General features: G+C 72.8%; 102 protein-coding genes, 1 tRNA gene and 1 pseudogene (2 of these 104 only partly in view). 44 read left to right on the top strand and 60 right to left on the bottom strand.

The features are described 5' to 3' along the window. On the top strand, window positions 1–436 hold the 3' portion of the coding sequence (locus ASC82_RS21730) for a hypothetical protein (RefSeq protein WP_056650578.1). 275 nt of this gene lie to the left of the window's left edge; only the last 436 of its 711 coding nucleotides appear in the window; its start codon lies beyond the left edge, outside the window; its stop codon occupies window positions 434–436. On the opposite strand, the gene ASC82_RS21725 is transcribed toward ASC82_RS21730, so the two are convergent. Next, window positions 418–1,320 (bottom strand): alpha/beta hydrolase, encoded by a 903-nt coding sequence (locus ASC82_RS21725; RefSeq protein ID WP_056650569.1) that lies wholly within the window; start codon window positions 1,318–1,320, stop codon window positions 418–420. The genes ASC82_RS21730 and ASC82_RS21725 overlap by 19 nt on opposite strands. Before the next feature lie 224 nt (window positions 1,321–1,544). On the opposite strand from ASC82_RS21725, the gene adhE reads away from it, so the two are divergent. After that, window positions 1,545–4,139 (top strand): bifunctional acetaldehyde-CoA/alcohol dehydrogenase, encoded by a 2,595-nt coding sequence (gene adhE, locus ASC82_RS21720; RefSeq protein ID WP_199862583.1) that lies wholly within the window; start codon window positions 1,545–1,547, stop codon window positions 4,137–4,139. An 89-nt stretch (window positions 4,140–4,228) separates the two neighbouring features. Here adhE and ASC82_RS21715 read toward each other — a convergent pair whose 3' ends face one another. After that, window positions 4,229–5,170 (bottom strand): GNAT family N-acetyltransferase, encoded by a 942-nt coding sequence (locus ASC82_RS21715; RefSeq protein WP_056650562.1) that lies wholly within the window; start codon window positions 5,168–5,170, stop codon window positions 4,229–4,231. Window positions 5,171–5,264: 94 nt separating this feature from the next. Then, a complete protein-coding gene (locus ASC82_RS21710; protein ID WP_056650559.1) occupies window positions 5,265–6,314 on the bottom strand; it encodes a hypothetical protein in 1,050 nt (349 codons plus the stop codon). 181 nt (window positions 6,315–6,495) lie between these two features. On the opposite strand from ASC82_RS21710, the gene ASC82_RS21705 reads away from it, so the two are divergent. The 4 genes from ASC82_RS21705 (at window position 6,496) to ASC82_RS21690 (ending at window position 13,021) form a co-directional block, all read left to right on the top strand. Beyond that, entirely contained in the window at window positions 6,496–9,930 is a 3,435-nt protein-coding gene (locus tag ASC82_RS21705) for a DNA polymerase III subunit alpha (RefSeq protein ID WP_056650557.1), read from the top strand. Continuing rightward, the gene (locus tag ASC82_RS21700; RefSeq protein ID WP_056650554.1) at window positions 9,927–10,916 is read left to right on the top strand and encodes a DNA polymerase; all 990 of its coding nucleotides are present in this window, start codon (window positions 9,927–9,929) and stop codon (window positions 10,914–10,916) included. Before ASC82_RS21705 ends, ASC82_RS21700 begins: the two co-directional genes overlap by 4 nt. A 329-nt stretch (window positions 10,917–11,245) precedes the next feature. After that, the gene (locus tag ASC82_RS21695) at window positions 11,246–12,124 is read left to right on the top strand and encodes an alpha/beta fold hydrolase (protein WP_056650551.1); all 879 of its coding nucleotides are present in this window, start codon (window positions 11,246–11,248) and stop codon (window positions 12,122–12,124) included. A 144-nt stretch (window positions 12,125–12,268) separates the two neighbouring features. Next, window positions 12,269–13,021 (top strand): D-Ala-D-Ala carboxypeptidase family metallohydrolase, encoded by a 753-nt coding sequence (locus tag ASC82_RS21690; protein ID WP_056650548.1) that lies wholly within the window; start codon window positions 12,269–12,271, stop codon window positions 13,019–13,021. A 6-nt stretch (window positions 13,022–13,027) separates the two neighbouring features. Here the strand turns inward: ASC82_RS21690 and ASC82_RS21685 are convergent, their stop codons facing one another. Together ASC82_RS21685 and ASC82_RS21680 are read right to left on the bottom strand one after the other, a co-directional pair. Beyond that, window positions 13,028–14,056 carry a lytic polysaccharide monooxygenase gene (locus ASC82_RS21685; RefSeq protein WP_056650546.1) on the bottom strand — a complete coding sequence of 343 codons (1,029 nt, stop codon included), beginning with the start codon at window positions 14,054–14,056 and terminating at the stop codon, window positions 13,028–13,030. 159 nt (window positions 14,057–14,215) lie between these two features. After that, entirely contained in the window at window positions 14,216–14,884 is a 669-nt protein-coding gene (locus ASC82_RS21680; protein WP_079039399.1) for a response regulator, read from the bottom strand. A 133-nt stretch (window positions 14,885–15,017) separates the two neighbouring features. On the opposite strand from ASC82_RS21680, the gene ASC82_RS21675 reads away from it, so the two are divergent. The 4 genes from ASC82_RS21675 to ASC82_RS21660 all read left to right on the top strand — a co-directional run bounded on the left by ASC82_RS21675 (window position 15,018) and on the right by ASC82_RS21660 (window position 18,578). Next, on the top strand, window positions 15,018–16,001 hold the full coding sequence (locus ASC82_RS21675; RefSeq protein ID WP_056650544.1) for a tripartite tricarboxylate transporter substrate binding protein: 984 nt from the start codon (window positions 15,018–15,020) through the stop codon (window positions 15,999–16,001). Next, window positions 15,998–16,504, top strand: coding sequence for a tripartite tricarboxylate transporter TctB family protein (locus ASC82_RS21670; protein ID WP_056650540.1), 507 nt, complete (start codon window positions 15,998–16,000; stop codon window positions 16,502–16,504). The genes ASC82_RS21675 and ASC82_RS21670 overlap by 4 nt, the downstream gene beginning before the upstream one ends. A gap of 3 nt (window positions 16,505–16,507) precedes the next feature. Further along, window positions 16,508–18,004, top strand: coding sequence for a tripartite tricarboxylate transporter permease (locus ASC82_RS21665; protein WP_056650536.1), 1,497 nt, complete (start codon window positions 16,508–16,510; stop codon window positions 18,002–18,004). 154 nt (window positions 18,005–18,158) lie between these two features. Continuing rightward, a complete protein-coding gene (locus tag ASC82_RS21660) occupies window positions 18,159–18,578 on the top strand; it encodes a DUF6299 family protein (RefSeq protein WP_056650533.1) in 420 nt (139 codons plus the stop codon). 3 nt (window positions 18,579–18,581) lie between these two features. On the opposite strand, the gene ASC82_RS21655 is transcribed toward ASC82_RS21660, so the two are convergent. Next, the gene (locus ASC82_RS21655; RefSeq protein ID WP_024761761.1) at window positions 18,582–19,064 is read right to left on the bottom strand and encodes a DUF402 domain-containing protein; all 483 of its coding nucleotides are present in this window, start codon (window positions 19,062–19,064) and stop codon (window positions 18,582–18,584) included. Further along, window positions 19,045–19,968 carry a GNAT family N-acetyltransferase gene (locus tag ASC82_RS21650; RefSeq protein WP_056650530.1) on the bottom strand — a complete coding sequence of 308 codons (924 nt, stop codon included), beginning with the start codon at window positions 19,966–19,968 and terminating at the stop codon, window positions 19,045–19,047. The genes ASC82_RS21655 and ASC82_RS21650 overlap by 20 nt, the downstream gene beginning before the upstream one ends. A 74-nt stretch (window positions 19,969–20,042) precedes the next feature. Between ASC82_RS21650 and ASC82_RS21645 the strand changes: the two genes are divergently transcribed. Beyond that, the gene (locus tag ASC82_RS21645; RefSeq protein ID WP_056650529.1) at window positions 20,043–20,417 is read left to right on the top strand and encodes a GntR family transcriptional regulator; all 375 of its coding nucleotides are present in this window, start codon (window positions 20,043–20,045) and stop codon (window positions 20,415–20,417) included. Between the two features lie 18 nt (window positions 20,418–20,435). Here ASC82_RS21645 and ASC82_RS21640 read toward each other — a convergent pair whose 3' ends face one another. From ASC82_RS21640 to ASC82_RS21625, 4 genes and pseudogenes are all read right to left on the bottom strand, one after another. Next, the gene (locus ASC82_RS21640; protein WP_024758091.1) at window positions 20,436–21,554 is read right to left on the bottom strand and encodes a DUF5925 domain-containing protein; all 1,119 of its coding nucleotides are present in this window, start codon (window positions 21,552–21,554) and stop codon (window positions 20,436–20,438) included. A 74-nt stretch (window positions 21,555–21,628) separates the two neighbouring features. Further along, window positions 21,629–22,393, bottom strand: coding sequence for a polysaccharide deacetylase family protein (locus ASC82_RS21635; RefSeq protein ID WP_056650856.1), 765 nt, complete (start codon window positions 22,391–22,393; stop codon window positions 21,629–21,631). Window positions 22,394–22,656: 263 nt separating this feature from the next. Next, a pseudogene (locus tag ASC82_RS21630) lies at window positions 22,657–23,634 on the bottom strand (glycosyltransferase family 2 protein); the annotation flags it as partial. After that, the gene (locus tag ASC82_RS21625) at window positions 23,631–24,461 is read right to left on the bottom strand and encodes a glycosyltransferase family 2 protein (protein ID WP_056650525.1); all 831 of its coding nucleotides are present in this window, start codon (window positions 24,459–24,461) and stop codon (window positions 23,631–23,633) included. The pseudogene ASC82_RS21630 and the gene ASC82_RS21625, both read right to left, overlap by 4 nt. A gap of 646 nt (window positions 24,462–25,107) precedes the next feature. Here ASC82_RS21625 and ASC82_RS21620 point away from each other — a divergent pair. Then, a complete protein-coding gene (locus ASC82_RS21620) occupies window positions 25,108–25,914 on the top strand; it encodes an SGNH/GDSL hydrolase family protein (RefSeq protein WP_056650518.1) in 807 nt (268 codons plus the stop codon). Here ASC82_RS21620 and ASC82_RS21615 read toward each other — a convergent pair. After that, on the bottom strand, window positions 25,898–26,887 hold the full coding sequence (locus ASC82_RS21615; RefSeq protein ID WP_056650853.1) for a serine/threonine-protein kinase: 990 nt from the start codon (window positions 26,885–26,887) through the stop codon (window positions 25,898–25,900). The genes ASC82_RS21620 and ASC82_RS21615 overlap by 17 nt on opposite strands. Window positions 26,888–27,200: 313 nt before the next feature. On the opposite strand from ASC82_RS21615, the gene ASC82_RS21610 reads away from it, so the two are divergent. After that, window positions 27,201–27,473, top strand: a complete 273-nt coding sequence (locus ASC82_RS21610) for a hypothetical protein (RefSeq protein ID WP_079037679.1) — start codon at window positions 27,201–27,203, stop codon at window positions 27,471–27,473. A gap of 237 nt (window positions 27,474–27,710) precedes the next feature. On the opposite strand, the gene ASC82_RS21605 is transcribed toward ASC82_RS21610, so the two are convergent. The 3 genes from ASC82_RS21605 to ASC82_RS21595 all read right to left on the bottom strand — a co-directional run bounded on the left by ASC82_RS21605 (window position 27,711) and on the right by ASC82_RS21595 (window position 30,702). Next, entirely contained in the window at window positions 27,711–28,907 is a 1,197-nt protein-coding gene (locus tag ASC82_RS21605) for a CaiB/BaiF CoA-transferase family protein (protein WP_056650516.1), read from the bottom strand. Between the two features lie 83 nt (window positions 28,908–28,990). Next, the gene (locus ASC82_RS21600; RefSeq protein ID WP_056650513.1) at window positions 28,991–29,767 is read right to left on the bottom strand and encodes an ABC transporter permease; all 777 of its coding nucleotides are present in this window, start codon (window positions 29,765–29,767) and stop codon (window positions 28,991–28,993) included. Beyond that, complete coding sequence (locus tag ASC82_RS21595) at window positions 29,764–30,702, bottom strand: ATP-binding cassette domain-containing protein (protein ID WP_056650510.1); 939 nt, start codon at window positions 30,700–30,702, stop codon at window positions 29,764–29,766. Before ASC82_RS21595 ends, ASC82_RS21600 begins: the two co-directional genes overlap by 4 nt. Before the next feature lie 63 nt (window positions 30,703–30,765). Between ASC82_RS21595 and ASC82_RS21590 the strand changes: the two genes are divergently transcribed. After that, complete coding sequence (locus tag ASC82_RS21590) at window positions 30,766–31,509, top strand: TetR/AcrR family transcriptional regulator (protein WP_056650506.1); 744 nt, start codon at window positions 30,766–30,768, stop codon at window positions 31,507–31,509. Here the strand turns inward: ASC82_RS21590 and ASC82_RS21585 are convergent. The 4 genes from ASC82_RS21585 to hmgA form a co-directional block, all read right to left on the bottom strand. Next, the gene (locus tag ASC82_RS21585; RefSeq protein ID WP_056650503.1) at window positions 31,496–32,722 is read right to left on the bottom strand and encodes a type ISP restriction/modification enzyme; all 1,227 of its coding nucleotides are present in this window, start codon (window positions 32,720–32,722) and stop codon (window positions 31,496–31,498) included. The two genes, ASC82_RS21590 and ASC82_RS21585, sit on opposite strands and share 14 nt — an antisense overlap. A gap of 54 nt (window positions 32,723–32,776) precedes the next feature. Beyond that, on the bottom strand, window positions 32,777–33,772 hold the full coding sequence (locus ASC82_RS21580) for a hypothetical protein (RefSeq protein WP_056650500.1): 996 nt from the start codon (window positions 33,770–33,772) through the stop codon (window positions 32,777–32,779). A gap of 150 nt (window positions 33,773–33,922) precedes the next feature. Then, window positions 33,923–34,672 (bottom strand): GntR family transcriptional regulator, encoded by a 750-nt coding sequence (locus tag ASC82_RS21575; RefSeq protein ID WP_056650497.1) that lies wholly within the window; start codon window positions 34,670–34,672, stop codon window positions 33,923–33,925. A gap of 40 nt (window positions 34,673–34,712) precedes the next feature. After that, entirely contained in the window at window positions 34,713–36,026 is a 1,314-nt protein-coding gene (hmgA, locus tag ASC82_RS21570; protein ID WP_056650495.1) for a homogentisate 1,2-dioxygenase, read from the bottom strand. Window positions 36,027–36,177: 151 nt separating this feature from the next. Here hmgA and ASC82_RS21565 point away from each other — a divergent pair, with 151 nt between their 5' ends. From ASC82_RS21565 to ASC82_RS21530, 8 genes are all read left to right on the top strand, one after another. Beyond that, entirely contained in the window at window positions 36,178–38,316 is a 2,139-nt protein-coding gene (locus ASC82_RS21565) for a right-handed parallel beta-helix repeat-containing protein (RefSeq protein ID WP_242427726.1), read from the top strand. Further along, on the top strand, window positions 38,313–39,197 hold the full coding sequence (locus ASC82_RS21560) for a hypothetical protein (protein WP_056650491.1): 885 nt from the start codon (window positions 38,313–38,315) through the stop codon (window positions 39,195–39,197). Before ASC82_RS21565 ends, ASC82_RS21560 begins: the two co-directional genes overlap by 4 nt. Next, a complete protein-coding gene (locus ASC82_RS21555) occupies window positions 39,194–40,462 on the top strand; it encodes a hypothetical protein (protein ID WP_056650489.1) in 1,269 nt (422 codons plus the stop codon). The genes ASC82_RS21560 and ASC82_RS21555 overlap by 4 nt, the downstream gene beginning before the upstream one ends. 63 nt (window positions 40,463–40,525) lie before the next feature. Further along, window positions 40,526–41,215: a TetR/AcrR family transcriptional regulator gene (locus ASC82_RS21550; RefSeq protein WP_056650486.1), complete on the top strand. Its 690-nt coding sequence runs from the start codon at window positions 40,526–40,528 to the stop codon at window positions 41,213–41,215. Between the two features lie 111 nt (window positions 41,216–41,326). Next, the gene (locus tag ASC82_RS21545; RefSeq protein WP_056650483.1) at window positions 41,327–43,534 is read left to right on the top strand and encodes a molybdopterin oxidoreductase family protein; all 2,208 of its coding nucleotides are present in this window, start codon (window positions 41,327–41,329) and stop codon (window positions 43,532–43,534) included. A 131-nt stretch (window positions 43,535–43,665) separates the two neighbouring features. After that, a complete protein-coding gene (locus ASC82_RS21540) occupies window positions 43,666–45,072 on the top strand; it encodes a citrate:proton symporter (protein ID WP_056650481.1) in 1,407 nt (468 codons plus the stop codon). 172 nt (window positions 45,073–45,244) lie between these two features. Continuing rightward, window positions 45,245–45,943, top strand: a complete 699-nt coding sequence (locus ASC82_RS21535) for a hypothetical protein (protein ID WP_056650478.1) — start codon at window positions 45,245–45,247, stop codon at window positions 45,941–45,943. A 73-nt stretch (window positions 45,944–46,016) separates the two neighbouring features. Next, complete coding sequence (locus ASC82_RS21530; RefSeq protein ID WP_056650475.1) at window positions 46,017–46,700, top strand: class F sortase; 684 nt, start codon at window positions 46,017–46,019, stop codon at window positions 46,698–46,700. Between the two features lie 36 nt (window positions 46,701–46,736). On the opposite strand, the gene ASC82_RS31200 is transcribed toward ASC82_RS21530, so the two are convergent. The 4 genes from ASC82_RS31200 to ASC82_RS21515 all read right to left on the bottom strand — a co-directional run bounded on the left by ASC82_RS31200 (window position 46,737) and on the right by ASC82_RS21515 (window position 55,644). Then, complete coding sequence (locus ASC82_RS31200) at window positions 46,737–47,693, bottom strand: hypothetical protein (protein ID WP_242427725.1); 957 nt, start codon at window positions 47,691–47,693, stop codon at window positions 46,737–46,739. Further along, window positions 47,615–50,074 (bottom strand): AAA family ATPase, encoded by a 2,460-nt coding sequence (locus tag ASC82_RS21525; protein WP_242427724.1) that lies wholly within the window; start codon window positions 50,072–50,074, stop codon window positions 47,615–47,617. The genes ASC82_RS31200 and ASC82_RS21525 overlap by 79 nt, the downstream gene beginning before the upstream one ends. 120 nt (window positions 50,075–50,194) lie before the next feature. Beyond that, entirely contained in the window at window positions 50,195–53,059 is a 2,865-nt protein-coding gene (locus ASC82_RS21520; protein ID WP_056650472.1) for an FG-GAP-like repeat-containing protein, read from the bottom strand. Further along, window positions 53,059–55,644, bottom strand: coding sequence for a S8 family serine peptidase (locus ASC82_RS21515; protein ID WP_056650469.1), 2,586 nt, complete (start codon window positions 55,642–55,644; stop codon window positions 53,059–53,061). Before ASC82_RS21515 ends, ASC82_RS21520 begins: the two co-directional genes overlap by 1 nt. Before the next feature lie 380 nt (window positions 55,645–56,024). On the opposite strand from ASC82_RS21515, the gene ASC82_RS21510 reads away from it, so the two are divergent. Continuing rightward, window positions 56,025–57,416: an aldehyde dehydrogenase family protein gene (locus tag ASC82_RS21510; protein WP_056650466.1), complete on the top strand. Its 1,392-nt coding sequence runs from the start codon at window positions 56,025–56,027 to the stop codon at window positions 57,414–57,416. Window positions 57,417–57,565: 149 nt separating this feature from the next. Beyond that, a complete protein-coding gene (locus tag ASC82_RS21505; protein WP_056650464.1) occupies window positions 57,566–58,648 on the top strand; it encodes a Zn-dependent alcohol dehydrogenase in 1,083 nt (360 codons plus the stop codon). A 46-nt stretch (window positions 58,649–58,694) separates the two neighbouring features. On the opposite strand, the gene ASC82_RS21500 is transcribed toward ASC82_RS21505, so the two are convergent. The 10 genes from ASC82_RS21500 to ASC82_RS21455 form a co-directional block, all read right to left on the bottom strand. Beyond that, window positions 58,695–59,615 carry a PDR/VanB family oxidoreductase gene (locus ASC82_RS21500; protein WP_242427722.1) on the bottom strand — a complete coding sequence of 307 codons (921 nt, stop codon included), beginning with the start codon at window positions 59,613–59,615 and terminating at the stop codon, window positions 58,695–58,697. Then, window positions 59,612–61,129, bottom strand: a complete 1,518-nt coding sequence (locus ASC82_RS21495; RefSeq protein WP_242427721.1) for a cytosine permease — start codon at window positions 61,127–61,129, stop codon at window positions 59,612–59,614. The genes ASC82_RS21500 and ASC82_RS21495 overlap by 4 nt, the downstream gene beginning before the upstream one ends. Beyond that, a complete protein-coding gene (locus ASC82_RS21490; RefSeq protein ID WP_056650458.1) occupies window positions 61,126–61,434 on the bottom strand; it encodes a Rieske (2Fe-2S) protein in 309 nt (102 codons plus the stop codon). The genes ASC82_RS21495 and ASC82_RS21490 overlap by 4 nt, the downstream gene beginning before the upstream one ends. Beyond that, window positions 61,431–62,336, bottom strand: coding sequence for an iron-containing redox enzyme family protein (locus tag ASC82_RS21485; protein ID WP_056650456.1), 906 nt, complete (start codon window positions 62,334–62,336; stop codon window positions 61,431–61,433). The genes ASC82_RS21490 and ASC82_RS21485 overlap by 4 nt, the downstream gene beginning before the upstream one ends. Continuing rightward, complete coding sequence (locus ASC82_RS21480) at window positions 62,333–63,136, bottom strand: dihydrodipicolinate synthase family protein (RefSeq protein ID WP_056650444.1); 804 nt, start codon at window positions 63,134–63,136, stop codon at window positions 62,333–62,335. Before ASC82_RS21480 ends, ASC82_RS21485 begins: the two co-directional genes overlap by 4 nt. Window positions 63,137–63,163: 27 nt before the next feature. Then, the gene (locus ASC82_RS21475; RefSeq protein ID WP_056650439.1) at window positions 63,164–63,697 is read right to left on the bottom strand and encodes a DUF6190 family protein; all 534 of its coding nucleotides are present in this window, start codon (window positions 63,695–63,697) and stop codon (window positions 63,164–63,166) included. Continuing rightward, entirely contained in the window at window positions 63,687–64,865 is a 1,179-nt protein-coding gene (locus tag ASC82_RS21470; RefSeq protein ID WP_056650848.1) for a pyridoxal phosphate-dependent aminotransferase, read from the bottom strand. Before ASC82_RS21470 ends, ASC82_RS21475 begins: the two co-directional genes overlap by 11 nt. Before the next feature lie 221 nt (window positions 64,866–65,086). Beyond that, entirely contained in the window at window positions 65,087–65,821 is a 735-nt protein-coding gene (locus ASC82_RS21465) for a DsbA family protein (protein WP_079039397.1), read from the bottom strand. Window positions 65,822–65,872: 51 nt separating this feature from the next. Beyond that, a complete protein-coding gene (locus tag ASC82_RS21460) occupies window positions 65,873–66,673 on the bottom strand; it encodes an MBL fold metallo-hydrolase (protein ID WP_056650436.1) in 801 nt (266 codons plus the stop codon). A 22-nt stretch (window positions 66,674–66,695) separates the two neighbouring features. Further along, a complete protein-coding gene (locus ASC82_RS21455) occupies window positions 66,696–67,634 on the bottom strand; it encodes a DMT family transporter (protein ID WP_024758612.1) in 939 nt (312 codons plus the stop codon). Between the two features lie 121 nt (window positions 67,635–67,755). Here ASC82_RS21455 and ASC82_RS21450 point away from each other — a divergent pair, with 121 nt between their 5' ends. After that, window positions 67,756–68,424 (top strand): TetR/AcrR family transcriptional regulator, encoded by a 669-nt coding sequence (locus tag ASC82_RS21450; protein WP_056650432.1) that lies wholly within the window; start codon window positions 67,756–67,758, stop codon window positions 68,422–68,424. Between the two features lie 24 nt (window positions 68,425–68,448). Here the strand turns inward: ASC82_RS21450 and ASC82_RS21445 are convergent, their stop codons facing one another. From ASC82_RS21445 to ASC82_RS21430, 4 genes are all read right to left on the bottom strand, one after another. After that, window positions 68,449–69,240: a TetR/AcrR family transcriptional regulator gene (locus ASC82_RS21445; protein ID WP_079039396.1), complete on the bottom strand. Its 792-nt coding sequence runs from the start codon at window positions 69,238–69,240 to the stop codon at window positions 68,449–68,451. Window positions 69,241–69,455: 215 nt separating this feature from the next. Continuing rightward, on the bottom strand, window positions 69,456–70,376 hold the full coding sequence (locus ASC82_RS21440) for a DMT family transporter (RefSeq protein WP_056650429.1): 921 nt from the start codon (window positions 70,374–70,376) through the stop codon (window positions 69,456–69,458). 211 nt (window positions 70,377–70,587) lie between these two features. Beyond that, on the bottom strand, window positions 70,588–71,283 hold the full coding sequence (locus ASC82_RS21435) for a winged helix-turn-helix domain-containing protein (protein ID WP_056650426.1): 696 nt from the start codon (window positions 71,281–71,283) through the stop codon (window positions 70,588–70,590). Between the two features lie 18 nt (window positions 71,284–71,301). Then, window positions 71,302–71,997 carry a TetR/AcrR family transcriptional regulator gene (locus ASC82_RS21430; RefSeq protein ID WP_056650423.1) on the bottom strand — a complete coding sequence of 232 codons (696 nt, stop codon included), beginning with the start codon at window positions 71,995–71,997 and terminating at the stop codon, window positions 71,302–71,304. A 70-nt stretch (window positions 71,998–72,067) separates the two neighbouring features. On the opposite strand from ASC82_RS21430, the gene ASC82_RS21425 reads away from it, so the two are divergent. The 3 genes from ASC82_RS21425 (at window position 72,068) to ASC82_RS21415 (ending at window position 74,374) form a co-directional block, all read left to right on the top strand. Beyond that, on the top strand, window positions 72,068–73,219 hold the full coding sequence (locus ASC82_RS21425; protein ID WP_056650421.1) for an acyl-CoA dehydrogenase family protein: 1,152 nt from the start codon (window positions 72,068–72,070) through the stop codon (window positions 73,217–73,219). Window positions 73,220–73,297: 78 nt separating this feature from the next. Continuing rightward, entirely contained in the window at window positions 73,298–73,585 is a 288-nt protein-coding gene (locus ASC82_RS21420; protein ID WP_024758619.1) for a YiaA/YiaB family inner membrane protein, read from the top strand. Window positions 73,586–73,747: 162 nt separating this feature from the next. Further along, entirely contained in the window at window positions 73,748–74,374 is a 627-nt protein-coding gene (locus ASC82_RS21415) for a TetR/AcrR family transcriptional regulator (RefSeq protein ID WP_056650417.1), read from the top strand. On the opposite strand, the gene ASC82_RS21410 is transcribed toward ASC82_RS21415, so the two are convergent. Continuing rightward, entirely contained in the window at window positions 74,365–74,826 is a 462-nt protein-coding gene (locus ASC82_RS21410; RefSeq protein ID WP_056650414.1) for a MaoC family dehydratase, read from the bottom strand. The genes ASC82_RS21415 and ASC82_RS21410 overlap by 10 nt on opposite strands. A 114-nt stretch (window positions 74,827–74,940) precedes the next feature. Here ASC82_RS21410 and soxR point away from each other — a divergent pair, with 114 nt between their 5' ends. Continuing rightward, on the top strand, window positions 74,941–75,414 hold the full coding sequence (soxR, locus tag ASC82_RS21405; RefSeq protein WP_056650411.1) for a redox-sensitive transcriptional activator SoxR: 474 nt from the start codon (window positions 74,941–74,943) through the stop codon (window positions 75,412–75,414). 14 nt (window positions 75,415–75,428) lie between these two features. Here the strand turns inward: soxR and ASC82_RS21400 are convergent, their stop codons facing one another. From ASC82_RS21400 to ASC82_RS21380, 5 genes are all read right to left on the bottom strand, one after another. Then, on the bottom strand, window positions 75,429–76,130 hold the full coding sequence (locus ASC82_RS21400; RefSeq protein WP_079039395.1) for a 3-keto-5-aminohexanoate cleavage protein: 702 nt from the start codon (window positions 76,128–76,130) through the stop codon (window positions 75,429–75,431). Between the two features lie 44 nt (window positions 76,131–76,174). After that, window positions 76,175–76,792, bottom strand: a complete 618-nt coding sequence (locus tag ASC82_RS21395; RefSeq protein WP_056650405.1) for a hypothetical protein — start codon at window positions 76,790–76,792, stop codon at window positions 76,175–76,177. A 190-nt stretch (window positions 76,793–76,982) separates the two neighbouring features. Then, window positions 76,983–78,197 (bottom strand): alpha/beta hydrolase, encoded by a 1,215-nt coding sequence (locus ASC82_RS21390; RefSeq protein WP_199862582.1) that lies wholly within the window; start codon window positions 78,195–78,197, stop codon window positions 76,983–76,985. Window positions 78,198–78,338: 141 nt separating this feature from the next. Further along, on the bottom strand, window positions 78,339–79,694 hold the full coding sequence (locus ASC82_RS21385; protein ID WP_056650401.1) for an erythromycin esterase family protein: 1,356 nt from the start codon (window positions 79,692–79,694) through the stop codon (window positions 78,339–78,341). A gap of 76 nt (window positions 79,695–79,770) precedes the next feature. Further along, on the bottom strand, window positions 79,771–81,018 hold the full coding sequence (locus ASC82_RS21380) for a DUF1343 domain-containing protein (protein WP_056650397.1): 1,248 nt from the start codon (window positions 81,016–81,018) through the stop codon (window positions 79,771–79,773). Between the two features lie 171 nt (window positions 81,019–81,189). Here ASC82_RS21380 and ASC82_RS21375 point away from each other — a divergent pair, with 171 nt between their 5' ends. Together ASC82_RS21375 and ASC82_RS21370 are read left to right on the top strand one after the other, a co-directional pair. Further along, window positions 81,190–81,966: an SDR family oxidoreductase gene (locus tag ASC82_RS21375; RefSeq protein ID WP_056650395.1), complete on the top strand. Its 777-nt coding sequence runs from the start codon at window positions 81,190–81,192 to the stop codon at window positions 81,964–81,966. Between the two features lie 84 nt (window positions 81,967–82,050). Beyond that, window positions 82,051–82,644, top strand: coding sequence for a TetR/AcrR family transcriptional regulator (locus tag ASC82_RS21370; RefSeq protein WP_056650391.1), 594 nt, complete (start codon window positions 82,051–82,053; stop codon window positions 82,642–82,644). A gap of 11 nt (window positions 82,645–82,655) precedes the next feature. Here ASC82_RS21370 and ASC82_RS21365 read toward each other — a convergent pair whose 3' ends face one another. Together ASC82_RS21365 and ASC82_RS21360 are read right to left on the bottom strand one after the other, a co-directional pair. Then, complete coding sequence (locus tag ASC82_RS21365; RefSeq protein ID WP_056650389.1) at window positions 82,656–83,906, bottom strand: acyl-CoA dehydrogenase family protein; 1,251 nt, start codon at window positions 83,904–83,906, stop codon at window positions 82,656–82,658. A 6-nt stretch (window positions 83,907–83,912) separates the two neighbouring features. After that, window positions 83,913–84,947: a phosphotransferase gene (locus ASC82_RS21360; protein WP_056650384.1), complete on the bottom strand. Its 1,035-nt coding sequence runs from the start codon at window positions 84,945–84,947 to the stop codon at window positions 83,913–83,915. A gap of 131 nt (window positions 84,948–85,078) precedes the next feature. On the opposite strand from ASC82_RS21360, the gene ASC82_RS21355 reads away from it, so the two are divergent. After that, window positions 85,079–86,395: a glucarate dehydratase family protein gene (locus ASC82_RS21355; protein ID WP_056650382.1), complete on the top strand. Its 1,317-nt coding sequence runs from the start codon at window positions 85,079–85,081 to the stop codon at window positions 86,393–86,395. A 35-nt stretch (window positions 86,396–86,430) separates the two neighbouring features. Here ASC82_RS21355 and ASC82_RS21350 read toward each other — a convergent pair whose 3' ends face one another. Both ASC82_RS21350 and ASC82_RS21345 read right to left on the bottom strand, forming a co-directional pair. Continuing rightward, on the bottom strand, window positions 86,431–87,351 hold the full coding sequence (locus ASC82_RS21350; RefSeq protein ID WP_056650380.1) for an MBL fold metallo-hydrolase: 921 nt from the start codon (window positions 87,349–87,351) through the stop codon (window positions 86,431–86,433). Between the two features lie 91 nt (window positions 87,352–87,442). Next, window positions 87,443–87,739: a hypothetical protein gene (locus ASC82_RS21345; protein ID WP_056650377.1), complete on the bottom strand. Its 297-nt coding sequence runs from the start codon at window positions 87,737–87,739 to the stop codon at window positions 87,443–87,445. 138 nt (window positions 87,740–87,877) lie between these two features. Here ASC82_RS21345 and ASC82_RS21340 point away from each other — a divergent pair, with 138 nt between their 5' ends. After that, window positions 87,878–88,807, top strand: coding sequence for an NADP-dependent oxidoreductase (locus tag ASC82_RS21340; protein ID WP_056650374.1), 930 nt, complete (start codon window positions 87,878–87,880; stop codon window positions 88,805–88,807). Window positions 88,808–88,858: 51 nt separating this feature from the next. Here the strand turns inward: ASC82_RS21340 and ASC82_RS21335 are convergent, their stop codons facing one another. From ASC82_RS21335 to ASC82_RS21315, 5 genes are all read right to left on the bottom strand, one after another. Continuing rightward, window positions 88,859–89,197: a DUF202 domain-containing protein gene (locus ASC82_RS21335; RefSeq protein ID WP_056650371.1), complete on the bottom strand. Its 339-nt coding sequence runs from the start codon at window positions 89,195–89,197 to the stop codon at window positions 88,859–88,861. Between the two features lie 7 nt (window positions 89,198–89,204). Beyond that, window positions 89,205–89,600, bottom strand: a complete 396-nt coding sequence (locus tag ASC82_RS21330; RefSeq protein WP_024761968.1) for a DUF202 domain-containing protein — start codon at window positions 89,598–89,600, stop codon at window positions 89,205–89,207. A 92-nt stretch (window positions 89,601–89,692) separates the two neighbouring features. Then, window positions 89,693–90,205 (bottom strand): NUDIX domain-containing protein, encoded by a 513-nt coding sequence (locus tag ASC82_RS21325; protein WP_056650368.1) that lies wholly within the window; start codon window positions 90,203–90,205, stop codon window positions 89,693–89,695. Between the two features lie 28 nt (window positions 90,206–90,233). Continuing rightward, window positions 90,234–90,998 carry a glucose 1-dehydrogenase gene (locus tag ASC82_RS21320; RefSeq protein ID WP_056650365.1) on the bottom strand — a complete coding sequence of 255 codons (765 nt, stop codon included), beginning with the start codon at window positions 90,996–90,998 and terminating at the stop codon, window positions 90,234–90,236. A gap of 31 nt (window positions 90,999–91,029) precedes the next feature. Next, window positions 91,030–91,659 (bottom strand): TetR family transcriptional regulator, encoded by a 630-nt coding sequence (locus ASC82_RS21315; protein ID WP_056650362.1) that lies wholly within the window; start codon window positions 91,657–91,659, stop codon window positions 91,030–91,032. A gap of 174 nt (window positions 91,660–91,833) precedes the next feature. Here ASC82_RS21315 and ASC82_RS21310 point away from each other — a divergent pair, with 174 nt between their 5' ends. The 3 genes from ASC82_RS21310 (at window position 91,834) to ASC82_RS21300 (ending at window position 97,399) form a co-directional block, all read left to right on the top strand. Then, entirely contained in the window at window positions 91,834–93,489 is a 1,656-nt protein-coding gene (locus tag ASC82_RS21310; protein WP_056650359.1) for an FAD-binding dehydrogenase, read from the top strand. A 116-nt stretch (window positions 93,490–93,605) separates the two neighbouring features. Then, window positions 93,606–94,025 carry a hypothetical protein gene (locus tag ASC82_RS21305; RefSeq protein ID WP_056650356.1) on the top strand — a complete coding sequence of 140 codons (420 nt, stop codon included), beginning with the start codon at window positions 93,606–93,608 and terminating at the stop codon, window positions 94,023–94,025. Beyond that, on the top strand, window positions 94,022–97,399 hold the full coding sequence (locus ASC82_RS21300; RefSeq protein WP_056650353.1) for a HEAT repeat domain-containing protein: 3,378 nt from the start codon (window positions 94,022–94,024) through the stop codon (window positions 97,397–97,399). Before ASC82_RS21305 ends, ASC82_RS21300 begins: the two co-directional genes overlap by 4 nt. Here the strand turns inward: ASC82_RS21300 and ASC82_RS21295 are convergent. Genes ASC82_RS21295 through ASC82_RS21285 form a run of 3 tightly spaced genes read right to left on the bottom strand, consistent with a single transcriptional unit; the run spans window position 97,387 to window position 99,836 of the window. Then, the gene (locus ASC82_RS21295; RefSeq protein ID WP_056650352.1) at window positions 97,387–97,818 is read right to left on the bottom strand and encodes an ASCH domain-containing protein; all 432 of its coding nucleotides are present in this window, start codon (window positions 97,816–97,818) and stop codon (window positions 97,387–97,389) included. The two genes, ASC82_RS21300 and ASC82_RS21295, sit on opposite strands and share 13 nt — an antisense overlap. A gap of 46 nt (window positions 97,819–97,864) precedes the next feature. Further along, entirely contained in the window at window positions 97,865–99,262 is a 1,398-nt protein-coding gene (locus ASC82_RS21290; protein WP_056650349.1) for a gluconate:H+ symporter, read from the bottom strand. A 46-nt stretch (window positions 99,263–99,308) separates the two neighbouring features. Next, entirely contained in the window at window positions 99,309–99,836 is a 528-nt protein-coding gene (locus ASC82_RS21285) for a gluconokinase (RefSeq protein WP_056650346.1), read from the bottom strand. A gap of 147 nt (window positions 99,837–99,983) precedes the next feature. Between ASC82_RS21285 and ASC82_RS21280 the strand changes: the two genes are divergently transcribed. The 4 genes from ASC82_RS21280 to ASC82_RS21265 all read left to right on the top strand — a co-directional run bounded on the left by ASC82_RS21280 (window position 99,984) and on the right by ASC82_RS21265 (window position 104,158). Continuing rightward, entirely contained in the window at window positions 99,984–100,685 is a 702-nt protein-coding gene (locus ASC82_RS21280; protein WP_056650342.1) for an FCD domain-containing protein, read from the top strand. A gap of 174 nt (window positions 100,686–100,859) precedes the next feature. Then, a complete protein-coding gene (locus tag ASC82_RS21275; protein ID WP_056650339.1) occupies window positions 100,860–102,320 on the top strand; it encodes an amino acid permease in 1,461 nt (486 codons plus the stop codon). A 123-nt stretch (window positions 102,321–102,443) separates the two neighbouring features. After that, entirely contained in the window at window positions 102,444–103,529 is a 1,086-nt protein-coding gene (locus ASC82_RS21270; protein WP_056650336.1) for an S-(hydroxymethyl)mycothiol dehydrogenase, read from the top strand. Next, window positions 103,529–104,158 carry an MBL fold metallo-hydrolase gene (locus ASC82_RS21265; RefSeq protein ID WP_056650334.1) on the top strand — a complete coding sequence of 210 codons (630 nt, stop codon included), beginning with the start codon at window positions 103,529–103,531 and terminating at the stop codon, window positions 104,156–104,158. Before ASC82_RS21270 ends, ASC82_RS21265 begins: the two co-directional genes overlap by 1 nt. On the opposite strand, the gene ASC82_RS21260 is transcribed toward ASC82_RS21265, so the two are convergent. Beyond that, window positions 104,142–105,068 carry a pseudouridine synthase gene (locus ASC82_RS21260; protein ID WP_056650330.1) on the bottom strand — a complete coding sequence of 309 codons (927 nt, stop codon included), beginning with the start codon at window positions 105,066–105,068 and terminating at the stop codon, window positions 104,142–104,144. The two genes, ASC82_RS21265 and ASC82_RS21260, sit on opposite strands and share 17 nt — an antisense overlap. A 70-nt stretch (window positions 105,069–105,138) precedes the next feature. Beyond that, window positions 105,139–105,226 (bottom strand) — tRNA-Leu (locus ASC82_RS21255). A 209-nt stretch (window positions 105,227–105,435) separates the two neighbouring features. On the opposite strand from ASC82_RS21255, the gene ASC82_RS21250 reads away from it, so the two are divergent. The 3 genes from ASC82_RS21250 to ASC82_RS21240 all read left to right on the top strand — a co-directional run bounded on the left by ASC82_RS21250 (window position 105,436) and on the right by ASC82_RS21240 (window position 108,112). Then, window positions 105,436–106,761 (top strand): M20/M25/M40 family metallo-hydrolase, encoded by a 1,326-nt coding sequence (locus ASC82_RS21250; RefSeq protein ID WP_056650327.1) that lies wholly within the window; start codon window positions 105,436–105,438, stop codon window positions 106,759–106,761. A gap of 128 nt (window positions 106,762–106,889) precedes the next feature. After that, complete coding sequence (gene chpH / locus ASC82_RS21245) at window positions 106,890–107,123, top strand: chaplin ChpH (RefSeq protein WP_015032475.1); 234 nt, start codon at window positions 106,890–106,892, stop codon at window positions 107,121–107,123. A gap of 155 nt (window positions 107,124–107,278) precedes the next feature. Further along, window positions 107,279–108,112: a chaplin gene (locus ASC82_RS21240; RefSeq protein ID WP_056650324.1), complete on the top strand. Its 834-nt coding sequence runs from the start codon at window positions 107,279–107,281 to the stop codon at window positions 108,110–108,112. Between the two features lie 55 nt (window positions 108,113–108,167). On the opposite strand, the gene ASC82_RS21235 is transcribed toward ASC82_RS21240, so the two are convergent. Beyond that, on the bottom strand, window positions 108,168–108,356 hold the full coding sequence (locus ASC82_RS21235; protein WP_017241661.1) for a DUF5703 family protein: 189 nt from the start codon (window positions 108,354–108,356) through the stop codon (window positions 108,168–108,170). 47 nt (window positions 108,357–108,403) lie between these two features. Here ASC82_RS21235 and ASC82_RS21230 point away from each other — a divergent pair, with 47 nt between their 5' ends. Beyond that, window positions 108,404–109,078: a hypothetical protein gene (locus tag ASC82_RS21230; RefSeq protein WP_056650321.1), complete on the top strand. Its 675-nt coding sequence runs from the start codon at window positions 108,404–108,406 to the stop codon at window positions 109,076–109,078. 63 nt (window positions 109,079–109,141) lie between these two features. Here ASC82_RS21230 and ASC82_RS21225 read toward each other — a convergent pair whose 3' ends face one another. Both ASC82_RS21225 and ASC82_RS21220 read right to left on the bottom strand, forming a co-directional pair. Beyond that, window positions 109,142–111,349, bottom strand: a complete 2,208-nt coding sequence (locus ASC82_RS21225; RefSeq protein WP_056650317.1) for a helix-hairpin-helix domain-containing protein — start codon at window positions 111,347–111,349, stop codon at window positions 109,142–109,144. Beyond that, window positions 111,346–111,915, bottom strand: the 3' portion of a protein-coding gene (locus ASC82_RS21220; protein WP_056650314.1) for an aldo/keto reductase. Its footprint extends 408 nt past the window's final position; 570 of the gene's 978 nt are visible here — the last part of the coding sequence; its start codon lies off the right edge, out of view; the stop codon is at window positions 111,346–111,348. Before ASC82_RS21220 ends, ASC82_RS21225 begins: the two co-directional genes overlap by 4 nt.

The following is a 111,915-nucleotide window of genomic DNA, read 5'->3' as shown; positions in this document are numbered from 1 at the left end:
GTTCCTCGGCTGGCGGTCGGACTGGTCCGCCGGGAATCTGCGGGGCGGCGTGCCCGAGTGGCAGGTCGGCCTGCTCAACGGCGGCTCGCACACGGTGATGGTGGAGGAGTACGCCTGCCTGGTCGTCCTGCGGGGCGAGCCCGGGCCCACCGCCGCGCCGTGGACGGACGTCCAGGGCGCGGCGGCGGTGCTGACCGCGGCCGGGCTCACCGCGGGCGAGGACTTCCAGCTGGTCATGGTGGGCAACTTCCCGCTCGTGGGCACGGGAACCTACGAGACGATGATGCTGGGGGCGTTCTCCCAGCGCTTCGTCGACCGGGTCGAGGCCCTGTACCTCAAAGTCCGGGTGGCCGACACCGTGGGCGACAGCCACGAGCGGATCCTGGACGCGCTCAAGGGCGCGCGGTCGAGCGCGTATCAGCGCCCGGCCCCCTGACCGTCCGCCCGCTCGCACCACGCGAGGGCCTCGGGCAGCGCGTACTGGGCGGCGAAGTGACCGGCGTCCGGTACGAGGACGAGCTCGGCCCCCGGGATCCGCCCGGCCAGCCAGCGGGTGTGACCGACGGGGGAGAAGGCGTCGTCGAGGCCGTGCCACAGCAGGACGGGCACGGTGACCGCGGCGACGTCGAAGCCCCACGGGCGGACGAAGGCCAGGCAGTCGTCCAGCCAGCCGTGGTGGGAGACGCGCAGCGCCTCGCGGTAGGTGCGCAGCAGCACCGTGCGCACCCGCGGATCCTCGACGACCGGCAGGTCGTGCGGGGAGAGCTCGGCCCGCAGATCCTCGATCAGCCGGGCCGGGTCCCGCCGGATCGCGGCGGCGCGGGCCGCGAGGTCCCGGTCGAGGCCGCCGGGGTCCCGGCCGTCCAGGTGGGCGTGGGCCCGGCCGTACTCCTCGACGTTGAACGGGGTCATGTCGCCGAGCCAGTCGAGGCCGGCCGCGTCCGGGGGAGCGAGCCCCACCAGGACGGCGGCCGCCCGGACCCGGTCGGGCAGCAGGGCGGCGCAGGCGAGCGCGTGGGGGCCGCCGCCGGACCGGCCGACGACGGCGAAGCGGTCCACGCCGAAGGCGTCGGCGACGGCGGCCGCGTCCCGGGCGGCGTCGGCGACCAGGCGGCCGGGGCTGCGGTCGGAGTCCCCGTACCCGGGGCGGTCGTAGGAGAGGAAGCGGACGCCGGGGTGCCGGTCGGCGGTGTCGGGCAGCGCCGTGCCGAGGCGGGTGCCGGGCGTCCCGTGGAACAGCAGTACGGGGGTCCCCGAGGGGTTCCCCCATTCCTCGGCCACCAGGAGGCGGCCGTCGTCGGTGCGCACTCGTTTTCCCATGGCCCGGGAGCGTAGTGGCGAAATTCTTGTGAAAGTTTTCACAAGCTCTCAAGGGGCTTTGGTCCCGAGGTATCCACGCAGGTCACGGGTGGTTCTGTGGGCTTCATGTCGATCTTCGAAGGTCTTTCGTCCTGATCGCCGAGGGCTTTCTCGGACCCTTTTCGGCCACCCTCGGGTGTCGAATGAAGACAACGGAAAAAGGGACCGATGAAGGAGTACCCGCCATGGAGGCCAAGGAGATGGTGGACGGACTGGTCCGGGGCGCGCTCGCGGCGCTCGACCGGTTCGAGACCTTCGACCAGGAGCAGGTCGACCACATCGTGAAGAAGGCCTCGCTCGCCGCGCTGAGCGCGCACGGCGAACCGGCGAAGCTCGCCGTCGAGGAGACCGGGCGCGGCCTCTTCGAGGACAAGGCCGTCAAGAACCTCTTCGCCTGCGAGCACGTCACCCACTCGATGGCCGGCCTGAAGACCGCCGGGGTCATCCGCCGCGACGAGCTGAACGGCATCACCGAGATCGCCGAACCCGTCGGCGTCGTCTGCGCGATGACCCCCGTCACCAACCCCACCTCGACGACGGTCTTCAAGGCGCTCATCGCCCTCAAGACCCGCAACCCCATCGTCTTCGCCTTCCACCCCTCCGCGCAGAAGTGCTCGGCCGAGGCCGCCAGGATCGTCCGCGACGCCGCCGTCGCCGCCGGGGCGCCCGAGGACTGCGTGCAGTGGGTCGAGGAGCCCTCCATGGAGGCCACCGGCCTCCTCATGAACCACGAAGGCGTCTCCACCATCCTCGCCACCGGCGGCAACGCGATGGTCAGGGCCGCCTACTCGTGCGGCAAGCCCGCCCTCGGCGTCGGCGCCGGAAACGTCCCCGCGTACGTCACCCGGAGCGGCAGGCTCCAGCGCGCCGTCCACGACATCGTGCTCTCCAAGGCCTTCGACAACGGCATGATCTGCGCCTCCGAGCAGGCCGTGATCCTCGACGAGGAGGTGTACGAGGAGGGCATCGCCGAGTTCGAGCGGCTCGGCGCCTACGTCGTCACCGCCGCCGAGAAGACCAAGCTGGAGGAGTACGTCTTCGGCACCACCGCCTACGCCACCAACTGCGGCGGAGCCAGGCTCAACGCGGCCGTCGTCGGCAAGTCCCCGCGGTGGATCGCCGAACAGGCCGGCTTCGAGGTCCCCGAGAACACCTCGATCCTCCTCGCCGAATGCGCCGAGGTCGGCGAGGGCGAACCGCTGACCCGCGAGAAGCTCTCCCCGATCCTGGCCGCCCTCAGGGCCGACTCCACCGAGCACGGCCTCGAACTCTCCGCCCGCATGGTCGAGTTCCACGGCCTCGGCCACAGTGCCGCGATCCACACCGAGGACGAGGAGCTCGCCGAGGAGTTCGGCAAGCGCGTCAAGGCGATCCGCGTCATCGTCAACGCCCCCTCCACCTTCGGCGGCATCGGCGACGTCTACAACGCCTTCCTGCCCTCGCTCACGCTCGGCTGCGGCTCGTACGGACACAACTCCGTGTCGAACAACGTCACCGCGGTCAACCTGATCAACGTCAAGCGGATCGGACGGCGCAACACCAACATGCAGTGGTACAAGGTTCCGCCGAAGATCTACTTCGAGCGCAATGCCATCCGCTACCTCGGCGAGATGGAGGGCCTGAAGAGGGTCACGATCGTCACCGACCGGACCATGGGCGAGATCGGCTTCGTCCAGAAGGTCACCGACATCCTCAACGGCCGCGAGGAACCGGTCGTGATCCAGGTCATCGACTCCGTCGAGCCCAACCCCGAGCTCGCCACCGTCCAGGCCGGCGCCGCCGCCATGCGGGAGTTCCGCCCGGACACCATCGTCGCCCTCGGCGGCGGCTCCCCGATGGACGCGGCGAAGATCATGTGGCTGATGTACGAGCGGCCCGAGGTCGAGTTCGCGGACACGAAGGAGAAGTTCTTCGACATCCGCAAGCGCGCCTACCGCTTCCCGAAGCTGGGGGAGAAGGCGAAGCTGGTCGCGATCCCGACCACCTCGGGCACGGGCAGCGAGGTCACCCCCTTCGCGGTGATCTCCGACCCCGAGGCCGCGCAGAAGTACCCGCTCGCCGACTACGCGCTCACCCCCGACGTCGCCATCGTCGACCCGGTCCTTCCGCTGCACCTCCCGGCCACCGTCACCGCCGACTCCGGCTTCGACGCCCTGACCCACGCCACCGAGGCGTACGTCTCCGCCTACGCCAACGACTTCACCGACGGCCAGTGCCTCCAGGCGATCAAGCTGATCTTCCGGAACCTGGAGACCTGCGTGACGCAGGGCGCCAAGGCGCCCGAGGCCCGCGAGAAGATGCACAACGCGTCCACCATCGCCGGCATGGCCTTCGCCAACGCCTTCCTCGGCCTGGTCCACGCCATGGCCCACACCCTCGGCAACACCTTCCACGTCGCCCACGGCCGCACCAACGCGCTGCTGCTCCCGCACGTGATCCGCCACAACGGCACCGTCACCCACAAGGCCGTGCCGTGGCCGAAGGCCGAGGTCTACCGGGCCCCCGAGCGCTTCCAGGAGATCGCGCGGATGCTCGGCCTGCCGGCCGCGACGCCGGAGGAGGGCGTGGAGTCCTACGCCCGCGCCGTCGAGGAGCTCCGAGAGCGGTGCGGCATCCCCGCCTCCTTCCAGGAGGAGGGCGTCGACGAGGCGGCCTTCCTGGAGGCCCTGCCGCAGCAGGCCATGAACGCCTACGCCGACCAGTGCGCGCCGGCCAACCCGCGGATGCCGATGATCGACGACATGAAGGAACTGATGACCCGGGCGTACTACGGCAAGTAGCCGCCGCACGCCGTACGTCGCACGCCGTACGGATGCGAAGGCCGCCCCGCGCGAGGAAGCGCGGGGCGGCCTTGTGTCGCGTGTACGTCTCAGAGGGAGCGGGCGAACTCCAGCCGGTCGGCGAAGTTCACGTACCCGGCCCGTTCGAAGGCCTTGGCCATCGCCACGTTCGCGGCGTCGCAGTCGCCGCGGATCTCCGTGGCCCCGGCGGCGGCCAGGACGCGCGTGCCCCGGACGACGACGGAGGTGGCGTACCCCTTGCCGCGGTGGGCGGGCGTGACGCCGACGAAACCGATCACCGCGACGCTGGGGTTCTCGGCGGGGAGGCTGATCACGGCGACGGTGCCGTCCGCGTCGTAGCCGAGCTCCCACCACTCGGGCTCGTACTTCAGCTCGGCCGTCTCCTCGAAGAGGAGCTCGGCCGCGCGGCGGGCGCCGTGCTGCCGTACGTCGGCCGCGAGCCGGGCGTCGGCGGTGTCCGCGAGCAGCTCGGCGAGGGCCGCGACGAAGGGCTCGCGGCCGAGCTCGGCGAGCGAACGGAAGGTCAGCCGGGGGTCGTCGGCGGGCTGCCCGCCCGGTGCGCCGGGGGTGCCGAGGCTGAACCGGCGGCCGTCGCGGACCACGCCGTAACCGGACGCCCGCAGCAGCTCGCCCCGGCGCTCCGGGTTCCGCTGGAACTGCGGGGCCTGGGCGGGGGAGTCGACGACGTGCTCCAGCTCCTTCGCGCCCAGCTCCCGGGCCTTGGCGGCCGCCGCGTCGAGCAGGGCCGCCGCGGTCTCCGGGGCGTCCTCCGGTACCTCGAACAGTACGAAGGCGAGAGGGACTTCGTGCCCCGGGATGGTCCACAGCACCACGCTGCCGGTGAGCCGCCCGTCACCGTCCTCGGCGACCAGGCACCACTCGGGCCTGGTGCACGCGCTGTCGAGGAGCTGGGCGAGGTACGCGCGGGTGGCGGCGTTGCGCTCGGGGTCGTCGGGGTGTTCGACCAGGGCGGGAAGTTCGTCGGGACGGGCGGAGCGGACCAATGTCACAGAGAACCTTGTCAGTTCGGGGATCGGTGGGCGATGCCCCGTGAGGGTATGGGGTGCGTGCGCCGGTGACCAGTCATTTTCGAGCACTCGCCGCTCAGCGGGCCGGGGCCTCGCCCGTGGCGTCGACTTCCGTGGCGATCGGCTCCGCATCGGGCTTGCGCTTCAGCGAGGACATCACCAGGGTGACCACCGAGCCGACGACCGCCCAGGCCGAGAGGACCAGCATCGAGCCGGTCATGTCGTTGCCCTTGAAGTACGCGATCGAGCGCGCCGCCCAGGTGCCCGCGCCCGGCGGCAGCCACGGACCGATCGCCTCCCAGAACGGGGGCAGCATCGGCAGCGGGAAGGCACCGCCCGCGCTCGGGTTGCCCGCGACCACGATGAGGAGGATCGCCAGGCCGATGCCGACGATCCCGAAGACCGACTGCAGGGCGAGGGTGGCGGCGCCGACGGCGAAGACGACCAGGGTGCCCAGACCCCACAGGGCGGCGACGCTGCCGGGCAGGGCGCCCAGGATCGGGCCGACGATGATCGCGCCGCCGAGGCCGCCGAGGACCGCGTAGAGCGCGAGGACGCCGAGGCGGATGATCGCGCGCTCGCGGTTCGCGGGCCGGGAGCCCGCGCTGATCGCCAGGATCGCGGCGCAGATGTAGCCGCCGACGCACCAGCCGACGACGAGGTAGAAGGCGGAGAGTCCGTCGAAGTCCTCCGCGGACGCGGGGGCCACGTCGACCGTCCGCACGGTGCGCTGCTGGGTCGCCTCGACCTTGGTGAAGATCGCCTCCAGGGCGGAGGAGAGGACGGTGCCGCCGCCGGAGGCGACGAGCAGGGTGTCGGTGCGGCCGGTGGGGTCGACGACGAGGGCCCCGTCGATGTCCCGGTTCAGGATCTGCTCCCGGGCCTCGGCCTCGTCGGTGACGGTCCTCGGGTCGATCGGCGCGCCGGGGAGCTTCTCCAGCTGCCCGACGAGCCGGGCGGAGACCTGTGGGGGAGCGACGACGCCGAAGGGCACGTCCCTCGGCTTCGGGTGGTGCAGGGCCCCGACGTACGAGGTGATGAACAGGAGCTGGAGGGCGAAGACGCCGACGACGAGCAGGGCGGCTCGGGGGGTGACGGCGCTTTTCAGTTCATCGACGAGACTCATGCCCCCCAGGTTCCGGGGCGAAGGGTGTTTCCGCAGGTGGGAGGGGGCCGAATGGCTGACTCGGAGAGCGGTGGGGTGTCACCCGTGCGGGTTATCGTACGCACGTTCGAAATGAGTTAGGGTGGGAGCGAGGGGGTGGGAACGTACGTACGAATTCGATGCGGGAGCCGGGAGGTGCGCCATGCCGGGATTCACGCACCTGCACACCGCGTCGGGCTACTCCCTGCGCTACGGCGCCTCCCACCCCGAACGACTGGCCGCGCGTGCCGCCGAGCGCGGCATGGACGCGCTCGCCCTGACCGACCGCGACACCCTCGCGGGCACGATCCGCTTCGCCAAGGCGTGCGCGAAGGTGGGGGTCCGCCCGCTGTTCGGCGTGGACCTCGGGTACGAGCCGACGGTGCGGGAGCGGACGTCCGGCGGCCCGCAGGACGTCCGGCGCGCGCCCGTCCGCGGCGGGGCCTTCGTCGACGAGTCCGCGCCCCGCGCCCTCTTCCTCGCCCGCTCCCGCACCGGCTGGGCCTCCCTCTGCGCGATGATCACCGCCGCCCACGCCGGGGGAGCGGAGCGGCCCCTGCTGCCCTGGTCCGCCCTGTGCGACGACGACGTCTTCGTCCTGCTCGGCCCCGAGTCCGACGTCGGCCGCGCCCTCGCCGCCGGCCGCCCCGACCGGGCCGCCCGGCTGCTCGCCCCCTGGCGCGAGCGGTACGGCGACGCGCTGCGCCTCGCGGCCGTCGACCACGGCCGCACCGGCACCGGGCCCGGCTCCCTGCGGCTCGCCGCCCGTACCGTCGGCTTCGCCGCCGAGCAGGGCGTCCTGCCGGTCATCGACAACGCCGTCCGGTACGCCGACCCCGGCCAGGGCCCGGTCGCCGACGTCCTCGACTCCGCCCGCCGTCTCGTCCCCGTCGACCCCCGCAAGGAGCTCGACAGCGGCGAGGCCTGGCTCAAGGGCGCCGGCGAGATGCTGGCCGCCGCCGAGCGGATCGTCGAGGCCGCCGGCTTCCGCCGGGACACCGCCCACCGGCTCCTCGAACGGACCGCGGCGGTCGCCGCCGCCTGCCTGGTCGACCCCGAGGACGACCTCGGCATCGGCTCCGCCCACTTCCCCGAAGCGCACCTCGTCGGCGCCGAGCACCGCACCGCCCAGCGCGTCCTCACCTCCCGGGCCGCCGCCGGCATGATCCTCAAGGGGTACGAGAAACGGGGCGCCTACTGGGACCGGATGCACCGCGAACTGGATGTCATCGCCCACCACCGGTTCGCCACCTACTTCCTGACGGTCGCCCAGGTCGTCGACGACGTCCGGGGCATGGGGATCCGGGTCGCCGCCCGCGGCTCCGGCGCCGGCTCCCTCGTCAACCACCTCCTCGGCATCGCCCACGCCGACCCGGTCGAGCACGGCCTCCTGATGGAACGCTTCCTCTCCAAGCGCCGCATCGCCCTGCCCGACATCGACATCGACGTGGAGTCCGCCCGCCGCCTGGAGGTCTACCGGGCGATCATCGGCCGCTTCGGCACCGCGCGCGTCGCCACCGTCTCCATGCCCGAGACCTACCGGGTCCGCCACGCGGTACGGGACGTGGGCGCGGCCCTCTCCCTGGACCCCGCCGAGACCGACCGGATCGCCAAGGCCTTCCCGCACATCCGCGCCCGCGATGCCCTCGCCGCCCTCGACGAACTGCCCGAACTGCGCGAACTCGCGGGCGAGCGAGAGAAGTTCGGAAAGCTCTGGGAGCTGGTCGAGGCCCTCGACGCGCTCCCACGCGGCACCGCCATGCACCCCTGCGGGGTCCTGCTCTCGGACGCCTCGCTGCTCACCCGTACCCCCGTGGTGCCCACCAGCGGCGAGGGCTTCCCCATGTCCCAGTTCGACAAGGAGGACGTGGAGGACCTCGGGCTGCTCAAGCTCGACGTCCTCGGGGTGCGGATGCAGTCCGCGATGGCCCATGCCGTCGCCGAGGTCGAGCGGGCCACCGGCACCCGCCCGGACATCGACGCCGTCCCGGAGGGCGACCCCGAGACGTACCGGCTCATCCGCTCCACCGAGACCCTCGGCTGCTTCCAGATCGAGTCGCCGGGCCAGCGCGACCTGGTCGGCCGGCTCCAGCCCGCGACCTTCCACGACCTCGTCGTCGACATCTCGCTCTTCCGGCCGGGCCCGGTCGCCGCCGACATGGTCCGCCCCTTCATCGAGGCCCGGCACGGCCGCGCCCCCGTCCGCTACCCGCACCCCGACCTGGAGGAGACCCTGCGGGAGACGTACGGCGTGGTCGTCTTCCACGAGCAGATCATCGAGATCGTGCGGATCATGACCGGCTGCGGCCGCGACGAGGCCGACCAGGTGCGGCGCGGGCTCTCGGACGCCGAGTCGCAGGGGCGGATCAAGCTCTGGTTCGCCCGGGAGGCCTCCGCGCGCGGATACGGGGACGAGGTCGTCGCCCGTACCTGGGAGATCGTCGCGGCCTTCGGCTCGTACGGCTTCTGCAAGGCGCACGCCGTCGCCTTCGCCGTGCCGACGTACCAGTCCGCCTGGCTCAAGGCGCACCACCCGGCCGCCTTCTACGCCGGGCTGCTCACCCACGACCCCGGCATGTACCCGAAGCGGCTGCTGCTCGCGGACGCGCGGCGGCGGGGGGTGCCGGTGCTGCCGCTGGACGTGAACAGGTCGGCGGTCGCTCACCGTATCGAACTGGTGTCTGATTCTCCTGTGCGGTGGGGGCTCCGGCTGGGCCTCGTCGACGTGCACGGCATCAGCGAGGCCGAGAGCGCCCGCATCGAGGCCGGGCAGCCGTACGCCTCCCTCCTCGACTTCTGGGAGCGGGCCCGCCCCCGCACCCCCGTCGCCGAACGGCTCGCCCAGGTAGGCGCGTTGGACGCCTTCGGCGCCAACCGCCGCGACCTTCTGCTCCACCTCACCGAACTCCGGCGCATCCACCGGGGAGCCGCCTCCCACGGCGGTCAACTCCCGCTCGCCCAAGGCGGGAAGACCGCCCCCGTCGGCCTGCCCGACCTCGACGACACGGAACGCCTCAGCGCCGAGCTCGGCATCCTCGGCATGGACGCCTCCCGCCACCTCATGGACGACCACCACGCCTTCCTCCGCGAACTCGGCGTCGTCTCCGCCCAGCGGCTCCGCGACACCCCCCACGGCAGGACCGTCCTGGTCGCGGGTGCCAAGGCCGCCACCCAGACCCCGCCGATCCGCTCCGGGAAGCGGGTCATCTTCAGCACGCTCGACGACGGCACCGGCCTGGTCGACCTGGCCTTCTTCGACGACGCCCACGAGCGCTGCGCCCACACCGTCTTCCACTCCTGGCTGCTCCTGGTCCGGGGCGTGGTGCAGCGGCGCGGCCCGCGCAGCCTCAGCGTGGTCGGCTCGGCCGCCTGGAACCTCGCCGAACTGGTCGAACTGCGGGCGTCCGGCGGCCTGGAGGCGGTGGGGGCGCGGCTCGCGGAGCCCGCGCCGGCCGGTGGGGACGGCGACTCCGGCCGCCGCATCGCGATGTCCACCGGCTACGAGATGAACCCCTGGGCGGACCTCAAACCGGCCGGCGAAGGCGCGACGGCGCCGCCCAGGAAGCTCTGGCACAGCAGCCCGGGGAGCGCGGGATGATCCTCTGCGTACGCTTCCGCCTCGAACCGGCCGGGGAGGCCCTGCTTCCCCGACTGATGGAACTCCTGGGCGAGTTCACCCCGACCGTCGAGGCCGCCCCGCCCTCCGAGGCGCTCGCCGAAGTGCGCGGCGCGCTGCGCTACTTCGACTGGAGCCCCACCGAGCTCGCCTCGGTGATCCGGGTCAGGGCGCTCGCCCTGTACGGCGTCGACTGCGTCATCGGCGCCGGGCCCAACCCCATGCTGGCCCGGATGGCGGCCCGCGAGGCCCGGCCCGGCGTCACCCTCGTCGTCGAGGACCCGGCCGCCTTCCTCCGCGACCGGCCGGTCGTCGCGCTCGACGGCGTCGGCCGCGCCACCGCCCGCACCCTCTGCGGCTACGGGCTCGACTCCGTCGGCCGGGTCGCCGACGCGCCGCTCGCGGTGCTCCAGCGGCTCGTCGGCGCGCGGACCGGCCGCGAGCTGTGGGAGCGGGCGCGGGGCGTCGACCGCACCCCCGTCGCCCCGAACGCGGTCTCCCTCCCCCACAGCTCAACGCGTGGGGGGACCCCCATGCTGGCGGCCGAGCGCTCCTTCCCGCACGACGAGATCGACCGTACGGAACACCGCAAGGCCCTCCTCGCGCTCGCCGGCGAACTCGGCGCCCGGCTGCGGACGGAGGGGCAGGTGTGCCGCTCGCTCGCGCTCACCGTGCGGTACGCGGACCGGAGCACGACGACGCGGAGCCGCACCCTGTCCGAGGCGACCGCCCACTCGGCGGCGCTCGGCTCCCTCGCGTACGCGCTCCACGACTCCCTCGGCCTCCAGCGGGCCCGGGTGCGGGGGATCACGCTGCGCGCCGAGGGGCTGACGGGCGCCGAAGGGGCCGCGTACCAGCTGTCCCTGGATCCGGCGGACGAGAAGGCGCGGCGGATCGAGGCGGTGGCGGACCGGGCGCGGGCGAAGTTCGGGCCGAGGGCGGTGCTGCCGGGTTCGCTGGCGGCCTGAACTCGCCGATCACGCGCCCGCATGACGACACATCACTTTTTACCGACGCGTAACTTCCCAGCCGAGGCTACCCGTGCGTAGCTTTGGCTGAAGCGCATCCCCACTTGTGGTCCGGACCGCAGGGCTTAGGGGGTGTCTTGCCGATCATGCCGGGCTCGCGGGGCCTGGTGCCGCGCCTCGCCGCGTTGTCGTCGGTCGCCATGGCTCCGCCATGACTCCCTCCTCCGCCTTGCGATGCACGGCACCAGGTCCCGCTCCCTGATCAGGCCTGACCGGCAAGACACCCCCAGCACCCCCACCTTCCCCTTGAGCCGCAAGGAGATCGCCCGATGCTGCCCCGGAAGTCCTGGAAGCACGCCGTCAGAGCGCTGTCCGTCCTGCTGCTGACCGCCGCCGCCACGCTCGCCCCCACCACCGCCGCCTCCGCCCAGACGGAGACCGCCGCCTCCAGCCGTGGCTGGAACGACTGGTCCTGCAAGCCCTCCGCCGCACACCCCCGCCCGGTCGTCCTCGTCCACGGCACCCTCGGGAACTCCGTCGACAACTGGCTCGTCCTCGCGCCCTATCTGGTCAACCGCGGCTACTGCGTCTTCTCGCTCGACTACGGCCAGCTGCCGAACGTGCCCTTCTTCCACGGCCTCGGCCCCATCGCGAAGTCCGCCGAGCAGCTCGACGCGTACGTCGACCGGGTCCTCGCCGCGACCGGCGCCCCCGAGGCGGACCTCGTCGGGCACTCGCAGGGCGGCATGATGCCCCGCTGGTACCTCAAGTTCCTCGGCGGGGCCGAGAAGGTGAACACGCTCGTCGGGATCGCCCCCGACAACCACGGCACCACCCTCCTCGGCCTCACCAAGCTCCTGCCGTACTTCCCCGGGGCCGAGGACCTGATCAGCTCCGCGACCCCCGGCCTCGCCGACCAGATCGCCGGCTCGGCCTTCATCACGAAGCTCAACGAGGGCGGGGACACGGTCCCCGGGGTCCGCTACCACGTCATCGCGACCCAGTACGACGAGGTGGTCACCCCGTACCGCTCGCAGTTCCTGTCCGGCCCGAACGTCACCAACGTCCTCATCCAGGACAAGTGCGCGCTCGACCTCTCCGAGCACGTGGCGATCGGCACGGTGGACCGGGTCACCTTCCACGAGGTGGCCAACGCCCTCGACCCGGCCCACGCGACCCCGACCACCTGCCTCTCGGTGATCGGCTAGGGAAGGCCTCCAGGGGCGGTCCCGCCATTGGTCCGCCCTATGGCGCCGGTCAGGCATGGTTGACGCGCGTCGACGCGACGGCCAGTCTCGGGGGTGGCCCGGCTCCACGGGCCACCCCCGGTCCTGTGAGGCAATGGAGGCTCGATGCCCCGACGCACCGCACGTTCCCCGTTCGTCCGCCTACTTCTCTCGATTGTCATGCTCATGGCGTCCGTGGTGGGCGGGGTGGTGGCGACCGCCGGCACCGCTCACGCGGACGGCTGCTACACCTGGTCGCGCACCCTCTCCGAGGGAGCCTCCGGCGCCGATGTGACGCAACTGCAGATCCGGGTCGCCGGCTACCCCGGCTACGGCGCCGTCCTCGCGATCGACGGAGCCTACGGCCCCGGGACCGCCGCGGCCGTCAAGCGCTTCCAGTCCGCCTACGGACTGGCCGCCGACGGTGTCGCGGGCCCCGCGACCTTCAGCAAGATCTACAGCCTCCAGGACGACGACTGCACACCCCTCCACTTCACCTACGCCGAGCTGAACAATTGCAACACCACCTGGGCGGGCGGCGCGGTCAGCGCGGCCACCGCCAAGTCCAACGCGCTGCGCACGATGTGGAAGCTGGAGGCCCTCCGGCACGCGCTCGGCGACCAGTCGATCCGGGTCACCAGCGGCTTCCGCAGCCAGGCCTGCAACGACGCGGTCGGCGGAGCCGCGTCGAGCCGCCACCTCTACGGCGACGCGGCCGACCTCGGCTCCGGACCCCACTCGCTGTGCCGCCTCGCCCAGCAGGCCCGCAACCACGGCTTCAACGGCATCCTCGGGCCCGGCTACCCCGGGCACAGCGACCACACCCACGTCGACCACCGCCCCAGCCGCTTCTGGTCCGCTTCCGGCTGCGGCATCTGACACCCCCTAGCGCCGGCTGCGGCGCTTCCGGGTCGTCCCGAAGAGCACGGCCGCACCGAGCGCGAGCACGGCGGCGCCACCGACCGCGACGTACGGGGTGGTGGCGTCGCCGCCGGTCTCCGCCAGCTCCACACCGGACTCCGAACCCGCCGCGGGAGCGGGCGCGTTGGGCGCCGGGGTGGTGGTCTCGGCGGCCTCGGCGGCCGGCTTCGTGGCCGGAGCGGCCGTGGCGGGGGCGGCCGTCGTGGGGGCGGCCGTCGCGGGCGCCGCCGCCGTCTCCTCCGCACCGGTCGCGTGGTCGGCGTCCCCGTGCCCGCCGTGCTCCACGGAGGACTCGTCCTTCCCGTCCTCGATCTGCTCCTCGCTCGGCGCGGAGGCCGTCGGCGCCGGAGCGGTCCCGCCGGACTCCTCCCCGAACACCACGTCGGAGCAGGTGTAGAACGCCTCGGGGGAGTCCGAGCGCTGCCAGATCGAGTAGATCAGATGCCGGCCGGACTTCTTCGGCACCGTCCCCTCGAAGACGTAGTCGCCGTTCTCCATCCGCGGGTCGGTCACCGTCGCGAACGGCTTCGCCTCCAGGTCCGACCACGCCAGCGGCTTCGACGGGTCGTACCCGTCCTTCGTCACGTACAGCTCGAACGAACCCCGGTGCGGAGCCGTCCCCTTGTAACGGAAGGTGTGCGCCCCGGAGGCCAGCCGGCTCGCGGGCCAGTCGGCCCGCGCCAGGTCGAGGCCGCGGTACTTGTCGTTGGCCGCGCTGCACAGCTTGCCGTCCGGGATCAGCTCCCGGTGCTTCCCGGCGGCGTTCGCGATGTTCACCGCGTTCCAGTCGTAGAACGCCTGGGTCCCGCTCGCCGCCACCGCGGCCTTGCAGGCCGCCGACCGCGGCGCCTCGGGCCCCTCCGCGTAACAGGCCGACACCCGGCTCACCGGGTCCGTCATCGACCCGTGAGCGAACGCGGGCGCGGAGGCGAGCCCGGACAGGCCCAGCAGCGCGGTGGCGGTGACGGCCGCGGCCGTACGGCGAGAAGTCATGGGGGGACAGCTCCTTCACGAGGGTGAGCGTGGGGGGTTGGCAAGGAAGCTAGCCGCCCGGACCCGCGAAAAAGCCGGTGGAGAGGGGGAGATGGCGATCCTTAGGACCCCTTTAAGGCGGAGGTAAGAAGCGCCTGAGGAACAGCCCGGGAGCCGGCCCTACCCCAGTCGCCGGTAGCGCCGCTCCGGCCGCCCCGTCCCCCCGTACCGCAGCGTGATCTCCGCGCGGCCCGTCTGGGCGAAGTACTCCAGGTAGCGGCGGGCGCTCACCCGGGACAAGGCGCCGGCCTCCGCGCACTCCGTCGCCGAGAGGCCCTCCGGGTGGGTGCGGAGGATCGAGTCGACCAGGTCGGCCGTGTGGGCGGCGAGGCCCTTCGGGAGCTCGCGGGAGCCCCGGGGGCGGGTGCCGAAGATCTGGTCCACGTCCTCCTGGCGGGCCTCGGCCAGGTCGTCGAGGCGGCTGCGCAGCGAGGCGACGTGGCGCAGCTGCTCGTGCAGCGCCGCCTGGCTGAACGGCTTGATCAGATAGTGCAGCGCCCCGGCGCGCAGCGCCGAGCGGATCGTGCCGACGTCCCGCGCCGCCGTGATGAAGAGCGCGTCCATGCCCATGCCCGCGGCGCGCAGCTCCCGCAGCACCTGGATGCCGTCCATGTCCGGCAGGAAGACGTCGAGCAGTACGAGGTCGGGCCGGAGACGCTCGGCGGCGCGCAGCGCCTCGGCGCCGCTGTGCGCGACCCCGGACACCGTGAAGCCCTCCACCGCCGACACATAGCGGCAGTGCAGCTTGGCGACCATGAAGTCGTCGTCCACCACCAGCACATTCGTCACGCCGACACGCTAGGTCGCGACCACAACGACCACAACGTCCATTGATTGCGGAAGAGAGACAGCTTCTTCACGTACCGGCAACATGTGGGCCACCTCACACCCCCCATTCCCTCCTACCTGAGAGGCGGCACACGTGCGTCTGCGCACCCCCCTCGCTCTCCTCGGGTCGGCGCTGCTGGTCCTCCTGGGTCCGCCGCTGCTCACCACCGGCAGCGGATCCGACACCGGCACGCAGATACCCGGACTGCGCTTCATGGTTCCCAACACCCCCGGCGGCGGATACGACATCACCGCGAGGACCGCCGCCAAGAACGCCGAGGAGGCGGGCCTCACCGGCGACATCGAGGTGTTCAACCTGCCCGGCGCGGGCGGCACCGTCGGCCTCACCCGGCTCGTCGGCGAGCGCGGCAACGGCCGCCTCGCCATGTCCATGGGCCTCGGCGTCGTCGGCGCCGTCCACACCAACAAGACCCCCAGGACCCTCGCCGACACCACCCCGATCGCCCGGCTCACCGAGGAGCAGGACATCGTCGTGGTCGGGAAGAACTCCCCGTACAAGACGATCGAGGAACTGCTCGTCGCCTGGAAGAAGGACCCCGGCAAGCTGCCCGTCGGCGGCGGCTCGTCGCCCGGCGGACCCGACCACCTCGCCCCGATGCTGATGGCCCAGGCCGCCGGGATCGCCCCCAAGGACGTCAACTACGTCCCCTTCGACGGCGGCGGCGAACTCCTCGCCTCCATCCTCGGCAACAAGGTCGGTTTCGGCGTCTCCGGCGTCGGCGAGTACCTCGACCAGATCAAGGCGGGCGAGCTCCGCCTCCTCGCCGTCACCGGCCCGAAGCGCGTCCCCGGCCTCGACGCCCCCACCCTCCGCGAGGCCGGTCTCGACACCGAGTTCACCAACTGGCGCGGCATCGTCGCACCGCCCGGCCTCTCCGACGCCGAACGCGAGAAGCTCGTCGGCCTCGTCACCGAGCTGCACGGCTCGCCGCAGTGGCGCGAGTCCCTGGAGAAGCACGGCTGGAACGACGCCTTCCTGCCCGGCGAGGAGTTCGGCACGTTCCTCACCGCGCAGGACCGGCGCGTCGCCTCCGTCCTCAAGGAGCTCGGCCTGTGACCACGAACCTGAAGACCTGGCTGCGCGAGCGGTCCGAGCTCGGCGTCGGCGTGCTCCTCTTCCTCCTCGGCGTCCTCGTCCTCACCGACGCCCTCACCCTCGACGCCGACGTCACCGGCCGCGGCCCCGTCGGCCCCGCCACCGTCCCCCTCGTCGTCGGCTGCGGCCTCCTCGTCGTCGCCGTCCTCCTCAGCGTCGACGTCCTGCGCGGCGGCCGCGGCGAGGCCGAGGCCGGCGAGGACGTCGACCTGACCGAGCCCGCCGACTGGCGCACCGTCCTGCTCCTCGCCGGCGTCTTCCTCGCCTTCGCCGTCCTCATCGGCCCCCTCGGCTTCCCCGTCGCCGGCGCCCTCCTCTTCTGGGGAGCGGCCTACGCCCTCGGCAGCCGCCACCTCCACCGCGACCCGCTGATCGCGGCCGCCCTCTCCCTCTTCACCTACGGCGTCTTCGACAAGCTGCTCGGCGTCCCGCTGCCCGGCGGCCCGCTGATGGGAGTGATCTGATCCATGGATTCCCTGTACTCCCTCATCGACGGCTTCGGGACCGCCCTCACCCCGATGAACCTGCTGTGGGCCGCCGTCGGCGTGCTCCTCGGCACCGCCATCGGCGTCCTGCCCGGCATCGGCCCCGCCATGGCCGTCGCCCTGCTGCTCCCGGTGACGTACGGACTCGAACCGACCGGCGCCTTCATCATGTTCGCCGGCATCTACTACGGCGCCATGTTCGGCGGCTCCACCACCTCGATCCTGCTCAACACCCCCGGCGAGAGCGCGGCCGTCGTCGCCGCCATCGAGGGCAACCCGATGGCCAAGGCGGGCCGCGGCGCGCAGGCCCTCGCCGCCGCCGCCATCGGCCACTTCGCCGGCGGCATGATCGGCACGATCCTGCTCGTCGTCCTCGCCCCGACCGTCGCCGCGCTCGCCGTCGACATCGGCGCCCCGGACTACTTCGCCCTCATGGTCCTCGCCTTCATCGCGGTGACCTCCGTCCTCGGCTCCTCCCGCATCCGGGGCCTCGCCTCCCTCCTCATCGGCCTCACGATCGGCCTGGTCGGCCTCGACCAGATGACCGGCCAGCAGCGCCTCACCTTCGGCTCGCTCCAGCTCGCGGACGGCGTCGACGTCGTCATCGTCGCGGTCGGCCTCTTCGCGATCGGCGAGGCCCTGTGGGTCGCCGCGCACCTGCGCCGCACGATGGGCGAGGCCATCCCCGTCGGCCGGCCCTGGCTGGGCAAGGACGACGTGACGCGGAGCTGGAAGTCCTGGCTGCGCGGCCCCCTGATCGGCTTCCCGCTCGGCGCGATCCCGGCCGGCGGCGCGGAGATCCCCACCTTCCTCTCGTACGTCACGGAGAAGCGGCTCTCGAAGCACAAGGAGCAGTTCGGCAAGGGCGCCATCGAGGGCGTCGCCGGACCCGAGTCGGCGGCCTCCGCCTCCGCGGCGGGCACGCTCGTCTCGATGCTCACCCTCGGCCTGCCCACGACCGCCGTCGCCGCCGTGATGCTCGCCGCCTTCCAGCAGTACGGCATCCAGCCCGGCCCGCTGCTCTTCGAGCGGGAACCCGACCTGGTGTGGGGCCTGATCGCCTCGCTCTTCGTCGGCATGGTGCTGCTGCTCGCGCTCAACCTGCCGCTCGCGCCCGTCTGGGCCAAGCTGCTGCGCATCCCGCGCCCGTACCTCTACGCCGGCATCCTCTTCTTCGCCGCCGTCGGCGCGTACGCGGTGGGCGGTGAGGCGCTCGACCTGGTCATCCTGCTCGTCATCGGGCTCATCGGCCTCGGGATGCGGCGCTACGGACTTCCGGTGCTGCCCGCCGTCATCGGCGTCATCCTCGGCCCGGCCGCCGAACAGCAGCTCCGCCGGGCCCTCCAGATCAGCGACGGCTCCCTGACGGGCCTGGTGAACACGCCGTTCTCGGTCACCGTGTACGCCGTCGTCGTGATCCTGCTCGCCTGGCCGCTGCTGAGGAAGGTGATCGTCCGCCGCCGTCACGTGGCGGCCTGACGGACGGGCGGAGCGCGGGCGGACCGTACGATCGTATCCCTGACCGAAAAGTCCTCAACTCGCCCCCGATGGGGTGAGTTTCGGACATCGGGCGGCTTGATCCGGTATCCCTGGCGGGCAGCACCATCCCCCACGCCCCGAAGGGACCCCGCCCATGCGCGTCCGCACCGCCCTCACCGCCCTCGCCGCAGGCATCCTGCTCGCCGCCGCCGTCGCCCCTCTCGCCCAGGCGGGAGAGGCCGACGGCCTCTCCGTCCACGGCTACGGCACCGTCACCGACGACAGCACCGTCACTCTCTCCGGCACGTACCGCTGCGTCGACGACAGCGCGGGTCCCGTCTTCGTCAGTTCCACCCTCGTCCAGGGGAACCGTTCCGTCGGGATCGGCGGCACCCGGGCCGTGTGCGACGGGGAGACCCACGAGTGGGTCAACACGTCCGTCGTGAAGGACCCCGCCTACCAGCCAGGCGCCGCCCGCGTCGAGGCCACCCTCGTGCAGCTCACGGCCGGCGAGATGGGCCTGCCGACGCCCGGCTTCCTCGCGACGGAGAAGTCGGACGTCGAGCTGCACTGACCCCTACCGACCCAGCAGGTCGACCAGGCCCTCACGGCCGAGCACTTCGAGCTCGTCGAGGGCCACGACCGCACGGGCCGCCGCCTCCGGGTCGGAGGCGGCGAGGCCGCTCGCCTCGAACTCGTCCTCGTCGAGCCGCAGCACCTCACTGCCGTCCGCCGACACCCACAGGTCCAGGTCCAGGTCCTCGACCACCACCCCCGCGCCGTCGATCTCGGCCGGCCGGGTGATGTCGCAGTACCAGCCCTTGAGGGTGCCGTCGGCGGACCACACCTCCTTGACCGTGTACCAGCGGTCGCGCCAGTAGTGCTCCACGAAGACGTCACCCGGCTCGAACCGCACGAAGCCGAAGTCCCGTACCCCCTCGGCGGCCCACGGGGCGCGGACCGAGAGCCGGCCCCCCTCCTCCGTGAGGACCTCAGCCGGGTAGCGGATCTTCGTCCGCCCCGCCTTCACCAGGGTGATCTCAACCGATCGTCCGGACATGCCGTACCTCCACCGCACCGATCTCGTATCCGAACCACTTGTTGATCGCCAGCATCGGTTCGTTGCCGGCGTCGTTGCTGGTGAACGCCTCCACACAACCCGCCGCACGGGCCCGGTGCAGGGACGCGGTCTTGGCGAGCTTCGCGAGCCCGCGGCCGCGGAAGGCGGGCGCCGTGCCCGTCATCCCCGAGTTGTACCGGCCGAGCCCGTCCGTCTGCGCCGCGCTGAACGCCGCGGGCACCCCGTCCACCACCGCGATCGTCGTCAGCGCCCGGTCGTGGAGGGGATGGTTCCAGGTGGTCTCCCGCCAGTGCGCGTAGTCGTCCAGCGAGGCCCCCACGTCACCCGGCTCGTCGGCGGTCGTCACCGCGTCCAGCTCGAAGATCGGCCGCGGATCGGCGTCGAAGGCCTCCGCCGGCAGCAGCTCGACACCGGCCGGCGGCTCCTGGAGCGGCGGCAGTTCGGCCGTCGTCAGGTCGAGGCGGAGGAAGTGGGCGGAACGGCTCGGCGCGTAGCCCCGTCGCTCGGCCCACGCGCGGTCCTCCGGCGTGTCCATGACCCAGCTGTACAGCGTCCGCGCGCCCTGCTCCGCGAGGTGCTCCTCGGCCGCGCGCAGCAGCGCCGTCCCGGCACCGATCCGCTGCCGCGCGGGGTCCACGTACACGTTGACCGAGCCGATTCCCGGCTCCTGCGCGTCATGGGCGATCCGCTGCTGGACGGTCCCGATGATCTCGCCGTCCTCGGTCACCGCGACGAGCGGTCGCTCGTGGCTGTCGGGGTGGGCGTTCGCCCAGTCGAACACGAGCTGCTCGGCGGTCGCGAGCATGTAAGGAACAGAGGCCCGGCGCACCCGGGCGAAGCCCTCGGCGTCCTCGGCACGTACATCACGGACGATCACAGTCATGTGGCCGCACGCTACGTGCGGAGGATGCGCCGCCGCCTCCCATTTTCCTGCGGGGTGGGGGCAGAATCGGAGGGGTGACACTCACCATCGCCGTGGACCACGAATCCACCACCGCTCCCTACGAACAGCTGCGTGCCCAGATCTCGGAGCGGGCCCGGTCGGGCAGACTGCCGGTCGGATACAAGCTGCCGACGGTACGCGGGCTCGCGGAGCAGCTCGGCCTCGCCGCGAACACGGTCGCCAAGGCGTACAAGGCACTGGAATCGGACGGGGTGATCGAGACCCGCGGCCGCCACGGGACCTTCGTCGCGGCGGCCGGCGACGCGGCGACCCGCCGGGCCGCCACCGCCGCCGCCCAGTACGCCGAGGAGGCCCACCGCCTCGGCCTCAGCCGAGAGGCGGCGGAGGCGGCGGTCAGCGAGGCCCTGCGCGCGGCGTACGACGACTGACGGACCGTCTCCACCGCCCTACAGGTAGAGCCCCGCCCCCGCCGTACGAGGCTCCGGGAGTTCCGTCGAGGGCGTGCCGCGGCGCAGCGCGAACAGCTCCGCCAGCGTCGCGCCCTCGCGCGGCACGCCCTCCTCGCGCCCGAGCCAGGAGACCGACTCCGCCCTGGTCAGCGGCCCGACCTCGACGCGGGCCAGACAGCGGCCGGGGCGGACCACGGCCGGGTGGAGCCGCTCCAGGTCCTCGTTGGTGGTGACACCGACCAGGACGTTGCGCCCCTGCCCGAGCAGCCCGTCCGTCAGGTTGAGCAGCCGCGACAGGGCCTGCCCCGCCGTGTGCTTCGCCTCGCCCCGGATCAGCTCGTCGCAGTCCTCCAGGAGCAGCAGCCGCCAGCGGCCCTTCGCCGTGCCCTCGTCCTCCCCGATGGCGATGTCCATCAGATAGCCGACGTCGTTGAACAGCCGCTCCGGGTCCAGGACGCAGTCCACCTGGCACCAGTCGCGCCAGGACCTGGCCAGGGTCCGCAGCGCGGACGTCTTGCCCGTCCCCGGCGGCCCGTGCAGCAGCAGGAGCCGGCCCGCGATCGACTCGGGCGTCACCTTCATCAGCCGGTCCATGGAATCGGCCACCGGCGCCGAGTAGTTGGGCCGGACCTCCTCCCACGTCCCGGCGCTGATCTGCCGGGTGGTGCGATGCGGGCCGCGCCGGGGCGACACGTACCAGAACCCCATGGTCACGTTCTCCGGCTGCGGTTCCGGCTCGTCCTTCGCCCCGTCGGTCGCCTCCTTCAGGACCCGCTCGGCGAGCTCCGCCTCCGAGGCCGTGACCGTGACGTCCGCGCCGCGGTTCCAGCGGGAGATCAGCAGCGTCCAGCCCTCGCCCTCGGCGAGCACGGCGCTGCGGTCGTCGTCCTTCGCGGCCCGCAGCACCCGCGCGCCCGCCGGGAGGAGCGTCGCCTCGGGCTTGACCCGGTCCAGGGTGGTGCTGTGCGAGTGGGGCTGCTCGCCGGTCGCGAAGCGGCCGAGGAAGAGCGCGTCGACGACGTCGGCCGGCGAGTCGCTGTCGTCGAGGTTGAGCCTGATCGGCAGCGACCGCTGCGGTTCGGACGGTACCGGTGGGGTGTCAGCCATGGCGCCCATGATCCGGCAACCGGGCATTCCGTGCACCGTGTTTTGAACGGGACGTTCCCCCCGGTCCCCGGCTTGGCGGTACGTCAGATCCAGTGGCCCCGCACGGCCCCCCGGGCGCGCCGCACGAGCGCGTACCCCTTCGTCGCGACCCGGTCCGCCGCGAAGTTCCACGCGAGGGCCCGGCCCTCCACGAGCCGGGTGAACTCCTTGATGTCCGTCGACCGGCGCACGGTGACCCGCTCCAGGGCGTACGGCCCCTGGCAGCGGCAGGCCAGGGCGTTGCCGACGGCGAGCGCCTGGGCGAACCCGGCCTCCCGGACCGTCCGCCGGACCCGCCGGCTGGAGTAGCCGTACGGATACGCGAAGGAGACCGGGGCGGTCCCGAGCTCCTCGCCGACGATCTCCCGGCAGCGCAGCGTCTCGAAGCGCAGCCGCCGCGCGTCGAGCTGGTCGAGCTGCGGATGGGTGTGGCTGTGGCCGCCGATCTCCGTGCCCGCGTCGGCCAGTTCGCGCACCTGTCCCCAGTCGAGCATGGTGTCGAGGGCCCCGCCTACTTCGTGCTTGCCGCGCAGCCAGCCGGTGGAGACGAAGACGGTGCTCGCGAAGGAGTGCTCGGCGAGCACCGGGAGGGCGTGCCGGTGCACGCCCTCGTAGCCGTCGTCGAAGGTGACGAGGAGCGGCCGCTCGGGCAGCGGGCCGCCGGTGCGCCAGGCGGTGGCGAGCGCCGCGGTCGTCAGCGGGGTGAACCCACGCTCGGCGACCACCGCCATCTGCGCGGCGAACGCCTCGGGGGTGACGGAGAGCCCCAGGGTGGCGGGGGCCGGATCCCGGTCGACGGCGTGGTACATGAGGACGGGCACGCCCCGGGCGGGTACGGCTCCGGTCTCCGCGCTCACGGGGTGGCCCCCTCGGGGGTGCTGTCCTGCCCGGCGGACACCTTCACCGCGGGCGCCTGCGCCGCGCTGTCCTCCGGCGCGCTGCCCTTGGCCGCGCTGCCTTTCGCCGCGCTGCTCTTGGCCGCGCTGCTCTTGGCCGCGCTGCCCTTGACCGTGCCGTCCTTGGCCGCGCTGTCCTTCGCCGTGCTGTCCTCGGTCCGTTCGATCGGTCCCCAGGAGAAGGCCGGCCCGCCGCGCCGGGCCCGCAGGGTGCCCAGCGCGTAGCCGCCGGCGGCGACCGTCACCCCGGTCACGATCGCCCCGGCCCGCCCCGCGCCGCCGGACCGGCCGCGCAGCGCGTCGCCCACCCCGCGCAGGACGCCCGAGGGCAACACCCGTGTCGTGTAGCGCCGTTCGGACTCCAGGCCCTTCTGTGCGCCGACGCTCTGCGCGACGAGCGCTTTGGAGAGCCCCTCCGCGTACACCCGGGTGCGGAAGTAGCCGAAGCGCTCGCGGACGGCGGGCACCTTGTGGTGGATGACCGCCCGGTCGTCGATGAGCAGGATCGCCCCGGGCAGCGACTTGGCGAGCCGGATGCACAGCTCGGTCTCCTCACAGCCGAGGGGCCGCCGGTCGCCGTCCCGGCCGATGCCGGTGGCGAAGCCGCCCGCCGCGTCGAAGGCGGTGCGGCGGAAGGAGGCGTTGCCGCCGAGGACGTTGCGCACCCGGACCCGGCCCGGGGGCAGGCCCCGGTACGTACAGCCGACGACCCAGTCGAACTCCTCGGGGAACCAGGCGGGCCGGCGGCCGGAGGCCCAGGCGGGCAGGGTCCGGCCGCCGACGGCCATGACCTCGGGCCCGTCGTAGGCGGCGGCGAAGTGGTGGAGCCAGTCCCGCTCGGCGACGGCGTCGTCGTCGAGGAAGGCCACGAACTCGCCCCGGGAGGCGGCGATTCCGGTGTTGCGGCCGGAGGAGAGGCCGCGGGGGCCCGCGTTGGCGAGCACCCGCACCTCCTCACGGAGCCGTTCGTCCGCGTACTCCTCGGTGAGCCGTTCCAGGAGCCGCTCGTTGTGGTCGACCACGAGCAGGGTCTCCAGCGGCGGCAGCGACTGCTTCCGTACGGAGTCGACGGCAGCAAGGATGTCCTCCCACCGCTCCTCCGTGTAGACGCAGATCACCACCGAGAAGCCGTGCGGGGACGTGCTGTCGCTCAAGACGCCTCTCCCCGGGGGACGTTGACCGAGAACGCGGCGGGACGGCGGCGGGCGGCCTTCTTGAGGCCCTTCTCCCGCAGGATGACCTTGAGGACCCGGATCCCGTCGCGCACGGCGTTGAGGTTGCTGACGCCGTGGATGCGCAGGTATTCGTGGCTGGGCACTTCCTGGACCTTGAGGCCGGCCTTGACGACCCGGATGTTGATGAGGGTCTCGATCTCGAATCCGGTGCAGTCGAGCGTGACCTTGTCGAGGCAGTGGCGCCAGAAGGCGTTGTAGCCGTAGCAGAGGTCGGTGTAGCGGGCGCCGAACTTCCGGTTGACGAGCGTGCAGAGCGCCCAGTTGCCGAGCCGGCGAATGGTCGTCATGTCGTCCGTGCCACCGCCGTTGGCGAATCGCGAGCCCTTGGCGAAGTCGGCGCCGCCGACGAGGGCGGAGACGTAGGAGACGATCTCCTGGCCGTCGGCCGAGCCGTCCGCGTCGACCATGACGATGATGTCGCCCGTGCAGGCGGCGAAGCCGCTGATCAGGGCGTCGCCCTTGCCCTTGCCGACCTGCTTGACGACCTTGACGTCCGGCCGGAGTTCGCGGGCGACGTTCACGGTGTCGTCGGTGGAATTTCCGTCGACGAGGACGACTTCGTGGATCCATTCCGGCAGCGTCTTGAAGACGTACGGAAGATTTTCGGCTTCATTCATTGCGGGAATGACGACACTCACCGGGGGAGTGATCGCCAAATGCGAGGTGATAGCGCGGTACTGGGCCGCTATTCGACTCGGCTCGGTCATTTCTTGGCCCGTAGTGGCCGGGCGCAGGAACGAGCTCATGGGTCTGGATTCCCTCTCGTCCGGTGGGCCGCCCACCCCTTGGGCGGTCCGATGGTGTGTCCGGTTCGAAAGGGGGGTGCTCGCCCCGCCCGCACAGGAAGGATCTCCTTGCGGGATCGGCGAGTTGGCATGACTGGCCGCGCGGTACCCGCGACCCGGCGCACGTACGAACACCGAGCACGGCACCCCCCTACCGCGCCCCGCACGGGAGCCATCGCGACGCTAGGGCCCTCCCCTGAGCCGCTGTGCCGATGGACCTGTGCGGGTGAGATGTACGACGGTATTGATGAATGGGACTGTATGGCAAGTCCCTGATCTGTGGCCCGCTTTTCCGCAGTTTGGCGAAGCTTCGCCGGTCAGATGCGTAACTGTCCCGGTCGGATTTGATCAATCCGTTTGCATGCAGGGAACAGTGATGCGGGGTCACGCTTCTGTGCTTTGTTGTGCGAATGTGTCGCGTTCTCGTTCGATCACATATCGGGAGCGGAGGTTCCGCTTCCTGTCGTGGCCGGATCTCGACGGTCGGCACCGGAGGATCGCTTGAGGGGCAGTGGAGTTCATCCCCAGTTTTGACATGAACACTTCCGGTCGGCCGGATCCGATGCTACTACCTGGTAACGCAGAGATCCTGCTACAGGGAGGTTCCATGAGACTGTCCCGCTTCGCGGCCCTTTCGTCCTCGCTCCTGCTCGGCGCCGTCCTCGCCCTCACCGGGGCGAGCGCGGCTCAGGCGGCCGAAACAGCCGCCCTCGACTATGTGGCACTGGGGGACTCGTACTCCTCCGGCGTCGGCGCCGGCAGCTATGACAGCGCCAGTGGCGACTGCAAGCGCTCCACGAAGGCGTTTCCGGTGCTCTGGAAGAACGCCAACGCCCCGTCATCCTTCGCGTTCACCGCTTGCTCGGGCGCCCGAACGGGTGATGTGACCGCGAATCAGCTCGGCCCCCTGTCCGCCGCCACAGACTTGGTCTCCCTCACGATCGGGGGAAATGACGCCGGTTTCGCCGACGTCATGACGACCTGTGTGCTTCAGTCCGAGGCCACCTGCATCAGCCGTGTGAATCAAGCCAAGGCGTACGTGGACTCCACGCTGCCCGGCAAGCTCGACTCCGTCTACACGGCCATCAGGAACAAGGCACCCGCCGCCCGGGTCGTCGTCCTCGGCTACCCGCGCTTCTACAAGCTGGGCGGCAACTGCGTCGCCGGCCTGAGCGAGAGCGAGCGCTCCGCCATCAACGGGGCGTCGGACTACCTCAACGCGGCCGTCGCCAAGCGCGCGGCCGACCACGGCTTCGCCTTCGCCAGCGTCGTCCCGCCCTTCACCGGCCACGAGATCTGCTCCGGCTCCGCCTGGCTGCACAGCGTCAACTGGCTCAACATCGGGGAGTCCTACCACCCGACCGCCGCAGGCCAGTCGGGCGGCTACCTGCCGTCCTTCAACGGGGCGGCGTAGCGGACCCGTCCCCAGGACCCGTGGAGCCGGGACCGGCCGGCGCGGTGCTCGTCACCCCGCCCGGACCGGGACCGGCGCCCGGTTCCCCGTCCCGCACGAGGTGGTACGTCAACGCCCCCGTGATCAGCAGGACCCCGACGAGCCCGGCCGTCAGGACCGGGCCGCGGCGGGGTCGTGCCGATCGCCGGGGCGGCGGCGCCCCGGCGGAACGCGCCGCCGAAGCCCGGGCCCCCGGGCCCTCGCCTTCCCCGTTCCCCGGTACGGGGGACGACTGGGACCGCGCGGACCCCGCCGTCCGCGACGGGGCCTTCGGGGCGATCCGCCGCAACTCCGTCTCGGCCTGATCCGCCGTCAGGGCCGACTCGGGGTCCTCGCTCAGCAGCCGGTCGATCACCGGCGTCAGCGGCCCCGGCCGCCCGCCCACGGCGGCGTCGAGGAGCGTCCCGAGGGACCGCGCCTCTTCCGCCGCGTCCGGCTCGCCCTCGGGGGGCGGGACGCCGATTCCCGTACCGAATCCGGTGACGACGACCCGGCCGTCGTTGGCGAGCAGGACGTGCCCCGGGTTCACGCCCCGGTGGTGGACCCCCGCCTCCCGCGCCGCCCGGAGCGCGGCGACAACCTCGGCGCCGACGCGCGCGGCCTCCGGCGGGGCCAGTGGGCCGCCGGCCTCCAGCGTCTCGGCGAGGGTGAGGCCGCGGATCAGCTCCATCACGACCCACGGCCGGCCGTCCTCGGTGGCCACGCCGTACACCGTCGCCACCGAGGGGTGGGAGATCAGGGCGGCCGCCCGCGCCCCGCGCTCCAGGCGCGCGTACAGCAGGGGGACTTCGTCGGCCGGCAGTCCGGCCGGGGCGCGGAACTCCTTGAGGGCCACCTCATGGACGAGCGTCTCGTCGAGGGCGCGCCAGACCGTGCCCGTCGCCCCTTCCGCGAGGACGTCCAGCAGCCGGTAACGACCCGCGATCACCGTCATGGCTCCACGGTAACCGAGCGGTGTCCCTCCGACTCCGTTCCGTACGGGATCGCGCGGCGGGACGATCTTGGTGTCGGAGATCACACACGTCTCCGTGTCCGGAGGTCGCAGCCCGGGGTGCAGGATGGTTCGTGACGGTTCGACAGGTGTTCGAGGCCTGTCCAACTCACCCTGGAATCAGATGGATTCGGACGGTGACCGTCAACCCTCGTACGGGTGCGGTGAATCCCGTCGGTGGGATACACGGGTGTGACAGTGGAGCGATAGGGTTAGCCTGCCCGGGCCGGGTGCCCTTGTACGGGTGGGGAGTGACATGGAACAGATAGCAATGCGCAGCAGGCCGCGAGTGCCTGCCATCACCTGCGGGAGCAGCGCGACGAGTTCGCGGCTGGACCGCCATCTCGCGGTGCTCGGCGGTCCCGCCGTGCCCCAGCGCGAGGTGGCCGAGGCGACGCTGCTGATGCGGGAACTGACGTCGCGTATGCCGGAGGCGCCGGTGCACAGCCACCGCGGCCGCAGTGCGCGCGTCTCGCTCTTCGCCCCGCTTCGCCGCCTGCGTCGCTCGCTCTTCGGCGCGCGCCACTGAGGAAGCCGGGCCGCGCGTCCCCGAGGTCGCCCGCCCGCTTCCGCCCGGACTCCCGTACGAATCCGCTCGCGACAACGCCGGACGTGTCCCCGCCCGTCCGGCGTTTCGTCGTACCCGCAGCAGTCGGCCACAGGCGGTCGGCCGCAGACAGTCGCCCACAGGCAGTCGGCCGCACCGGTCGGCCTTGCCGTCCGGCCGTGCCGGTCGGCGCCGTCCCGGCGTGCCGCCGCGTGACGGTCAGGCGATCACGCCCGCGCTCCTGAGCTCCTTCACCTCCGCCTCGGGCACCCCGAGCTCCCCAAGGACCTCGTCCGTGTCCTGCCCGAGGGCCGGGATCCGGTCCATCCGCGCCTCGGGCCCGTCCGGGAAGACGATCGGCGGCAGCAGGGAACGCAGCGGCCCGACCGGGGAGTCCACCGGCCTCCAGCGGTCCCGGGCCGTCAGCTGGGGGTGGTCCGCGAGCTCCGCGACCGAGTTCAGCCGGGCGCAGGCGACGCCCGCCGCGTCGAGGCGCGCCAGCGCCTCTGGGGCCGTGAGCGGGGCCAAGGCCTCCGCCACCGCCGCGTCCGTCGCCGCGCGCCCCGCGACCCGGGCCGTGTTCGTCGCGAAGGCCGGGTCCTCGGCGAGCTCGGGGCGGCCGAGGACCTGTTCGGCGAGCCGCCGCCACTCGCGGTCGTTCTGCACGGAGAGCAGCACCAGGCCCCCGTCGGCCGTCGGATAGGCGTCGTACGGGGCGATCACCGCGTGCGCGAGCCCCGTTCGCGCCGGGGCCGTGCCTCCGTGCGACCCGTGGTGCAGCGGGTGCCCCATCCACTCGGCCAGCGAGTCGAGCAGGGAGACCTCGACGGGGCCGCCGCGGCCGGTCGTGCCGCGCCGTACGAGTGCGGCGAGGACGCCCGAGAAGGCGTACATCCCGGCGGCGATGTCGGCCGCCGGGATCCCCGACTTGACCGGCTGGTCCGGGGTGCCGGTCACCGAGACGAGGCCCGCCTCGCACTGGACGAGCATGTCGTACGCCCGCTTGTGCGCGTACGGACCGGCGGCCCCGTACCCCGAGACGTCCACGGCGATCAGCCGCGGGTGAGCGGCGCAGAGCGTGGCGGCGTCGAGGCCGAGCCGGGCCGCGGCGCCCTGCGCCAGGTTCTGGACGAAGACGTCGGCGCCCGCCACCAGGCGCCGGGCGAGCGCCAGGCCCCGGGGGTCCTTGAGGTCGACCGCCACCGACTCCTTGCCGCGGTTGCACCACACGAAGTGCGAGGCGAGGCCGCGGGCGGCCGTGTCGTACCCCCGGGCGAAGTCCCCGCCGTCGGGGCGCTCGATCTTGACGACGCGGGCGCCGAGGTCCGCGAGCTGCCGGGTGGCGAAGGGCGCGGCGACGGCCTGCTCGACGGCGACGACCGTGATCCCTTCGAGGGGGAGTGGCTGAGTGCTCATGACAGCCCTGCCTACCCTGCCGGGCCGTCCCTGTCATCAGGGGATGCGTCACCCCGGGCGGGTCGCGCCGTGGGCCGCACCCGTCAGCGGCGGGCGTAGCGGCGGACCGCGAGCGGGGCGAAGAGCGCGATCAGGGCGAGCGACCAGAGCAGCGACCCCGCCACCGGGTGGGCCACCGGCCAGGCCGCGTCCGCCGGTACGGGCGCGTTGCCGAAGAGCTCGCGCACCGCCGTCGTGACCGCCGAGATCGGGTTCCACTCCGCGACCGTCCGCAGCCAGCCGGGCATGCCGTCCGTGGGGATGTACGCGTTGGAGAGCAGCGGCAGCATGAACGTGGCGCTGCCCAGCTGGCCGGCCGCCTCCTCGCTCTGCGAGGCCAGGCCGAGCAGGATGCCGACCCAGGTCGTCGCGAAGCGGAAGAGGAGCAGCAGGCCGAAGGCGCCCAGGGCCTCCAGGGCGGTGCCCTCGATCCGCCAGCCCATGGCGAGGCCGACGAGGATCAGCGGGACCGTGCCGACCGCGCTCGCGACGAGGTCGGCGAGCGCCTGCCCGAGGGGGACGGCGGCGCGGCTCACGGGCAGGGTCCGGAAGCGGTCCATGACGCCCCGGTGCGAGTCCTGCGCCGCCTGGAACATGCCGGTCATCAGGCCGCCTGCGGCCGTCGCCACGAGCATGCCGGGGACCAGATAGGCCCGGTACTCGGCGCCCGGCATGGCGAGCGCGCTGCCGAAGACGTACCCGAAGAAGAGGAGGAAGACGATCGGCATCGTCTGGGTCATGACGGTGATGGCGGGGGCGTGCCGGATCCGCTGGAGGTGGCGGCCGAGGACGGCGGTCCCGTCGTGCACGAGGGCGCTCACGCGATGAGCTCCTTCCGGTCGGTGAGGCGCAGGAACACCTCGTCGAGGGTGGGCGGACGCAGGGACGCGTCGACGATGTGGACCCCGGCGGCGTCGATCTCGCGGACGATCCGGGGGAGGGTGAGCGTGGTGTCCGCGGTCACCGCGCCGACCGTGCGGCGCTCGGCGTCCAGGACCGGGGCGCCGCCGGTGAGCCGGTCGAGGACGGCGGCGGCCGCCTCCAGGAGCGAGGGGTCGGCGACGACGACCTCGGCGTGGCTGCCGATGAGCGCCTTGAGCTCGGCCGGGGTGCCGCGCTGGGCGACCCGTCCCTCGTCGATCAGGACGATGTCGTCGGCGAGCTGATCGGCCTCCTCCAGGTACTGGGTGGTCAGCAGGACGGTCGTGCCCTCGGACGCCAACTCCCGTACGGCGTCCCAGATCCCGTTCCGGCTGTGCGGGTCGAGGCCGGTCGTCGGCTCGTCGAGGAAGAGGACGGCGGGCCGGACGAGCAGGCTCGCGGCCAGGTCGAGCCGGCGCCGCATCCCGCCCGAGTAGGTGCGCGCGGGCCGGTCGGCCGCGGCGGTCAGGCCGAACCGCTCCAGGAGTTCGCCGGCGCGGGAGCGCGGGGCGCGCAGGAGCCGGGCGAAGAGCCGGAGGTTCTCGGCGCCGGTCAGGTCGCCGTCGACGGAGGCGTACTGGCCGGTGACCGCGATCTTGCGGCGCACGCCCGCAGGGTCGCGCACCACGTCGAGCCCGGCGACCCGGGCGCTGCCCGCGTCGGGTGCGACGAGGGTCGTCAGGACCCGGACGGCGGTGGTCTTGCCGGCGCCGTTGGGGCCGAGGACGCCGCAGACCGTGCCCTCGGGGACGGCCAGGTCGAGCCCGCGCAGGGCGTGGACCTCCCCGTATCGCTTCTGCAGACCCTCACTAAGTACAGCGTACGTAGTCGTCATGGCGCGACCATACCCCACTACGTACGGCGTACGTAACTACGATGGTGAGCGAGGTGATGATCCATGGCGGGCCGAGCGGCCGAACCGGAAGTGATCTGGGCACGGCCCGAGCGGACGGGCCGCGGCCCGAAGCCGGCGTACACCCGACGGGACGTCGTGGACGCGGCCGTCCGCATCGCCGACGCCGACGGCATCGACGGGGTCTCCATGCGCCGCGTCGCCGCCGAACTGGGCTGCGGCACCATGTCGCTCTACAACTACGTCCCCCGCAAGGAGGACCTGTACGAGCTGATGGTCGACGCGGTCAGCGGCGAGTACGAGCTACCCGACGAGCCCAGCGGCGACTGGCGCGCCGACATGACCGCGATCGCCCACCAGAGCCGCGCGATCATGTACCGGCACCCCTGGCTGCCGCGCGTGATGACCACCGCCTACGGCTTCAGCCCCAACGCCCTGCGCTTCCTGGAGTGGTGCCTGGGCTGCCTCACGCCCCTGGACGCCCCCGCCGGGCTCAAGATGCAGCTGATCGCCATGGTCAACGGCACGGTCATGGCGACCGTCGCCAACGAGCAGGCCATCGCCGAACGCGCCCGCGGACTTCCCTGGTCCGAGGCGGAGGAGCAGGCCGTCCGCGGCGCCTACCTCATGGGACAGGTGACGAGCGGACGCTACCCGCACCTCGCCGGACTGCTCGCCGAGGCCCCCGCCGCGCCCGTCGATCCCGACGAGATCTTCGCGATGACCATCGCCCGCCTCCTCGACTCGTTCGCGCCCCCGACCGGGGGAACGAGCGTCACAGGAGCATGAACTGCCCCTCCGGACCCTCCTCCTGGTGATCGAGGACGGACGCCGGGCGGCGCGCCCGGTCCGGCGGCGGCAGCACCCCCGCGGCCCGCAGGTCCGCCCCGCCGACACCCCCGGCGGCGAACGCGGCCCGCTCCGGCTCCCGCGCGCCGAGCAACGCCAGCACGGTGATCAGGTCGAGCAGCTCCGAGGTCCACTCCTGCGGCCAGTCGCCCGGCCCCATCGCCTCCAGGGACCCGGGCTCCGCCGGCGCGGTCCGGTGCGCGAACCACTGCTCCAGCACCCGCACCCCGCCGACCCGGTACTCCCACGCCTCCACCGGCACGGGAGAGATCCGGCCCCCGCCGAGATCGAGCACCTCGTCCCCGGCGTCGTACGCGATCGCCGTCGGCCGCGCCGGAACCGCCGCCCGCACATAGGGCCGGCGCCCGCCCGGCAGCCGCGGCTTCGTCCCGCTCCACGCTCCGCGCGCCTGCACGTCCACGAGCTCCCGGCCGAGCGCCACGCCCGCCGCCCACACCTCCGGGTCCCCGGGCAGCGGGACCCGGCACCCGGCGGGGGAGGGGAGCGCCGCAGCCACGGTCCACGCCAGCCACTCCCGGGCGTCGACCTCGCGCCCGTACCGCTCCCCGAGGAAGTCGAGCAGGCCGGGGGCGAGGTTCGGCTCCAGCCCCCCGGGGCGCCGGAACAGCGGCCGGATGCGGCCCGGGCGGCCCGCCGGGGAACGCCCCTCGGGGAGCGCGGCGGTCACCAGGAGCGCCGGACCCGGCGCCCCCGGCACGTACCCCTGCTCCACGGCGAAGAGCTGCGGCCCACCGGCCACCCGCCACAGCTCCGGGCGCGCCGTGTCGATCAGGCGGTGGTCGGGGAGCAGCCACTGCTCGTCGAACGGCCCGTGCGCCACCCGCACCGGCTCCGGGCACGGCCCCGGCTCACGCGCGAACCGCGCCGTCCCGGTCCGCTGACCCGGCAACGCCGCCACCGCGCTCCCCGGCGTACGCGCCCGACTCGGTCGGAACAACGCCTCCCGCTCCGCCCCCTCGGCCGCCGCCAGCCTGTCCCAGCGGGCCCTCAGCGTGCGGGCGTCGGGAGCCACGACCCACGCCCGCCCGAACCGCAGCGGGGCCACGGCCCACGGCATCAGCTCGTCGAGGAGGGGCGGCTCGTCGTCGGCGCGGGGGGCTTGCGTCCGGGGGGCTTCCGTCACGCCCCGCATGCTAACGAGCGCCGTCCGCGCGCGGCCAGAAGCGGCCGCGCCGTGGCGGGTCCGTCAGCGGCGCCACCTGCGGTGGCGCGGGGGTTTCGGCCGGGCCGCCGGTTCGAGCGGAGCGAGGTCCTCCAGGAGGCGGCGGTACGCCTCGGGGTCCTGCTCGAAATCCGCCCCGGCCGCGAGGGCGGCCCGCTCGCCGTCCTGTCCCCGGAGCAGGTCGACCGAGGTCTGCGTGAACCGCTCCCGCAGGCCGTGCCGTTCTGCGTCGGCCAGCAGCCGACGCAGTTCGGCGACGGCGGCCGCGGCGTCGGCGCGGGCAGCCGGTCCGGCTTGGAGTCTGTTGCCCAGCCCGGCGGCGGGGGCCGCCGTCTCCAGCAGCGGGCGCAGCCGGTCGGCGAGCTCCCGGGCGGTCGCCGCCGCCGCCCGCGCCTGTGGTCCGGCCTCCCGCAGCACCCACAGGGCGCGGACCAGTTCGGGATCGGGCGCCGCGCCGAGCTCCCCTCGCCGCCCGGTGTCCCGCACCGCGTCGACCGCCCGCGCGTAGTCCTCGGACGCCCACCCGGCGGCCTCGGCCAGCCGGATCGCGCGGCGCACGAGCCGCGCCTCCACGCCGAGGACCCGGGGGAGGGCCCGGAGGTTTCCCCCGACCAGGCCGGTCATGATGAGCAGCACCCCCAGCAGCAGGAGGGCGTCCGCGGTGGTGAGGTCCTCCTCCGCGTCGGTTGCGACGTCGTACAGGTCCCCCCGGTCCGGTCCTTCCGTGAGCATGAACCCGGACTCCCAGCCGTAGCCCCGGCTGTCTCCGTAGTTCGGCGCCTTGAGGCTGTCGCTCCGGCCGGCGTCGCAGTGGTAAGGCCCCTCGCGCGTCTTCTCCGCGTACGGATCGCTCCACCGGACCCGGCAGGTGCCGTCGGCCTCCTCGTGGACCACCGCCAGGTCGATCTGGCGCGACGCGGGCAGCCCCCCGTCCGGCTCGATCGCGTACAACCCGACCGAACACGCGAAGAGCGTGAAACCGGCCGTCAGGACCCAGCGGAAGAACGGTACGTGCCTCATGTGGTCAACCCCCCGCCGTCAGCCTCGCACGGTGCGGACCGGAGGGCGAGAGGCCGGTTCCGGCAGCGTGTCGCCGCCGCCTTTGCCAGGGTCCGGCAGGCGCCGCCGTCTCTGCTCCAAGGTCCGGCAGGCGCCGCCGCTCCGCAGGCGTCAGTGCGCCTCCACCGTGACGGTGAAGGAGAAGCGGTCGCCGCGGTACCGGATGCGGGCCACGTCGACGACCCTGCCGTCCTCGTCGTAGGTCACACCGGTGTAGTGGAGGATCGGCGAGAGCAGCGGGACCTGGAGCAGGCCCGCCGTCTCCGGGTCGGCGAGGCGGGCCTCGACCGTGTCCGTGATGCGGCTGATCCGCACCCCGACCACGTCCCGCAGCACCTTCGTCATCGGCCAGCGCTCCAGGTCCGCCGGATCGATCGCCGCGGCGAGCTCCGGCAGGACCGCGTTCTCCACCCAGTTCGTCGGCTCGCCGCTCTCCCCGTCGCGGCGCAGTCGCCGGTACGCCACGACCTCCGCCACGTCCGGGAAGTACTCGGCGAGCTCGCCCGGCACCGGTACGGCGCCGTGCCCGAGGACCGTCGTCCGCTCGCCCGACTGCTGGGCCACGATCGCGTCGATCGAGCCGAGCAGCCGGCGCGGGGTGGAGCGGCGGGCACCCGGCTCGATGAAGGTGCCGCGCCGCCGGTGCCGGCTGATGAGGCCCTCCTCCTCCAGCTCTTTGAGGGCCTGGCGCATGGTCAGCACGCTCACGCCGTAGTGGGCGGCGAGCTGCTCCTCGGTGGGCAGCCGCAGCGAGGCGTCGGGCGTGCGGCCCAGTATCGAGGCGCGCAGCGACTGCGAGACCTGATACCAGAGCGGCAGCTTGCGGTTCAGGACCAGCGAGTCGGGAGCGAAGGCGGTCACGTGTTCTCCGTACGAGGGCTACGGGCTTACGGCCGGGACTCTACGGCCGGAAGTGGCGCTCAAGACCCTGCCATACGTCGTCGTATCCCTTCTGCAGATGGTCGGCGTTCGCGGCCTGCGGGGTCGCGGTCACCGGCCAGCGGGTCTCGAACATGAAGGCCAGGCCGTCGTCGATCCGCTGCGGCCTCAGCTCCGCCGCGCTGGCCTTGTCGAAGGTCTCCCGGTCGGGGCCGTGCGCCGACATCATGTTGTGCAGCGAGCCGCCGCCGGGCACGAAGCCCTCGGCCTTGGCGTCGTACGCGCCTTCGATCAGGCCCATGTACTCGCTCATCACGTTCCGGTGGAAGTACGGCGGGCGGAAGGTGTCCTCGCCGACGAGCCAGCGCGGGGCGAAGACGACGAAGTCCACGCCCGCGAGCCCCGGGGTGTCGGACGGCGCGGTGAGGACCGTGAAGATCGACGGGTCGGGGTGGTCGTAGGAGATCGTCCCGATGACGTTGAAACGGCGCAGGTCGTAGACGTACGGGGTGTGGTTGCCGTGCCAGGCGACGACGTCCAGCGGGGAGTGGCCGTAGGTCGCGGCCCAGAGGTGGCCGCAGTACTTGTTGACCACCTCGACCGGTCCCTCGACGTCCTCGTAGGCGGCGACGGGGGCCCGGAAGTCGCGGGCGTTGGCGAGGCCGTTGGCGCCGATCGGGCCGAGGTCGGGGAGCTGGAAGGGCGCCCCGTAGTTCTCGCAGACGTAGCCGCGGGCCGTCTCGTCGAGGAGCTCGACGCGGAAACGGACGCCGCGGGGGATCAGCGCGACCTCGCCGGGGTGGGCGGCGAGCAGGCCGAGCTCCGTACGGAGCAGGAGGCCGCCGCGCTCGGGGACGATCAGGAGCTCGCCGTCGGCGTCGCCGAAGACCCGCTCCATGGAGGCGTTCGCGTGGTAGAGGTGCACGGCCATGCCGGTGCGCTGGGTCGCGTCGCCGTTGCCGCCGAGGGTCCACAGGCCGGCGAGCCAGTCGGTGCCGGGGGCCGGTTCGGGCAGCGGGTTCCAGCGGAGCCGGTTGGGGTCGGGCACCGTCTCGGTGAAGGGGGCGCCGCGCAGCGAGCCGTCGTCGATCCGCGTGAACGGCGGGTGCGCGGCCGAGGGGCGGATCCGGTAGAGCCAGGAGCGGCGGTTGTGCGCCCGCGGCTCGGTGAAGGCGCTGCCGCTGAGCTGCTCGGCGTAGAGGCCGAGGGGTGCGCGCTGCGGCGAGTTGCGGCCGTGCGGCAGCGCGCCGGGGACCGCTTCCGAGCTGTGCTCGTTGCCGAATCCGGTGCTGTAGTCGAGCGCCTCGGCCGTCTTCCTGGCCTGCTCCGTGGTCATCGCCCGCTCCTGTCCTGAGCCCACAAGGGAATCCTATGCATGACCGTAGGATTCCGCGACGCTCACGTCAACGGGGTGTGGCCGGAGGTGTTCCGGATTGATGCCGCACGAGGGGGTCAGAAAAGATGAACAATGCTCTACTCTCACGCGCATGTCCTGGACCCGAAGATTCGTCCTCGTCCTCTCGGTCGTGCTCGCGGCCCTCGCCGGAGCCCTGCTCGCCGCGCCCGGGGCCCAGGCCCACGAGGAGCGGCCCGTCACCTTCCCCGACGGCTCCGGCACCGTGCCGAAGCCCCGCACGGGCGAACCCGACCTCCTCGTCTGCAAGACCGACCGCGCCGACTTCGCACGTCGCATATCCGGCTTCCCCGCCCCGGTGAAGGCCCGCAACCTCGCCCTCCTCGACCGCTGCGCCCGCGACGGCTACCGCCACCTCCAGGAGGCCGTCGACGCCGTCGACCGGCCGGGGATGACGATCGCCGTCCTCCCCGGGCTCTACGAGGAGGAGCCCTCACTGCCCAAGCCCACCGGCGCGTGCGCCGCGCTCAAGGCCCCGAACTCCTCGCTCGGCTACCAGATCCTCAGCTACGAGCAGCAGCGGCAGTGCCCGCACAACCAGAACCTGGTCGCGATCCTCGGCAAGAAGGACCTCCAGATCGAAGGCACCGGCGCCTCCCGCCTGGACGTCGTCTTCGACGCCAAGTACCAGAAGCTCAACGCCATCCGGGCCGACCAGTCCGACGGCGTCTACTTCCGCAACTTCACCGCCCAGCGCACGACCTTCAACTCGCTCTACGTCCTCGCCGCCGACGGCTTCGTCATCGACGACGTCCTCACCCGCTGGAACGACGAGTACGGCTTCCTCACCTTCGCCTCCGACCACGGCCTCTACAAGAACTGCGAGTCGTACGGCAACGGCGACTCCGGCATCTATCCCGGCTCGGCCTCCAACATCAACGACGGCCGCGGCTACGACGTCCCCCGCTACTCCATCGAGATCACCGGCTGCCGCAGCCACCACAACATGGTCGGCTACTCCGGCACCGCCGGAGACTCCGTCTGGGTCCACGACAACGAGTTCGACCACAACATGGGCGGCGCCTCCATGGACTCCGCCTTCCCCGGCCACCCCGGACTGCCCCAGAACCACGCCCGCTTCGAACGCAACCTGATCCACGACAACAACGAGAACTACTACCCATACGTCGCCGACGGCACCTGCGCCAAGCCGCCCGTCGACCGCGGCTACGAACGCGGCGTCGTCTGCCCCCAGATCTCCATGCCGCCCGGCACCGGCATCATCACCGCCGGCGGCAACTGGAACCTCTACGAGAACAACTGGGTGTACGGCCACCAGCGCACCGCCTTCTACCTCAACGCCGTGCCCGCCTTCATCCGCGGCGAGTCCGCCTGGGGCAAGCAGACCGACACCTCCCACCACAACCGCTACGCCGACAACCACCTCGGCGTCGACAAGGCCGGCAACTCCCGCCCCAACCGCACCGACGTCTGGTGGGACGGCCAGGGCAGCGGCAACTGCTGGCAGACCGATGCCGGCGCCGCCAGCCCCGGTGCCCTCCCCGGCTGCGGGGCGCGCCGCGGCGACGTCTCCGGAAACACCGACCGCCTCGTCGGCGAGCCCGTCAAGCTCGCCCAGCTCCTCGTCTGCGCCGACTACAGCGTCCAGGCGCGCCGCCTCCCGGCAGGCTGCGACTGGTACGGCGCCCGGGGCCTCCAGCGCGTCGAGACCCAGCTCGCCCTCGGTAGCGCCCTCGTCCTCGCCCTGGCCGGCTTCGCCCTGTGGTGGCGTCGCCTGCGCGGCAACCGGCTCGCGGCCGTGGCCACCCTCCTCGGCCTCGCGGGCCTGATCCTGGACGTGGCCGGCTCGACCCTCGCCCTCACCCCGACCGTCGTCCCGGCCCTCGCACTGCTCCTCACCGGCGTCTGGTGGACCGTCATCGGCCTCGCCCTGCGGCCCACCCGCCCCGTCTTCGCCTGGACCACGGTGGCCCTCGGCGCCCTCACCCTGCTCGACGCCTTCGACAAGGCGGTCCTGATGGTCCCGGGCATCCCCCTCAGCCCCGCCTGGTTCCGCCTGCTGCTCGGCGTCGTCTGGGTCCTCTGGGCGGTGATCGCGGCAGGCGCCCGCACCCCGCGGACGACCATCCCGGGGGAGCAGAGGGGGTCCGAGCCCGAGGCGGAGTCCGCGTCCGCGTCCGAGGCGGAGCCCGCCACCGTCCTCCCTGGGTCCTCCGCCGACCCGCGGCCCCGTGAGGAGGGGACGGCGTGACGCACCCGCGCGGGGCGGCGGCGCCCCTCCTCTCCCTGGTGCTCGTCCTGGCTGCCGCGCTGTCCCTCTCGGGCTGCGGCGGCCGGGCCACCACCCACCACAAGCCCGGCACCACCCACGAGGAGGCCAGTGGAAGCAGCGGCACCCTGCTCCCCGCCCGCGACGAGTCCGGCCACCGGCTGCGGGAGGTCCCCGCGGCGACCGCCCCCACGGTCCGGGTCGAGGTCAGGCCCGACACCGAGGGCGGCTGGAACGTCCACCTCACGGTGGAGAGGTTCCGCTTCACCCCGGACAGCACCGGCGGCGCCGCCCTCCCCGGCCGGGGCCACGCCCGCCTCCTGGCCGACGGCCGGGAGACCGCCCGCCTGTACGGCGCCTGGGGGTACGTACCTCCCGGCGTCCGTACCCTGACCGTCCGCCTCCACGCGGACGACCACACCGTCTGGGCCGTCGCCGGCGCCCCCGTCCAGGCCACCGTCCGGCTGGACGGCACCCCCGCCGCCTCGGCGCCGCCGTCCGCCACGGGCACGGGCACCGCCGCGCCGCCGACCACCCCGCCGTCCGCCACGGGCACGGACACCGCCACCACCGCCCCGCCGACCCCCCTGCCGTCCGAGACCGGCCGGACCGTCACCCTCACCATCACCGGAAAGACCGTTCAGCCACCCCCTGACCGCATCGAGTTGAAGAAGGGCGAGCGCCTCACCCTCCGCGTCACCGGCGACCGCGCCGACACCCTCCACGTGCACGGCTACGACCGCGAACTCCCCCTCTCTCCCGGCGTCCCCGCCACCCTCACCCTCACCGCGGACCGCACCGGCCTCTTCGAGGTCGAGACCCACGACTCCGGACTCCTCCTGACCCAACTCGTCGTCCGGTGACCGGCGTCCCGCTGGCCCACGGCGTCGGCTCCCGGCACGACCTCCCCCTCTCGCCCTTCTACGCCTACGCGGGCGCCTTCACCGCACTCCTCGTCTCCTTCCTCGCCCTAGGGCTGCTCTGGTCCTCGTCCCGCTTCCGCGGCGACGAGGCCGGGCGGCCCGTCCCGGCGGCCCTCCAGCGGGTGGCCGACGCTCCGGCCACCCGCACCACCCTCCGGCTCCTGGGCGCCGCCGCCGCCCTCCTGTTCCTCCTCCACCTCCTCCTCGGCCCCGACGACCCGGACCGCAACCCCGCCCCCGGCGCCCTCTACGTCCTCCTCTGGGTCGGACTCGTCCCCGCCTCCCTCCTCCTCGGCCCCGTCTGGCGCCTCCTCAACCCGCTCCGCACCCTCCACTCCCTCCGCCCGCCACGGAGCCCCCGCCCGATCCCCGCCGCACTCGGCATCCGCCCGGCCGCCGCGGGACTCCTCCTCTTCACCTGGCTCGAACTCGTCGCCCCCGACAACACCTCCACCACCACCCTCCTCATCGCCCTCGCCGTCCACGCCGGCGTCCAACTCATCGGCGCCGCCCGCTACGGCGACCGCTGGTTCGCCCACGCCGACCCCTTCGAGGTCTACTCCTCCCTCCTCGCCCGGCTCTCACCCCTCGGCCGCCGCGCCGACGGCCGCCTGGTCCTGCGCTCCCCCTTCCACAGCCTCGACTCCACCCCGCAGACCCCCGGTCTCGTCGCCACCGTCTGCGTCCTCCTCGGCTCCACCGCCTACGACGGCCTCTCCGACAACCCCCGCTGGATCACCACCCTCCAGACCTCCTCCCTCGACCCCACCGTCACCGCCACGCTCGGCCTGCTCGCCGTCGTCGCCCTCGTCGCCGCCTTCTACGGACTCTGCGCGGGCGCCCTGCGCCTCATGGACCGGTCCCTCACCACACCCCTCACCTCCTTCGCCCACTCGCTCCTGCCCATCGCCCTCGGCTACCTCGTCGCCCACTACTTCTCGCTCTTCGTCACCGAAGGACCACGTACAGTCATCATGGCGGCGGGCACTGACAACGCCCTCTCGCCCGCTCCACCACTGGGTCCCGGCGGCCTCGCGACCCTCCAGGTCGCCGCGATCGTCACCGGTCACGTCCTCGGTGTCGTCGCCGCCCACGACCGGTCCGTCCGGCTCTTCCCGCCGGCCCGCGCCGTCGCGGGCCAACTGCCGCTGTTCGTGCTGATGATCGCGTACACCCTCGGAGGCATCGGCCTGCTCATCGCCTGACGCCCGAAGGGAATCGCGGAATCCTCTTGGGCGAGTGAGCCTCATCCCGACCGGAACGGCATCATGGTCCCCGTGCCCCAGACCCGCCCGAAGACCCCGCCGGTGCTCCGCCGCGCCCCCGTCCAGCAGCGCAGCGCCGAGCGGCTCGCCCGGATCCTCGACGCCTGCGCCGTCCTCCTCGACGAGACCGGCTACGAACAGCTGAGCACCCGGGCCGTCGCCGCCCGCGCCGGCGTTCCCATCGGCTCCGTCTACCGCTTCTTCGGCAACAAGCGGGCGATGGTCGCCGCCCTCGCCCACCGCAACCTCGACCAGTACGCCGAGCGGATCTCCACCCGCTTCGCGGCGACGCCCGTCCTCGACGCGTACGGAGCCATCGACGGCGTCCTCGACGAGTTCATCGCCATGAAGCGGACCGTCCCGGGCTTCGCGCTCGTCGACTTCGGCGTGCCGGGAGGCGCGCCGGGCGAGACGGCGGAGGACTCCGAGGCCGGTGCCGACGAGGCGGGGGAGGACGCGGACGGCTCCGCCGGGCATCCCAACGACCTCGTCGCCGATCGGCTCTGCTCGCTGCTCGCCGTCCACCTCGGCCGCGCCGCCGACGAGGCCCTGCGCCGGAAGGTCCTGGTCGGCGTCGAGACCGCCGACGCCCTCGTCCGGCTCGCCTTCCGGACGGACCCGGACGGCGACCCGGCGCTCGTCGACGAGACCCGCCAACTCCTGTACGCCTACCTGGCGCCCTCGCTCTCCTAGCCTCCGCGGGGGAGCCGACGCCTCGCTCCCGCACCCGGCTCCCGCACACCCCTCCCGTACGTGCCTACCGGTCGGTATGCTCGGCGCCACCCGACGCACCAGGGAGACGCCATGCCCACCGTCCTGCGCATCTGCCCCCTCTGCGAAGCGACCTGCGGACTGACGCTGACCCTGACGCCCGACGGCTCCCGGGTCACGGGAGCCCGCGGCGACCGCGAGGACGTCTTCAGCCAGGGGTTCGTCTGTCCCAAGGGCGCCGCCTTCCCCGAGGTCGACGCCGACCCGGACCGGCTCCGCCGCCCGCTCGTCCGCAAGGACGGCCGGCTCCAGGAGGCGAGCTGGGCCGAGGCGTTCGACACCATCGCCGCCCGGATCCGGCCGCTGATCGAGGAGTACGGGCCGGACTCCGTGGGTATCGTCCTCGGCAACCCCAATGTGCACACGATCGCCGGCGCCCTCTACCCGCCCCTCCTCATCGGCGCCCTGCGCACGCGGAACCTCTTCACCGCGTCCACGCTCGACCAGATGCCCAAGCACGTCTCCAGCGGCCTGCTGTTCGGGGACCCCTTCGCCGTGCCCGTCCCGGACCTCGACCGCACCCACCACCTCCTGATCCTCGGCGCCAACCCGCTGGACTCCAACGGAAGCCTCTGCACCGCCCCCGACTTCCCCGGCAGGCTCAAGGCGCTCCGCCGGCGCGGCGGCACCCTCACCGTCGTCGACCCCCGGCGCACCCGCACCGCGCGCGTCGCCGACCGCCACGTCGCCATCCGCCCCGGCGCCGACGCGCTCCTCCTCGCCGCCCTCGTCCACACCCTCTTCGCGGAGGACCTCACCGACCTCGGCCCGCTCGCCGCCCAAGTCGAAGGCGTCGAGGAGGTACGGGCGGCGGTGCGGGAGTTCACCCCCGAGGCCGTCGCCCCCGCCTGCGACGTGGACGCCGCCACGATCCGTACCCTCGCCCGCGAACTGGCCGCCGCGCCCTCCGCCGCCGTCTACGGACGGATGGGCAGCTCCACCGTGGAGTACGGCACTCTCGGCAACTGGCTCGTCGACGTCCTCAACGTCCTCACCGGCAACCTCGACCGGCCCGGAGGCGCGCTCTTCCCGCTCTCCGCCACCGCCCCGGCCCCCCGTCCGCCGGGCCCCGGCAGGGGTTTCGACCTCGGCCGCCGGCACAGCCGCGTCTCCCACCACCCCGAGGTCAAGGGGGAGTTGCCGCTGGTCGCGCTCGCCGAGGAGATCGAGACGCCGGGGGACGGACGCATCCGGGCGGTCATCACCGTCGCCGCCAACCCCGTCCTGTCCGCCCCCGACGGGAACCGGCTCGACGCGGCCCTCGGCTCCCTCGACCTCATGGTCGCCGTCGATCCGTACCTCAACGAGACCACCCGCCACGCCGACGTCGTCCTGCCCCCGCCCCCGCCCTCCCGGAGCGCCCACTTCGACTTCGCCTTCAACGGCTTCGCCGTCCGCGACCAGGCCCGCTACACCCCGGCCGCCGTCCCCCTTGAAGCGGACGCGATGGACGAGTGCGAGATCCACGCCCGGCTGATCCTCGCCGTCTCCGGCATGCACGGCGCCCCGCCGTCCGCCGTCGACGACCTCGCGATCGACACCACCCTCGCCAAGGCCGTCGCGCAGGAGCACTCACCGGCGTACGGCGCGGATCCGAAGGAGTACGCGGCCGGGCTCACCGGCGCCACCGGCCCCGAGCGCCGCCTCGACCTGATGCTGCGCCTCGGCCCGTACGGACTCACCCTCGACGAGCTGCGGGCCCGGCCGCACGGCATCGACCTCGGCCCGCTCAAGCCGCGCGTCCAGCAGGTTCTCAAGACCCGCAGCGGCCGGATCGAACTCCTCCCCGCGCCGATCGCCGCCGACCTGCCCCGCCTGCGCGCCGCGCTGCACGCCGTACCGGCCCCCGGCACCCTCCAGCTCGTCGGGCGCCGGCACCTGCGCTCGAACAACAGCTGGCTGCACAACACCCCCGCCCTGGGCGGCGGCTCCAACCGCTGCACCCTCCAGGTGCACCCCGAGGACGCGGCCCGCCTGCGCCTGGCCGACGGCGCACCCGCCCGGATCACCGGGGACGGCGGCTCCCTCGACGTGCCGGTGGAGATCACCGACGGGGTGCGCCCCGGCGTGGTGAGCCTCCCGCACGGCTGGGGCCACGACCGGCCCGGCACCCGGCTCTCCGTGGCGGCCGCGCGGCCCGGCGTCAACGTCAACCAGCTCCTCGACGGTTCCCGGATCGACCCCCTCTCCGGCACCGCCGTCCTCAACGGCTTCCCCGTCGAGGTGGCGCCCCTGCCGTGACCTCGGCTCTGACCTGGGGTTTTGCTCGTATTGCTCACGCGTCAACATCTTGTTAACGGCAGAAGAGGGCACCTACCGTCATCCGGACCGCCGCTCGGCGGCAGTTCAAGGGTGAACGTGAGGTGTCCTCCATGCTGACCGTCCTCGGCTTCGCCATGATCGCGACCTTCCTGGTCCTGATCATGATGAAAAAGATGTCGCCGATCGCGGCGCTCGTGCTGATCCCCGCGCTCTTCTGCGTCGCGGTGGGGCAGGGGGCCCAGCTCGGCGACTACGTGATCGAGGGGGTCGGCAAGCTGGCGCCGACCGCCGCGATGCTGATGTTCGCGATCGTCTACTTCGGCGTCATGATCGACGTCGGCCTCTTCGACCCGATCGTCCGGGGCATCCTGCGCTTCTGCAAGGCCGACCCCGTACGCGTCGTCGTGGGCACGGCGGTGCTCGCCGCGATCGTCTCCCTGGACGGCGACGGCTCCACCACCTTCATGATCACCGTCTCGGCGATGTATCCGCTCTACAAGCGGCTCGGCATGAGCCTGGTCGTCATGACCGGTGTCGCGGCCACCGCCAACGGCGTCATGAACACCCTGCCCTGGGGCGGCCCCACGGCCCGCGCCGCGACCGCGCTGAAGCTGGACGCCGCCGACATCTTCGTCCCGATGATCCCCGCGCTCGGCATGGGCCTGCTCTTCGTCTTCGTCCTGGCGTACGTCCTCGGGCGCCGGGAGCGCAAGCGCATCGGCTACCTCACCCTCGACGAGGTCCTGGTCCCGGAGACCGAGACCGTGCTGGTCGCGGCGGGTGGCGGCGGTACGGACACGAACGCGAGCACGAACACGGCGAAGAAGCCGGTCGGCGGATCCGGCGAGAGCGCCGGTACGGGTGACGGCGACGGCTTCCAGGGGCTCGACCCGAACCGTACGACCCTCCGCCCCAAGCTGTACTGGTTCAACGCAGGCCTCACGGTCGCGCTGCTCACCGCGATGATCCTGGAGCTGCTGCCGATCCCGGTCCTGTTCCTCCTCGGCGCCGCGCTCGCGCTCACCGTCAACTACCCGAACATGGCCGAGCAGAAGGCCCGGATCGCCGCCCACGCGGAGAACGTCCTCAACGTCGCGGGCATGGTCTTCGCCGCCGCCGTCTTCACGGGCGTGCTGACCGGTACGGGCATGGTCAAGCACATGGCCGACTGGCTGGTCGGCGCCATCCCCGAGGGCATGGGCCCGCACATGGCCGTGGTCACCGGCGTCCTGAGCCTCCCGCTCACCTACTTCATGTCGAACGACGGCTTCTACTTCGGTGTCCTGCCGGTCCTCGCGGAGGCCGGCGCGGCCCACGGCGTGTCGCCCCTGGAGATCGCCCGGGCCTCGCTGGTCGGCCAGGCCCTGCACATGTCCAGCCCGCTCGTGCCCGCCGTGTACGTCCTCGTCGGCATGGCGAAGGTGGAGTTCGGCGACCACACCCGGTTCACGGTGAAGTGGGCCGCGCTGACCTCGCTGGTCGTGCTGGCGGCGGGGATCCTCTTCGGGATCATCTGAGCCGGGCGGCCCCGGCCCGGCCCCTCCCGTGTGGCGACGGGGAGTGGGCCGGACGGGTGGAGACGGAGGCCGGCACGGTCGGGTCGTCACCGTTTGTGTCCATGTCGTGACAGATAGTCGGATTATCGCAATGCGCGTCCGCTGTGCTCACTCACGACTGGAGGACCTCCCCATGACGACTCCCCCCACCCGCACTCTGCTCCGCGCGGCACTCGCCACCCTGGCGCTCGGCAGCGTGACCCTCGCCGGCGCCCCGGCGGCCTTCGCTGCGCCCGGCGACAACGGTGACGTCAAGGTCCACCGACAGGGCACCCCGGACACCAGCCAGGAGAACGAGCCCCGGGTCGGATGCGTCTTCCGCTTCGCGGCCTTCAACTTCGACGGCCTGCAGAGCATCCAGTGGAACATCTACGAGCAGCCGGGCCAGCCAGGCAACCAGGACCCGTCGCTGAAGAACGGCAGCATCGCCGTCGACAGCAACGGTGACGGACACACGGACGACATCACCGGCCTGTCGTCCGGCATGTACAAGGTCGAATGGACGTGGGTGGGCCAGAACGGCGCGGCGAAGTCGAAGGTCTTCCGGGTCAGTTGCCCCGGCGGCGTCATCACCAACCCGACGCCGACTCCGACCGCCACCAACGGGAACGGCGGACCCGGCGGAGGCCCCGGCGGGAACGGTCACGGCAAGCCCCCGCACCACAAGCCCCCGCACGGCCCGGTCGGCGCGGGCGGCGGCGGCAGCGCGCCGATCGCCGCCGAGGACTCCTCGGCCTTCGGCATCGGGGCGGCCGTCGCGGCGGGCCTCGCCGGCACGGCCGGACTGGTCCTGATCCGTCGCTCGCGCCGCCGCGACAATGGCGCCGCGTAGGTCCGGCCTTACGCGCCGGTGCCGCCTCACGCGGCGGCGGCGGCGACTCCTCCGGCTCGCCAGAACCGTCACGGTGACGTGCGTCCTGGTGACCGGGGTCGCCTGGTGGTCCGGGGACGGGGAACCGGCCGACCCGCCGCTCGCCGCGGGCTCGGCCGCCCCCGCCGCGGCGGGACCCGCCGCGGCGGGGGCGGCGGCCGGCGCCCCGGCCGCCCTCGACCACAAGGCCAAGGCCCGGGCGCTCCCCAAGGCCGCGCCCTCGTCCCGGCCGGCGCCGCCACCCCCGCCGCTCGCCCGCTCGCGCCCCACGGCGCTCGCCGTCCCGGCCATCACCATCGAGGCCCCGGTCATCGACCTCGGTCTCGACGCCGCCGGCCGGCTCGCCACCCCGCCCGTCGACAACCCCCGGGTCGTCGGCTGGTACGCGAAGGGCGCCACCCCCGGGGAGCGCGGCACCGCCGTCGTCGTCGGGCACCGCGACACCCGCAGCGGGCCCGCCGTCTTCCTCAACCTCGACTCCCTCAGCCCCGGCAACACCGTCCGGGTCGCCCGCGCCGACGGCAAGGTCGCCGTCTTCACGGTCGACCGCGTCCGGACGTACGCCAAGGCCGACTTCCCCGACAAGGAGGTGTACGGCGCCACAGGCCGGCCCGAACTGCGGCTGCTCACCTGTGGCGGAGCATTCGACCGCGGTACGGGCTACGAGGCGAACATCGTCGTCTTCGCCCACCTCACCGACATCGACCGGACGATCTGACGATCCGACCGACGGGCCCCAGCCGCGCCCGTCGGTCTATCCGCGTCCGCCGCCCGCCCCGCCCCGGCGGGCTCCCGCCACCCGGCGTGCGCCCGCCGGATACGGCAGCTCCTCCGCCAGGACGGCCGCGCGGTCGAAGCCCTCCGCCGCCTCCCGCTCCCGGCCCAGCGCCGCGAGCGCGGCGGCCCGTGCCGTACGGGCGTCGGTCTCCGCGAGCCGTTCACCGGCCCGCTCCGCCCGCCCGACCTCGGCGCCCGCGACCTCCGCGGCCTCCGCGGCCCGCCCGCACGCCAGCAGCGCCCAGGCCCTCAACTGCGCCGTGCCGGCCTCCTGGTACCCCGCGAGCAGCCGCAGCGCCTCCTCCGGCCTGCCCTCCCGCACCGCCAGCTCGGCCCGCGCCGACCGCACCTCGTACTCGGCCTGATGGTCGCCCTGCGTCACCGCCGTCCGCTCGGCCGGGTCCAGCAGCTCGCTCCCACCGGGACCGGCGTCCCGCATCCGTACGCGGGCGAGCGCCACCAGCGCGTACGGCGCGCACCACACCGCGTGCGACTCCGTGTCCCGCACCGCCGTCTCGGCGAACTCCCGAGCCTCCGCCACCTCCTCCACGAGGAGGTGGAGCTCCGCCAGGTTGGCCCGCTCGAAGACCGTCGCCGTCGGATCGCCCGAGCGCTCCGCGAGCGCGAGCGCCCGGCGGCCCGTCGCGATCGCCTCCCGCAGCCGGCCCGCCCGCCGCGCCGTCTCACGCAGCACCGAGAGCACCGAGGCCAGCAACTGCGGATCGCCGTACGCCTCCGCGTGCGGAAGCGCCCGGTCCGCGACCGGGCCCGCCTGGCCGAACCGGCCCGCGAGGCCCAGTGACGTCGCCCGCGCGGCCAGCGCCCTGGCGAGCAGCCCGCGCCGCTCGGGACCCGTCACCGCCTGCGCCGCGTCCTCCGCGGCCCGCGCGGCGACCACGCCCTCCTCGTACCGGCCCGCGACGAAACACAGCACCCCGCGGGCCAGATGGTGGGCGCTCCCACGGCGGCCGGCGTCCCGGGCCCGGGCGGGCAGGAGTCGAGCAGCCGGAAACCGTCCTCCGTACCGCGCGTCTTCGGCATCAGCTCCGCGAGCCGCGCCGCCGCGAGCACCCGGCCGTCCGCGTCCCCGTGCCTCTCCAGCTCCTCCAGGGCCTCGCCGAGCAGCCGCGCCGCCTCGTCGAAGCGGCCCAGGCGGCGCAGCACGGCGCTCCGGTCGATCCGCGCCCGCGCGGACTCGGCGGCGAGCGCGTCGAGACGGCCGGTGAGTTCGGCGTAGTAGCGGTCGGCGGTGTCGTTCGCGTAGAGCGCCGCCGCCCGCTCGGCGGCCTGCCGCAGATAGCCCGTGGCGCGCGGGTCGTCCGCCCGGGTCAGATGGGTGGCGAGGGTGTCCACGGCATCGGGGCGGCGGCGCAGCACGGCCTCCGCGTACGCCGAGTGCAGGAGCCGGCGACGGGCCGCCGAGAGCCCTTCGTAGCAGGTCAGCCGGACCAGCGGATGACGGAAGGCGAGCCCGGCGACGGGCCGGCCCTCGCTGACCACCCGCCGCTCCTCGACCACCGACGCGGCGACGGCCACCTCCACGGCCTCCGTGGCCTCGGCCGCCGAGAGCCGCGGATGGCCGCCGCGCCGGGCCACGTCGAGGACCTCGGTGAGGGCCGCGTCCTGCCCGGCGACCGCGACCGCGTCGACGACCCGGCGGGCCGCGGGACCCAGCCGGCCCAGGCGTTCCGCGACCAACTGCCGTACGCCCTCCGGGGTGCCGGTCCGCCCGTCCCCGTCCCGCACGGCACGGGCCAGTTCGAGGGCGAACAGCGGATTGCCGAGCGACAGCTCCCACACCCGCTCCGGTACGGCTCCGTCGGCGCCCAGCGCGTCCGCCGTCAGCGCCAGGCACGCCTCGCGGGACAGCCGGGGCAGTTCGACGGAACCGGCGAGGGACTGGCGAAGGAGCTGGTCGAGCACCTGGCGTCGAAGGTCGGACGCCGGAAGTTCCTCAGGACGGACAATGGCGAGAAATCGCCAGGTACTTCCCACCTCCCGGGACCGGCGGGCAAGATGGCTGAGGAGCTGGAACGAGCCCGCGTCCCCCGCGTGGAGGTCGTCCAGCACCACCATCACGGGCCGCTCGGCCGCCAGTTCTCCGAGCAGCCCCGCCGTCGCCCGGAACAGCCGGTCCCGCTCCTCCTCGGGACTGCGCCCGCTCTCCGGACGCACCCGCCCCAAGGACGGCAGGAGCGCCGCCAGTTCGGGATACTCCGCGCCCGCCCTGGCCCGCTCCGCGGTCGGCCGGTCCGCCAGCCAGCCGTCCAGGGCCTCGGTGAACGGGCCGTACGGCGTGTGCCCCTCCGCGTCGTGACCCGCACCCCACAGCACGGCCGTCCCCCCGGCGGCCGCCCGCCGGGCCGCCTCCCCGGCGAGACGTGTCTTGCCGAGCCCCGCCTCCCCGGTGAGCACGAGCACGGGCGGGGCATCGGCGGCGAGCAGCCGGGAGAGGAGTTCGTCCCGGCCGCGCAGCGGAGCGGTGGGCGGCTGCCGCACCACGGCCGGAAGCACGGGCCCCACCGAGCGGGGCGCCGGCACGGGCGCGGCCAGGGCGGCCCGGTGCAGCCGCTCGGTCTCCGGGCCCGGGCGCACGCCGAACTCCGCGTCCAGCGCCTCCCGGCACAGGTGGTACTGGGCCACCGCGCGGCGCCGCAGCCCCTGCCGTACGTACGCCTCGATGAGGACCCGGTGCGCCTCCTCCTCCGCCGGGGCCGCAGCGAGGACCTGCTCGGCCGCGGGGACCGCCTCCTCGGGGGCGCCCGCGGACAGGTGGGCGGCGGCGAGGGCGAGCAGGGCGCGCTCCCGCAGCGCGGAAAGCCGCTCGCGGCGGGGCTCGGCCCACGGCGCGTAGCGGTCCTCGGGCAGCAGCTCTCCCGTGAACGCCGCCAGGGCGGCGGCGAGTTCGGCGCGCCCGCCGTGCGCGAGCGCCGCCTCCGCCAGGGCCTCGGCCCCGTCGGCGTCGATCCGTACCGTCCGCGGGTCGAGCCGCAGCAGGGAGCCCTCGCCGGTCAGATAGGAGGAGACGGACCGGGGCGCCAGCTCGGGTTCGATCGCGCGGCGGGCCGCGTGGAGCGCGACGCGCAGACTGCCGAGCGCGGCCTGCGGATCCGCGTCCGGCCAGCAGATCTCCATCGCCTGCTCGCGGTGGAGGCTGTGGCCGGGGGAGACCGCGAGGAGTTTCACCAGCGTGCGCGCGCTCGGACGCGGCCACCGCTCGGAGAGCGGCGGCCCGCCGTCCCGGTCCACCCGGAACCCGCCGAAGAGGCGCACTCGCAGCATCGGAGGCGCGCCCGCTGGTATGTCTGCGCTCATGAGGGCGCCCACTGTAATGGGTGCCCCGTGCACCGGAATGGTGTGGTCCGGATTTCCGACGCGGCGACCCCCGCCCGGTGGTCCGGACGGGGGTCGCCGAGGGGCGGGGCCCGCGAGGGGTTACTGAGCGGTCAGCCGGCCCGTCACCATGCCGTGCATCGAGTTGTCCTGGAGCAGGTAGCGCCCGCCGGACAGTTCGATCGTCCGGTCGAAGCCCGTGTCGTCCTTGCCGAGCCCGACGACCTCGTCCACCCCGTCGCCGTCGAGGTCGGCGACGACCTGGTTCTGGATCGCGTAGCCGCCCAGCTCGGCCACCTGGTCCGGGTACTGGTCGCCCGCCGTGAGCACCGCCGGGTCCCACAGGTAGGTCGCGCCCTCGGTGCCGCCGAAGATCAGTCGCCGCCCGCCCGGACCCGTGCCGAACTCCGCGCGGTGCAGGGTCGGCAGCGTGTAGATCTCGTACTCCTCGCCGTCCTTGCCGAAGGTGCGCAGCGAGGCCGTGCCGGCGAGGACGAGGCCCTCGTCGCCGGTGAACCAGTTGCCGAGCGTCCAGGCGCCGCCGCCGGTCGACGTGTGCACGACCTCGCCCGTGCGGACGTCACGGAACTCGAAGTACGTGACCCAGCCGGTGCCCTCCCGCACGATCCACGAGTAGACGACCGCGTGGCCGTCCGCGTACGGGATGCCGGGCGAGGCGTACACGCCGTGGAAGAGCTGCGCCGCGTACACCTTCGTGTCCGCGTCGCCGGTCCAGGTCGGGTCGGCCGACCAGAGGGCCTTGCCGGTCCGGGCGTCGAGGGCCGTGCCGCCGACGACGGCCGTCCCGTCGCTCACCCCGCGCGTCTGGTACGAGCCGAGGACCTTGCCCTCGGCGACGGCGAGGTCGGAGAAGACCAGGCCGGGCGCGGGCGCGTAGGACCACAGGGCCCGACCGTCGCCGCTGTAGGCGCGGACCGCGTCGGTCGGCACGAGGATCTCCTCGTCGCCGTCCCGGTCCAGGTCCGCCACCGTGACGGAGCGGACGAACTGCCCCTTCCCGTCGATGGTCTCGCGGACCCGACCGGTGCGGGCGTCCACGACCACCGCCGCCGCGTCGGCCGCGACGACGAGGTCGTCGCGCCGGCCGTCGCCGTCGGTGTCGGCGATCCGGATGTCACCCTGCACGGAGCCGGGCAGGGTGGCCTGCCACAGCATCCGGGGCTTCCCGGAGACCAGCGAGGGCCCGTCGTACGCCCAGAGGCCCTGGGACTGGCCGCCGACGACGACGTCCTGGCGTCCGTCGCCGTTGACGTCGGCCGCGAGGCCCGTGCTCAGGTCGGCCTGGAGCGGGGTGACCGAGGCCTGCCGGCCGCTGCCGAGCCGGTACGAGCGGATGTTCTGCTCGTTGTCCACGGTCCGCACGCGCCACTCGTCGTCCTCGCGGTACGGCTGGGCGTAGATCGGCGAGACGGTCGCGCCGGTGTTCCGCCAGCGGACCTCACCGTCCCGGCCGTTCAGCGCGGTCAGCGTGCCGAAGCGGCTGCCGCCCGGGTTCGCGGCGGTCTCCTTGCCCTCGGTGGTGACGTACGAGGCGAGCACCTTGCCGTCGACGATCCGCAGACCGAGCGCCGAGTCGCCGTCCTTGACGTTGTCCTCGGCGCGCTTGACGGTGTGGGACCACAGCTCGGTGGCGTCGCCGCCGTCCAGGGCGCGCACGGTGGCGGTGTTGACGTACAGGTACTCGTCGAGGGTCGACTCGCTGACCGCGTACTCCGGGGCGGAGTCCCCGCGCAGCTGGCCGATGCGCAGCCCGATGCCGAGGGCGTTGACCCGGGTGTCGAGGGTGGTGCGGGTCCCGTCGGCCGGGTCGTAGGCGGCGAGCTCGTACCGGACGCCGTCGCGGTAGTCGGCCTGCTCGAGCGCGACGAGCCGCTTCCGGGCCGTGTCGTAGGCCAGCTGGCGGGAGTACAGGTCGTCGTCCGTCTGCCAGGCCACCGAGCCGTCGGCCGTGTCGAGGACCAGGGTGTGGCCGGAGGCGGGGGCCGTGTCGGTCTTCTTCACGTACCAGGAGACGGCGACGCGTCCGTTCCCGAGCGGGACGGTCGAGCCCCACCGGCCGTGGCGCTGCCCCGTCTCGTAGGTCCAGGTCGCCGACGGCGCGAGCTGCCCGTCCGCGTACGAGAAGCGGAAGGCCCGGAGGGAAGCGGTGGCGTCCTTCGGGGAGTTGAGGCTCGTCGACGGCTGGTCGCCGACGAGCAGGGTGTCGCCCACGAGCGTGACCTGCTGGGCGTCGGCGAAGAGCCGTGACCACAGCGTCCGGCCCGAGGCGCCGTCGAGGACGGTCACGAAGGTGCCGGTCGTCAGCGAGGAGCCGGGGGAGGTGAACGGGCGGTACGGGCTGGTGCCGACGTCGGCCGTGAAGACGACGTCCGCGACCCCGTCGCCGGTCAGGTCGCCCTGCGTCCAGCCCCGGTCGGAGGTGTCGTTGAACGGGCCGTTGGCGTGGTAGCCGGTGGTGATCCGCGCCGGGTACGGCTCGGTCTGCCACGGACGGATGTTCTTGACCTGCCAGTCCGCGTAGAGCGAGGCGTTGTCCCGCTTCCAGACCGTGCGGCCGTCCTCGGAGAGCCGGGTGACGGTGCCGAGGCTGTGCACGGCGAGGAAGTCGCCGCGACCGCCGCCGAGCTGGGCGGTGTCGGCCTGGCCGCGGTAGGTCTCCAGGGCGGAGGCCGTGGTGAGGCTCAGGCCCCCGGCCGCACTCTCCGCGGTGTCGGCCGTGTCGGCGGTGCCCTGGAGGGTGCTCCGCGCCGGGTCCTGCGGGGTGACGTCGAGCGGCGCCTGCGGTTCGGCGCGCCGCTCCAGGGCGTCGGCCTGGGCGTCGGTGAGGACCCGGCCGAGGGGTTCGTCGTCGGCGTACGCGGTGGTGGCGGGCAGTGCGGTGAGCGCGAGGCCGGCCGCGACGAGAGCGGAGGCGAGGCGCACGCCGCGCCGGGAACGGTGGGTCATCACGCCGCCTTCGGGAAGATACGGATGGCCGAACGGTCCACGAGGACCGCCTGGTCGAAGGAGTACTGCAGGGCGTCCGTGCCGGCCTGGTTCTCGATGCCGACGGTCGCGCCGCCGCCGGTCTCCAGGGCGTTCGCGCCGATCGACTGGTACTGGAGGACGACCGCGCCGGTCGCCTCCTCGAAGACGGCCTCGAAGGTGACGCGCTTCGCGGTGTCGGCGGCGAAGGCCGCGTTCTCCCACACGATCGCGAACCGGCGCTGGCCGGCGGTGCCGCTCACGGCGGTCTTCACGGCCGACTTGGAGTCCAGGGTCAGGTCGTCCCAGAAGGCGGCGAGGATGCCGTTGGGCTGGCCCGGGGAGGGCAGTGCGGTGTTCTTGTAGTCGCCGAGCCGCGGCGCCAGGAAGTTCACCAGTCCGTTGGTGGTGACGCTCGCCTGGCTGTACGGGACGCCGTAGAACGTGACGGGGAACGGCAGGGCGATCGTCTTCGCGTTCTCGTCTCCGGAGAGCGCGACCTTGGCGCTGCCGCCGATCCAGGAGTACGCGGCGGGCAGGCAGGCGTTGCCCGCGGTGTCGGTACGGGCGGGCAGGGCGGCGGTCACGGTCTCCGCGGCGTCGACGGTGAGCGCGGCGCTGTAGGCGCCGTTGCAGAGGGCGGGGGCCGCCGGGGCGGCGGTGAGGGTGAACGAGCCCTCGGCGACGGCCGGGAAGCGGAACGCGCCGGCGGCGTCGGTGACGACGGGGGCGAGGGGGGCGTCCGTGAAGCGGACGGTGGCGCCCTTCAGGGGCTTTCCGCTGACGTCCAGGACGGTGCCGGTGACGGCGTGCGCGGGCACGGCGGCCAGGCCGAGGTCGTGGGCGAGGGACTGGCCGGTGGTGACGGTGAGCGCGTCCTCGACGAGGTCCCGGTAGCCGTAGCCGCCGACCGTGAGGGAGTACGTGCCGGCCGCGAGCGTCAGCCGGTAGGCGCCGGTGGCGTCCGTCGTCACCGAGCGGCGGGCCTCGCCGGCGGTGGCGGTGACGGTGATCCCGGCGAGCGGGGAGCCGGTCGCCCGGTCGGTGACCGTGCCGGTGACGGTGGCCGCGGAGTGCGGCGCGCGGTCCACGGCGGCGAGGATGTCGAGCTTGCCTTCGCCCCAGACGTTGTTGGCGGCCGCGGTGCCGCCGCAGTGGGTGTCGTCGACGTCGCGGGCGGCGCCGTTCAGGGCGGCGCGGGTGCCGTCGATGTCCCCGATGAGGGAGGGGGCCGAGGACCAGAGCAGGGCGACGGCGCCGGCGACGTGCGGGGTGGCCATCGACGTACCGGAGATCGCGCGGTAGGTGTCGCCCGGCCAGGTGGAGCGGACGTCGACGCCCGGGGCGGAGATGTTGGGCTTCATCGAGCCGTCGACGAGGGAGGGGCCGAAGCCGGAGAAGCCGGCGATCTTCCCGTTGACGTCGTAGGCGCCGACGCCGTAGGCCGGGGCCTGGGCGCCGGGGGCCTCGGTGGTGGAGCAGCTCGTGCCGTCGCCGGAGTTGCCCGCCGCGAAGGCCTCGAAGATCCCCGCGGCGTTCCAGGACTGGATGATGTCCTGGTAGAAGGTGGTGTTCCCGCCGCCCCAGGAGTTGTTGACGATGTCGGGGGCGAGGTCGGGGCGCGGGTTCTCGCCGTTGTGGTCGGTCGGCGCCAGGATCCACTGGCCCGACTTCAGCAGCGACGAGTCCGAGCAGCTGCGGGCCTCGCAGCCCTTGGCGGCGATCCACGTGGTGCCGGGGGCGACGCCGACGCCGCCCGCGCCGGCGATGGTGCCCATGGTGTGGGTGCCGTGGCCGTTGTTGTCGCAGGGCGCTCCGCCGGTGCACTGACCGGTCGGGTCGTACCAGTTGTAGTCGTGGCTGAAGGTGCCGTTGCCCAGGTTGCCCCGGTAGTTGCCCTTGAGGGCCGGGTGGTCGTACTGCACGCCCGAGTCGATGTTCGCGACGACGATGCCCTCGCCGCGGTTGTCGTACCGGGACCAGACCTGGTCGGCCCCGATGTCCTTGACGCCCCACTCCGGGGTCACCGCCTCCTCGGCGGACTGCCCGGCGGTCGCGGCGGACTGCATGGCGGTGGCGGAGGCCTGCGCGGCCGTCGCGGAGGACTGCTCGACCGTGTCGAGGGCGTAGTGCCGCTCCTGGCGGAGGGAGGCGACGTCGGGGCGGGCGGCCAGCTTCTCCACCAGGGCCTTGTCGCCGGTGACCTTGACGGCGTTGGCGATCCAGTACGACTCGTAGCCGACCTTGGCGCGGTCGAGGAATCGCGTCAGCGAGAGCTGGCTGCGGGTGGCCTCGGCGCGCAGGGCGTCGAAGGTGGTGCGGGCCTTCTTCTCGTGGCCGCGCTGCGAGCGGGCCCGGGAGAGGTCGGCGCGGTCGGCGAGGACGACGAAGAAGGTCGCCTCACCGTCGGCGGCGACGGCGGCGGTGACGCCGGGGTCGACGGCCGCCCGGGGGGAGGGCGCCGGCGCCGCGGCCACGGCCGGGGTCACGAGCAGGGCCGTCAGGGTGGCGGCGGCCGTGGCCCAGACGGTGGTTCCGCGCCGGATCGGCGAGCGGGGCAGGTGCATGTGTGGGGCTCCTCCAACGCTGGTACGGGGGAAGCCGGCGCCCCGCCACCCCGTACGTACGGACCTGGGGGAAGGCCCTGGGGGAGGTGGGGCGGGCTCGGTCGGGGACGCTAGGACCGGGCCGTTACTGGGGAATTACCGGAGGTCCGACGGGTGCCGGCGCGAGCGGGCCGAGGGGCACGGCCACGGCGCAAGGAGGCTTCCGCCAGTTCCGGGGCCGCACGGCTGTGCGGGGCGTCCGTGGACAGGGCCGGCGCCGGGGCGGCACGATCGGTTCGGCAGTGAGACCGGGGGCACTCCGCGGACCCTGGTGCCAGAAAACTAACAGCGCTAGTTTGGGTCGGAGCGGCGAACCCGTCGGTAACGTGAGGAGACAGCGGATGAAGGCCCACGACGCGATGTACATCGGCGGGGAGTGGCGTCCCGCCGCCTCGACGGAGACCGTCCCGGTGATCAACCCGGCGGACGAGCAGGTCATCGCCCACGTCCCGGCGGGCACCGCCGAGGACGTCGACGCCGCCGTACGCGCCGCCCGCGCCGCGCTCCCCGGCTGGGCCGCCACGCCGCCCGCCGAGCGCGCCGCCCGCATCACGGCCCTGCGCGACGCGCTCGCCGCCCGCGCGGAGGAGATCGCCGCCACCGTCACCGCCGAGCTGGGCGCCCCGCCGCAGCTCGCCGCCGCCGTCCACGCGGGCCTGCCGATCGCGGTCGCCGGCACGTACGCCGAACTGGCCGCCACCCACTCCTTCGAGGAGAAGGTCGGCAACTCCACCGTCTACGCCGAGCCGGTCGGCGTCGTCGCCGCGATCACCCCCTGGAACTACCCGCTCCACCAGATCGTCGCCAAGGTCGCCCCGGCGCTCGCCGCCGGCTGCACGACCGTCCTCAAGCCCGCCGAGGACACCCCGCTCACCGCACAGCTCTTCGCCGAGGCCGTGCACGAGTCGGGCCTGCCCGCCGGCGTCTTCAACCTGGTCACCGGCCTCGGCCCGGTCGCCGGGCAGGCCCTCGCCGAACACCCGGACGTGGACCTCGTCTCCTTCACCGGCTCCACCGCCGTCGGCCGCCGCATCGGCGCCCTCGCGGGCGGCGCCGTCAAGCGGGTCGCCCTCGAACTCGGCGGCAAGTCCGCCAACGTGATCCTGCCGAGCGCCGACCTCCCCAAGGCCGTCGCCGTGGGCATCGCCAACGTCATGTCCAACTCCGGCCAGACGTGCAGCGCCTGGACCCGGATGCTCGTCCCCGCCGAGCGGTACGAGGAGGCGGTGGCGCTCGCCGCCGAGGCCGTCGCCAAGTACGTCCCCGGCGAGCGCGTCGGCCCCCTCGTCAACGCCAAGCAGCGGGACCGCGTCCGCGGCTACATCGAGAAGGGCGTCGAGGAGGGCGCCCGGCTCGTCGCCGGCGGCCCCGACGCCCCGCGCGAGACCGGCTACTACGTCTCCCCGACCGTCTTCGCCGACGTCACCCCGGACATGACCATCGCCCGCGAGGAGATCTTCGGCCCGGTCGTCTCGATCATCCGGTACGAGGACGAGGCCGACGCGCTCGCCATCGCCAACGGCACCGAGTACGGCCTCGCCGGAGCCGTCTGGGGCGAGCCCGCGGAGGCCGTCGCCTTCGCGCGCCGCATGGAGACCGGCCAGGTCGACATCAACGGCGGCCGGTTCAACCCGCTCGCGCCCTTCGGCGGCTGGAAGCAGTCCGGCGTCGGCCGGGAGCTCGGCGCGCACGGCCTCGCCGAGTACCTCCAGACCAAGTCCCTGCAGTTCTAGGGCCTGTCTGACAATTCCCGCCGGGTCCGGCCCGCCCACGTAGCTCCGCTACGAGGGCGTCCCGGCCGCACGCCGATCGCACGCACCGAACGACCCGGCCTGATCCGACGCCAATTGTCAGACAGGCCCTAGGAACCGAGGAGAGACGCGTGATCCGCGCCGCCGTCCTGCCCGCCGTCGGCTCTCCCCTGGAGATCACCGGCATCGAACTCCCCGAGCCCGGCCCCGGCCAGGTCAGGGTCCGGCTCGCCGCCGCCGGGGTCTGCCACTCCGACCTGTCCCTGTCCAACGGCACCATGCGCGTGCCCGTCCCGGCCGTCCTCGGCCACGAGGGCGCCGGCACCGTCGTGTCGGTCGGCGAGGGCGTCACGCACGTCGCCCCCGGCGACGGCGTCGTCCTCAACTGGGCGCCGTCCTGCGGCAGCTGCCACCCCTGCTCACTCGGCGAGGTCTGGCTCTGCGCGAACGCCCTCGCCGGCTCGGCGAACATCCACGCCCGCACCGAGGACGGCACCGAGCTCCACCCCGGACTCAACGTCGCCGCCTTCGCCGAGGAGACGGTCGTCGCCGGGAACTGCGTCCTGCCGGTCCCCGACGGCATCCCGCTCACCGACGCCGCCCTGCTCGGCTGCGCCGTCCTCACCGGCTGGGGCGCGGTCCACCACTCGGCGCGGGTCAGGGAGGGCGAGACCGTCGCGGTGTTCGGTGTCGGCGGGGTCGGCCTCGCCACGCTCCAGGCCGCCCGGATCGCGGGCGCGTCCACGATCGTCGCGGTCGACGTCTCCCCGGAGAAGGAGGCCCTGGCGAGGGCGGCGGGCGCCACCGAGTACGTCGTCGCCTCCGAGACGACGGCGAAGGACATCCGGAAGCTGACGGGCGGGCAGGGCGTCGACGTGGCCGTCGAGTGCGTCGGCCGCGCCGTCACCATCAGGACCGCCTGGGACTCGACCCGCCGCGGCGGCCGCACCACGGTCGTCGGCATCGGCGGCAAGGAGCAGCAGGTCACCTTCCACGCCCTGGAGCTCTTCCACTGGGGCCGCACCCTGGCCGGCTGCGTCTACGGCAACTCGAACCCGGCCGAGGACCTGCCCGTCCTCGCCGAGCACATCAGGGCGGGCCGGTTCGACCTCGGAGCCCTCGTCACCGAGCGGATCACCCTGGAGGGCATCCCGGCGGCCTTCGACAACATGCTCGCGGGCAAGGGCGGCCGGGCCCTGGTCGTCTTCCCCTGACACGCGGGCCCGCACCACCCGGCGAAGGTGGTGCGGGCCGCGTCCGTCACAGGTCCAGGACGAGGCGCGGGCCGCACGAGCGGCCCACGCAGATCATCATCGTGGTCCCCGACGCCTTCTCGTCCTCGCCGAGGACGGAGTCGTGGTGCTCGGGCGTCCCCGCGACCACCTTCGTCTCACAGGTGCCGCACCACCCCTCCTCACAGGAGTACGCGACACCCGGCACCACCTCCCGCACGGCGTCGAGCAGGCTCCGCCCGGACTTCACGCGCAGAACCCGCCCGGTCCGCCGCAGCTCGACCTCGAAGCCGCCCTCCGCCGCGGTCACCTCGGCGGACCCCGCCCCGAACCGCTCGCTGTGCAGCGGCCCGGACCACCGCTCCTCCACCGCCCGCAGCAGCCCTTCGGGACCGCAGCAGTACACGGCCGTGTCCGGGGCGAGCCCGGCGAGGACGGCGTCCAGGTCGGGCAGCCCCGCCGTGTCCTGCGGGACGAGCGTGACCCCGGGGAGCGCGGCGAGCTCGTCGCGGTACGCCATCGCCGCGAGGCTCCGGCCCCCGTACAGCAGGGACCACGTACCCGGCGGGAGCGAGCGGACCATCGGCAGGAGCGGGGTGATGCCGATGCCGCCCGCGATGAACAGATGGCGCTCCGCCGGCACGAGCGGGAAGCGGTTGATCGGGCCCCGGACCCCGAGGATCGTGCCCTCGCCGACCGCCGTGTGGAGCTCCTCGGAGCCGCCCCGGCCGGCGGGCTCGCGCAGGATCCCGAGCCGGTACGTGCTCCGGTCCGCCGGGTCGCCGCAGAGCGAGTAGTGCCGGACCGTCCCGGACGGCAGCGTCACCTCCAGATGAGCGCCGGGCTCCCACGGGGGAAGTGCGGCGCCCGTGGGGTCGGCGAGCAGCAGCCCGAGGACGCCCTCGGCCTCCCGGACGGCCGACCGGACCGTGAGCCGAATCGTCGTCATGGCCATGTGTCTCCTCGGGGCGGGGCGGCGGCCCTTCCCGGTCCGGGGAAGGACGGCAGGTGCGGTGGCAGCAGGGGCTCCGGCCACACGCGGCACAGCGCCGCGTACAGCGCGGCGGCGACCGCGAAGGAGGCCGGCAGGCTCAGGTCGACGCCGTCCGTCAGCCCCGTCAACGGGCCGGTGTACAAGGGGTTGTTGACCCACAGGAGCCCGACGGCCGAACCGGCGGCGAAGGCCGCGGCGGCCCGCGGATTGACCCCGTGCGCGTACCAGTAGCGCCCGCCCCCGCCGGTGGTGAAGGTGCGCAGCGCCTCCGCGTCGTACCGGCCGCGGTGGAGCACGTAGCCGACGGAGAGCACCGCTGCCCACGGCGCGACGACCGTGAGGAGCAGCGTCACGAACGCCGACATCGCGTCCATCGCGTCGTAGACCACCGCCCCGACGTAGAGCACGGCCGCGGCGAGCAGCGCGACGACCGCGGTGACGCCGGCCCGCGAGGCCCGCCAGAACACCGAGTTGGCGGAGAGCCCGGCCGCGTACAGGCACAGTCCGGCCTGCGGCAGGGTGCCCGCGAAGCCGAAGACCACGACCGCCACCGCGAACCAGCCGGGGACCGCGTCCGTCAGGCCCTGGAGCCACGGCACGTCCGGGACGGGGAAGAGGGTCGTCACGTACGCGCCGGTGAGCAGCGCCGCGAGGCTGCTGAGGAACATGGAGATCCCGCTGGCCCGGACGACCCGCCCGGTGGACGTGCCGGAGGGCATGAAACGGGTGTAGTCGCCCTGGAAGGTGGCGTACGACAGCGGCATCGCCGCGGCGGCGGTGGCCGCGAGCAGCCAGGTGTGCAGGACGCTGCCGAGCGCGAGCGTCCCGCCGGGCTGCGCCGCGTGACCGGCGAATCCGGCGTCGAAGCGCGGGGCGAGGACGAGCACGGTCCCGAGCAGGACGATCCCGCCGGTGATCGCGGTCACCCGGTACGTACGGACGAGCGTCTCGTGGCCGCGTACGGCGACCAGCGCGACCGCGGCCGCCGTCACGCCCATCGCGACCGTCAGCGCGCCCGGTCCCGTCGGGGTCGACAGCAGCCGGTGGCCCGCGACCATGACGGCGGTGCCGCCCGTCCAGACGGCGATCGCGAAGAAGCCGAGCGCCGTCACCACCGTGATGACGTTGCCGACGATCCTGCCGCGCACCCCGAAGTGCGCCCCGCTGGCCAGGGGGTCGTTGGCGCCGGTACGGACGCCGAAGCGGGCGAGGGGCGCGAGCAGCAGCGAACCGACGGCGACGCCCACGGCGATCGCGCTCGCCGAGGCCCACCAGCCGAGGCCGAAGACCACGGGCAGCGCGCCGAGCACGACGGTGCCGAAGGAGAACTGCGCGGAGGGCCAGATCCAGCCGAAGTCGGCGGGGGAGGAGGTCCGTTCGGCCTCGGGCACGGGCGCGATGCCGTCGTGCCCGACCGCCGCACGGGGCGGCGTCACGATCGACGCCGCCCCGGTCGGTGTGGTGGTCACGGGGCGCCCCCGGGGGCGCCGTCCTGCGTGTCGGGCAGCACGTCGACGACCCGGAGGGCGGCGCACGCGGCGCCCGAGGTCCGCTCGCCGCTCGCCAGATCGAAGGTCGTGTGGTGCAGGGGGCAGGTGATGCGCAGCCTGTCCCCGTCGACCCTGCCGTACTTGAGCCGGCCCCCTCGGTGGGGGCAGACGGCGGAGGCGAGCACCTTGTGGCCGCCGGCCTCGACCAGGACCAGTTCCTCGGTCACCTGCCGGACGACGGGCTCGTCGGCCCCCCGCCGGCGCCCGGCGGGCACGGCCGTCATCCGACGGTCTCCCGCGCCCGCGCGACGGCCGCCTCGGTGGCGGCGCCGACGATCTCGGAGGCCAGTCGCACGCCCGCCCAGATCTTCGCGAGATCCGGCTCGTCGAGCGCCCGGATCGCCGTCCGCATGTGACTGCTGTGGTACGTGTCGATGTAGAGGTGCTCGGTGTAGTACGCGTCGTGGGCGATGCCGAGCCGCCGGGCCGCCCGGGCGTAACTCTGGAACGCGTAGAGCACGCTCGTCTCGAAGTAGGCGTACGCCCCCAGGAAGTACTGGGGCGAGGGCGCCCGGCTGGCCAGCCAGTGGAACATGTTGACGTAGGCGTAGCACTCGGGGCTCGTCGTATCGAGGTAGTCGTCGAGCCGGGTGCTCATGCCGAGCTCGGTGAGCAGGTCCCGGTAGAGCTGGGAGTGGGCCTTCTCGTCGTTGCCGCAGCCGAGTTCGTCGATGAGGACCCGGAAGACCGCCATGCCCGAGCGGTACGGAAGCCGGGGCACGACCGGGAGCAGCGACTCGGACTCGGTGAGCCCGTCGAGGGCGAACTGCGCCACCACGGCCTTGAACTGTTCCAGCGTCGCCTGCTCGGCGAGGAAGGTCGCGCTCTCCGGGAGGGCGGCCTCCTCCTCGGCGAGGAACTCCTTGAGCGCCCCGAGCAGTTCGCCGGCGTTCGCGAATCGGGGCGCCGCGGCCTCGTGGCCGCGGGCCACGGGGAGGATCCAGCGTTCCTCGATCGCGGCCATCGATCCGTAGTCGCCGAGGCTGGGCACCCGCCGGTAGAAGGCGTGCAGGTCGCGCTGGGCGGTCGCGGCGGGGGCCGTGACGGAGTGCGCGACGACCGGGGCGCCGGTGGAGACGGAGAGGGACGCAGAGGTGGAGGGGGAGGCGGAGGGCGTGGCGCTCATGCCGCCTTGACCTCCTCGTGCGTGGTGGGGGAGCTGATCACGCCGCGCCGGTGCAGTTCCTTCTTCACCCAGCGGTACCAGTCGTCGCGGAAGACCCCGTACCGCTCGCAGACGGTGTTGATCTCCGCCTGCCGGTCGGGCGTCGGGTCGACGAGCATGCGGTTGCAGAGCCCGGGTTCGATGTTGGCCAGCGGACCGATGAAGCCGTCGATGCCGTGGGCGTCGACGAGGAGGTTCTCCCAGCCCTCGAAGACCGGTATCCCGGTCTTCGCCTCGGCCATCCTCCGGGTGAACGCGGCGTCCCCGCTGGACTCCTTGATGCCGACGATCCCGGGGATCTCACAGATCCGCAGCAGGGTGTCGAACTCGATCCGGTTGCCCGACAGCGCCTCCTCGTTGTAGAGGAAGATCGGGATGTCGAGGGCGGCACGGATGGCCAGGTAGTGGTCGACGATCCGGTCCTGCGTCACGTCCGCGCCGAACGGCGTGGTGACGACGACGGCGTCGACGCCGATCGCGGCGGCCGTGCGGGCCCGGTCGATCACCGAGTCGGTGTCCGGGAGCTGGATCCCGGCGAGGACGGGCAGGCCGCCGGAGTGCTTCACGGTGTACGTGACCACGTCCTGCCACTGCTTGGCGTCGAGCTTCCAGCCCTCGCCGGACGTCAGGGCCGGCATGAGCCCGGCGACCTCGGCCTGAACGTGGCCGATGAGGCGGGCGACGCTCTGCTCGTCGACGGTGCCGTTCTCGTCGAGAGGGGTGATCAGCGGGACGATCGTCCCGGAGTAGGTGCCAGGCATGAGTGCGGTGCCCTTCGGGAGGTGGGTTCAGAGGTCTTCGGAGGCGACCGTCAGGACCAGCGAGCGCCGGTAGAGGTCCTCCAGGTACGGGGGGAACGACGGCTCCGCGACCGGCGCGGGCGCGCCGGCCCGGGCGATCGGGACGACGGGGAGTCCGGCGGTCCCCAGCAGCCGGGGGCTCGCGGTGTGCAGCGTGCCCCCTCGGCCGATGACCTGGGCGAGCAGCAGGCGCTCGTGCGTGGGCAGGCCGTCGAGCCCGGGAGCGGTGAAGGCCCGGCGGACGTCCGCCTCTTCGTAGGCGATCCGGTCGATGGCGAGGTCCGTGTGGAGGACGTCCATGAAGGGGTAGTAGTCGTCCTGGACCCCTCGTTCGTACGCCCACACGAGGTCGTCGCAGCGGCCGACCTGCTCCCAGCTCATGACGACCCGGCCGGCGGTTCCCGCGGCGAGGCGGTCCGCGAAGAAGGCCTTGGAGGCGACGCGGACGGCGTCGTTCTCGCTGTGCATCCCCATGAAGAGCGTGGCGTCGATGAACACCTCGGACGTGGCGTCAGGCCGCATAGCGCTCGAGCACCTTCCGCATCCGCTCCATGGCGCCGGCGAAGACCTCGGGCTCGCGGGCCAGGGCCAGGCGGACGTAACGCTCGCCCTTCGACTTCGTGTTCCAGTAGAAGAAGGTGCCCGGCAGGACGTACACCTCCTCGTCGAAGAGGACGGCCTGGAGCTGGGTGGCGGTCAGGTGCTCGGCGGTGATCCGGAACCAGGCGACGCTGGTGCCGACGACCGGCTCCTGGAACTCCAGGATCGTGCCGCTCAGCGCGGCGCGGGCGGCCTCGCCGTTGGTGCGGATGATGTCGCGCACGGAGGCGAACCCGTCGGCGATGGAGTCCTCGACGTACTCCGTGACCATGTTGAGGACGAAGGGCGAGACGTTCAGGAGGACGCTCGTGTGGAGGTTGTAGACCTCCTCCTGGATGTCCCGGCTGGCGGTGATCATGGCGCACTTGGCGTCCTGGATCGGCCAGGTCTTCCCGGTGTCCTCCATGACCATGTAGGTGACGCCGGACTCCTCCAGGAGCCGGTAGATGTCGACCCGGCCGATGCCCTCGTCGCAGAGCGCGAAGGAGGCGAAGCAGAAGTCCATGACGAGGACCTTGTCGTGGTCCACGCAGTAGCGGACGACCTCTCCGAAGCCCTCCAGCTTCTCGGCGAGGAGCGTGAAGCCGGTGGGGTTGTTCGGGTCGACGAGGTAGAGGGCGTCCGCGTCGACCTGCTCGACGAGCCGCTCGTAGATCGCGTCCTTGTCGTGCAGCGCGGACTCCGCGAGCGGGGAGATCGGCACCTGCATGTTGCGCAGCAGGTCGACGAGGTTGTCGAAGCAGGGCTCCACCAGCTGCACCGACTTGCCGCGCTGCTTGAGGAACATGCCGGCGACCATGGTCGACACGCTGGCCGAGTACGACAGGAGCGTGCGGTCCATCGCCCGGGCGGTGGGCTGCTGGTGCAGGCGGAAGAAGGCGTCCAGGAACTTGCGCTCGAAGTGGGCCTGCTGCTTCGACTCGGACTCGTGCCAGAGCTCGGGCAGCCGCTGCACGATCGCCTCCTGGGAGGCGGACTGCCGCTGGTGGGTGTGCGCGTCGGCAAGGTTGAACCGGGTCTTCAGCGCTTCGATCTCGTGCTGGGTGAGGTCGACGAAGGTGCTGACGTCTGCCTTGTCGGTCAACGACATGAAGAACACTCCCGCTGTCGATACGGATCTGCTTCCGGAATTCCGGCGGCGGGAACGACTTTAGGAGCTTCGAGCGGCCTTGCGAATAACGGCCGGGTCACGCATTTAATAATCACCGCGATGTTCTGCCGATGAAAAAAAGGAACGACGGTCCGGCATTCCGCGAAAGGAATGCCGAACCGTCGTTCCGGAGATTATGCCGCTATTGGCTGCGAATTCAACTACTCGGTGGCGGCCCGCAGCAGGATGTCCTCGTACACCTTCGCGTCGTCCGAGTTGATCACCGGCCAGCCGATGCCGTAGCCGCCCTCCCAGCCCACGTCGATGCCCGGGTTGGCGTAGTCGGAGCCGTCGGACAGGAACAGGTGCGGGCTGCAGTTCACCCGGTCGGTACGGGACACGGCGGCGTGGTCCGAGAGCGTCCGGCGCGCCCGGCCGTCGTCCAGCGCCTCGGCGAGGGCCTCGACGTCGACCGCGCCCGTGTTCTTGGCCACGTCGAGGATCACCTTGCGGTGGCTGATGGTGCGCGACTCGGCCCAGAAGGCCCGGCGCAGCCCGAGGTCGAGCTGCTCCGAGGCGTGCAGGCTCTGCTCCTTCGCGGCGAGGACCGCCTCCAGGGCCGGCAGCGTCGTCGACGGGTAGGACCAGTCCTTCGCCTGCCACAGCTGCCAGCCGGCGGCCGGCTCCAGGCTGGCCATCCGGGCGACCTCGCTGTCGGTGCCGGGGCGCGGGCTCGGGGCGTCGTTGAGCAGCTCCAGCGGGAAGGCGCGCAGGTCGAAGGAGACCTGCTCCGCCAGGCCGAGCCGGGCCCTGGTGGCGTGCAGCCGGTGGATGGCGATGTGCGCGAAGGAGCACCAGATGTCGGAGAAGACGGTGACCACCCCGCGCTGCGGGGTGAGGTCGACGGTGGCCGGGTCGAAGGCGGCCCGGGCGGTGGTGTCGGTCGGGTCGGGCATGGTTCTCCTCATTCGGGAAGCGGCCGGATTCGGGAGGCGGCCGGGCGGGGCTCAGTCGGTGGGGGACGCGTGGGCGTCGAGCGCCGCCTCGAGGTCGAGGTCGGCGCCGGGGAGCCAGGCGGGCAGGGAGGGGATGCGGGCGATGGCCTCGAAGAGCCGCGGCACGGCGTCCTCGCGGACGGTCGGCCCGTGGGCGCTGAGCAGCCGCGCCGGACGCAGCGCGGCCAGTGCGCGTACGGGCCGGAGGAACTTCTCCTCGTCGACCAGCGCGGTCCACGGGGCGATGGCCCGGTTCAGGACGTCGAATCCCTCGAAGAATTCCGCCTCGCTGAGATCGGCGAAGTCATGGGTTATTTCCTCGACCACGGTCCCGAAGCTGTCGGAGCTGTAGAGCGTGCCGTCGGAATGGTCGAACACGGCGAGTGTCCCGGGTGAATCGAAGGTGGGCGGCCGGTGAAAACTCAGCTCGCGGTCGCCGAGCTTCACACGGCTTCCCGGGTTCGCCGTCACCACCCGGTCCTGGGGAATGTCGAACTCTTCGGATATTCGCGTCAGGGATATCGCGTTGGTCAGCACCCGCGCACCCGGCGCGGTCTCCAGGATCCGCGCCAGGGCGCCGGTGTGGTCGCGGTCGTCGTGGGTGACGACGATCCAGCGGAGCTCTTCCGGATCGATCAGCGACCAGAGGGAGTCCAGGAAGCCCTCCCGGTCGACGGGCATGCCGGTGTCCACGAGGAACGGCTGGTCGGACCGGACGAGGAAGGCGTTGACCGGCTGGTCGCCGAGGCCGGGTATGGGCAGCGCCGAGGGGAGGACGTGGATGTCCGGCCCGGCGGTGTAGGAGGCTTTCATGGCACATCCCTCGGTCGGACGGTCAGACGAGCTGGATGGTCAGGGAGCCGGCGATCAGCAGGACGAGGCCCAGGGCGCGCGGCTTCGTCAGGGAGCGCTGGGGGAGCTTGAACAGGCCCTTGTGGTCGATCAGCGCCGAGGTGAGCTGCTGCCCCGTCACGGTGAGGGCGATGGTCACCGCCGCGCCGATGGTGGGCATGAGGAGGAAGGTGCCGGTGACGTAGGCGGCGGCGCACGCGCCACCGAGCCAGCCCCACCAGGGCATCTTCTTCAGCGGGGCGATCTTCGGCTTGGGCGTGCGGCGGGTCGCGTAGAGCACGAGCAGGACGACCGCGATCGTGAACGTCGCCACGGCGAAGCTGATCACGGCGACGGTGATGGGCTCCTTCAGCTGGGCGCGGAGCTGGGCGTTGACCGCGCCCTGCACGGGCAGGACGGCTCCGGCGAGGACACCGAGGGCGAGCCAGCCGGCGCGCCCGGCACTCGACATCTTCGGGGCGCCGGGAGGGGCCGCCGCCTTCATGCCCCGGATGATCACGACGATGCCCGCGAGCACGGCGAGGGCGCCGATGACGATCCCGGGGTTGAGGTCCTGCTGCTCGAGACCCAGGAGACCGAAGAGGTCGAGGGCGAGCGAGGCGAACATCTGGCCGGTGACGAAGAGTCCGACGGCGGCGAGGGCGCCGAGCCGGGGGAACAGCAGGATGCCGCTGGTGATGTAGAGGGGACTGGCCAGCCCGCCGAGCAGCTGCCAGGGCTCCACGTCGGGCAGCTTGCCGAGTGCGCCGAGCGCTCCGGCCGCCACCGCGAGCACGGTGAGGAGTCCGGTGGCGACGCCGAGCTGGATGGTCGAGGCGCCGTACGGGGTGCCGACGGCGGAGTTGAGCTGGAGGTTCACCGAGGCCTGGACGGCCAGGAGGCAGCCGACCAGCAGGGCCGCGGCGAGGAGCGCGGTGTGCATCTGGATCTCCCTGGGGCGGGATGGCGAGCGGTAAGTGGACACTGAGTCCGTTTAGCATGCCATGCAACCATCCAAGCGGACAAGGTGTCCACTTAGGGCTGAGGGAAGTAAGGTCTGGTCCATGAGCGACGACGAGCAGCGAGGTCGTGGAGCCTCCTCCGTGCACCGGGTCGGCGGGCTCCTCGGCGATCTGCAGGCGGCGGAGGAACAGCCGGTCGCGCCGCGCAGACGCGCGGACGCGGAGCGGAACCGTGCCCAGATCCTGGCCGCCGCCGAGCAGCTCTTCGCCGAGCGGGACCCCCGGTCGGTCACCATGGACCGCATCGCCAAGGCGGCCGGCGTGGGCCGCGCCACGCTCTACCGGAGCTTCCCCGACCCGCCCTCCGTCGCCGTCGCGCTCCTCGACGAGCACGAGCGCCGGCTCCAGGGCCAGCTGATCTACGGACCGCCGCCGCTCGGGCCCGGGGCGCCGGCGGGGGAGCGGCTCGCGGCCTTCTACCTCGCCATGCTCGACCTGCTGGAACGTCATCTGCCGCTGGCGCTGGGGGCGGAGACCGGAGCCGCGCGCTTCAGGACGGGCGCGTACGGATTCTGGCGCGTGCACGTCCGCACGCTGCTCGTCGATCACGGGGTCGAGGACCCGGACCCGATGGTCGACATCGCGCTCGGCCCGCTGGCGCCGGAGCTCTTCCAATTCCAGCGGCACGAACTCGGCCTCTCGACCGAGCGCATCGGCCGGTCGCTGACGGTCTTCGCCCGCCAGCTGCTGCGCTCCGGGCGCGGGAACTGACGGTGTGACCGCAGCCGACAGGTTCTAGGGGGTGGCGCCCGGCTCCTGGGCGGAGGGTGCGGCCGGGGCGGAGGTCTTCGGCGTGGCCGTGGGCGGGAACGTCGTCGGCGCCGGGAACATCGCCGGGGAGAAGGCCTTGACGGTCGACGCCGTCGTGGGCCGGGGCCGTCGGGCGGCCGGATGGACCAGGCCCGGCAGGATCAACTCCCAGATGCGGCGCAGACGTTCCTCCGCCGGGCCGAGGATGGCGCCGGTCCCGGTCGGCGGCCAGGTCTCGTCGTCGTCCGTCGTGCTGGGCGAGCGCATCTCCAGCTCCACGCCGGTGATCACGTAGCCGATCAGGGCCGCCACCGCGGTCGCGTCGACCCCGGGTCTTAACGCCTGTTCCGCGGCGGCGTACCGGGCGAGCCGCGCGACTTCGCGTCGCCAGGGACACTCCCCGGACGGCGCGGGGCCTGCGGCGTCCAGCTCGCGGGCCAGCCGCTCGCCCGCCCGTGCCGCGTGGTCGGTCTCGAAGAGCCGGATCAGCGCGTGCGTGGTGAGCACCAGCTTGTCGATCGCGGTGCCGCCCACGCCCTCCGTGGAAAGACAGGCCGACTCGACCGTGGTCCTGGTGACCGCCCGGGCCCGCCCCCGTACGGCGGTCGCCAGGTCCGCCTTGGTCGCGAAGTGGAAGACGAGGGCGCCGGTGGTCACCCGGGCCTCGCCGGCGATCCTGGCGAGCGACGCGCGTTCGTAGCCGAGTCCGTCGAAGACCCGCGCGGCCGCCGACAGGATCTCCTGTCTCGTCCGTTCCGCCCTCTGTTGAATCGCCATGAGCTCCCCCGTGGACTGTGCGAGAAGGTGCCGGAACGTAATGTTCCGGCTCGCGCCTGTGACCGTCTCGAAACTATCCGGCCGGGCGGCGGCGAAACGTCACGTCCGGCGCCTCAGGCCGGAAACGGAGCTTGACGGGCGTCTTCTCTCCAGGTCGCGGGCGGGTGCGGAGCGGAACCGGCCCGCGAAGTGACCGGAACCATGACCATCACCTGTCAGGTGGATTCGGCCGTTCCGGGAGCGGCGGCCGCCCGCTGCCGCGGACGCGAGCGGGACACGGCCACGCCCGCCAGGCAGAGCGCGCCCCCGGCGAGCGTCAGCACGCCCGGCAGCTCGCCGAGGAAGAGCCAGGCGAGGAGGACGACGAGGGCGGGCACGGCGTACGTCGTCGCGCCCATCCGGCCCGCGGTCGTCCGGGCGAGGGCGTACGCCCAGGTCGTGAAGGCGAGCGCGGTCGGGAACACGCCCAGGTAGAGCATGTTCAGGGTCGCCGACAGCGGGGCCCGGCCCGCCTCCTCGACGAGCTGCCCGGCGAACGGCAGACAGGCCACCGCGCCCACCAGGCAGCCGAAGGTCGTCACCTGGAGCGCGCTGCCGTGGGCGAGCGCCGGCTTCTGGGCCACGACCCCGCCCGCGTACGCCGCCGCCGCGACCAGGCAGAGCACCACGCCGAGCACCGAGGCGTGCGCGCCGGAACCGCCGGACGACATGGAGAGGCCCACGGCCACCGCGCCGGCGAAGGACACGGCCATGCCCGCGATCAGCCGGGGCGGCAGCGACTCCTTCAGGAACCTCGCGCCGAGCAGGGCGATCAGGATCGGCCCGATGTTCACCACCATCGCCGCCGTGCCCGCGTCGACCTCCTGCTCGCCCCAGTTGAGGACCACCATGTAGACGCCGAACCAGAGCAGCCCCGAGATCAGGATCCCGCGCCAGGCCGCCCGGGGAGGCAGCCCCTCCCGCCGGATCAGGAGGACGCAGCCGAGGACGAGCGCCCCGGCGAGGAGCCGCCCGAGGGCGAGTGCGCCGGGGGAGTAGGCCGCCCCGGCACTGCGGATGGAGACGAAGGCGGAGGCCCAGAGGACGACGGTGACACCGGCGGCGGCCAGCGCGAGGCGCGAGGTTCGGTTCTGCATGGCTCGACCGTAGGCCGCGGACCGTTCGGCGTTCACCGCAATATCGCCGGGAGCCGGGAGCCGGGAGCCGGGAGCCGGGAGCCGGGAGCCGGGAGCCGGGAGCCGGGAGCCGGGAGCTCGGAGCCGGGAGCCGGGAGCCCGGAGTTCGGAGCCTGGCTGCCTGGGCCTGGCCGCCTGGGCCCGACCGCCGGGCGCCCGACCGCCGGGCGACTCAGCGCAGGGCCGCCGGGGCGATGCCCAGCGTCTCGTACAGCGCGGACTCGCCCTCCGCCGTCACCTTCACGGCCCGCTCGGACCCGATCCGCACGCACCACCCGGCGTCGAGCGCGTGGCCGCACAGCGCGGCGCCCGCGATCCCCGCGAGGTGCGGCCTGCGCTCGGTCCAGTCGAGACAGCCGCGCGCGACGGGCCGCCGCCCCTTGCGTACGAGGGGCACGCCCAGCTCCTCGAACCACCCCATGCCCCGGTCCGTGAGCGCGAACCCGGTGTCCTGGCGCAGAAGTCCGCGCGTGGTCATCGCCTCGGTGATCGCGATCCCGAGGCGCCCGGCGAGGTGGTCGTAGCAGGTCCGCCCCCGGGCCATCGCCCGCCCGGCGCTCGCGGCCCGAAGCGAGCCGGCCGGCGCTGCCACCCGGGGCTCCGACCGGGCGGCCAGGTCCTCGACGAGGTGCGCGACTCCCGGGTCGGCAAGCCGGACGTACCGGTGCCTGCCCTGCCGCTCCTCGGTGAGCACCCCGCCCGCGACGAGCTTGCCGAGGTGCTCGCTGGCGGTCGACGGCGCCACGCCCGCGTGGCGGGCGAGCTCCCCGGCGGTCCAGGCCCGTCCGTCGAGCAGGGCGAGCAGGAACGCGGCGCGGCTCTCGTCCGCGAAGAGCGCCGCGAGCGCGGCGAGATCACTGGCTGCCATGACCCCAGGGTCCCGCACTCACCGTTCGGCGTTCGCCGAACTGTCGGAAGTTGAACCGTCCGGCGTCCCCGCCCGCCGCACCTGGGCCTCGTACTGGACGAGCAGCCCGTCGAGCAGGGCGCGCAGGCCCGTCTCGAAGGCGCGCTCGTCGACCTTCTGGCGGTGCTCGGCCAGGAGGTGGGCCTGCCCGAGGTGGGGGTAGTCGGCCGGGTCGTAGGCCGTCTCGTCGTCGACGAAGCCGCGGGCGAAGGAGCCGAGGGCGGAGCCGGTGACGAAGTACCGCATCAGCGCGCCGATGGAGGTGGCCTGGGCCGGGGGCCAGCCCGCCCGGACCATCGCGCCGAAGACCGCGTCGGCGACCCGCAGGCCGGCCGGGCGGCGGCCGGGGCCCTGGGCGAGGACCGGGACGATGTGCGGGTGGTCGGCGAGGGCCGCGCGGTAGGAGACCGCCCAGTCGTGCAGCGCCGTGCGCCAGTCGCGCCCGTCGGTCTCCTCGAACATCGACAGGTCGATCTTCGCGCTCACCGCGTCCGCGACGGCGTCGAGGATCTCGTCCTTCGTGCGGAAGTGGTTGTAGAGCGAGGGGCCGCTCACCCCGAGCTCGGCCGCGAGCCGCCGGGTGGAGAGGGCGGCGAGCCCTTCCGCGTCCACGAGCGCACCCGCCGTCCCGACGATGAGGTCTCGGCTGAGCAGGGGCTTGCGCGGTCGGGCCATGGCGCACATAGTAGGCCCGCACAGTGAAAACTAGCAGTGGTAATTAAATGGCCGAGTGGGGTGGCACCGCATGAATCTGGAACTGAGCGAGGAGCAGGAAGCCGTACGGCGGCTCGCCGAGGACTTCGTCGCCCGCGAGGTCACCCCGCACGCCGTCGCGTGGGACCGCGCCGAGGAGGTGGACCGGGCGATCGTGAAGAAGCTCGGCGCCGTCGGCTTCCTCGGGCTCACCATCCCGGAGGAGTACGGGGGTTCGGGCGGCGACCACCTCGCGTACTGCCTCGTCACCGAGGAGCTCGGCCGCGGCGACTCCTCCGTGCGCGGCATCGTCTCCGTCTCCCTCGGGCTCGTCGCCAAGACCCTCGCCGCCTGGGGCACGGAGGAGCAGAAGCGGGCGTGGCTGCCCAGGCTCGCCGCCGGCGAGGCGCTCGGCTGCTTCGGCCTCACCGAGCCGGGCACCGGATCCGACGCCGGAAACCTCACCACCCGCGCGGTCCGCGACGGCGACGACTACGTCGTGAACGGCACCAAGATGTTCATCACCAACGGCACCTGGGCCGATGTCGTCCTGCTCTTCGCCCGCACCGGCGACGCCCCGGGCCACAGGGGCGTCTCCGCCTTCCTCGTCCCCACGGACACCCCCGGCCTCACCCGCCGCGCCGTCCACGGCAAGCTCGGCCTGCGCGGCCAGGCCACCGCCGAACTGGTCCTGGAGGACGTCCGCGTCCCGGCCGCCGCCCTGCTCGGACCCGAGGGGAAGGGCTTCACCGTCGCCATGTCCGCCCTCGCCAAGGGCCGCATGTCGGTCGCCGCCGGCTGCGTCGGCATCGCCCAGGCCGCGCTCGACGCCGCCGTCCGCTACGCGGGGGAGCGCGAGCAGTTCGGCAAGCCCATCGCCTCGTACCAGCTCGTGCAGGAGCTGATCACCGACATCGCCGTGGACGTCGACGCCGCCCGGCTCCTCACCTGGCGCGTCGCCGACCTGATCGACCGGGGCGAGGACTTCGCCACCGCCGCCTCCAAGGCGAAGCTGTTCGCCTCCGAGGCCGCCGTCCGCGCCGCGAACAACGCCCTCCAGGTCTTCGGCGGCTACGGCTACATCGACGAGTACCCGGTCGGCAAGCTGCTCCGCGACGCCCGCGTCATGACCCTGTACGAGGGCACCAGCCAGATCCAGAAGCTCATCATCGGACGGGCGCTGACGGGGGTTTCGGCCTTCTGAGGTCTGAGTACCAAGCTGTACGCCTCTGAGTACGCGGACGGATGTGGCGCCGGCCACATCCGGACGATGCTGTCGTGCATGAGCGACACACCGGTCAAGCAGCAGAACACCGCGGCCTACTACATGCAGGCCGTCCTCTCCTTCGGGATCGCCCTCGCGGCCGTGGCCATCGGGATCTTCCAGCTGGAGGCCAGCGCCTGGGTGCGGGCCTTCCTCGCCGTCGCGGTCCTCTACCTCACGACCTCCGCCTTCACGCTCGCCAAGGTCGTCCGCGACCGCCAGGAGGCCGGCCAGATCGTCAGCCGCGTCGACCAGGCCCGCCTGGAGAAGCTCCTCGCCGAGCACGACCCCTTCCAGAAGCTCTGAGCCTCTGAGCCGCGGAGTCTCGGAGCTTCCGAGCCTCGGGGCCTCGGAGCTTCCGGGCCTCTGAGCCATCGAGGTGTCGAAGCTCCGACCGCCGATCTCTAAGCGCTTGCTCACCCTCGTTGTATGGTGTTCGTCCTGACGGGGTCCGAGAAGGAGTGTGGGATGAGCGCGGCGGAGGAGACGCCCGGGGGCGAGGACATGCCCTGGGGCGAGGTCACGCCCGAGGCGGCCAGGCGGCTGCTGGTGGCCGCCGTCGAGGCGTTCGCCGAGCGCGGGTACCACGCCACCACCACCCGGGACATCGCGGGCCGCGCCGGCATGAGCCCGGCCGCGCTCTACATCCACTACAAGACCAAGGAAGAGCTGCTCCACCGGATCAGCCGCATCGGCCACGACAAGGCCCTGGAGATCCTCCGGGCCGCGGCCGACGGCGGCGGCACGGCCGCCGAGCGGCTCGCCGACGCGGTGCACTCCTTCGTCCGCTGGCACGCCGAGCGTCACACGACCGCGCGGGTCGTCCAGTACGAGCTCGACGCCCTGGGCCCCGAGCACCGCGCCGAGATCGTGGAGCTGCGCAGGCAGTCCGACGCGGCGGTGCGCCGGATCGTCGAAGAGGGCGTAGCGGCGGGCGAGTTCGTGGTGCCGGACGTCCCCGGCACCACGGTCGCGGTGCTCTCCCTCTGCATCGACGTCTCGCGCTGGTTCAACACCCAGGGCCGCCGGACGCCCGACGAGGTCGGCGCGCTCTACGCCGACCTCGTGCTGCGGATGGTCGGGGTTCAGAAGTAGTAGCGGGAGACCGACTCGGCGAAGCAGACCGGCTTGTCGGCGCCCTCGCGCTCCACGGTCACCGCCGCCGTCACCTGCACGCCGCCGCCGGCCTCCTCGACCTTCGTGAGGACGGCCGTGGCGCGCAGGCGCGAGCCGACCGGCACGGGGGCGGGGAACCGCACCTTCTCGGTGCCGTAGTTGAGGCCCATCTTCATGCCCTCGACCCGCAGGACCTGCGGGACGAACAGCGGCAGCAGCGACAGCGTCAGATAGCCGTGCGCGATCGTCGCGCCGAAGGGGCCCTCGGCGGCGCGCTCCGGGTCGACGTGGATCCACTGGTGGTCGCCGGTGGCCTCGGCGAAGAGGTCGATGCGCTTCTGGTCGATCTCCAGCCAGTCGCTGTACCCCAGCTGCTCGCCGACCCCCGCGCGCAGTTCCTCGGCGGAGGTGAAGATCCTCGGCTCGGCCATGTTCCTCGTCCCTTCTCGTACGACATACCGCTTGGTATCTAAGCGCTTGCTCAGCATGTGGGGTCCGAAGGCCGCTGTCAACGGCCGTCCCCGACGGACCAGTAGGGTCGCTGAGTGCCGCAGATTCCAGAGAAGATCCACGAACTCACCGTCGGCCAGCTCTCCGCCCGTAGCGGGGCCGCCGTCTCCGCCCTGCACTTCTACGAGGCGAAGGGGCTCATCAGCAGCCGCCGCACCACGGGCAACCAGCGCCGCTACGGCCGAGACACCCTCCGCCGGGTCGCCTTCGTCCGGGCCGCACAGCGCGTCGGCATCCCGCTCGCCACGATCCGCGACGCGCTCGCCAGGCTCCCCGAGGAGCGCACCCCCACGAACGAGGACTGGGCGCAGCTCTCGGCGGCCTGGCGCACGGAGCTCGACGAGCGCATCAAACAGCTGGGCCGGCTGCGCGACCACCTGACGGACTGCATCGGCTGCGGCTGCCTGTCCCTGGAGACCTGCGTCCTCTCCAACCCCGACGACGTCCTCGGCGACCAGATGGCGGGCTCCCGCCTGATGCCGGTCCGCCGGTCCGCCAAGGAGGACTGACACCCGCCGGCGCGTTACGCCAGCGCCGCCACGACCAGTTCGGCGTTGGACCGGGCCCGGGTGCCGTCCGGCAGGAGCAGGGTGTCGGCCAGACCGATCCGGGTGCCCAGGCCGAGGCGGCGGGCGAGGCGCAGCACCGGCCACGTACCGCCGTCGACGCCGTGGAGCAGGACCGGCACCCCGGACGGGACGTCCAGGCTTCCGAGCAGGGCCCGGGCCGTGGCCCCGGCCGTCGCCGGGTCCGGGTCGGCGACCTCCGCGCGGACCCGCAGCACCCGGGACGCCAGGGGCGAGCGCGCGAACCGCGCAGGCCCGTCCGTCCCCGACCGCACTCCGGCCTCGACGCCGACACCGCGCTCCAGGAGCGCCGCCGCCACCTCTTCGGCGCCAGGCTCGTGCCAGTCGACCGAGGCGTGGTCCGGCGGTTCCGCGAGGACGGCCCAGGAGCGCACCCGCTCCACCCGCAGCCCGGGATCGGGCTCGGCGGACGCACTCGCCGTCACCCCCACCGGCACGGCGACGGCCGCCCTGACCGCCGTCAGGACGGGGGCGAGCACGCGCGGCGAGAGGGACTCCGCACCGCAGGGCGTCCGCGGGTGCACACGCACGTCCCGCGCGCCCGCCGCCACCGCCAGGGCCGCGGCCTCGGCGATCGACGCGGGCGACATCGGCACAGCGGCCGCGCCCCCGGGCCCCCGTGACCCGTTGAGACACACCTGAAGCGCCGGCGGCGCCCCGGGGCCGTCCGTCGCGCCCGTCCTCACGCCGCCGGAGCCAGCGGCCGGCGCAGCTCCCCGCGGGCACGGGCCAGCGCACCCGACGTCAGCACCGCGCGCGGGACGCCCACACCGCAGTCCCCGCACACCGGACCGAGCCACGGCTCGTACGCGTCCCCCGACGCCGCCGCCCATCCGATCCGCGGTCCCTCGCACACCGGGCACCGCTCGCCGGGGCCGTCCTCCAGGGCGGCGATCAGCCGGCGCAGCACCTCCGGCAGCGGATCCGAGGGGTGCACCGCCGGATCACCGCACCGCACCACGCCGTTGCCGCCCCAGACCCGCCGGTGCCAGTCGTCCAGGGCGCCGAGCCCGCGCAGCCCGTCGTGCTTCTCGCGCCGCCGCCGCGCGGCGAACTGCTCCTCGTACGCGAGCCACACGGCCCGCGCCTCCTCCAGCTCGTCGAGGGCGGCCACCAGCCGCCCCGGATCGAGCTCCCGGTCCTCGGGACCGAACCTGTGCCTGCGGCACAGATGGTCCCAGGTCGCCCTGTGTCCGTACGGCGCGAAGCGCTCCAGACACTTGCGCAGTGAGTACCTGCGCAGCGCCGTGTCGCACCCGGGATCGCGCACCTGTCTCGCGAGACTCCGGAAACCGGCCATCTCTCGCCACCTCCGTCGCTGGTCCTACCGCGGTATCAGAGGGACGAACGAGTGGCCCGTCGTGTTCCATCGAATATCGGATGGCAGCCATCAACGGGGCGGGAGGGATCACCGGAGCCCAGCGGAACGCGCGCGTCCGATGTGGTCGACGCGCACGTCCGGTGCGGTTCAGAGGCGGGCTCGGCGCGGTCTACGGGCGCCCCGCCCGGGCCGCCGCCACCACCACCCTGGCCAGCTCGGGACGGCGGATGTCGCTGTGCGAGCGGACCACCTCCGCCGCGTCCACGTTCACGCACCCCGAGCCCGGCACGCCCTCGTACGGCACGTCCGCCACGGTCCGCCGCGCCGTGCCCGGCACGGCCTGGACGCCGTCGTGCCCGATCGCGCCCCAGCGCGGGTCGTCCGAGCCGAGCAGGCCGCCCGGCACACCGGTCAGGGACTCGGAGTCGCCCGCGAGCCGGGACGCCAGCGGATACATCACCCCGAGCGCCGTGTCGTGCCGCGAGTAGCAGGCCACCACCGGCCCCCGCACCCGGCGCTGCATGTCCCGCAGCGCGCCGGACCGCCGGGGGTCGTGCGGCAGCCGGGCGGCGAAGGCGTAGTGCGAGAAGGCCCCCTGAAGCAGGGTCACGGAGGCCACCGGCCGCGCCTCCGCCGGAAGGCCCCGCAGCGCGTACGCGACGAGCCGGGCGCCCATGCTGTGCCCCACGAGGTGGACGCGCAGACCGGGGGCCGCGCGGGCGACCTCGCCCAGCAGCGGCCCGAGTCCGAACTCGCCGACCCGCCCGGCCCGCCGCTTCATCACGTAGTACGTGGCCTGCCGCAGCGCCTCCCTGGCCCCCTTCCAGTACCGCTTGAGCCCCTCCCCGAAGTCCTGCTCCGTACGGCCCTCCAGGGCCTCCGTGAACAGCGCGCACACCTCCACCGGATCCGCGACCAGGAACTCCGGCACGGACTGCGCGACCCCGGAGACGGAAGGAACACCCGCCCCGCACCGGGGCACGTCGGTCAGCTCCCTCAGGAGCTCCCCGAACTCGGCGAACGCCGCCTCCTCCGCCGGAGCGAGCGCCAGCAGCTCGGCGAGCCGCCCGAGGACCGGCTCCTTCTCCGGGAGGACCGTCACGAGCGCCCGGTAGTCGGGCACCGGCTCGTCCGTGAACATCATCGAGGGCCAGATCACCCCCGCGTACCCCGCCTCGACCCCGGGACCGAACAGCGCGGGGAAGGGAGCGAAGAAGTCCGAGCAGAGGCGGGTGGCGCCGGACGGGGAGCTGTTCCACCCGTGGGCGAGCAGCACCAGGTCCGTCACCCCCTGCCGGGCCAGCGCCGCGAGGGCCGCGGACTGTCCCGCCGGCCCGTCGCCGTCCTTGTCGAAGGTGATCTCCCGGTACGGTTCCACACTCATCCCGGTCACGGCCCGACCGTCCCTCCACGTCGAGGTGGCCGCCGCGCCGAGACGCGCGGGTGCGCGGGCAGCGGCTCCACGGCCAGCATGCCCGCGCGGGGCCCCGTCCAGACGTGCCGGGGCGGCCCTCCTGGCGTCCCGTCAGCGCAGCCGCGCCGCGGAGATCCGGGGGAAGTGGACGAGCAGGTCGTACGAGGCGGGGAGCCGGGAGGGCACGACCGTGTCCGACCAGGGGTACGCCGTCCCGATGTGCCAGGCCGGCCGGGGCGCGTCGAGCCAGTCGCGCGCCGCCGGAGTCGTCCGGCGCAGGTCCAGGTAGAAGGGGGCGGGGGAGACCCGGTCCAGGGTGTCGGCGTGACTGCCGGGGCCGAGGGGGCCGACGGTGAACGCCCGCAGCGGCTCGCCCGGCGCCTCGGTGTCGTGCGCGTTGAACGAGCCCTGCCCGAAGGACGCGCCGACGCTCACGTAGTCCCGGCCGAGGGCGTCCCGCAGGAAGGCGCCCTGGAGCCGCGGGTACTGGTCCGGCTTCGGCGTCACGTACCCGACGTGCCCGTTGTGCGCGGAGAGCACGATCCGGTCGCCGGTCTGCCGCTGCCACCACACGGTGTTCTCGGCCATGACGCGGTCCCGGTAGAGCATCGCCGCGGCGACGCCCGTGTCCGAGAAGATGTCGTGCGAGAACTCGGTGCCGACCTGGGCGATGGCGCGCGCGTGCTGGACCGCCCAGGTGTGCGCCTCCCGCGCCGCCCGGCCCGTGCCGGGCTGCTGCTCCTCCAGGAGCGCGAGCGCCCGGTTCACGTCGGCGGCCATCCGCCGCCGCTCGGGCAGCGGCTTGACCATGTACGCCTTCATCCAGGCCTCGACCTCGCCGGAGGGCCGGGAATCCCGGTACAGCTCCCGGAAGCGGGGGAGGAGCGCGGGGCGGGTGCGGGCCACGTAGGAGGTGACGGCCTCGAAGACGTTCGGCCCGGCGTAGCCGAGGTCGTTGCCCATGAAGCGGACCTGGTGCCCGGGGTGGAGCCGGTTGTGCTTCCGCATCCACCGGAAAAGGTCGAGGTACTCCTCGGTGTTCCAGAGGCGGTACGACTCCTGGAACTCGTCCCGCATGATCGCCCGGATGTCGCCCCGCCCGGTGCGGACCCACTCGTCGACGAGCAGCCCGGTCGACCAGTTGGCCTCCAGGGCGAAGGTGGTGAAGCCCTGTTTCTCCACGAGGTGTTCGAAGATCCGGTGCTTGGCCGCGAAGAAATCGCCCGAGCTGTGGGTGGCCTCGCCGATGCCGACGACCTTCGCCGAGCCGATCATCCGGTCGAGCGGGCGCAGGTCGGTCAGGGGGTGGGCGGAGCGGGCGAGTTCGCGCGCGGGGTCGGGCGCGGGCCGGTCGGCCGCTCCGGCGGCGGGCGCCAGGGTGCCGAGGCAGGCGGCGACCAGCACGCCGACGAGGACCGAGCCGCCGCGGGAGGAGCGGCGCCGTAAGGAAAGCTTCCTGATGTTCATGGGGCAAGCCTCGTCGGCGGGACGCCCCGGGGGACATCCCGCCCGCCCCCGTGCTGGAAGGGGGGCCAACCCCCCGTCAGCGGTAGAGCAGATGCTCCCGCCGCGCGGCCCGGAAGGCCGCCAGGTCCGCCTCCCACGCACCGACGACCTCGTCGGTGTCGCCGCCCGCGTCGATCAGGGTCCGCACCCGGGTCGAGCCGGTCAGCTTGTCGATCCAGTTGTCCGGGCGCCAGGCGAAGCCCGGCCACGAGCTCCGCGCGGTGACCAGGAGCCCGACCCCGGTCCGTACCGGGTCGAAGGCCGCGCGGTCGTGGACGTGCAGCTGCACGCCGCCCACGGTCTTCCCCTGGAACTTGGAGAAGGTCGGGGCGAAGTACGCCTCGCGGAAGCGGACTCCGGGCAGGCCGAGGGCGTTCGCCGACTCCGCCCACCGCCGGTCGATCCCCTCGGCGCCGAGCAGTTCGAAGGGCCGGGTCGTGCCCCGGCCCTCGGAGAGGTTCGTCCCCTCGAAGAGGCACGTGCCGGAGTAGACGAGCGCGGTGTCGGGCGTCGGCATGTTCGGGCTCGGCGGCACCCAGGGCAGCCCGGTCGCGTCGAAGAACTCGGACCGCCGCCACCCCGTCATGCGGACGGTCTCCAGGGCCACGGGCACGGCCAGGAACTCCGCGTTGAAGAGCAGGGCCAGCTCGGCCACCGTCATGCCGTGCGCCTGTGCGATCGGCTCGCGCCCGACGAAGGTCGCGAACGCCCGGTCGAGGACGGGGCCGAGGGCCGCCCGCCCGGTCACCGGGTTCGGCCGGTCGAGGACGACGAACCGCTTCCCGGCGAGCGCGGCGGCCACCATGCAGTCGTACAGCGTCCAGATGTACGTGTAGAAGCGCGCGCCGACGTCCTGGATGTCGAAGACGACCGTGTCCACCCCGGAGGCCGTGAAGACGTCCGCCAGCGGCTGCCCGCTCTTCAGGTACGTGTCGTAGACCGGCAGCCCGGTCGCCGGGTCGTCGTGGCGCCCCTCGGAACCGCCGGCCTGGGCGGTGCCCCGGAAGCCGTGCTCGGGGCCGAAGACGGCGACCAGGTCCACCCGCTCGTCGGCGTGCATCACGTCCACGATGTGCCGGGCGTCGGCGGTGATCCCCGTCGGGTTGGTGACGACGCCGACCCGCTCGCCGGCCAGCAGGGCGTACCCGTCCGCCGCGAGGCGCTCGAAGCCGGTGCGCACCCGGCCGTGGCCGGAGGCGGGGACGGCCGCCGCGGCGGGCGCGGTGGCCGCCACGGCCCCGACGGCCCCTCCGGCGGCCAGCAGACTCCGTCGCGACAGGCTCATGGAACCTCCTCGTGGTGACCGGGGTGATCGGGATGGCATGGGCACGCACGCTAGCGCTCCCGACCCTCCCGGGGAACGAGGCGTGCGGAACGAGGCATGCGGAACGGGTCTTCCGTCCCTCCATACCGACTGGTTAGTCTGTCCGAGTCGTCACAGCCGAGAGGTGGGTCCATGAACGCGGACAGGAACGAGCTCCAGGGCGCCGCAGTGGTGGTCACGGGAGCGGGCGGCGGGATCGGCGCCGCCCTCGCCCGCCGCTTCGCCGCCGAAGGGGCCCGGGTCGTCGTCAACGACCTCGACCCCGTCCGCACCAAGGCCGTCGCCGAGGAGATCGGCGCCCTCGCCGTCCCGGGCGACGCCTCCGCCGTCGTCGACGAGGCCCGCGAGGCCCTCGGCGGCACCGTCGACGTCTGGTGCGCCAACGCCGGCCTCTCCTCGCCCGGCGACGCCTTCGCCGACGAGGACGTCTGGGCCGCCGCCTGGGACGTCAACGTGATGGCCCACGTCCGCGCGGCCCGCGCCCTGCTCCCCGACTGGCTGGAGCGCGGCAGCGGCCGCTTCGTCTCCACCGTCTCCGCCGCGGGACTGCTCACGATGATCGGAGCGGCGCCGTACAGCGTCTCCAAGCACGGCGCGTACGCCTTCGCCGAGTGGCTCTCCCTCACCTACCGCCACCGCGGCCTCAAGGTCCACGCGATCTGCCCGCAGGGCGTCCGTACGGACATGCTCACCGCCGCCGGATCGGCCGGCGACCTCGTCCTCGCCCCCACCGCGATCGAGCCCGAGGACGTGGCCGACGCCCTCCTCGACGCGATCGCCGCCGACCGCTTCCTCGTACTGCCCCACCCCGAGGTCGCCGGCTACTACCGCAACCGCGCCACCGACCCCGAGCGCTGGCTGGGCACCATGAACCACGTCCAGCGCACGTGGGAGACGGGCGCCCGCTAGCGGGGGCCCCGGCGGATGGGAAGATCTACGGACGGGAACGGTGTTCCCCCGACCAGGAACGATCACGAGGGAAGGCGGCGGAGCATGGCCAGGACGACGGACGAGAGCGGGGCACCGGTCCCCCAGAGGCTCCTCGCCGCCGCCACCCGGCTCTTCGCGGAGCAGGGTTACGACCGCACCTCCGTCCAGGAGATCGTCGAGGCCGCCGGGGTCACCAAGGGCGCCCTCTACCACTACTTCGGCTCCAAGGAGGACCTCCTCCAGGAGGTCTACTCCCGGGTCCTGCGCCTCCAGCAGGAGCGGCTCGACGCCTACGCGGAAGCCGACGCGCCGGTCGCGGACCGGCTGCGCGGCGCCGCCGCGGACGTCGTCGTCACCACCATCGAGAACCTCGACGACGCCGCCATCTTCTTCCGCTCCATGCACCACCTCAGCCCCGAGAAGAACAAGCAGGTCAGGGCCGAGCGGCGGCGCTACCACGAGCGGTTCAAGGCCCTCATCGAGGAGGGCCAGCAGTCCGGGGTGTTCTCCTCGGCGACCCCGTCCGACCTGGTGGTCGACTACCACTTCGGGTCGGTGCACCACCTGTCCACCTGGTACCGCCCGGACGGTCCGCTGACCCCCGCGCAGGTGGCCGACCACCTGGCCGACCTCCTGCTGCGGGCCCTGCGTCCCTGACCGGTTCTCGGCTACAGGTACTTCTTCAGCTCCCGGCGGGCCAGCGACCGCTGGTGCACCTCGTCGGGTCCGTCCGCGAGCTTCAGCGTCCGCGCCGCCGCCCACAGTTCGGCCAGCGGGAAGTCCTGCGAGACCCCGCCCGCGCCGTGCGCCTGCACGGCCTTGTCGATGATGTCGACGACCGCGCGCGGAGTCGCGATCTTGATGGCCTGGATCTCGGTGTGCGCGCCGCGGTTGCCGACGGTGTCCATGAGCCAGGCCGTCTTGAGGACGAGCAGCCGCAGCTGCTCGATCGTCACCCGGGCGTCCGCGATCCAGTTCTGCACGACGCCCTGCTGGGCGAGCGGCTTCCCGAACGCGGTACGGGAGACGGCGCGCCGGCACATCAGCTCGACCGCCCGCTCGGCCATGCCGATGAGCCGCATGCAGTGGTGGATCCGGCCGGGGCCGAGCCGGGCCTGAGCGATGGCGAAGCCGCCGCCCTCCTCACCGACCAGGTTCGACGCGGGGACGCGGACGTTGTCGAAGACCACCTCGGCGTGGCCGCCGTGGTAGTGGTCCTCGTACCCGTACACCCGCATCGCGCGCCGCACCTCGACGCCGGGGGTGTCGCGCGGCACGAGGATCATCGACTGCTGGCGGCGGAGGTCCGTCCCGTCGGGGTCGGTCTTGCCCATGACGATGAAGATCCGGCAGTCGGGGTTCATGGCCCCGGAGATGTACCACTTGCGTCCGTCGACGACGTACGATCCCCCGCCCTCGGCTCCGTTCGAGCGGGAGGTGCCCCCGTCGTCCCACCGGATCCGGGTCTCGATGTTCGTCGCGTCGGACGAGGCGACCTCGGGCTCGGTCATCGCGAAGGCCGAGCGGATCTCGCCCGATAGGAGCGGCTCCAGCCACTGCTTCTTCTGCGCCTCGTCGCCGAACTGGGCGAGCAGCTCCATGTTCCCGGTGTCGGGGGCCGCGCAGTTGAGGGCGGTGGGCGCCAGGTGCGGGCTGCGGCCGGTGATCTCCGCGAGCGGCGCGTACTGGAGGTTGGTCAGCCCGGCCCCGTACTCGGCGTCCGGCAGGAAGAGGTTCCACAGGCCCTGGCGCTTGGCCTCGGCCTTGAGGTCCTCCACGACCTGCGGGGTGTCCCACGGGGAGGCGAGCAGGGCGCGCTGCTCCTCGGCGACGGCCTCGGCCGGGTACACGTGCTCGTCCATGAAGGCGAGGAGTTTCGCCCGCAGTTCCTCGGTGCGGGCGTCGTACGCGAAGTCCATGGCGGATCAGCCTTCCTGGAGGGTCGTGAGGCCGTGCTCGATGAAGACGGGGACGAGCTCGCCGATGCGGTCGAAGCCGGCGCCGACCGTCTGGCCGAGGGTGTAGCGGTAGTGGATGCCCTCCAGGATCACGGCGAGCTTGAACCAGGCGAAGGCCGTGTACCAGGCGAGGGCGGAGGTGTCGCGGCCCGAGCGGGCGGCGTAGCGCTCGACCAGCTCGGCGGCGCTCGGGTGCCCGGGGGCCGTGGCGGTCGTGGAGATCGGGGAGTCCGGCAGATCCAGCGGCGTGCTGTACATGACGAGCAGGCCGAGGTCGGTCAGCGGGTCGCCGAGCGTGGACATCTCCCAGTCGAGGACGGCCTTGATGCGGTCGTCCTCGCCGATGAGGACGTTGTCGAGGCGGTAGTCGCCGTGGATCACGGTCGGCGGGGGAGAGGCCGGCAGGGCGCGGCCGAGCGCCGCGTGCAGCTCCTCGATGCCGGGCAGCTCACGGCCGCGCGAGGCGTCGAGCTGCTTGCCCCAGCGGCGCAGCTGCCGGTCGAGGAAGCCCTCGGGGCGGCCGAAGTCGCCGAGTCCGACGGCCGCCGGGTCGACGGCGTGCAGGTCGACGAGCGTGTCGACCAGGCCGAGGACGGCGGCGCGGGTGCGTTCCGGGCCGAGCGGCGCGAGCTCCCGGGCCGACCGGAACGGCGTCCCGTCGACGAACTCCATGACGTAGAACGGCGACCCGAGGACGGACTCGTCCTCGCAGAGCAGCAGCGTGTGCGGGACCGGCACGTCCGTCGCGTGCAGGGCGCTGATCACGCGGTGCTCGCGCCGCATGTCGTGCGCGGTGGCGAGGACGTGCCCGAGCGGCGGCCGGCGGACGACCCAGCGGCCGGAGCCGGGTCCGGTGCCGTCGGTCACGACGTACGTCAGATTCGACCGGCCGCCCTCGATCAGCCGGGCTTCGAGGGGGCCGGACACCAGGCCGGGCCGCTCGCGGTCGAGGAACCGGCGCAGCTGTTCGGGGTCCAGACCTGGTGGCGGGGCGGAACTCATGGTGCGTACCTCCGGTTCGGCTTCGGTCGGCGTTCATGATGACCGACCAGTCGGTATGTCGTCCAGAGGGGCGCCCGGAAACCCCGTACCGCACTCTGGCTCTCGATCCCATCCCTGAATAGGGTTCACATATGGATGCGCTGAAGCTGCTCGTCGACGAAGTCCGGCTGACCCCGATCCTCATCTCCGACCCGCCCCTCCTCAACGTCCAGGGCGTCCACCAGCCCTTCACGCCCCGGCTCGTGGTGGAGGTGATCACCCGAGGTGGGGTGGTCGGCCTCGGGGAGACCTACGGCGACAGCGTCTACCTCGACCTCGCCCGCCCCCTCGCCGAGGCCCTGCCCGGCCGCTCGGTCACGGACATGAACGCGCTCTTCGATCTGGCGGCAGCCGCCGATCCCGCCCTCCCGGCGGCCGAGGGCGTCGACGCGGGCGGACTGCGGGGCGTCAGGACCGCCGACAAGCTCCGTCTCTCCGTCGTCTCCGCCTTCGAGACCGCCTGCCTCGACGCCCTCGGGAAGACCCTCGGGCTGCCCGTCCACGCCCTCCTCGGCGGCAAGGTCCGCGACAGCGTCGAGTACAGCGCCTACCTCTTCTACCGCTGGGCCGCCCACCCGGGCGCCACAGGCCTGCCCGCCTCCCCGGCGGACGGCCCGACCGACGAGTGGGGCGCCGCCCTCGACCCCGCCGGGATCGTCGCCCAGGCCCGCCGCTTCGACCGTCTGTACGGCTTCCGCTCCTTCAAGCTCAAGGGCGGGGTGTTCGAGCCCGAGCGGGAGATCGCCGCGATCCGCGCGCTCGCCGAGGAGTTCCCGGGCCGCCCGCTCCGCCTCGACCCCAACGGCGCCTGGTCCGTGGAGACCTCGCTCGCCGTCGCGCGCGAGCTCAAGGACGTCCTGGAGTACCTGGAGGACCCGGCGAGCGGCACCCCCGCGATGGCGGAGATCGCCGCCCGTACGGACGTGCCGCTCGCGACCAACATGTGCGTGACCACCTTCGAGGAGGTCCCGGAGGCCTTCGCGAAGGGAGCGGTACGGATCGTCCTCTGCGACCACCACTACTGGGGCGGGCTGCGCCGCACCCGCGAACTGGCCGCGCTCTGCCGCACGTACGGCGTCGGGCTCTCCATGCACTCCAACACGCACCTGGGCATCAGCCTCGCCGCCATGACCCAGGTCGCCGCCACGCTGCCCGAGCTCGACCACGCCTGCGACACCCACTACCCCTGGCAGACGGAGGACGTCGTCACCACCCGGCCCGTCTTCCGCGAGGGCCGGCTCGCGGTCTCCGACGCGCCCGGCCTCGGCGTCGAACTCGACCGGACCGCGCTGGCCGCCCTGCACCGCCGCTGGCTCGACGACGACGGCACGCTGCGGGAGCGCGACGACGCGGCGGCGATGAGGGTCGCGGACCCGGACTGGCGCACGCCACCGGTCCCGCGCTGGTGAGCACACCCCGGGATACGGGATACGGGGCTCGGGGCTCAGGCGTGGCAGGCCACCGGCACCCCGCCGTTCATGGCCGCCATGTCCCCGAAGACCGCCGCCGGGTCGAGCGGCGAGCCCTCCGGCAGCCCGTCCAGCTCCGCGTACGCCCGGTGCAGGTTCGCGACGAGCCGCTCGCTCTCCTGCCACGCCGCGAACTCCCCGAGCTCCGCGCCCCGCGCCGTCTCCAGCGGCGTCGCCCCCTTCGCGTACCCCTCGGCGGCCAGCTCGCGCACCCAGAGCAGATACCGCTCCGTCGTGTCGTAGGACGAAGGGTCGGTCACGCGCCCGTGCCCCGGCACCACCGTCGGCGCGTCGAGCGAGCGCAGCAGGTCGAGCGCGCGCAGCGACCCGGCGAGCGAACCCATCGGAAGGAAGGGCGTCCCGCCGTGGAAGACCAGGTCGCCGGTGAAGACCACTCCCTGCTCGGGGAGGTGCACGATCGAGTCGCCCGTGGTGTGCGCGGGACCCGGGTGGATCACCCGCACCTCGATCCCGGCGACGTACAGCGTCAGCCGCTCGCGGTACGTGACGGACGGCGGCAGGATGTCGACCCGCCCGAAGTCGGTCTGCGGCCACAGCAGATGGAGCTGGTGACCGGCGGCGAGCTGCTCGGTCCGGCAGTTCTCGTGCCCGACGACCCGCGCCTCGGGCACGAAGACCCCGTTGCCGTAGGTGTGGTCGCCGTGGTGGTGCGTGGTCACGATCGTCCGCGGCAGCGGCAGCCCCTCCGCGAGGACCGCCTCACGCAGCAGCCGCGCCCGGCGTTCGGTGGCCGCGGTGTCGACGAGGAGGGACTCGCCCGCGTCGCCGAGGAAGCCGGCGTTGTTCAGGCACCAGCCGCCGTCGGGCTGGACGAAGGCGTGGACGTTCGGCGCGAGTTCGACCACGTAGGGGTCGGTGGGATCGGTGGCAGACAAGAGGGGTTCCCCCGGTGCTGAGCTCAACTGGACAGGGGAAGAGTGCCAGTTGGCAGAAGCCGGGGGAAAGCCGTCCGGGTCGGTGGCGGTGTCAGTGCTCGTCCCAGTGGTTGCCGTGCGGCGCGTGCCGGTGCCCGTCGTGCGCGTAGTCGACGTGGTCGCCGTGCGCGACGGCGGTGTGTCCGCACTCCGGCCCGTGCGTGTGGTCCGGGTGGGTGTGCGGGACATGTGAGGTGGTCTCGCACTCGTCCCAGTGTCCGGAGTGCTCGCGGTGCAGGTGCCCGTTGTGGGCGTAGTCGACGTGGTCCCCGTGGGGGACGGTGGTGTGCCCGCACGAGGGACTGTGGGAATGCGCGTGCGTGGGGTGCTCGTGATGGAGAACGGTCATGACGTGGCCTCCGCGACGGGTGGCTGACCCTTCCAGGCTAGTTCCCCGCATCCCTCTCGTCACGATTCATGACGATTGCCGTGATCATGCCCTCCATCCCGACTTGCGAGAGCCCCGAGCCCCGTCGAGGGTCGGGGTATGAAGGCGATCAGTTACAGCCGGTACGGCGGTCCCGAGGTCCTCGAGTACGGCGAGCTGCCCGACCCCAAGATCGGACCTGACGCGGTCCTGGTCGAGGTGCGGGCGGCCTCCGTCAACCCGGTCGACTGGAAGGCGCAGGCCGGATACCTCGACGGCATCCTGGACGCGGTCTTCCCCGTCGTCCCCGGCTGGGACGTCTCCGGTGTCGTCATCCGGCCCGGCTTCTCCGTCACCGAGTTCGCCGTGGGCGACGAGGTCATGGGGTACGTCCGCGAGGACTTCCTCTCCCGCGGCACCTTCGCCGAGCTGGTCGCCGCGCCGATCCGCACCCTCGCCCGCAAGCCGCGCACCCTGGGCTTCGAGGAGTCCGCCGCCCTGCCCCTCGTCGGCCTCACCGCCTACCAGGCGCTCCACTACGCCCTCGCGGTCCGCCCCGGCGAGACCGTCCTCGTGCACGCGGCGGCCGGCGGGGTCGGTTCGATGGCCGTGCAGATCGCCCGCCACATGGGCTGTCGGGTCATCGGCGCGGCACGGGACGCGGGCCAGGAGCGGGTCGCGGAGCTCGGTGCCGAGCCCGTCCGCTACGACGAGGCCACCTTCGCCGAGCAGGTCAGGGCCCTCGCCCCGCAGGGCGTGGACGCCGTCCTCGACACGCTCGGCGGCCCGTTCCTGCGGCTCTCCGCCGCCCTGCTCGCCCCGGGAGGCCGTCTCGCCTCCATCGCCGACGGCGAGGTCCTCGCCCTCGGCGGCCGCTACTTCTGGGTCCGCCCCGACGCCGCCGACCTCGCGGCCGTCGGCGACCTGGTCGACGAGGGCGTCCTCTCCGTACGGGTGGCCAGGACGTTCCCCCTGGAGCAGGCGGCCGAGGCCCAGCGCGCCAACGCCGAGGGCGGCCTGCAGGGCAAGGTCGTCGTCACCGTCCCCTGAACGGGCGGGCCGATCTCAAGGTCGGGCGGGCCGGCATCACTGCGGGCCGCCTCACCAGATCAGCGCCGCCCCGAAGACGGCCAGCGCGATCGTGCAGCCCGCCGCGAGCAGCGCGCCCCGGTGGGAGAGCGAGCGCGGCCGTGCGGTGCTCAGGGAGTGGATCCGGCGGTGGGCGACGGCCAGGAAGCCGATCCACACGAGCGCCGACAGCGCGAGCGCGGCGAGCCCCGCCGGCGTGGTGTCCTCATGGAGCGCGAGCTTGACGGCGAGGACCGCCACCACCGTCCACGACAGGGTCGTACGCCGCCACGCGAGCCGTGTCCGCTCCGGCTGGAGCCCGGGGTCACGGGCCTCCGGGTCGGCGGCACCGGCGCCGCGGGCCTCCGTCACCGCCCGGTCACCGGCCGGTCCAGCCGAAGACCACGACGACCACCATCGCGAGCGCCACCACGGCCACCGCGAGGCTCAGCACCGCGGGGAACCGCGACGCCGGCAGGTCCTCGCCGCGCCGCATCGCCCGCTCGCAGCGCACCCAGTGGTTGACCGCCCGCAGCGCGCACAGCACCCCGGCCGCGAGCAGTGCGAGCGCAAGCCCGACGCGGACGCCCCAGCGCAGGTCCGGCAGGAACTGGTCGACGGCGAAGCCGCCGCCGACCAGGGCCAGAGCGGTCCGGATCCAGGCCAGGAAGGTCCGCTCGTTGGCCAGGGAGAAGCGGTAGTCCGGCGTCTCCCCCTCGTCCCGGATCCGCTGCGGCGCGAACCACAGCCGCAGGCTCTGCACAAAATCGCTCACACGTGCACCCTAACGGCCAGATGTTCGGCACGCCCGATGCCCGTCGCCCGCTCCGTCGCCCGCCCCGTCCCCGGCTCCGTCACCCGCTCACGTCACCAGCTCCCGTGCGCCCTCAGTCGCTCGTACGCGGCCAGGCCGTCGGGCACCCACGGCCATTCGCCGAGCCGCGCGGCGAACTCCTCGTCCGTCAGGAAGGCGTGCCAGGCGACCTCCTCCACCTGCGGGTCCACCGGCAGCTCGCACCGCACGTCGTACACCGTCGACCACCACTTCCCGGCGACGCCCCCGGAGTCGTACAGGAACTTCAAGACCGGCTCGGGCCGGGGCAGTCCGGAGACCCCCAGCTCCTCCTCGGCCTCGCGGAGGGCGGCCTCGTCGTAGGACTCGCCCGCCGCGACGACCCCGCCGACGAACATGTCGTACCGGGAGGGGAACAGCAGCTTGTCCGGCGTCCTGCGGTGGACGAAGGTCCGGCCCTCGGCGTCCCTGACCCGGACGAAGACGCACCGATGGATCAGGCCCCGCGCGTACACCTCGGCGCGCGGGGCCCGGCCGATCACCCGGTCGTGTTCGTCGACGACGTCGTGGATCTCTTCAGCGCTCATGGCCGCCATCCAAGCAGGACGGCCGTGATCACTGCCCCATGACGTACTTGACCGTCGGACCGGTGGTCCAGCCGCCGTCCACCGCGAGCTCCGCGCCGGTCACGTACGAGGCGGAGTCCGACAGCAGGAAGACGACCGCGCCCGCGATCTCGTCGGCCTCGCCGACCCGGCCCATGGGCGTGTTCGGGTACTTGCCCTCGCCGCGCTCGATGCCGACCGAGGCCGTCATCGGGGTGTACGTCATGCCCGGGTGGACGGAGTTGACGCGGATCTTCGCCGTGCCGAGCTCCACCGCGCCGATCTTCGTCAGCCCGCGCACGCCCCACTTGGAGGCGCCGTAGCCCGCGGTCAGGGCCAGGCCCATCAGGCCGGCGGCCGAGGAGATGTTGACGATCGAGCCGCCGCCGGCCTCCTTCATCGCGGGTATGGCGGCCTTCATGCCGATGAAGACGCCGGTCAGGTTGATGTCGAGGACCTTGCGGAAGTGCTCGACGGACTCGGTCTCCAGGAAGGCGCCGGTCGAGATGCCCGCGTTGTTCACCAGGCCGTGCAGCCCGCCGAACTCCGCCACGGCGAAGGCGACGGCCGCCGCCCAGCCCTCCTCGGAGGTCACGTCGTGGTGGAAGAAGCGCGCCCGGTCGCCGAGCGCCTCGGCGGTCGCCTTGCCGTCCTCGTCCAGGACGTCGGTGACGACGACGTTGGCTCCGGCGGCCACGGCCTGCCGGGCGGCCTCGGCGCCCAGGCCGCGGGCACCGCCGGTGATGAGCACGGTCTTGCCGGTGAGGTCGTTCATGTGGGGATCCCTTCGGGGTCTTCGGGGTCTTTCAGACGCTCCGGGGCTGTGCGGCCCGGAGAAGCGCGGTGGTCGTCTCGACCAGGTCGGCGAGGAAGAGCTCCTCGCCGGTGAGGGGCTCGGTGCCGTCGAGGTACTGCCGGGCCCGGTCGGCCATGGCGGCGCCCACCACGGTCAGCGCCAGGTCGAGGCGCTCCAGGAGCAGGGGCTCGGGCAGTCCCGAGGCGGCGAGCCGGTCCGCGAGCCGCTCGATGAGGTGCCAGTAGACGGTGCCGTCGAGCGTGGGGTGCGGGGTGCGGGTGCGGATCCCGCTCTCGTGGCTGAGCTGCGCGGAGATCCGCAGGCAGCGGCGGCCCCTGTCGGTGCGCAGCTCGCTCGCCTCGGCCGTGACGAGGGCGGCGACGAGCTCCTTCAGGTCGTCGCCGGCCGCGTCGAGCAGGGGAGCGAGCACCTGGCGCGTACGGGCCTGGCGACCGGCCATGACCGCGTCGAGCAGGCCGCCGCGCGAGCCGAAGTGGTACTGCACCGCGGAGGGGTTCGCCTGCCCGGCCAGGGCCACGACGTCCCGCAGCTGCGCGCCGTCGACGCCTCGGGCGGCGAAGAGCTCCTCCGCCGCGCGGATCAGTTTCTCCCGGGTCTCGGGTCCCGACGTCCGTGCCATACGAACATATTAATGCTCGACATTAGAAAACGGGAGGGGCGGGGACGAAGGGACGGGAGGGGCGGGGGAGAGGAGACAAGAGGGGCGGGGGCGAAGGAGACAGGAGGGCAGGGCGACGAGACAGGAGCGGCGAAACAGTTGACTCGATACATCCGTGTATCCAAGATGCGATCCATGTCCTACGACGCTGATGTGATCGTGATCGGGGCCGGCCTCGCCGGGCTCGTCGCCACCGCCGAGCTGGTCGAAGCCGGCCGCACCGTGATCCTCCTCGACCAGGAGCCCGAGCAGTCCCTCGGCGGCCAGGCCCACTGGTCCTTCGGCGGCCTCTTCCTCGTCGACTCGCCCGAGCAGCGCCGGATGCGCGTCAAGGACAGCCACGCCCTCGCCCTCCAGGACTGGTACGGCACGGCCGGCTTCGACCGGACCGAGGACCACTGGCCGAAGAAGTGGGCCGAGGCGTACGTGGACTTCGCCGCCGGCGAGAAGCGCTCCTGGCTCCACGCGCGCGGGGTGCGGTTCTTCCCCGTCGTCGGCTGGGCCGAGCGAGGCGGCTACGACGCCAACGGCCACGGGAACTCCGTACCCCGCTTCCACATCACCTGGGGTACCGGTCCCGGGCTCGTCGCCCCCTTCGAGCAGCGGGTCCGCGAGGGCGTCGCCCGCGGCCTCGTCCAGCTCCGCTTCCGCCACCGCGTCACCGCCCTCGGCCGCACCGCCGGCGCGGTCGACACCGTCACCGGCGAGATCCTGGAGCCCTCCACCGCCGACCGGGGCACGGCCAGCAGCCGCACGACCACCGGCACCTTCGAGCTCCGCGCCCAGGCGGTGATCGTCACCTCCGGCGGCATCGGCGGCAACCACGACCTCGTACGCGAGCAGTGGCCGGAGCGGCTCGGCACCCCGCCCGCCCGCATGCTCTCGGGCGTCCCCTCCCACGTCGACGGCCTCATGCTCGGCGTCGCCGAGAAGGCCGGCGCCCACCACATCAACCGCGACCGGATGTGGCACTACACCGAGGGCATCGAGAACTGGAACCCCATCTGGGCCCGGCACGGCATCCGCATCCTGCCCGGCCCCTCCTCTCTCTGGCTGGACGCCACCGGCAAGCGGCTGCCCGTTCCCCTCTTCCCTGGCTTCGACACCCTCGGCACGCTCGAACACATCATGCGGACCGGACACGACCACACCTGGTTCGTCCTCGACAAGCGGATCATCGGCAAGGAGTTCGCCCTCTCCGGCTCCGAACAGAACCCCGACCTGACCGGCAAGTCGATCCGCGACGTGATCGGCCGCGCCCGCGCCGACGTCCCGGGACCCGTCCAGGCCTTCATGGACAAGGGCGTCGACTTCGTCGTCGAGGACGACCTCTCCGCCCTCGTCCGCGGCATGAACGCGCTCACCGACGAGCCGCTCATCGACGAGGCGGCCCTCCGCCGGGAGATCACCGCCCGCGACCGCGAGATCGCCAACCCCTTCACCAAGGACCTCCAGGTCACGGCGATCCGCGGCGCCCGCAAGTACCTCGGCGACAAGCTCATCCGCACGGCCGCCCCGCACCGCATCCTCGACCCCAAGGCCGGCCCCCTCATCGCCGTCCGCCTCAACATCCTCACCCGCAAGTCCCTCGGCGGCCTGGAGACGGACCTCTCCTCCCGCGTGCTCACGGAGAGCGGCGAACCCCTGGAGGGCCTGTACGCGGCGGGCGAGGCCGCCGGCTTCGGCGGCGGCGGCGTCCACGGCTACCGCTCCCTCGAAGGCACGTTCCTCGGCGGCTGCATCTTCTCGGGAAGGGCGGCGGGAAGGGCGGCGGCACAGGCGGTCGGCTGACGCCGGTCGGCTGACGGCGGAGGGCTGACGACGGAGGGCTGACCCGGGTCGGCTGACGCGGGTCAGCCGACGCCGGTCGGCTGACGACGAAGGCGCCGCCGGGGCAAGATGACGGAGTGACAAAACGCGTACTGCTCACGGCCGTTGGCGCACTCCTGGCCCTGGCGGGCCTGGCGGCCTTCCTCGCCCTCCAGGGCCTCGACGAGGCCGACAAGTGGAGCAGCGTCCTCAGCCTGTTCTTCACGGTTGCGGGCTTCGCCCTGGCCCTGGCGGGCTTCGTCTCCCGTGGCCCCGCCCAGTCGGCGGACCACGCGGTGACCGGCGGCTCACTGCACCAGGTCCGGAACGTCACGGGTGACGTGGTCATCACGGGAGGGGGAGGCACGGCGAGCACCCCGCCCACCATCCCACCCGCGGATGGCGAGAGCGCCGGCGGAACACAGTCTGCCCACGGGGCGCGTACGGCGGGGGACGTGCACCAGATCGACGGGGTGGACGGCTCGGTACGCATCGAGCCGCCGAGGCCGACGCCGTGAGGTGGTTCTTCAGGCGCTGGAAGAGTTCCGGGTCGGCCGCCCAGTCGGCGGCGGGAGCGACGAGCCAGGGCCCCATCACCCTCATCCAGGGCGTCCAAGGAGACGTCACGTTCGTCGCCGCACACCAGCCGGCTCCGGCAGGGGCGCCGGAGATCGAGACGGCCCGCGCGCAGTACGCCGCCCGCGTACGCCAGCGGTACGGCCGCCTGGACCTCGAAGTCCTCACCCCTCTCCAGGAACAGGACGAACACCCCGTCGTCCACCTCCGCGACGTCTTCGTCCCACAATCCGTACGGGCCAACCCACCGCCCGTCGAGCTGCCCCAGGAACTCCTGCACCGCCTGATGGACCCGGTCGAGGCAGAGCTCCTCGACCTGCCGCCCGGCATCGACCGCGAGACGGTCGAGCGCGTCCGCCGCGCCTACCAGGAACGGCCACCACAGGACGTCCTCGACGTCCTGACCGCCCCCGAACACGACCGGGTCGTCATCCTGGGCCACCCCGGGTCAGGCAAGTCCACCCTGGCCCGCTATCTGGCGCTGGCCCTCACGGCCCCCGAACCGCAACAGGGTCTCGAAGCGCTTCACGGCAGGCTGCCGCTGATCGTCGAACTCCGCAACTATGCACAGGCCGCCTGGCGGGACCGGAGCTTCGAGGACTTCCTCGCCCACCTGCACGCGACGGAGGGTCTGGGCCTCCCGCCCGACATGGTGGCGACCTTCCTCGACGGCAGAGGCCCGTACAGCTCGATCGTGATCTTCGACGGCCTCGACGAGCTCTTCGAGAGGGACATCAGGGACGTGGTCGCCCGCCGCATCGCCGGCTTCGCGGCCCGCCACCCCCGGGTCCGGATCGTCGTCACCTCCCGCGGGTACGGCTACCAGCGCACGGTCCTCGACGGCGCGGGCTTCACCAACTTCATGCTCCAGGACCTGGACCGGGAGCAGATCGGCACCTTCGCGGAGCGGTGGTTCGCCCTCGCGCACCCCGAAGACCACGACCAGGCCCGAAAACTGACCGAGCGGGTCACCTCGGCAGTGGATGCCTCCCCCTCGGTCCGCGAACTCGCGGGCAACCCCCTGATCCTCACGATCCTCGCGATCATCGGCCGCCGCCGCGAGCTTCCGCGCGACCGGCGCACGGTGTACGAGCACGCCGTCGACGTCCTGGTAGAGCACTGGGACCCCAGCAAGTACCTCAAGGACCGCCAGGTCGAGGAACATCTCCCGTACCTGGGCGCCGAGGACAAACGTGAACTCCTCTGTCTCATCGCCCGCCAGATGCAGGAAGGCCACGGAGGCATCTCCGGCAACCACATCGCGGGCCCCGACCTCATCAAGAGCTTCGAGGAGTACCTCAAGGACCACTACCTCCTGCCCCCGGACCGCGCGGCCACGGCTGCCCGCGTGATGCTGGACCAGTTCCGCCACCGCAACTTCATCCTCAGCCGCTTCGGCGGCGAGATCTACGGCTTCGTCCACCGCACGTTCCTGGAGTACCTCACGGCGACGGACCTGGCCCACCGCTTCAACTACAGGCGCGAAATCTCGGAGGAGGACCTCCAGGAACTCTTCGCGGCGAAGGTCCACGACCCTGCCTGGCACGAGGTCCTGCTCCTGCTCGTGGGCCTGCTGCACGAGCGATTCGTGGCGGGCGTGATCGACCGGCTCCTGGCGCCGCGTGACATCCGTGTCCCGCTCCAGCGAGGGGACAAGGCCTTCGTCGAGGTCGCGTTCGTGGCCCGTTCCCTGGCCGAGGTCCGCCGGCTCGGTGCGCTCGCACCGCAGAGCGTGGCGATGGTGCGGGAAGTCATCCGGCTACTCACCCTCGCCGAGGCGCTGGGAGTGACCTCGTTCAACCCCTGGCAGAACGCCGCTTCTCTGGGGACGTCCTTTGCCGCCCTGGGGCGGCGATGGGACGGCCGAGACGCGTATCTTTCGTGGCAACCGGCATGGCACGACCGCAAGAAGACCCGGCATCACCGGTATCTCCCCGTCAACAGCCCGGATCACCTCGCGATGGACATCGCGCTGTTCCTGAGTGGCGGCGAGGAGACGTCCCGGACCGACGACCTCGTGGACCTGGCGACACGGAGTGCGAGTCCGGTGGTGAGGATCGCCGCCGTACGTCATCTCCTGAGCCATCTCGGCGACGACCCCGCCGCGTGGGACTGTGTCCGACGTCGCCTGAGGGAGGAGGAGAGTCCCACCGTGCGGGTGGAGATTCTGGAGCACACGAGGAACGTCCGGCGCGGCGACGCGCAGACGAGGACCTTCCTCGCCCTCGACCGGCTCGCGCATGACGACGACGCGGAGGTCAGGTGCGCCGCCGTCGACTCTCTTCCCCATCAAAGCCTCGACGTCCACGATGTCCGGGCGGGGCTCGACTCCGCCCTTCGGGATCCGGCTCCGCATGTCCGGTACCGAACGGTCCACTGGCTCGTGAGGAACAGGGAGGACACGGCGGCGGCCTCGGCGGCCCTGCGAACGGCTCTGGCAGACGAGGATCCCGGAACTCGGGCAGCGGCACTGGATGCCGTGGACGAGGTCGTGGGACGCGACCCCGGGGTGCGGGGCCTGCTCTTCGACCGAGTGTGGAACGAGGAGAACCCTCAGGTGACGGCGGCCGGGGTAAGAGCCCTGCGGCACGTCAGGGCGGACGACCCGACGGTGCGTCGGCTGCTCCATGGCCTCTGCGGACACGAGGAATCCGAGGTGCGTACGGCCGCGTTGGGATGTCTCGCGGATCGAGGCGACACGGGCGGGGAGTCGTTCGACCTCATCGTCGAGCGGATGCGGAACGACGACATCGACGCCGTCCGAGGCGCTGCCGTAGGAGCCCTGGGGCGGCGGCTGACGATCGATGAGCCGGGCGTGCGTGACCTGCTGCTGGAGCGTGTCGCATGCGACCCGAGCGCGGACGTCCAGCTTCGCGCCCTTCGGTACCTCTCCGACTGCGCGGACGGCGAGGCACGTGACGCCCTTCGATACCGTGCCGAACACGATGCCGACGACCTCGTCAGATGGACGGCGTGCCACCTGCTGCTGGCCGGGTACGACGACGATCCGGAAGCCGTACGACAGGTTCTCGGAAGGGCCGCCGAGGACGACCACGTGTCGGTGAGGGCAGGCGCCCTCCGAGAGCTCGGCAGGCGACGAGGCGACAAGCCCGACGTGCTGGACCTGGCCCGGGACCGCCTCGAGCGCGACCCGGATCCGGAGGTCCGGCGCGACGCCCTGCGTATCCTCGCCGACGCCCGGCGCGACGACCCGGAGCTCCTTGCCCTGCTCAGGCACCAGGCCGAGACGGCCACGGGCGAGATCCGCACCTTCGCCGAACGCCTCCTGTCCGTCCTCGCCCCTCACCCCACCTGAAGCACCTCGACCACCTTGAACCACTCCACGACCAGCATCGTCCCGTCGTCCACCACGAACTCCGGGTCCCCCAGCGCCTCCCGCATCTCCCCGCTGTGCCAGAAGCTCTCGTAGCCCGCGCGCCATTCCGCCACCGACCGGTACCCCTCGCCCTCGCCGAGCGCGAGGGCGAGGTCCGCCTCGCCCAGGGGCAGGACGTGGACCTCGGTGATCTCCACGACGGCCACCTCGCGACCGTCCGAGTCGATGAGCGCCGAGCGCTCGCCCGCCTCGGGCAGGTCCTCCTTCTCGACCTCGTACTCCATGAGGAGCCCCGTCGTGGCGGTCTTCTCGCCGGCGAGCACCGCCGAGACGAGCCGGTCCCGCAGGGGTCCGGGGAAGGCGAGGAGCAAGGGCTTGAGCGCGAGAGGGCCGGTCATGGCCGACAGTCTGTCAGCCACGACCGGCCCTGGGAGCGTCCGGCGGCTACAACACCAGCGACAGCAGCAGCACGAACACGATGCCCACGACCGAGATGATCGTCTCCATCACCGACCAGGTCTTGACCGTCTGGCCGACGGTCATTCCGAAGTACTCCTTCACCAGCCAGAACCCGGCGTCGTTCACATGGCTGAAGAAGAGCGACCCCGCGCCGATCGCGAGCACGAGCAGCGCCGTCTCGCTCGTCGACATTCCTTCCGCGAGCGGAGCCACGAGCCCCGCCGCCGAGATCGTCGCCACCGTCGCGGAACCGGTCGCGAGCCGGATCGCGACCGCGATCAGCCAGGCGAGCAGCAGCGCCGGGATGGACCAGCTCTTGGAGAAGTCCAGGATCATCTGGCCGACGCCGATGTCGATGAGGGTCTGCTTGAAGCCGCCGCCCGCGCCGACGATCAGCAGCACGCCCGCGATCGGGGCGAGCGACTTCTCGACGGTCGAGGAGATCCGCTCCTTGGTGAAGCCGGCGGCCCGGCCCAGGGTGAACATGCCGACTATGACGGCGGCGAGCAGCGCGATCAGCGGTGAGCCGATGACGTCGGTGACCTTCTGGACCCCGTTCTCCGGGTCGTCGACGACGATGTCGACGAGCGCCTTGACCAGCATCAGGACGACCGGCAGCAGGATCGTCGCCACGGTGGCGCCGAAGCCGGGACGCTTCTCCAGGTCGTCGGAGGGACGGACGGGGACCATGTTCTCGGGGACCGGGATGTCCACCCAGCGGGCGGCGTACCGGGAGAACACCGGACCGGCGATGATCACGGTCGGGATGGCGACGACGAGACCGAGCGCGAGCGTGACGCCCAGGTTGGCGCCGAGCGCGTCGATCGCGACGAGCGGCCCGGGGTGCGGCGGGATCAGCCCGTGCATCACGGAGAGGCCCGCGAGGGCGGGGATGCCGATCCGCATCAGGGAGTAGTTGCCGCGCTTGGCGACGAGCAGCACGACCGGGATCAGCAGCACGATGCCGACCTCGAAGAAGAGCGGCAGGCCGATCACGGAGGCGATGAGGACCATCGCCCAGGGCATGGCCCGGCCGCTCGCCTTGGCCAGGATCGTGTCGACGATCTGGTCGGCGCCGCCCGAGTCGGCGAGCAGCTTGCCGAGGATCGCGCCGAGGGCGATCAGGACGCCCACGCCGGCGACGGTGGCGCCGAGGCCGGTGGTGAAGGACTTGATGGTGTCGGCGAGCGGCGCGCCGGCGAACGCGCCGAGCGCGAGCGACCCGATGGTCAGCGCCAGGAACGCGTGCAGCTTGAACTTGGTGATGAGCAGGACGATCAGGGCGATGCCGGCGACGACGGCGATGCCGAGCTGGGCGTTGCCTGCCGAGGTGATGGGTTCGGCGGCGTCCGCTGCCAGGATCTCGACGCTGAGACTGGGCACGGTGGTGTCCTTCGTACGAGCGGGGGAACGGGGACGGGACGAGAGGTCAGGACGCGAGGCCGCGGAGCGCGACGACGGCCCTGGAGGCGATCTCTTCGGGGGTGCCGGAGACGTCGACGGCGACGCCGGCCTCGTCGTCCTGCAACGGCTGCAGGGTGGCGAACTGGGAGTCGAGGAGCGCCGTCGGCATGAAGTGCCCCTTGCGCGCGGCCATCCGGCCCTCGATGAGCTCCCGGTCGCCGGTCAGGTGGAGGAAGACGACACCGGGGGCCGCGGCGCGCAGCCGGTCCCGGTACGCCCGCTTCAGCGCGGAACTGCTCACCACACCACCGAGCCCGGCCCGGTCGTGCGCCCACGCCCCGATGGCGTCGAGCCACGGCTCCCGGTCGGTGTCGTCCAGGGGGACGCCGGCCGACATCTTGGCGACGTTCGCCGCCGGGTGGAAGTCGTCGCCCTCCGCGTAGGGGAAGGCCAGCGCCTCGGCGACCAGCGGACCGATGGTGGTCTTGCCGGTCCCGGCGACGCCCATCACGACGACGACTGCCCTTGTCCCGGGCTGGGGGGTGGTGCTCATGGGTGGTGCCTCGCTGTCTTCTTCGACATCGATCCGTCGCGCCCATGAAACCCATTGGGTACGACGTATTCAAGGGTCTGTGACGTAAAAGTAGTACTTTTAATTCCCGAGGTGATCATCCCTGCCCGCCCGCATAGGCTTGCCACCATGACGACACCGGCCCAGGGGCTTCATTCGCACGTCCTCGCCACCCTGGGTCTCGCGATCACCGCGGGGGAGTACCCGCCGGGCACCGTGCTGCGCACCGACGAACTCGCCCAACGCTTCGACGTCTCCCGGACGGTGGTCCGCGAGGTCGTGCGCGTCCTGGAGTCCATGCACCTCGTCGAGTCCCGCCGCCGCGTCGGCGTGACCGTGCTCCCCACCGCGAGCTGGAACGTCTACGACCCCCAGGTCATCCGGTGGCGGCTCGCCGGCGCCGACCGCCCCCGCCAGCTCCGCTCCCTCACCGTGCTCCGCTCGGCCGTCGAACCCGTCGCCGCCGGCCTCGCCGCCCTCCACGCCACCCCCGAGCAGTGCCGCGAGCTCACCGAGCAGGCCCTCGGCATGGTCGCCACCTCGCGCGGCCGGCGCCTGGAGGAGTACCTCGTCCACGACATCGCCTTCCACCGGGTCGTCCTCAACGCCTCCGGGAACGAGATGTTCGCCCGCCTCGGCGACGTCGTCGCCGAGGTCCTCACCGGACGCACCCACCACCACGTGATGTTCGAGGACCCCGACCCGGCCGCCGTCACCCTCCACGTCCAGGTCGCCGAGGCGGTACGGGAGCGGAACGCGGCCCGCGCCGAGGAGCTCACCCGCCAGATCGCGGTCGGCGCCCTCCAGGAGCTCGACGTCCTCGCCCCGTAAAAGCGCCAAGTGCGCCGTCAAGCTCTGAACTAGCTCAAATATGGGCGTTCAGTGACATGCACCACAGTCAGTGGGTGCTCCTTGCCGTGAGGATGTGCGCTGGCCGTGCCGGGGACAACCCCCACGAGGCACGGCCGGGTACCGCACAGCCCCCTCACGAAGGCGAACAACTCCATGAGTGACCGCGTCACCGCGGCCGAGCCGCTGTCCGCCGTTCAGGCGAGCCCGGCCGCATCCCCCCACGTCGACGCAGGCGACGCCGGATACCGCAAGGACCTCAAGTCCCGGCACATCAACATGATCGCCATCGGCGGCGCCATCGGCACCGGCCTCTTCCTCGGCGCCGGCGGCCGGATGTCCCAGGCGGGCCCCTCCCTCTTCATCGCCTACGCCGTCTGCGGCGTCTTCGCCTTCTTCGTGGTGCGGGCCCTCGGCGAGCTGGTGCTCTACCGCCCCTCGTCCGGCGCCTTCGTCTCCTACGCCCGTGAGTTCATGGGCGAGAAGGGCGCCTACACGGCCGGCTGGCTGTACTTCCTCAACTGGTCGACCACCGCCGTCGCCGACATCACCGCCGCCGCGACCTACGCCCACTTCTGGGCGATGTTCAGCGACGTCCCCCAGTGGGTCCTCGCCCTGATCGCCCTCGCGGTCGTCCTCGCCGCCAACCTCATCTCCGTGAAGTACTTCGGCGAGATGGAGTTCTGGTTCGCGATCATCAAGGTCGGCGCCCTCGTCGCCTTCATGCTGATCGGCATCTTCCTCGTCGTGACCTCGCACGACGTCGGCGGCCACACCCCGGGCCTCGGCAACATCACGGAAAACGGCGGCATCTTCCCGAACGGCATGATGCCGATGCTGCTGCTCATCCAGGGCGTCGTCTTCGCCTACGCCTCCGTCGAGCTGTGCGGCGTCGCCGCCGGCGAGACCGAGAACCCCGAGAAGATCATGCCGAAGGCGATCAACTCGATCATGTGGCGCGTGGGCCTCTTCTACGTCGGCTCCGTCGTCCTGCTCGCGCTGATCCTCCCGTACACCGCGTACACCGGCGACCAGAGCCCCTTCGTCACCGTCTTCGACAAGCTGGGCATCCCCGGCGCCGCCGGCGTGATGAACCTCGTCGTCCTCACCGCCGCGCTCTCCAGCCTCAACTCCGGCCTCTACTCCACCGGCCGCATCCTGCGCTCGATGTCGCTCGCCGGCTCCGCGCCCAAGTTCACCGGCGTCATGAACAAGGGCGGTGTCCCCTACGGCGGCATCCTGCTCACCGCGGGCTTCGGCGTCCTCGGCGTCGCCCTCAACTACGTCATGCCCGGCGAGGCCTTCGAGCTCGTCCTCAACTTCGCCTCGATCGGCATCATCGGCACCTGGGCCATGATCATGGTCTGCTCGCTGCTCTTCTGGCGCAACGCCCAGCAGGGCAAGCTCACCCGCCCCGGCTACAACCTGCCCTGGGCCCCGTACACCCAGATCGTGACCCTGGTCTTCCTCGCCTCCGTCCTCGTCCTCATGTGGATGGACGGCGGCATCGGCCGCACCACGGTCAACTGCCTGCCGCTCATCGCTGCGGCCCTCGTCGGCGGCTGGTTCCTGGTCCGCCGCCGGGTCCGTACGACCGCCGCGACGCACCGGGACTGAGACTCTCCCCACGGGAGCCGGCGAGTCCCCCACAGGCGCAGCCTGCGGGGGACTCGCCTTTTGTCAGGAGATAGTGGTACGCAAGAGCCTTACAAGATCCGGTCGGAGGAAGGGAAGTTCGCGATGCCGCAGCACGTCCAGGGGGTCATCGCCCCCGGCAGGAACGAACCGGTACGGGTCGAGACGATCGTGATCCCCGATCCCGGACCCGGCGAGGCCGTCGTGAAGATCCAGGCCTGCGGCGTCTGCCACACGGATCTCCACTACAAGCAGGGCGCGATCAACGACGAGTTCCCCTTCCTGCTCGGCCACGAGGCCGCCGGAATCGTCGAGTCGGTCGGCGAGGGCGTCACCGAGGTCGAGCCCGGCGACTACGTCATCCTCAACTGGCGCGCGGTGTGCGGCCAGTGCCGCGCCTGTCGGCGAGGCCGCCCCTGGTACTGCTTCGCCACCCACAACGCGAAGCAGAAGATGACCCTCCTCGACGGCACGGAGCTCTCGCCGGCCCTCGGCATCGGCGCCTTCGCCGAGAAGACCCTCGTCGCCGCCGGCCAGTGCACCAAGGTCGACCCCGCGGTCGCCCCCGAGGTCGCGGGCCTCCTCGGCTGCGGCGTCATGGCGGGCATCGGCGCCGCCATCAACACCGGGAACGTCGGCCGCGGCGACACCGTCGCCGTCATCGGCTGTGGCGGCGTCGGCGACGCGGCGATCGTCGGCTCCCGCCTCGCCGGCGCCGCGAAGATCATCGCCGTCGACATCGACGACCGGAAGCTGGCCAAGGCGAAGGAGATGGGTGCCACACACACCGTCAACTCCCGCACCTCCGACGCCGTCGAGTCGATCCGTGAGCTCACCGGCGGCTTCGGCGCCGACGTCGTCATCGAGGCCGTCGGCCGCCCCGAGACGTATGAGCAGGCCTTCTATGCCCGCGACCTCGCCGGCACCGTCGTCCTGGTCGGCGTCCCCAGCCCGGAGATGCGGCTCGACCTCCCCCTCCTCGACGTCTTCGGCCGCGGCGGCGCCCTCAAGTCCTCCTGGTACGGGGACTGCCTGCCCTCCCGCGACTTCCCGATGCTGATCGACCTGCACCAGCAGGGCCGCATCGACCTCGCCGCCTTCGTCACCGAGACCGTCGGCCTCGGCGACGTCGAGAAGGCCTTCGCCCGCATGCACGAGGGCGACGTCCTGCGCTCGGTCGTGGTCCTCTGATGGCCGCCCGCATCGACCACCTGGTCACCTCCGGCACCTTCTCCCTCGACGGCGGCACCTGGGACGTCGACAACAACGTCTGGATCGTCGGCGACGACACCGAGGCGATCGTGATCGACGCCGCCCACGACGCCGAGGCGATCCTCGCCGCCCTCGACGGCCGCGCCCTGCGCGCCATCGTCTGCACCCACGCCCACAACGACCACGTCGACGCGGCCCCGGCGCTCGCGGCCGCCACCGGCGCCCGCATCCTGCTCCACCCCGCCGACCAGCCGCTGTGGAAGCAGACCCACCCCGACCACAGCCCGGACGGCGACCTCGCCGACGGTCAGGTCCTCACGATCGCCGGCACGGACCTCACGGTCCTCCACACCCCGGGACACGCCCCCGGAGCGGTCTGCCTCCACGCCCCGGAGCTGGGCACGGTCTTCACCGGGGACACCCTCTTCCAGGGCGGCCCCGGCGCGACGGGCCGGTCCTTCTCGGACTTCCCGACGATCGTCGACTCGATCCGCGAGAAGCTCCTCACCCTGCCCCCGGAGACGGTCGTCCGCACCGGCCACGGCGACCCGACGACCATCGGCGCCGAGGCCCCGCACCTCCAGGAATGGATCAACCGAGGCCACTGAGAGCCAGCCGGCTCTCGAAGCACCTGACGTCCCCCGTGAACGGGTCGGTGAACTCCAGCGTCCGCGCCAGCAGTTGAAGCGGCCGCGCGAAGTCCTCCGACCCGTCCTCACGTACGACGGGATAGACCGGATCGTTCAGGATCGGCAGCCCCAGCGCGTTCATGTGCACCCGCAGCTGATGCGTCCGCCCGGTGACCGGCACGAGCCGGTACCACCCGAGCCCTCCCGCGTGCCGCAGGAGCTCGACCCGGCTCTCGCTGTTCGGCTCGCCCGGCACCTCCCGGGCGGCCATCACCCCGCGCTCCTTCTCGATCCGGCTCCGCACGGTCACCGGCAGCTCCACGGCAGGGTCGTACGGCGCCACCGCCTCGTACTCCTTGCGCACGAGCCGGTCCCGGAACAGCGTCTGATACGCCCCCCGGTCCTCCTCCCGCACGACGAACAGCACGAGCCCCGCGGTCAGCCGGTCCAGCCGGTGCGCGGGCTGCAACCGGGGCAACCCCAGCTCCCGCCGCAACCGCGCCATCGCGGTCTCCGTCACATGCCGCCCCCGGGGCATCGTCGCCAGGAAATGCGGCTTGTCCACGACCAGGACCCGCTCGTCCCGGTACACGACCCCGATGTCGAAGGGCACGGGCACCTCGGCCGGAAAGTCCCGGTGGAACCAGAGATACCGCCCCACGGCATACGGCTCGTCCCCGGTCACCACGCCGTCGACCCCGACGAACCGCCCCTGCCGCAACATCTCCTCGACCCGCCCGACGCCCACGGCCGCGCCATAGCGATCGACCAGATGCTCCCGCACGGTCCCCCAGACCCCACCCGGATCCTCCGGCAACCGCACCCGCACGGGATCGATCCCGTCCCGCTGGGGGAGCGGCGCGGCCGGCGCCTTCGCTCTCCGTCTCACCGCTCCGCCTCGTGCCGCGCGTACTCATGCAAGAAGTCCCGGTCGAGATGATCTCGACCGGGACTCCGTGTGGTGTCCGAGGGGGGACTTGAACCCCCACGCCCGATAAAGGGCACTAGCACCTCAAGCTAGCGCGTCTGCCATTCCGCCACCCGGACAAGGTGTCTTGTCTTCCTGGCCGCTCGGCCCTTCCGACGAGGAAAACAATAGCAAACATTCGAGGGGGTCGATCACCACCCCCTTTCGGCCTCCGTCGTGTGACGGCGGCATGTCGGCCGGCCGTCGCCCTTGGGCGGTGAGGGGGCCACGCGGGAGGATGGGGGCGATCACCAGGAACCACGTGGGGCACGTAGTGGGAGGAAGCAGAGTGAGCGAGTCGAACAGGGCGCGGGGCATCACTGGCGAGGATGAGGTCGTGGACCTCTGTCGCGACCTCATCCGCATCGACACCAGCAACTACGGCGACCACTCCGGCCCGGGCGAGCGGGCGGCGGCGGAGTACGTCGCCGAGAAGCTCGCGGAGGTCGGGCTCGAGCCGAAGATCATCGAGTCGCACAAGGGGCGGGCCTCCACCGTCGCCCGGATCGAGGGCGAGGACCCGTCCCGCCCGGCCCTGCTCATCCACGGCCACACCGACGTCGTCCCGGCCAACGCCGAGGACTGGACCCACCACCCCTTCTCGGGGGAGATCGCCGACGGCTGTGTCTGGGGCCGCGGCGCCGTCGACATGAAGGACATGGACGCGATGACCCTCGCGGTCGTCCGCGACCGGATGCGCAGCGGCCGCAAGCCCCCGCGCGACATCGTCCTCGCGTTCCTCGCCGACGAGGAGGCCGGCGGCACGTACGGCGCCCGGCATCTGGTCGACAAGCACCGGGACCTCTTCGACGGGGTCACGGAGGCGATCGGCGAGGTCGGCGGCTTCTCCTTCACCGTCAACGAGAACCTGCGGCTCTACCTGGTCGAGACGGCCCAGAAGGGCATGCACTGGATGCGGCTGACCGTCGAGGGCACGGCCGGCCACGGCTCGATGACCAACGACGACAACTCGATCACGGAGCTCTGCGAGGCCGTCGGCCGGCTCGGCCGCCACCAGTGGCCGGTCCGGGTGACCAAGACCGTGCGGTCCTTCCTCGACGAGCTCTCGGACGCGCTGGGCACCCCGCTCGACCCCGAGGACATGGACGGCACCCTCGCCAAGCTCGGCGGCATCGCCAAGATGGTCGGCGCCACCCTGCGCAATTCGGCCGCCCCGACGATGCTCGGCGCCGGCTACAAGGTGAACGTCATCCCCGGCCAGGCCACGGCGCACGTCGACGGCCGATTCCTGCCCGGGTACGAGCAGGAGTTCCTGGCCGACCTCGACCGGATCCTCGGCCCCAAGGTGAAGCGGGAGGACGTGCACGGCGACAAGGCGCTGGAGACCAGCTTCGACGGCGCCCTGGTCGACGCCATGCAGCTGGCGCTGCGCGCCGAGGACCCGATCGCCCGCGCCGTGCCGTACATGCTGTCCGGCGGCACCGACGCCAAGTCCTTCGACGACCTCGGCATCCGCTGCTTCGGCTTCGCGCCGCTCCAGCTGCCGCCGGAGCTCGACTTCGCCGGCATGTTCCACGGCGTCGACGAGCGCGTGCCGGTCGACGGCCTGAAGTTCGGCGTCCGTGTCCTCGACCGTTTCCTCGACGCCTCCTGAATTCGTCCGCACATTCGCATGTGACCGGAAAGAGTGAATGAACTCGGGGGCTCGTAGCCCCCTCCATTCCCCCTCGTTACAGGTGGTGCGGTCCGCGGCTGGGATCGCATTGGCAACTAGGAGGAATAATGATCAAGAAGGTCGTCGCTGCTGCGGCTGCCACTGGCGGTCTCGTTCTCGCGGGTGCGGGCATGGCCGTTGCCGACGCGGGCGCTCAGGGTGCCGCCATCGGTTCCCCCGGCGTGCTTTCGGGCAACGTCGTTCAGGTTCCCGTTCACGTCCCGGTGAACGTGTGCGGCAACACGGTCTCCGTGATCGGCCTGCTGAACCCCGCCTTCGGCAACACCTGCGTCAACGCCTGACGTTGTGCCTCGCCCCGTGAGGGTGTGAGCCGGTCCGGCCCCGGAGTGCGTGCCATGCACTCCGGGGCCGGTGGCCATTTCCGCCCCGGGTTCTCCACCCGGTGGCGCTCTTTCGAAGCCGAGAAGGCGAGAGCCGAAAAGGCAGGGAACAAGCTATGCGACAGGTCACGCGCAAAGGTCTCATCACCGTCGCGGCCGCGGGCGGCGTTTTCGCCGCCATCGGTGGCGGTTACGCGCACGCCGATTCCGGCGCGAGCGGTACGGCCACGAATTCCCCGGGCGTCGCGTCCGGAAACACCGTCCAGGTCCCGGTGCACGTACCGGTCAACGCCTGCGGCAACACCGTCAATGTCGTCGGACTGCTGAATCCGGCGATGGGCAACAAGTGTGCCAACACCTCCAAGCCCGGGAAGCCGGGCGGCGGCTCCTCCGCCGGCGGGCACACGAGCAACTCTCCCGGCGTGGGCTCCGGCAACACCGTGCAGGTGCCGGTCGACGTCCCGGTGAACGTCTGCGGCAACAGCGTCAACGGCATCGGCGTGGGCAACCCCGCCGCGGGCAACGACTGCGGCAACGGCATCGAGCCGACGCATCCGGGCAACCCTGGGAATCCGGGTAATCCGGGCAACCCCGGTAACCCTGGCAATCCCGGGAACCCCGGGAACCCCGGGAATCCGGGTAACCCTGGCAACCCCGGTAACCCTGGCAACCCTGGGAATCCCGGTAACCCGGGCACCCCGGGTAACCCTGGGACGCCCGGCAACCCCGGCACCCCGGGCACGCCCGGTAACCCCGGTACTCCGGGAAGTGACGGCGGCTCGCACACTCCCGGTGCGAACACGCCCGATACGCACGGCCTCACGCAGCCGCGTGCCGTCGAGGAGCTCGCCGAGACCGGCTCCGGTCCGCTCGGCGTGGTCGTTCCCGTGGGCGCCGGTCTGCTGCTCGCCGGTTCGCTGATCTACCGCCGCGCCCGCAGCGCGGCCTGATCGCACCGCACCACGCACAGGGGCCCCGCACGCGGCGGGGCCCCTTCTCGTCGTCCTACCAGGTCGCCCGGATCTGGCGGATGATCCGCCGCTTCAGCCGCACTCTGCGGCTCCCGTCCCGGTGCAGGCTCAGACGGTCCAACTCCCAGTGTCCGTACTCGGCATGGTCGGTCAGCAGGCGCGTCGCCTCCTTGCGGGAGACACCGCGCGGCACGTACACATCGACAAATTCGTATTCCGGCATCGCATCTATTGTGCGGGCACGGGCCCGCTACGGATAGCGTGCGTCCCATGTCTGATGCTGCGCAGCCCACCGCTGCCGAGGTACGCGCCGCCGCCGAGGCGGTGAAAGCCGCACTGGACCGTCACCTCGCGGCGGTCGAACGCCGCACGGGGGACGACGACACGGCCGTCTACGAGGCCTTCAACGCCCTCGCCGCGGCCGCCGAGGAGTACGACGAACTCCTCTACGACCGCTACGACGAAGTCACCCCCTTCGAGATCCCCGGAGCCGACGGCGCCCTGCCGCCCTACGCCGGACCTGACGAACCTCATGCCCTCAGCCTCCTGATCCGCCGCGACTACGCCGTCGCGGAACCGCAGCGCCTGCTCGCCCAGGCGCGGCGCGTCGCCGAGCTCGACGGCGAGGCGGACACGACCGGGACGGCGGGCAAGGCCGGCGTCTCCCCGCTCGCCGCGCTCGGTGTGCTCTTCGGTGAGTACGAACCCGACGAGATCGCCTCGCGGCACAAGGAGTTCGGCCTGGAGGAGGGCGACTCCACGCTGTGGGTCACCGCGGCCGAGGAGCTCCCGGAACCGGGGGAGTGGCTCAACGCCCCCTTCGAGCACGTCGATCCGGAGCGGATCGTCTGTCGCTTCGACGTGAGCTCCGTCTTCGACGAGCACGAGGACGAGCACGAGCACGACGGCAGCGCGGACAGAGTGGCCGCGGGCGACGGCGCCTGAGGAGACGGCCGAGGGCCGGGACACCGCACGGTGTCCCGGCCCTCGGCCGCTTCTTGCCCGTCCCTACTCCTCGGGCGTGGCGAGGAGAGCCTCCAGGAGGGGACGCAGGCGCGTCGTACGCTCCGGGGCGACCCCCTCGGCCACCGCGCGGGCCAGCGCCTGGTCCACGCCGTGCACGACCGACAGATGGCGCTCCGCCCGGCCGAAGGCCGTGTACACCCACGCGCGGCTCAGGCCCGCCGCGGCATCTCCGGGCAGCACCACGACCACCGCGGGCCAGCGCGTCCCGGCCGCCTGATGCGCGGTGACCGCCCAGCCGTGCCGCAGCTCCGTCTCCACCCGCTCCTTCGGTACGAGGAGCGCCTCGTCCCCGCAGCGCAGCCGCAACCCCTCGGCGTCGGCCGACAGCACCGTGCCCGTCACCGTCCGGCCCGGCGCCGGCGCGTACGCCACCCGGTCGCCGACGTCGTAGCCGCCGAAGCGGCCGGGGCCGGGGTTGAGCCGCTGCTTGAGGGCCGCGTTCAGCGCGCGCGTCCCGGCAGAGCCGCCGTGGCCGACCGTGACGACCTGCGTCTGCTCCGAGGGCACCCCGATCGCCCGGGGCACCGAGTCGGCCACCAGCTGGACGGTACGGTGCACGGCCTCGCCGGCGTCCCGCACGGGGACGATCACGACCTCCTTGCCGGGCGCCTCGACCTGGTTCAGCTCACCGACGCCGATGCCCGACACGAGCTCGCCGAGCGGCCCCGGATCGGGCACGCGCGAGGCGATCCGCGGGCACACCCGGGCGGCGAGCGCGTCGGTGAAGACCCGGCCCGCGCCCGGCGCCCCCAGGACCTCGGGGTCGCCGCTCAGCACCAGCCGGCAGCCGTCCGGCAGCGACTCCACGAGCATCGCGGCCGTCTCCACGTCGAGCTGCGGCGCGTCGAGGACCACGAGGAGGTCCAGGGCGAGCGAGCCCTCCTCGTCGCGGCCGGGACCGACCGCCCCGGAGAGCAGGTCGGCGACCGTGACGACGTTCACGCCGGCGGCGTCGGGCGTGCGCCGTCCGTCGGCCGCGTGGACGGTGATCAGGGTGCGAAGGCCGCGCCCGTGGGCGGCCACGGCGAGCGCCACCGGTTCGGCGCGGGACGCCTCGCCGCCCGTGTGCAGCACGAGGCCGTGCGCACCCGCGGCGCGCTCCAGCTCGGAGCCGTCCCACTCGGCCGGGGTCGCGGTCTTGACCAGCCTGGCGAGGGCGTCCGCCAGGCTTTCCTCCGCCAGCGCGTACCGGTCCAGCCCGAGCAGCACCGGCGCGGCCGGCTCCTCGGCGACGGGCTCCGCCGCTTCCTCGTCCTCCTCGGGTGCTTCCTCGGCCGTCTCCTCCTCCTGGAAGACGAGAGCGGCGCCCGCCGAGACCGCCTCCTCGACCGCGGACTCCGGATCGGGCACCCCGTGCCCGGCGAGTCCGGCGCGCACGGCCTGGATCTCAAGGGCGGTGTGTCCCTGGAGCGCGGCCCGCTCCAGGAGCCACACGGTCAGGGCGACGGTCCGGCGCGGGTCGTCGGGGCCGCACGCGGAGCCGAGCAGGGCCCGAGCGAAGCCGTCGGCCTGCTCGGGGCGCACCCCGGGCACGGAGAGCAGCTGCCACGGGTCGTCGAGCAGGGCCGCGGCCGCGCCCTCGCCGAGCGTGGCTGCGACCTGGCCGGCCAGGGCCTCGGGGGCGCCGCCCTTGGCCAGGACCTCGCGGACGGCGGTGGTGGTGCCGGGGTCGGGGGCGGCGGCCCGCTCCGGTGCGGGGGGCCGCACGGTCACGGCCGGGGCCGCCTCGGGGGCGGGGCGCGGGGGCGCGGGCTCCGGTACCTCGTAGAACGCGCTGCCCGTGGCCGCGCCGCCCTCGACGGCCCGGACCGCCGCGAGGAGGTCGGCGGCGGTGCCGCTCAGCTTGGCGCCGCTCGCGACGGGCCCCTCCTTCTCGGCCTTCCGCGCCTCGATCCGGGCCCGCAGCTCGCGCTGCGCGGCGAGCTCGGCCTGAGCGTCGCTCAGCTCGGGCGTGTCGGAAGCCTGAGCGGCCTCGGATCCCTCGGCCACGGTGCCGGTCGTCTCCGCGCCGGAGGCCTCGGCGGAGTCGTCGCCCTCGGCGGCTTCGGCGTCCTCAGGTACGTCCTCGGTGCCTTCTCGCACGTCCTCGGCGCCCTCTCGTACGTCCTCGGCGGGCTCCACGGCCTCGGGGGCCTCGGGTTCCACGGCCTCGGGTGCCTCGGGCGCGGTCTCCCCGGCAGGCTCGGTCACAGGGTGCTCCAGTCGTGATCCGGATAGCGGTGCACGGGCGCCGACACATCGTCCAGCGCCCGGCAGATCTCGTCAGGAAGACTAAGGGTCTCCACCGACAACGCGGCCGTGAGCTGCCGCGCCGTGCGCGCGCCGACGATCGGCGCGGTCACTCCGGGCCGGTCCCGGACCCAGGCGAGCGCCACCTCCAGCGGGGTCGTGGCGAGCCCGTCGGCGGCGGTCGCGACCGCGTCCACGATCCGGCTCGCCGCCTCGTCCAGGTACGGCTCCACGAACGGCGCCATCGTCTCCGACGCGCCCCGCGAGTCCGACGGGGTCCCGCTGCGGTACTTGCCGGTCAGGACCCCACGGCCGAGGGGCGAGGAGGGCAGCAGACCTATGCCGAGGTCCTGGGCGGCCGGCAGTACCTCGCGCTCCACGCCCCGCTGGAGCAGCGAGTACTCCAGCTGCGCGCCCGCGAGCCGGGTCCGGTCCCCGCCGAGCTGCCAGGTGCCCGCCTTGGCCAGCTGCCAGCCGCAGAAGTTCGCCACGCCCGCGTACCGCGCCCGCCCGCTCCGTACGGCGAT

The organism is Streptomyces sp. Root431 (genome assembly GCF_001426585.1).
Lineage (GTDB): Bacteria > Actinomycetota > Actinomycetes > Streptomycetales > Streptomycetaceae > Streptomyces > Streptomyces stackebrandtii.
Note: the sequence above shows the minus strand (reverse complement) of the source record. Positions and strands in the feature narration are given on the sequence as shown.

Coding starts and splice junctions, on each gene's coding strand:
- ASC82_RS21660 (WP_056650533.1), top strand. CDS start 18,159: ATGCGCGTCCGCACCGCCCTCACCGCCCTCGCCGCAGGCATCCTGCTC.
- ASC82_RS21585 (WP_056650503.1), bottom strand. CDS start 32,722: ATGCGGGGCGTGACGGAAGCCCCCCGGACGCAAGCCCCCCGCGCCGAC.
- ASC82_RS21710 (WP_056650559.1), bottom strand. CDS start 6,314: ATGAGTCTCGTCGATGAACTGAAAAGCGCCGTCACCCCCCGAGCCGCC.
- ASC82_RS21640 (WP_024758091.1), bottom strand. CDS start 21,554: ATGGGCGCCATGGCTGACACCCCACCGGTACCGTCCGAACCGCAGCGG.
- ASC82_RS21310 (WP_056650359.1), top strand. CDS start 91,834: ATGTCCTACGACGCTGATGTGATCGTGATCGGGGCCGGCCTCGCCGGG.
- adhE (WP_199862583.1), top strand. CDS start 1,545: ATGGAGGCCAAGGAGATGGTGGACGGACTGGTCCGGGGCGCGCTCGCG.
- ASC82_RS21535 (WP_056650478.1), top strand. CDS start 45,245: ATGACGACTCCCCCCACCCGCACTCTGCTCCGCGCGGCACTCGCCACC.
- ASC82_RS21370 (WP_056650391.1), top strand. CDS start 82,051: ATGGCCAGGACGACGGACGAGAGCGGGGCACCGGTCCCCCAGAGGCTC.
- ASC82_RS21375 (WP_056650395.1), top strand. CDS start 81,190: ATGAACGCGGACAGGAACGAGCTCCAGGGCGCCGCAGTGGTGGTCACG.
- ASC82_RS21625 (WP_056650525.1), bottom strand. CDS start 24,461: ATGAGCTCGTTCCTGCGCCCGGCCACTACGGGCCAAGAAATGACCGAG.
- ASC82_RS21580 (WP_056650500.1), bottom strand. CDS start 33,772: ATGAGGCACGTACCGTTCTTCCGCTGGGTCCTGACGGCCGGTTTCACG.
- ASC82_RS21385 (WP_056650401.1), bottom strand. CDS start 79,694: ATGAACATCAGGAAGCTTTCCTTACGGCGCCGCTCCTCCCGCGGCGGC.
- ASC82_RS21235 (WP_017241661.1), bottom strand. CDS start 108,356: ATGCCGGAATACGAATTTGTCGATGTGTACGTGCCGCGCGGTGTCTCC.
- ASC82_RS21665 (WP_056650536.1), top strand. CDS start 16,508: ATGGATTCCCTGTACTCCCTCATCGACGGCTTCGGGACCGCCCTCACC.
- ASC82_RS21490 (WP_056650458.1), bottom strand. CDS start 61,434: ATGACGGCCGTGCCCGCCGGGCGCCGGCGGGGGGCCGACGAGCCCGTC.
- ASC82_RS21685 (WP_056650546.1), bottom strand. CDS start 14,056: ATGACTTCTCGCCGTACGGCCGCGGCCGTCACCGCCACCGCGCTGCTG.
- ASC82_RS21515 (WP_056650469.1), bottom strand. CDS start 55,644: ATGCACCTGCCCCGCTCGCCGATCCGGCGCGGAACCACCGTCTGGGCC.
- ASC82_RS21415 (WP_056650417.1), top strand. CDS start 73,748: ATGAGCGCGGCGGAGGAGACGCCCGGGGGCGAGGACATGCCCTGGGGC.
- ASC82_RS21460 (WP_056650436.1), bottom strand. CDS start 66,673: ATGAAAGCCTCCTACACCGCCGGGCCGGACATCCACGTCCTCCCCTCG.
- ASC82_RS21320 (WP_056650365.1), bottom strand. CDS start 90,998: ATGAACGACCTCACCGGCAAGACCGTGCTCATCACCGGCGGTGCCCGC.
- ASC82_RS21315 (WP_056650362.1), bottom strand. CDS start 91,659: ATGGCACGGACGTCGGGACCCGAGACCCGGGAGAAACTGATCCGCGCG.
- ASC82_RS21390 (WP_199862582.1), bottom strand. CDS start 78,197: ATGAGTGTGGAACCGTACCGGGAGATCACCTTCGACAAGGACGGCGAC.
- ASC82_RS21465 (WP_079039397.1), bottom strand. CDS start 65,821: ATGCCCGACCCGACCGACACCACCGCCCGGGCCGCCTTCGACCCGGCC.
- ASC82_RS21510 (WP_056650466.1), top strand. CDS start 56,025: ATGAAGGCCCACGACGCGATGTACATCGGCGGGGAGTGGCGTCCCGCC.
- ASC82_RS21275 (WP_056650339.1), top strand. CDS start 100,860: ATGAGTGACCGCGTCACCGCGGCCGAGCCGCTGTCCGCCGTTCAGGCG.
- ASC82_RS21340 (WP_056650374.1), top strand. CDS start 87,878: ATGAAGGCGATCAGTTACAGCCGGTACGGCGGTCCCGAGGTCCTCGAG.
- ASC82_RS21520 (WP_056650472.1), bottom strand. CDS start 53,059: ATGACCCACCGTTCCCGGCGCGGCGTGCGCCTCGCCTCCGCTCTCGTC.
- ASC82_RS21485 (WP_056650456.1), bottom strand. CDS start 62,336: ATGAGCGCCACGCCCTCCGCCTCCCCCTCCACCTCTGCGTCCCTCTCC.
- hmgA (WP_056650495.1), bottom strand. CDS start 36,026: ATGACCACGGAGCAGGCCAGGAAGACGGCCGAGGCGCTCGACTACAGC.
- ASC82_RS21550 (WP_056650486.1), top strand. CDS start 40,526: ATGGTCCCCGTGCCCCAGACCCGCCCGAAGACCCCGCCGGTGCTCCGC.
- ASC82_RS21620 (WP_056650518.1), top strand. CDS start 25,108: ATGAGACTGTCCCGCTTCGCGGCCCTTTCGTCCTCGCTCCTGCTCGGC.
- ASC82_RS21470 (WP_056650848.1), bottom strand. CDS start 64,865: ATGTCGTTGACCGACAAGGCAGACGTCAGCACCTTCGTCGACCTCACC.
- ASC82_RS21590 (WP_056650506.1), top strand. CDS start 30,766: ATGGCGGGCCGAGCGGCCGAACCGGAAGTGATCTGGGCACGGCCCGAG.
- ASC82_RS21270 (WP_056650336.1), top strand. CDS start 102,444: ATGCCGCAGCACGTCCAGGGGGTCATCGCCCCCGGCAGGAACGAACCG.
- ASC82_RS21450 (WP_056650432.1), top strand. CDS start 67,756: ATGAGCGACGACGAGCAGCGAGGTCGTGGAGCCTCCTCCGTGCACCGG.
- ASC82_RS21410 (WP_056650414.1), bottom strand. CDS start 74,826: ATGGCCGAGCCGAGGATCTTCACCTCCGCCGAGGAACTGCGCGCGGGG.
- chpH (WP_015032475.1), top strand. CDS start 106,890: ATGATCAAGAAGGTCGTCGCTGCTGCGGCTGCCACTGGCGGTCTCGTT.
- ASC82_RS21395 (WP_056650405.1), bottom strand. CDS start 76,792: ATGGCCGGTTTCCGGAGTCTCGCGAGACAGGTGCGCGATCCCGGGTGC.
- ASC82_RS21540 (WP_056650481.1), top strand. CDS start 43,666: ATGCTGACCGTCCTCGGCTTCGCCATGATCGCGACCTTCCTGGTCCTG.
- ASC82_RS21380 (WP_056650397.1), bottom strand. CDS start 81,018: ATGAGCCTGTCGCGACGGAGTCTGCTGGCCGCCGGAGGGGCCGTCGGG.
- ASC82_RS21240 (WP_056650324.1), top strand. CDS start 107,279: ATGCGACAGGTCACGCGCAAAGGTCTCATCACCGTCGCGGCCGCGGGC.
- ASC82_RS21445 (WP_079039396.1), bottom strand. CDS start 69,240: ATGGCGATTCAACAGAGGGCGGAACGGACGAGACAGGAGATCCTGTCG.
- ASC82_RS21285 (WP_056650346.1), bottom strand. CDS start 99,836: ATGAGCACCACCCCCCAGCCCGGGACAAGGGCAGTCGTCGTCGTGATG.
- ASC82_RS21455 (WP_024758612.1), bottom strand. CDS start 67,634: ATGCACACCGCGCTCCTCGCCGCGGCCCTGCTGGTCGGCTGCCTCCTG.
- ASC82_RS21655 (WP_024761761.1), bottom strand. CDS start 19,064: ATGTCCGGACGATCGGTTGAGATCACCCTGGTGAAGGCGGGGCGGACG.
- ASC82_RS21500 (WP_242427722.1), bottom strand. CDS start 59,615: ATGACGACGATTCGGCTCACGGTCCGGTCGGCCGTCCGGGAGGCCGAG.
- ASC82_RS21695 (WP_056650551.1), top strand. CDS start 11,246: ATGCTGCCCCGGAAGTCCTGGAAGCACGCCGTCAGAGCGCTGTCCGTC.
- ASC82_RS21480 (WP_056650444.1), bottom strand. CDS start 63,136: ATGCCTGGCACCTACTCCGGGACGATCGTCCCGCTGATCACCCCTCTC.
- ASC82_RS21475 (WP_056650439.1), bottom strand. CDS start 63,697: ATGCGGCCTGACGCCACGTCCGAGGTGTTCATCGACGCCACGCTCTTC.
- ASC82_RS21700 (WP_056650554.1), top strand. CDS start 9,927: ATGATCCTCTGCGTACGCTTCCGCCTCGAACCGGCCGGGGAGGCCCTG.
- ASC82_RS21365 (WP_056650389.1), bottom strand. CDS start 83,906: ATGGACTTCGCGTACGACGCCCGCACCGAGGAACTGCGGGCGAAACTC.
- ASC82_RS21725 (WP_056650569.1), bottom strand. CDS start 1,320: ATGGGAAAACGAGTGCGCACCGACGACGGCCGCCTCCTGGTGGCCGAG.
- ASC82_RS21355 (WP_056650382.1), top strand. CDS start 85,079: ATGGATGCGCTGAAGCTGCTCGTCGACGAAGTCCGGCTGACCCCGATC.
- ASC82_RS21295 (WP_056650352.1), bottom strand. CDS start 97,818: ATGACCGGCCCTCTCGCGCTCAAGCCCTTGCTCCTCGCCTTCCCCGGA.
- ASC82_RS21325 (WP_056650368.1), bottom strand. CDS start 90,205: ATGAGCGCTGAAGAGATCCACGACGTCGTCGACGAACACGACCGGGTG.
- ASC82_RS21595 (WP_056650510.1), bottom strand. CDS start 30,702: ATGACGACTACGTACGCTGTACTTAGTGAGGGTCTGCAGAAGCGATAC.
- ASC82_RS21565 (WP_242427726.1), top strand. CDS start 36,178: ATGTCCTGGACCCGAAGATTCGTCCTCGTCCTCTCGGTCGTGCTCGCG.
- ASC82_RS21425 (WP_056650421.1), top strand. CDS start 72,068: ATGAATCTGGAACTGAGCGAGGAGCAGGAAGCCGTACGGCGGCTCGCC.
- ASC82_RS21605 (WP_056650516.1), bottom strand. CDS start 28,907: ATGAGCACTCAGCCACTCCCCCTCGAAGGGATCACGGTCGTCGCCGTC.
- ASC82_RS21615 (WP_056650853.1), bottom strand. CDS start 26,887: ATGACGGTGATCGCGGGTCGTTACCGGCTGCTGGACGTCCTCGCGGAA.
- ASC82_RS21280 (WP_056650342.1), top strand. CDS start 99,984: ATGACGACACCGGCCCAGGGGCTTCATTCGCACGTCCTCGCCACCCTG.
- ASC82_RS21440 (WP_056650429.1), bottom strand. CDS start 70,376: ATGCAGAACCGAACCTCGCGCCTCGCGCTGGCCGCCGCCGGTGTCACC.
- ASC82_RS21360 (WP_056650384.1), bottom strand. CDS start 84,947: ATGAGTTCCGCCCCGCCACCAGGTCTGGACCCCGAACAGCTGCGCCGG.
- ASC82_RS21345 (WP_056650377.1), bottom strand. CDS start 87,739: ATGACCGTTCTCCATCACGAGCACCCCACGCACGCGCATTCCCACAGT.
- ASC82_RS21705 (WP_056650557.1), top strand. CDS start 6,496: ATGCCGGGATTCACGCACCTGCACACCGCGTCGGGCTACTCCCTGCGC.
- ASC82_RS21435 (WP_056650426.1), bottom strand. CDS start 71,283: ATGGCAGCCAGTGATCTCGCCGCGCTCGCGGCGCTCTTCGCGGACGAG.
- ASC82_RS21635 (WP_056650856.1), bottom strand. CDS start 22,393: ATGTACCACGCCGTCGACCGGGATCCGGCCCCCGCCACCCTGGGGCTC.
- ASC82_RS21650 (WP_056650530.1), bottom strand. CDS start 19,968: ATGACTGTGATCGTCCGTGATGTACGTGCCGAGGACGCCGAGGGCTTC.
- ASC82_RS21545 (WP_056650483.1), top strand. CDS start 41,327: ATGCCCACCGTCCTGCGCATCTGCCCCCTCTGCGAAGCGACCTGCGGA.
- ASC82_RS21230 (WP_056650321.1), top strand. CDS start 108,404: ATGTCTGATGCTGCGCAGCCCACCGCTGCCGAGGTACGCGCCGCCGCC.
- ASC82_RS21265 (WP_056650334.1), top strand. CDS start 103,529: ATGGCCGCCCGCATCGACCACCTGGTCACCTCCGGCACCTTCTCCCTC.
- ASC82_RS21430 (WP_056650423.1), bottom strand. CDS start 71,997: ATGGCCCGACCGCGCAAGCCCCTGCTCAGCCGAGACCTCATCGTCGGG.
- ASC82_RS21525 (WP_242427724.1), bottom strand. CDS start 50,074: ATGAGCGCAGACATACCAGCGGGCGCGCCTCCGATGCTGCGAGTGCGC.
- ASC82_RS21610 (WP_079037679.1), top strand. CDS start 27,201: ATGGAACAGATAGCAATGCGCAGCAGGCCGCGAGTGCCTGCCATCACC.
- ASC82_RS21420 (WP_024758619.1), top strand. CDS start 73,298: ATGAGCGACACACCGGTCAAGCAGCAGAACACCGCGGCCTACTACATG.
- ASC82_RS21690 (WP_056650548.1), top strand. CDS start 12,269: ATGCCCCGACGCACCGCACGTTCCCCGTTCGTCCGCCTACTTCTCTCG.